Genomic DNA, 115343 nt, shown 5'->3' with positions numbered 1-115343 from the left:
AAAGAACTAAAGAAATCTCTAGTTTTTTAAACGCGCAAGGCTTTGCGAGTACGTATTATCACGGTGGAATGCGCAGCGAAGAAAAAAATACTGCCTTTACTGCCTGGATGGAAGAAACGCATCCGATTATGGTTGCGACCAATGCTTTTGGCATGGGAATCGACAAACCCAATGTTCGGGTGGTTGTACATTTAAACCTCCCCTCTTCCCTTGAAAATTACATTCAAGAGGCTGGACGTGCTGGTAGAGATGGTCATAAAGCCTTTGCGGTATTGCTCAGCAATGAAAAAGACTTGCAGCAATTACGAGATTTTCACGAACACCAAACGCCAAACATCGACGAAATTAAACTGGTACACCAAAAGTTGTATCAACACTTTCGCATTGCGAAGGGAGAACTCTTAGAAACTCCCGTTGAATTTGATTTTGCCAGTTTTTGTAGCAAATACAAATTTCCAAAGGCCAAAGCCTACAGCGCTATACTTTTATTGGCCTCTAACGGTTTGATAGAACTTGGCAATTACTTTGCAAGGAAATCAACACTTCAATTCTCAGTATCCAGCAAACGCATCGTTGCCTATTCAAGAAACCACCCTAACGACCAGGCTTTTATTCAAACAGTATTGAGAATTTACGGCGGTGTATTTGAGCAAGAAACGACGATTGATGAGTTTTTTATTGCCAAGAAAAGCGGACTGACCTCCACACAAGTAAAGCAGGGACTTACCCGTTTAGCCAGCCATGAGCTCATACAGTACCAACCGAGTTCACAGCATGCCCGACTTCATTTTTTAGTTCCCCGAGAGGACGATTTGAGCATTAATAGAATTTCGAAGCACATTAAGAGCTTTCTCAAACAAAAGAAAAAGAAATTACAAGAAGTACTGCGCTATGCACAAAACAAAGAGCGCTGCCGAGCTCAATTACTTTTAGAATACTTCGATGAATCGCCAGAATCGGCATGTGGCATCTGTGATATTTGCTTACAACGAAAGAAAAATACTCCAGCACTCGGCCCGCAAATTTTACATATTATCAAGCAGCACAACGGAATCAGTGCACGTGAAATCTGTCAGCTAATATCAGCAGAAGAAGCGGACATTTTAATACATTTGCGAAAATTATTGGCTAGTGAACAAATTAGCCTAATCGACACTAAATTTTACAGTATATGATGAGAGATTTGCGTATCGTTTTTATGGGTACTCCAGACTTTGCAGTTTGCATTTTAGAACACTTAGTAGAAAACAACTATAATGTAGTGGGGGTGATCACGGCACCTGACCGACCAGCTGGACGCGGAAGAAAGCTGAATCAGTCGGCAGTAAAAAAATACGCAGTAAGCAAAAACCTACCTTTATTACAACCTACGAATCTCAAAAATGAGGAATTCCAAAACGAGCTCAAGGCTTGGAATGGGAACCTACAAATAGTCGTTGCCTTCCGTATGTTGCCAGCAAGTGTTTGGCAATTGCCTGAATACGGTACCTTTAACCTACACGCTTCATTACTTCCGGAGTATCGCGGTGCAGCGCCTATTAACTGGGCTATTATGAATGGAGAAACTCGAACCGGAGTTACCACCTTCTTTATTGATGAAAAAATTGATACGGGTGAAATTATATTACAAAAAGAAACTGAAATCCACCCAGATGAGACGGTAGGTGCACTGCACGATCGACTCATGCACCTAGGAGCAGGACTGGTAAAAGAAACGGTTGATTTAATTGCTCAAGGTCCAGTAACTACACAAAAACAACCCGAACGCGAAGAAAAATCGGCTTACAAACTATATCCGCACAACTGTAAAATTGATTGGTCAAAATCATTAGACGCCATTTACAATCACATTCGCGGGCTCAATCCCTACCCGGCTGCCTGGACAACTATAAAGAACGGAGAAGAAGAAATTAGTGCTAAACTGTATAAGGTGGCCAAGGAATACCAAGAGCACTCGCTGGAGGTAGGTACGCTTGTCACCGATAAATCGTCAATCAAAATCGCTGTTAATCAAGGATTTTTAGTTATTCACGAACTCAAACTTTCTGGAAAAAAATTAATGGATGCCAAAAGTTTACTCAATGGATTTCAATTTTCAGCCGATGCAATGGCCTTCTAGCCCTTTGTTTATAAGGAATTAGGGTTTTTAACAAATAAACAAGCTAGGTTATTAACAATTGATAGTATTTTATTAACAAAAATTCATTTTTTTTGGCTCAAATGTTGCACAATCCCGCATTCCGTCTATATTTGTTGAGCTATTTAGCAATAAATATTAATTAATTTTTAAAATCCATTAAAATTATGAACAAATCAGATTTAATCGATGCTATGGCTGCTGACGCAGGAATTTCAAAAGCTTCTGCAAAAGCTGCATTAGAATCATTCACTAACAACGTTACTAATACATTAAAAGATGGTGGTAAAGTTGCTTTAGTTGGATGGGGAACTTGGTCTGTATCAGAAAGAGCTGCTAGAACTGGAAGAAATCCACAAACTGGAAAAGAAATTCAAATCGCTGCTAAAAAAGTTGTAAAGTTTAAAGCTGGAGCTGGATTAAGCGATACTGTAAACTAAGAATATACACAATTCATATAAAAACAGCACTCAGAATTCTGAGTGCTGTTTTTCTTTTATAGAAAGTGTCACAGATAATAACTTGCAGGGTCTTTAGTATAAATAACCATAACACTCATGAATATGAAATCACTTTTTAGCTTAGTTCTAGTTGCATTTTGCAGCATTACTGTACTCTCACAAAATACGGTAACTGCCGATGAAATACTCCAAAAAGTAAAAGATGGATCGAGCGTTACCTATCAAAATGTTACCATTGAGGGCGTGCTTGATTTTACATTTATGGAAGAAGCACTTAAAAAACTTCCCAGCGGGAAATCTTGGTGGAAGAAAAACAAGACCAATACTGTAGAAAAACAAATTTCTAGTACCATCCGCTTTAAGAATTGTATTTTCCAAGACGATGTGCTCGCTTATATTCCACATGAACCTAGCTCTTATACTTTTGTGGCAAATTTTAGAAATCCAGTAGAATTCAGTAATTGTTCTTTTAAAGGAAAGGCTATGTTTAAGTATTCAGACTTCGATTCGGAGGCCAACTTTAGCAATTCTCAGTTTCTCTCTGACACGACCTTTAAATACAGCGATTTCGAGTCAGATGTAAACTTCAACAATACTATTTTCGAGGAGTCATCTACTTTTAAATACAGTAATTTCCAGGAGTTTGCTAATTTTAAAGGCGCAATTTTTAAAGAAACAGCCACCTTTAAGTACGCCGAGTTCCACAATGGTGTATCGTTTAACAGTACAGACTTCAAAGAAGACCTCAATTTCAAGTACACCAAAATATCAGGAGATTTTGACGATGCTAATATGAAAGTAGGTTTTGGTATGAATACCAAATACGCACGTATCAATGGAGATAAATTCAACCAATCAAAAGACTATTAACCCACAAACAATATGCATCGAATCACAGTACTAATCATGGTCCTTATGACCATGATTTTTTGTTCATCTACGGCACAAAACTCCTTGGTATCAGCATTTAAACTAAGCGACCAAACACTGGAGTCTGCCATCGAGAAAAACGGCATCATTGGCGTCAATTACGCAATTTTGATCAACGGAAAAACTGTACATCAAAAAAGCTACGGTCTCGCTCAAATTCCGTTGGCTGTCCCCTTGAAAATCACGCATAGGTTTCCAGTAGCTTCCATTTCCAAACTCTTTAGCAGCATTGCGCTCATCCATTTACTCGATACCCATAAAATATCAATTCAAACCCCTATCGGTAACGTTTTACAAGGCAATCAAATACTTCCAGAGAAATGGAAATCAATCCGTATCGCCTCGTTACTTTCACATACCTCTGGAATTCCTGACCAAATAGATTACCAGATCTACTTGGCTCCTCCCTCTGACGAGTACGTACTCCAGGCGTTAAAAGAAAAAGCCTTTGACAGTCCTCCAGGAACAAAATCTAAGTACAATGCCACTGGTTTTTTACTCGTTCGGTTACTTATTGAGCGCTTATCCGGACAATCGTTCGAAAATTTTATGAACTCGCAATACTTAAAGCCCTCAGGCCTGTCATCAGCGGTCTACGGAGGATTTAAAAAAGTCTTGCCTAACCGAGTTACTTGCTACCAAACGGTAGCGGATCATTTAGAAATGTTTCCATTAAACTACTCTCCCGTAATGTACGCAGGTGCTGGGCTCAATATCAACCTTCCTGACTTGTGTTCTTGGTTTGAACAACTACTCGCAGAAAAATACGTCGTCAGGTCAACATTAAACAACCTTTGGAATCCCGTACTGCTCAACGACGGGAGTGTCGGTAACTTTGGACTGGGATGGGAAGCGAAGATCATTGATGAGTCCGTACGTATCAACGGACATGGCGGCGCTGGTATCGCTTCGATTAAACACTATTGGGGAAAGGGTCTAAAGCAAGAAATCACTGTAATAATTTTGACGAATGGTGCTAAAAATTGGCAGCTACGTCCTCATCAAATCAATGCGCAAATAGCGCAAGTGCTCCTAGAAAATTTACCCTAAAAAAAAAAGTCCGATGTGTTATCGGACTTTTTATTTTATGCATCAAATTCATTCTTCGTTTTCTTTTTACTTCCCTCGTACAACTCGTACTTCACAAATCGACAATCGAGGTCTCCATTTTTCAGAGGGATACGTTTGGACGTTCTCAATCCTACGTGTTTTAGCGCCTGCATATCCGAGGTGATTAACCAGGCCGTAGAATTGGAATAATTGTGTTTTAATGTAGTTCCAATTTTTTCGTAAAACTCGTTCACATCAATATTCAAACGCTCTCCATACGGTGGATTAAATAGAATGGTAGTTTTACCAAAAACCTCTTTTTTAGAATTAAAGAAATTTACGTGGTGTACCCCAATAAATTCCTCCAAATTGGCATTGATAATATTTTGTTGCGCCTTACGTACTGCCGAAGGTGCTTTGTCAAATCCCATGATTTTAAAATGAGAACTGCGAATTTTCTTTAACAGTGAATCTTGAATAACAAAATACAAGTCCTCATCATAATCGTTCCAATTTTCAAAACCGAAGTGTTTTCTGTTAATATTCGCTGGGATTTGATTGGCAATCATGGCCGCCTCGATCAATATCGTCCCTGAACCACACATCGGATCAATAAAGTTCTCCTCTCCCTTATAGCCGGACAACATCAACAATCCCGCAGCTAACACCTCGTTAATAGGTGCGATATTTGTCGCGCTACGATATCCTCGTTTATGCAGAGAATCACCAGACGAATCTAAGGATATCGTCAACCACTCTTTGTGGATATGAATGTGAATTTTCACATCGGGATATTTTAAATCGACGTTAGGACGTTTTTTAAATTTATGTACAAAATAATCAGCAATGGCATCTTTAGATTTCAAACTGATATAATGAGAGTTTGATGTAAAATTCTTAGAATTTACTACCGATCCGATTGCAAAAGTTCCATCCACATCTAAAAAGCGCTCCCATTTTACGCGTTGAATGGCTTCATAGAGATCTTCCTCATCAAAAACTTTACTCCTTTTAATTGGTTTCAATATTCTAATTGCGGTGCGCAAGGCGATATTTGCCTTGTACATAAATCCTTTATCTCCACGGAAACCGACACTGCGAACTCCTTCTTTCACCTCTTTCGCTCCTAGGTTTCTGAGTTCATCGGCCAATACTCCTTCTAATCCAGCCATCGTAATGGCGGTCATTTTAAAATCTTTCTCCATATCTGAAAATTACGCTACAAAAATACTGTTAATTTATGGAGTAAGGAATTTTTATTCTTTATCTAATTTTACCGTAAGATTTACGTATTTTTGCAGACTCTATACTTATGGAAACAACAGAAAATTGGTTTACCTCTTGGTTTAACACACCGTATTATCACATACTTTACAAACATCGCAATGATGAAGATGCGCAGTTTTTTATGCGTAATATTACCTCGTACCTAGCATTAGCGCCAACGAGTCATATCGCAGACGTACCTTGTGGAAAAGGGCGTCATTCGGTATATTTAAACTCACTGGGCTATACGGTAAGTGGAGGTGATTTGAGTCCTAACAGCATTGCACATGCCAAGCAATTTGAAAATGACCATTTGCATTTTGAAGTTTGGGATATGCGAAAAACCATAGAACACCGCTATGATGCCATTTTTAACCTCTTTACCAGTTTTGGCTATTTCGAAGATGATACCGACGACATTCGCGTACTTGAAAACTTTAAAAATGGGCTCAAAAGCAACGGAGTTCTCGTCGTTGATTTTCTCAATGTTGTCAAGGTAAAAAATGAATTGGTTAGTTCAGAAGTCAAAGAAATCGACGGAATTCAATTTCGTATTACACGTAGCATAAAAGAAGGGTTTATCGTCAAAACAATTGCTTTTGAAGCCGAGGGAAAACAGCATGCCTACGAAGAGCGCGTCAAATTTTTAGATCTCGAAAAAATGAAGTTTTACTTTGAGCAAGCCGGTTTAACCATCACCAAAATATTTGGAAATTACGCCTTAGACAGCTTTGACCCAACTACCTCCGATCGTTTAATTATCGTAGCCGAATGAGTTCATTTATCTTAATCATATCCGTTTTATTAGGAGCCCTAATCGTCGTGTTTGGCAAACCCAATAATCACATCGTTCGATTATTGCTTGCCTTTAGTGGTGCTTATTTACTGTCGGTAACAGTATTGCATTTGCTACCTGAAGTTTATACCGAAAGTAGCAACCCGAATACCATAGGAACCCTCATTTTAATCGGAATACTAATACAGTCTGTGCTAGAATCTTTTTCTAAAGGGGCAGAACACGGTCATGTACACCTCGATTCTGACAAGCATAAGTTTCCGTGGTTACTATTTGTTAGTCTGTGTTTACACGCCTTTACAGAAGGATTACCAATACACGAACACAGTGATCATCAGCACAACTTACTTTGGGCCATTTTTATCCATAAGATTCCAATTACCATAGTATTGACCTCATTTTTACTGAAGGCAGATTACCCTAAAAAAATGATTATTTTATTTTTGGGCCTCTTTTCTTTAATGAGTCCATTGGGAATTTACCTCTCTGAACGCATTGAGCTTTTACATGAAATTCACGAAGAAGTTAGTGCGCTTACCATCGGAATCTTCTTACACATTTCAACCATTATTTTGTTTGAAAGTACCGAAAACCACAAGTTTAATATTAAAAAATTTGCCGCTATTTTATTGGGAATTATTTTGACCATTTTCACTATGTAAACTGGCTGCAACAAGTTCATTAGTTTGTACTTGTTTTGTCATTTATACAGCAGGAAAGCTAAGTTTTAGAGCATATAGCGTCCAAAAACACCTAAAAAAAGCGAGGAAGTACTTCCTCGCTTTTCTTTGGTCTTATTCTTTACTCAGCTTCTTCCTCTCGATGCACTAAATCCATCGAAAAGGCCGGCAAACAAATCGCGAGGTACTCACAGGGCTCCTCAAAAGGGTTTGCGTATTGCACACGGGTGTCTTTTTCAATCTTTATCGATTGCCCCGCTTCTAACACTACGACATCACCAGCAATCGTAAATTGCTTTTTCCCTTTAATGATATAGGTATATTCGTCAAACTCTGGCGTCTGAAAAGGCTCGCTCCACCCTGCTGGCGCTACCATATGAGCAATGCTCAAAGCACCTGCGTGGGATGCGTTTCCGAAATGTTCTTCTATGAGTTTCCCATCGGTAGTTGGCACTACAAAAGGAGTTTTTTGAATGGTGTATTTTTTAGAATCCATAGTTAAAATAAAAGTCGAAACTGAGTTTCGACTTTTTGTTTTTATAATTTTGTTACGCAAAGCACGCTCAGGGCTTATGCTAGTTTATTAGTTAAACCACACAGTTAATGACTTAATTTTTGCCAAATCAGGAATTTGATCGATGGTCACTTTTTGTGTGCTAAAATCCTTCAATCCTAATTCTTCGTTATCAATCGTAATCGTAGCATTTAGATCGTCAATAAACAACGTAGCTGATGAAAAGGTCGACTCTACCTTGCTTATTTTATTATTGATATTGATATCTTGAAAATTTGATTTAATAGTCAGTCCTGACTTTGTATTGTAGCGTTTGTCAAAAACCTCAATACTCTTAATAGTAGAGGTAGAATCAAGTTGTTCTTTAGGCGTAATCGTCAATAAATGATTTCCTCCTTTTTCGTAGATCAAATATTGATCATCATCCTGAAAAAGATTGTCCCCTTTAGCTCCCTCGCTCAATACTTTTACTATAGAATCATTCGAGAAAATTTTCTCCAATTCCTGAATTTGAGTTTTTACGGTTAACGGCCCTACTTTTCCTTTCGCGATGGAGAATTTATTATCACTACATTGGATAAAAGCCAAAGAAATCAATACTACTGCTAAAGGTTTGTATAGTTTTATCATGTATGCTGTTTTGATTAAAACGGTTGTTAGTTTATAAAAATTATATATTAAATTACTTTTTTCAAAATTCCAAAAACGCTGCGTATAAAGGTCGCACTTGTCAATACCTTAACAATCGGGTTCATGCGCGTACTCGTCGTTCTTCGCGTTGTTGAACGTCGTTTTGTTTTTGCTCTTTCTCTTTCTGCTTCTTCTGCTGTTTTTTCTTTTTCGATACGCGCAATTTTCTCATTGAGCAATTCGTAAGCGCTCTCTCGATCAACTACTTCGTTGTATTTTTTTGCTAAAGTAGAATTCTCAATTAAAGTAGCAAGTTCATTTTTTGTTAAAATATCCATCCTACTCATCGGAGCGCGTAACAGTGTTCTGACCAACGGGGTTGGGATACCTTTTTCATTTAAAATAGACACGACTGCTTCTCCAATACCTAGGGAGGTCAATACCTTTTCCGTATCGTAATAAACAGAATCAGGATAATTTTGAGCTGCCAACTTCAATGCCTTACGATCTTTCGCCGTAAAAGCGCGGAGTGCGTGCTGTATTTTCATTCCCAGTTGAGCTAGTACGTCTTCTGGAATGTCTTTCGGGTTTTGAGTTACAAAATACAATCCTACTCCCTTAGAACGAATTAACTTCACTATACTTTCTATTTGGCTCAACAGTGCTTTCGACGCTTCGTCAAATACCAAGTGAGCTTCGTCTATAAAAATGACGAGTTCAGGTCGTCCTGAATCTCCTTGTTCCGGAAATGTATCGTAGACCTCAGCCAGTAATTGCAGCATAAAAGTCGAAAACAATTTAGGTTTGTCTTGAATATCGGTTAAACGCAATACCGAAATCACACCGCGTCCCTGCTCGTCAATACGAGTTAAGTCGTCTACTTCAAAAGACTTCTCTCCAAAAAATACGCCTCCACCTTGCTGTTCTATTTGTATAATTTTACGAAGAATGGCTCCAGTACTTGCCGTTGAAATGCGTCCGTACTCAGCGGTAATTTCTTCTTTCCCTTCATTTGTGATGAACTGAAGCATCTTTTTAAAGTCTTTCAGATCCAATAAAGGCATTTGATGATCATCACAGTACTTAAAGATAATAGCCACAATTCCCGACTGCGTTTCAGAGAGTTCCAAAATTCTAGATAGCAATACCGGACCGAACTCTGTTACCGTTGCTCTCAAACGAACACCGTCTTGTTCGGACAAGGTCAGTACCTCCACAGGAAATTTCTTCGCAGCAAAGGGAATTCCTATTTTTTCGTGACGTTCATCAATTTTTGGATGCCCCGGACTCGGCTGAGCCAAGCCACTTAAATCTCCTTTAACATCCATGAGCAGCACGGGAATTCCTTTTTCCGACATATTTTCTGCCAGCACCTGCAGGGTTTTGGTCTTACCGGTTCCGGTAGCCCCTGCAATTAACCCGTGACGATTCATCGTTTTTAACGGAATATTTACCAGTGCGTCGGTAATGGTTTCCTCACCGAGCATCCCTGCTCCGAGCGTTATATATTCTCCCTTACACGCATATCCTTCCGTAATGTGGTTAAAAAAAGCCGCTGTCTTACTCATAAATTAGAAGATTCAATAATAAAAAACACGTAAAAATAGCAAAAATGATTAATTAATTTTGAATGTTACCTATCTTTGCAGCCTTATGTTGAAAAAAGAGATACAAGAGTTGATTGATAAAGGTGAAATGCTTCCGCTTATGGAGGAGTTTTATACCATACAAGGAGAAGGAGCCCATACCGGTACAGCGGCCTATTTTATTAGAATAGGCGGTTGCGATGTGGGGTGTCACTGGTGCGATGTCAAAGAGAGTTGGGATGCCAATTTGCACCCACCCACGGCCACCGATTTAATTGTTGCCAATGCTGAAAAATACGGAAAAACCGTAGTGATCACAGGAGGAGAGCCTTTAATGTGGAGTTTAGATTACATTACGACTTCCTTACATGACAAAGGGATAAAAACTCATATTGAAACTTCTGGAGCGTATGAATTATCAGGTTCATGGGATTGGTTTTGCCTGTCTCCGAAAAAGACCAAGCTCCCTACCCCCTCTTCGTACCGAGCAGCAGATGAACTCAAAATGATCATTCACAATAAAAACGATTTTAAGTTCGCTGAAGAACAAGCTGCCCAAGTTGGAGATAACTGTCAGCTATTTTTGCAACCCGAGTGGAGTAAAAAAGAAAAAATGACTCCCATGATCATTGATTATGTCATGGAACATCCTAAATGGCGCATCTCATTACAAACACACAAATACTTAAACATACCATAAAAACACCTCTGGGTGTTTTTTTTTTGCCTCATGCTAGTGCTGCGTTGCCTTGATCAAACCTACCGTTTACTCAAGAGAACTTTTTTGCTAAAAAGAAACCGGATAGTTTTACCATCAAAACACCAATAGTATGATGAAAAAACACCTAGAAATTAGCAACCCTTGCCAAGAAGATTTCGATTCCTTTACCCCCACGAAACAAGGAGGCTACTGTACCTCCTGCTCACAAGAAGTTATTGACTTTAGCGCCTTTACAAACGAAGAACTCGACAGCTACTTTGAACGGAACAATACGGATCAACTCTGTGGGCGATTTAAACAAACGCAATTACAGAGATTTCAAACAGATACCCCAAGGTCATACCAAAGTCTCATCGCTGGTGTTGGGTTGGTATTAGGAGCTACTTTACTTCCGCTAAAAGGAACTGCACAAGAGTCAAAAACACTCCCTAATAACACTATCAATGAACTTGAACAACAATCAGAACTTCAGGTAAACGGTACTGTTGTACTCGACAATGACCCAATGCCCGGAGTAACCGTACTTTTAAAGGGCAGTACACTGGGTACTGAAACGGATTTTGATGGAAACTTTACATTTCCAAAGGCCCTTCATGAAGGTGACATCCTAGAGTTTAGCCTTATCGGTCTTAAAACCAAACAAGTGATCATTAAGAAAGGAAAAACCTCAACGCTATTTTTGAAAGTTACACTCAAAAACGATGAAGTTATGCTACTAGGGAAAGTAGCAGTCAAGCAAAAATTCTCACCGCTAAAAAACAGGTAATTCATGCATCGAATTTCTTTGATATTCATCTTATTTTATTCGGTTTGCTACGGTCAGATCACCGACTTTGATACCGTAAACTTTGATGCATCCAATCGGAATGCTGATCGCGCTCATGGGGCAAAACTCAACAACCTTCCGCATTTGGTGCATCAACTCACCCATGGACTTCCTTCAGAAGTCACAAAATTTAACGCTATCTACCGTTGGATTTGTCATAATATCGCGAGTGATTTAACGCTTCACTCAACGATCCAAAGCTATCGTCAGAAATACCAGCGGACCCCAGTGCTCCTCCAACAAAAAAACAGGGAATTCAATAAGATTGTCTTCAAAAAGTTAGTTAGCGAAAAAAAGACCATCTGCACAGGCTATGCCTATCTTTTAAAAAAAATGGCGAATAGTATCGGTATCCCTTGTGTTATTGTCAACGGTTATGCACGCAGTGTCGATGCAAACAGTACACAGCTCAACCGACCAAACCACAGTTGGAACGCTGTAAAACTCGCAGGAAAATGGTACTTGTGCGACCCTACCTGGTCAAGCGGATATTTTGTAGGTGATGACCAATTCATAGCGGACTACAATCCGGGCTACTTTTTAACAGACCCCAAAAAATTTGCACAAAATCACGATCCTATCCATAAAAAATGGCTTCTTTTAGCTGAGCCACTCTCTCGCGATTTTACTGCATTGCCCTTTGTTTACGACGCTGCCTTTAAACTAGGCATCCACCCTATCACTCCAAACAAACTCTACAATCGCTATCGTCCCGGCAAACGAATTTTATTTAAAATCAGCGCTACAAATCATCTAAACACAGCTGACTTTAAAATAACCATAGACAGCCAAGGAGTTTCAAAAACCCTGAATCCCGAACGCATTAGCAAACGTAAAAACATCCTTAGTTTCGAAGTAACTCCTCCTGTAAATACTTCTTTTGAACTGCACATTAGCTACCAAAATGAACTCTTAACAACCTATGCCTTTAGTCCCAGCGCCGTGGAGTAAAACTGAGTATTTTTGATATATTTGAGCTATCAAATAATAACATCATGAAAAAAACGCTACTGAGTATCGTTTCGGCAGCTCTATTGTTTTCTGCTTGTAAAAACAGTACATCAAAGGAAACAACTACTGAAGTTACTCCTCCTAAATTTTCTCAACTCTTAAAAGACTACAGTGAGGGAAAACGTCAATTAAAACCGTTGGATGCGACAGCGGCGGGAGACCATCGCTACGATGACCAATTTCCAAACACCTTGACGGATGCATATCAAAAAAAGTTCCGTGATTTTTATACGAGCTTTAAAAATCAGGTTCATAAAATTGCTGATAGCACCCTGACAGAAAGTGAAAAAATGAGCAAGGAGGTATTGCTATGGGACTGTGATATGCAGCTTGCGCAAGCGAGTTTCAAAAATGACCTCTACCTCCCTATTAATCAGATGTGGACGATTAATTTAAACATGGGGCAGCTCGCCAGTGGTAGTGCCTCACAACCTTTTACCACCGTCAAAGAATACCAAAACTGGTTGAGGCGTTTAGAACAATACAACGATTGGTTACGCACTGCCAAGGAGCGTATGAAACAGGGAATAAAAGAAGGGTACGTATTGCCTACCGCTCTGATAAAAAAGGTGATTCCTCAATTTAAGGTCCTAAGTGCCACAGAAACGACCACTTCAGAAGAGCTGTTAAACTCACATTTGTTTTTTAGCCCTATCCGCAATTTCCCTAAGAGCTTTACTCAAGAAGAAAAGGAACAACTAACGAAAGCCTACACCGCTTTCATCGAAGGACAATTGGTGCCTTCTTTTACGGAGCTCTATAACTTTTTCAACACGGAGTACCTAGCTGCTGGGCGAACTAGTAGTGGTATTGATGGCATTCCTAACGGAAAAGCTTATTACCAGCACGCAATAAAGAACTACACAACTACGGAAATGACTGCCGAAGAAATTCACGAGTTAGGACTTCGTGAAGTTGCGAGAATTTTGGCAGCAATGGAAAAAATAAAAACACAGGTAGGCTTTAAAGGCAGTTTAAAGGACTTCTTTAATTTTGTTCGCAGTAATAAAGACTTAATGCCGTATAAGACTCCTGAAGAGATTATTGCTAATTTCAACGCTATCCACCTCAAAATGAAACCGCAGCTAGAAAAGCTTTTTGGAAACAAACCCAAAACTCCTTTTATCGTAAAGCAAACGGAAAAGTTTAGAGAGGCTTCTGCAAGTGCAGAGTACAACGCCGGGGCCTTGGACGGTAGCCGCCCAGGAGTTTTCTACACCCCAATTCCTGACGCTACGAAATACAATGTTTTTTCTGACGAAGCCCTGTTTTTACACGAAGCTATTCCCGGTCACCATTACCAAATATCACTCACCCAAGAAAACCAAGACCTCCCTGACTTCAGAAAGACGCTTTGGTATAGCGCCTATGGTGAAGGATGGGCTTTGTATACCGAGAACTTAGGAACTGAACTCGGTTTGTACACGGATCCTTACCAGTATTTTGGTATGTTAGGTATGGAAATGCACCGCGCTATTCGATTGGTAGTTGATACGGGGATGCACGCCAAAGGATGGTCACGTGAAAAAGCGATTCAATACTCTTTAGACAATGAAGCAGAATCAGAAGCGAGTATCATTTCTGAAATTGAACGCTATATGGCAAATCCAGGGCAAGCCTTATCCTACAAAATTGGTCAATTAAAAATTCGTGAACTGCGCAAAAAAGCGACCGCTGCTTTAGGAGAACAATTTGATATTCGAGAATTCCACGATCAGATACTGGAAACTGGGTGTATTCCACTCGCCTTACTCGAAGCTAAGATCAACCGTTGGATCGCTTCAAAAAAAGCCTAAATTCAAGAAACTCATAAAACCGTTAAGCCTCGCGTTTAGCGGTTTTTTTTATCTTAGAGCAACCAAACAAAAAAGTATGCGCTATTTATTTACTTATATAGTATGCGTTTTAAGTCTGATTGCTTCAGCACAAAACGATACCGAAATCTACGTTTTTTCCTGTGATCTTCTCTCAGCAACTCCCCTGAGTGAAGCAAATAATATCAGTCGCAACAAAGGCTATGACAATCAGCCTTATTTTTGCAGCGATAGCCTTATAGTTTATGCGGGCACACTAAAAAATCAGACAGAAATTTATAGCTACCAACTGAACACTGAGCAAAAGAAACGACTCAGCTATACAGTTTCAGGAAGTGAATACTCCCCACAAAACATTCCTAATTCGGCTATGTTATCCGCAGTTCGATTGGACACCGATGGCAAACAAGGCCTGTATGCCTACAACCCTAAAAACGGCGATTCAAAAGCAATACTTCCAGGTGAAGTAATTGCCTATCCCTATTGGATAGGTCCTACCATGCTCATGGCTTCCGTTATTGAAAATGACCAACTCCACTTATACTTGTTTGATCTTGTAAAAAAAACCAAACGGCTAATCGCGGAACAAAGTGGTCGTTTTATTCAGCGAATCCCAAACAGTGATCGCATTAGCTACACCAAACAAGCTGGGACTAATTGGGAATTATGGGCTTGGGACCCGAGTAATGCTCAGTCAAAAAAACTCTTTGATTTAGGCACGAGCCAAGACGGATGTTGGCTTCCCAATGGGCTTTTCCTTTGCAGTCAGAATAACAACATCATTCAAATCGATCCTAAAAGTCATCAAGCTCGAAATTTTTATACGTTTACAAATCCGAATACCCGAGTGTCAAGACTCGCTTGCAGCCCTTCAGGAAAGAAAATTGCAGTGGTCACCTCACTAATTGAGGAATAATTGATACAGAGACATGTATTACTCTCGGTTTAAACGATCGGTAAAAAAGTGTTTCAAATAATAAAACTGAACCCAAATAAGTAGGGCTGTAAAAAAGGCAATATATACGGTTTTGTGAGATAGTCTCGGTATTTGCCAAGAAACATTGAGGTACTTTCCGACATAGGCTCCGAATACTTCTGAAATTTCTGGACTTGAGTACATGATCAATGTCAAAACCATAGCAGCAGCAAAGCCCGACAAGGCGAACCATCCTTTAGTACTAATTAGAGGTTCTGAAATACTCAGCGGTTGCACAGGTGCTACCGTTTCTTCAATTTCTCTCATGACATTAGCCGTAAAATCAACAGAAGGCTCAGACTGTTCAATTTCACGAATATAGTTCGCTATAAAAGCGTCGATTTCCCTATCGTTTTCTTTTCTGTCCATAATGATTAATTACTTCTGGTTCAACTTGCGATTGCACGATTGCCAATAAGCGTTTTCTGGCACGGTGCAATTTAACTTTCACATTTGCTTCGGAGAGTTCCGTTGTGGCAACTATCTCCTTCAAACTTAATTCTTCGTAATAGAACATCCAAATTACAGCGCGTTCCTCTTCAGGCAAAGATAGCAAACAACGATTTAACAAGGCCGCGCGTTCTTTTCTTTCAATGGTTGTCAATATCTGTTCTGTACCCTGTAAAGAATGCGCTCCAGACTCTTCTATCGGTTCTGATCGATAGCGCTCTTTCGAAGCATTTAACACATCCAAACAACAGCGATAGGTTATTTTATACAACCATGTCGAAAACTTCGCATCTCCTTTGTACGACTTTAAATTCTTAAACGCCTTAATAAATGCATCTTGTGCAACTTCCTCTGCACGTTCTTGCTGTTTTACCATCTTTAAAGCCAAACTAAACACTAAATTCTTATGCCTATCAACGAGTACCGAAAAGGCATTCCTATCTCCGCGTAAGGTTTGTTCTATGTAGTATTGGTCGTTAATAATAGTCATTGTGTTGCTTAGACTTCCCCGTATGATAAAAGGTTACAGCTATTCCAAAAAAAAATTATTTTTGTTCTGTTGTAACCTTTTTTTATTCCGACAGGTCATACCATCGAAACAGGTTAAAATTAATCAATTAAAATAAATTTTATGGAAGTAGCATTAGTATTCATGTTTTTGTTCTCAGTAATCTTCGGAATTTTCTATTTATTCTATTCAACCAGAAATAAAGAGCGATTGGCACTCATTGAAAAAGGTGTTGACGCTAAAATCTTTATGCAAGGCGAGAAAAAACGCTCCACGTTGACAGGTAGAGTCATCGTACTGAATTTATCACTCTTACTCATGGGAATTGGATTGGGAATCTTTTTTGCGTTGCTCTTAAATAATTATACGAGTTTACAAGAAGAAGCACTGTATCCGGCAATGATTTTTGCCATGGGAGGTTTGGGACTCTTTTTAGGTTCCCACCTAACCAAGAACCTAGACACGAAATAAACCGCATTAGTCCGCAGGGTCCAACCTCCTCTTGTAGGAGGTTTTTTCATTGTATAAATCTGTGTATCTTTAAAGCACCAAACTACTACTAGATGAGTTCAAATCACAATAGCAAACACTTTAAAGCATTACTCAACAAATTACAACAAGAAAGCTGGCAATTAGAACTCATTATTTCTGGTTTTGCCATTTTCGGGCTCTTCTCAGCCTATCCGGAAATCAACGTAGCCCGAATTATAGCTAGCGAAGAAAACCAAATTTATCGCTATGTACTGCTCTCCCTAGCCAAAATAGCCTGTTCTATTTTACTATTCAACCTAATCATTCACGTTGTTTTACGGGGTTTGTGGATTGGTGCCTTAGGCCTCCGCTACGTATCTGGTGACATTGATTTCGACACACTCAACTACCACGAACGCTTTGACAAACACCTGCGAAAGCGCATCGTTTCGTTTGACAAATACGTCGCCAACTTGGAAAACTACTGTAGCATTATGTTTGCTTCATCATTCTTGCTCATCTTTTACGTGCTCTCTCTGGTATTAGTAGGATTGAGTTTTGTGGGAATTGCTTTTTTCTTGATGAGCAACGAACGACTTCCCGAAGTACCGAGAATCACGATCGGAGTCCTCCTCTTTATTTTTTTAAGCATTGGGTCAATCCTAGTCTTTATCGATTTTATTACCCAAGGATATTTAAAAAAGAAACGCGTATTAAGTAAAATTTACTTTCCTTTCTACTCAGTATTTAAATACTTAACGCTTTCTTTTCTTTATCGACCGTTAGTGTATAACTTTTTAGATAACAAGTTCACGAAACGCTTGAGTTTTCTGCTAGTTCCGATGTACTTGGTCATTTTGATTATCAATACTGCAAAATATCAAAACTCTAACTATCTGGACAAGGTTGAAAAGCACTCTTCTTTGTATTTGGACTACAAGAAATACGAAGATCAGCTTCTCAAGAGAACTGATTTTGTTCAAAAAGCGAGTATTCAGTCCAAGGTGATCAGTAGCCCATACCTCAAATTATTCAAGCCCTACAACAAAAATTTCGAGGAACGCATATATAAATACGCGCCTCATTTGAAACCCAAAGAAGATGCTCGGGGGTTAAAAACCAAGTTCCAGATGAATAACCGAGTCTTTTTATCTCGAAAAAAGAGAGACAGCATAGTACAAAAATTAATAACTGTAGTCAACGAAATGCATACGGTAAAAATTGATTCTGTAAGCTATCCTGTTGAGTTTTTAATGAGCAGGAACAAACAGCACCAAATGGGAATGGAAAGTATCATCCCAATAAAATCGCTATCAGAAGGAAAACACGTACTCCAGTTAATACGAAAACGAAAAAGAAAAAATGATACGATACACCTAATCGATACCAAAATTCCATTTTGGTATTATCCAAATTAACACTTATGAAACTCTACAGCTTCCTATTCCTTTGTTTCTTTTATTCAGCCTACGCACAACAAGAGGCACAATACTATCAAATTATCAATGCGATAAGCAGTGACCGACTAAAAGATGACGTTACGACTTTAGCCAATTTCGGCACGCGACACACTTTGAGCGATACGCTATCTACCCAAAGAGGTATCGGAGCTGCCCGACGCTGGATAAAAAAACAATTCGACAAAATTTCTGAAGATTGTCAGGACTGTTTAGAAGTGTTCTATCAAAAAAACCTAGTAAAAAAAGGCAGTAATAGTCGCATTCCCTTTGACGTCTCTGTAGTGAATGTCGTTGCCGTTCAACGAGGCACAACCTTCCCGAACAACTACGTCATTATGAGTGGAGATATCGACTCGCGAATTTCAGATCCCAACAACTATACCGACGATGCTCCGGGTGCCAATGACAACGCAACTGGGATGGCAGGAGCTATCGAAGCCGCGAGAGTATTGAGTAAGTACCGCTTTGAAAACAGTATCGTATACGTGGGCTTATCAGGTGAAGAACAAGGCTTATTTGGTGGTAAAGGTTTGGCAGCCTTCGCCAAAGAAAAAGGCTGGAATATCATCGGACTCATCAACAACGATATGATTGGAAATATCCGAGGAGTCGACGGTGTAATTGACAATCGTAGCTTTCGTATTTTTTCGGAGCCAACACCTCCCACAGAAACCGAGCAACAGCGGCGTGCCCGCAGGTATTACGGCGGTGAAGTTGACGGTAATTCACGTCAACTTGCACGCTATGTGCACAAAACAGTACAACGCTATATGCCAGAAATGCGTCCGATGATGGTGTACCGTCTCGATCGTTTTGGAAGAGGAGGTCATCACAGACCGTTTAACGATCAAGGATTTGCTGCAATACGCATTATGGAAACTCACGAAAACTACACACAACAGCACCAAGATATTCGCACCGAAAATGGGATTCGATACGGTGATCGTCTCGAGTTTGTCAATTTTAAATACACGCAAAAACTTACCGCCGTCAACGCCATAAGCCTAGCCGCCCTGGCCAACGCGCCCACAGCACCTAAAAACGTAGCCATTGGTGGTATGGTGGCTCCAGCAGCAACATTTCGTTGGGACAAAGTGCCTGGTGCACTGGGATACAAAATTTACTGGCGAAACACTACCTCTCCTACTTGGGATTACAGCAGAAGTGTTGGTAATGTAAATTCCTTTACGCTCGAAGGAATTGTCGTTGATAATTTTTTCTTTGGAGTAGCAGCCATCGGTAAAGACGGCAGTGAGAGTATGGTTAGTTTTCCGTCGAAAATTATGCGATAACTCCTCTTATTTATCATGTCTCCAAATAAGAGTTTTCGTATTTTTACCTTATGGAAACAATACTCATTACAGGAGGAACTGGACTTATAGGAAAAGCGCTTAACGAATGCTTAACCGCTGCTAATTACAAGGTACATATTTTAACAAGAACTCCTAAAAAAGAAGGAGAATTCGCTTGGGATTTAAATGCCAATACCATTGACAAACGTGCATTTGAAGGTGTTAGTTACATCATTCATTTAGCCGGTGCTGGCATTGCCGATAAAAAATGGACTGCCAATCGAAAAAAAGAACTCGTAGACAGTCGTGTTCATTCGACAAAACTTTTGTACCAATACGTACGAGACTTAGAAATCCCGTTAAAGAAATTCATCAGTGCCTCGGGAATTGGATATTACGGTTCGGTCACAGGCAATCGTGTTTTTCAAGAGTCTGATGCTCCTGGCAATGATTTCATCGCCAATCTTTGTGTAGCGTGGGAACAAGCGGGACATCAATTTGACAATCTCTCCATCCCTGTGAGCATATTCAGGACGGGAGTTGTTTTGAGTAAAGGTGGTGGCGCTCTTAAAAAAATGAATACTCCCCTAGTTTTAAATGCTCTGGGTTCAGGTAAGCAAGCGCTGCCTTGGATTCACATTGACGATTTATGTGGTTTATACCTAGAGGCTGTTCGAAACAAAACTCTTGTGGGAGTTTTCAACGCCGTAGCTCCAGAAAAGCACAGCAATCACTCGTTTATGCAAGCTCTGGCCCGCACACTTAAAAAGCCTTTGTTGCCACTGAATGTTCCTGGCTTTGTACTAAAACTCCTACTAGGAGAATTAGCGAGTATTGTTTTGGAAGGAAGTAGCATCTCTGCGGAAAAAACACAGAAACACTACCCTTTTAAATACCCTAAACTTTTCACAGCTTTGGATAATTTATATCGCAAGAATTAATTAGAATTTTTCGCGGCTTCGATAAGTTCAATTACCTTTTCTGAAACAGGTTTTGAGGAAAGGTAATTCTGTCCAGTTACCAAACGTCCATCAACGAGGACATAAGGCTTGTTTCTATCGCCATAAACAAACGTTCCTCCGTGTTGTTCAATAGTCTTACCTATCAAGAAAGGCAGTGTTTTGTAATAGGCTTTCTTCGGATTTTCAAAAGCATCTGGATAACCATTTACGCGTTTTCCAGCAACGAGATAAGCTCCTGACGATTTCTTTAAATGAACGATTCCTGCTGTTCCGTGACAAACGGAAGAAATTACGCCGTTGTGCTCTTCGTAAATTTGCATGATTTTAGCTCCCAATTGCTCGTCCTGTGGAACGTCAAACATGGCGCTTCCCCCACCAATATACTGAACGGCTGCATAGGCTGATACATCCAAATCTTCTGGACGCTTACTGTTTTTTAACTTTTGCATCATCGTTGCATTGTACAAGTACTCTTTAATAATGGTATCAGAAGTATTGATATAAGCCAAAGGAATAGCTCCTCCCTTCGGACTTACAAAATCTACCTCATAACCTGCACGTACAAATACGTCATATGCATTCACTATTTCTGAAAAACTATTCCCTGTAGGAAGCGTTGAACCTTTGTAAAAATGAGCATTGGAAACGACGAATAGTATTTTCTTTTTTTCAGGCTCCGGCAAACGAGTGGCGGTTTTACTTATAATTTTCCATTCTCCGGCTATTTTCTTTAGCAGAAACAAATCGATATACTCCATATTTGACTTTGAAAACTCAATCGACACTTTTGCTCTTGCGATGTCTTCCACAACGGCAATATCCAATAGCTTCCCTCTCCTTCCGTTAAACTGATTTGCTTTTGCCGGATTAAATAATGACGTATAATCCTTAACACTCATTTTTCGAAAGCCGTCACGCATGGTCAAATACAAGGTCGCCTGCGGATAAAATGCGCTTTCCAATTTTTCGAGCTGGGTATAGGAACTTCCATCAATGTAATTTTGAATTGTTTTGGCCACCAGTTCCTTCTCTTTCGGATTCTCGGAGATTTGACCGAAAGCTAATTGTCCCATTAAGAATACGATGCTCAATAATAATTTTTTCATCAGTTACAGTTTTGAATTTTACACAAAACTGCAGTATCAAAGGCATATTTGATTCACAGGTTATAATTCAGGCGTCCTAATTTACAAATCAGCACCCTCAGACTCCTTATTTTCAATGCGATACTGATTGGGTGTCTGTCCAGTAATTTTTTTAAATGAAGCGTAAAAATTAGACTTTGAAGAAAATCCAGACTCATATCCGATTACCTCAAGCGTGTAATTTGGATGTGCTTTAATAAGGATTTTGGCATGTGAAATGCGTTTGGTGTTGATGTAATTTACAAAGCTCTGTTCCAAATTGTCATTGAGAAACTGCGATAATTTATGTGCGGGAACTCCTACTAATTTTGCCAAATCAGAAAGTTTTAAGCTAGGATTTGTAAATACCTCCTCAGCTGCCAGTACCTTGTCTAGTTTCTCGTGTAAAGCACAGGCTTCGGCAGCGACAATTTTTTTGCTTTGATACTTCTCTTTGGGCTCTCTAAAAATCTCTTTTGCATTTTTTCTACTCATAATAAACAGGACCAAGGCGTACAAAACAAACGAAAAAGCCAGCGTACTGGTAATGTACCAATAGAAATATCCCAAGATATAACAGCATAAGATTAATAGGTTTCCAGCCCACACAAAAGCAAGCCAGTATTCGAGTACAGTACTGTTTTGGTCACGCTTTACTAACTTTCTCAAAACGCCGCGTAGTACAAAAGCAGTTCGCAGCACATAAAAAGCCCAAAAGGTATAAATTCCCTGGATAAAATAATTTCCCCATAGCGCTGGGTACCTATCATACGGATACATCATTCCGATAATAGCTATGAGCATAGCTTGGATTAAAAAGTGTATTTTCCATGCTTTCGGTATCCTTTCATAGCCCTTCAAGGTCGCTAAGATGTAATGGTAGAGAGAAATACCTATCAGGAAACAGGCCGAGAGCCCGACTTGCAATACGAGTAAATTGCGATCCTCACGAGCCACGAAAAGCATGTAAACAGATTTTCCTATTCGGATACTCATCACCAATAGCAATACTCCCAGCAAGGTATTTTGTACCCTTTTTTGCTTTGCAAAAATGAGGAAATAACAACTGATCAACAACCCATTGAACACGCCAAGGGCACTAAAAAAAAATAATAAAGCGCTCGATAATTTCACTATAGCAAGATGCTTTAATTATGAGATAAAAACAAAAAAAGCTCAGATTAAAATCTGAGCTTTTTTAAAAGTATCTTTTGCAAGCTACTAGTTCTTTGTACACGTATACTCAATCTTTGTAGATAAGTCTTGTCCTTGAACTTTAAGTGCTAAATCTAAGTTAGAACTAGAAGGCACTCCTGTCGCTCTGTCAATATGCATCGTTCCTGTAATTTTTCCTGTTGCCATTCCGTCAACAGTACCCGAAATTGTCAAGTCTATTTGCTTTGCAGTAATTGACTTAACGGTATATACATAGTTGAAATTCATTCCTTTTTTCGATTTCTTATCAGACCATGAATCTCCTACCTTTACGGCTTCTGCTGGATACTCAATATTGGTTGATTGGTCGGTGAAATCGTCTACACCTGGTACTTGAGGCTCCACCTTAGTGCTCAACACTTTTCCTCGGTTGTTAGCTTTCATAGTAATCGTAGCAGACAACATTGGCTTCATTTGATTGTGCATCATTTTACCGGTATCACTAAGTTCTTCTTCTTTCTTTGAAGAATCGTACGAAATAGCCATAGCACCTTGTTTCATGTCCATCGTCATCTTTGTGATCTTTGCCTCCATGTCATACTCATTACCAGACACTGCTGTAACGGTTTGATCCATATGAATATTCATATCGTTGGTCATAACACCAAGTCCCATTACCTGAGCTGTTTTTACTTTTATGGTATACGAATCTCCTTTCTTGTAATTGGTACGCAATTTTACCTTTTCTTGTGCAAAAGTAATGCTCGTTACAAAAAGTAACAAAGCCATAATTTTTTTAGTCATTTTCTGTCGATTTTTTCGTTTTTGCGAATATACACAATTAAAAATTCATAATTTTCTTATATCTGATTTTGATTCTATTTTTTTTTTACTCAAATTTGAGTACCTATACAGCTAATTATGAGCATTTCAACTTCAAAAAACAAACAACTTACCCTTACTTATGATACCAATGAGCTATCAGAAGAAACACTACTAAGCCTATACAAGAAATTGCTCTTACCAAGAATGATCGAAGAAAAGATGCTCCTGTTACTTCGGCAAGGTAAAATTTCAAAATGGTTTAGTGGTATTGGACAAGAAGCCATTGCTATTGGCGTAACTGCGGCCCTTGCCGCTGATGAATACATACTTCCTATGCACAGGAACTTAGGAGTTTTTACGAGTAGAAATATTCCTTTATACCGCTTGTTTTCACAATGGCAAGGAAAAGCTAATGGTTTTACCAAAGGCAGGGATCGCAGTTTTCACTTCGGAAGCCAGGCCTATCACTTGGTTGGAATGATTTCTCATTTAGGGCCTCAGTTAGGAATTGCCAACGGAATAGCCTTGGCCCATAAGTTACAAAATGAAGCTAAAGTGTGTGCCGTATTTTGCGGTGATGGCGCTACGAGTGAAGGAGATTTTCACGAAGCCTTAAACGTCGCTTCTGTTTGGCAGTTACCTGTACTCTTTTGTATTGAGAACAATGGATACGGACTTTCCACCCCCACTAATGAACAATTCCATTGCGAACACCTCGCTGACCGCGGTAAAGGTTATAACATGGAATCTCATATTATCGACGGAAACAACATCATCGAAGTTTACCAGAAAATTTCTGAACTCAGTGCTTCCATACGTCAACACCCGCGCCCAGTATTGGTAGAATTCAAAACCTTTCGCATGCGAGGGCACGAAGAAGCCAGTGGTACCAAATACGTACCGCAAGAACTGATGGATGCATGGGCTCTGAAAGATCCAGTGGACAATTTCCGCCAATTTTTGTTAGAAGAAGGAATTTTAGACGTCGAAGCTGACGAACAAATACAGCTTACCTATAAAAATTTAATCCAAGAACACTTACAAAAAACCTTTGCTGAACCGGCTATTACTTCCACTGTAGCAGAGGAATTACAAGATGTCTTTAAAAAGCATCTTCCTATAAATACTCCCATTACAAAACAGACAAAAAACATCCGTCATGTAGATGCCATTGCCGAAGGTTTGTACCAGGCTATGGAAAAACATCCTTCCCTAGTCATTATGGGACAAGACATCGCTGAATACGGAGGTGTTTTTAAAATCACAGAGGGGTTTGTCGAAGCTTTCGGTAAGGAACGCGTCCGAAATACTCCTATTTGTGAATCCATCATCGTTTCAATCGCCTATGGGTTGGCTGTTAAAAATACCAAGGCTGTCGTTGAAATGCAATTTGCTGATTTTGTGTCTACCGGATTTAATCCGATTGTCAATTTGTTAGCCAAATCCCATTATCGTTGGGGACAGGCCGCAGATGTTGTAATTCGTATGCCTTGTGGAGCAGGTGTTGGTGCAGGACCTTTTCATTCTCAATCCAACGAAGCTTGGTTTACAAAAACTCCTGGTCTGAAAGTTTTGTATCCAGCATTTCCTAAAGACGCTAAAGGGCTTTTGATTGCCGCTGTAAACGATCCTAACCCTGTCATGTTTTTCGAACACAAAGCCTTGTATCGAAGTATTTACCAGGAGGTACCTACCGATTATTACGAGCTGCCTATAGGAAAAGCAGGCGTACTCAAAGAGGGTGATGACGTGACCATTGTTACTTTTGGAGCCGGTGTCCATTGGGCTCTGGACTGCTTACACGAATTGGATACCGTCAGTGCCGACCTCATTGATTTGAGAACTTTACAGCCCCTAGACACGGCAACGATTTACGAATCAGTCAAAAAAACAGGGAAAGTACTTATTTTACAAGAAGATTCAACTTTTGGAAGTCTTTCTAGTGAAATCTCTGCACTCATCACAGAAAATTGTTTTGAGCACTTAGACGGCCCCGTGCGTCGCGTTGCTAGCTTGGATACTCCAATACCTTTTGCCAAGGCATTAGAGGCCAACTACCTGCCTAAAGAACGACTCAAAACTGTCTTGAAAGAACTCCTAGCCTATTAAAATAAAAAGAGCCGACATTGTGTCGGCTCTTCTTATAAAATCTAGCTATGCTTTTTAGATATCTTGGTTAACATCCCAAGCTTCTAATATTTCCTTAAAGGTTTTGATAAACATCCCTCCTAAAGCACCGTTTACAACACGGTGATCGTACGAATGAGAGACGATCATTTTATGGCGAATTCCGATAAAATCTCCTTCTGGTGTTTCAATCACAGATGGTTTTTTAACGATAGCACCAAGTGCTAAAATCGCTACTTGAGGTTGGTTAATGATAGGAGTCCCCATCATACTTCCAAAGCTTCCTACATTAGTTACCGTGTAGGTACCTCCCTGAATTTCATCTGGCTTCAATTTATTTGCTCTTGCTCTCGTTGCTAAATCATTCACTTGTTTGGTCATTCCAACCAAGTTTAACTGATCTGCATTCTTAATAACAGGAACAATTAAGTTTCCATCAGGTAAGGCTGCTGCCATTCCCAAATTGATATTTCCTCTTTTAATAATGGTATCACCATCAACAGAGATATTAATCAACGGATGTTTTTTAATCGTCTGTGCAACCGCTTGCATAAAGATTGGAGTAAAGGTCAATTTCTCACCTTCGCGCTTTAAATACGCGTCTTTTACTTTGTTTCTCCACTTTACAATATTGGTTACGTCTATTTCTATGAATGACTGAACATGGGCTGATGTTTGCACAGAATCTACCATGTGCTTCGCAATCAATTTACCCATTCTACTCATTTCTATTACCTCGTCTTGACCTCCTAAAGTAACTGGTGTCGCAACTGGTTTAGCCGCTGCAGGTGCTGCAGGTGCTTTCTTCTCTGCTGGTTTTGCTGGCGCCGGAGTGCTTACTTTAGCTGTCCCTCTCGACTCGATATACGCTAAGATATCAGCTTTCGTTACACGACCTTCTTTTCCTGATCCTGCAACCGTTTCTAATTCCTCTAATGAAATTCCTTCGGTTTGAGCAATACTCTTTACCAATGGTGAGTAAAAACGCGTTCCGTTATAATCTTGAACCTCTTCCGTTTTACTGGCCACTACTTCCTGAATGGTTTCTTCCAATTCCGCTACTGCTTCTGCTACAGGTGCTGCAGTACTCTCAGTACTTGCTGCCTCTCCTCCTTCAGTTTCTATAATGGCTATAGTATCTCCTACTTGAACCACAGCGTCCTTCTCAAACAAAATTTCCACCAAGGTTCCCTCTACTTCACTAGGTACTTCGCTATCCACTTTATCCGTAGCAACTTCTACCACAGTATCGTCAATATCAATAGTTTCTCCTACTTCTTTTAACCAAGAAGTAATGGTTGCTTCAGCAACACTTTCGCCCATTTTAGGCAACTTCAATTCGTATCTAGCCATAGTATCTGATTTTAATGCTTGCGAAGTTACTAAAAACTAATGATTTTTTCGAGTTTTTCGCAAAAAATCATTGATGCAATTCTGAATCCTTTTTACATTATTCACAAAAAAACACCTCTAACAAGGTGTTTTTTATAAAATACTATCAATAAATAGCTTTATTTTGAATATTCCATATTCTAATTTCAAAAGCCGTATTCAGCTATTCTCCGTGGCAACAACTAATTGACCGTCATGGCAATACCGAAGCTACGCAGACAACCAATCTTTGGGTGTCGCCAATACTTTTAGTAATGCTGCTTCTTGTGAATCCTCTTCAGGATGCTGGTTGTACTGCCATTGTACTTTTGGAGGCAAACTCATTAAAATACTCTCAATACGTCCATTGGTTTTTAACCCGAACAGGGTACCTCTATCGTGTACTAAATTAAACTCGACATAGCGTCCTCTTCGAACCTCTTGCCAAGTGCGTTGTTCCGCTGTATACGGTAACTCCTTTCTTCTTTCAACAATAGGCACGTATGAGTTCAGGAAACTATTCCCTACTTCCGTCACAAAGTTAAAGCGGTCTTGCATACTAAATTCCGGTGTTTCTTTTAAATAATCAAAGAACAACCCTCCTAGTCCCCTAGCTTCATTTCTGTGAGCATTCCAAAAGTAATTATCACATTGCTTTTTAAACTGAGCATAAAAATCAGGATGGTGAGGATCACATGCTTGCTTACACACTTGATGGAAATGTACTGCGTCTTCCTCGAAGAGATAATAAGGAGTTAAATCTTGTCCTCCGCCAAACCATTGGGTAACGATTTCACCAGCTTCGTTATACATTTCAAAATAACGCCAATTCGCGTGTACCGTTGGAACCATAGGATTTACTGGATGGATTACCAAACTCAAACCACAGGCGTAAAACTCACCGTGTGCTACTCCGAATTGTTTTCTTAATACCTCAGGTAGTTCACCGTGAACAGCAGAAATATTCACGCCACCTTTTTCAAAAACGGCTCCGTTTTCAATCACACGAGTTCTACCTCCACCTCCTTCTTTACGCTCCCAAAGATCTTCTTGAAAACGGGCTTTCCCATCGATTCCTTCTAAGGTCGATGTAATGGTATCTTGTAAATTTTGAATATATGCGTAAAACTGTTCTTTCATGTCATTTCATTTGTAAGGCAAAAATAACCAAACTTAGGTGTTTTCTGCCTTAATTTTAGGAAGAGTTGTCAACGTTGCAGCAGTAACCGAGAGCGGTAATACTAGTAAGGCACCGATAAAAGGAACCAATAAAAATAAAATAAATACGAGTCCATTACCTATGGCCATCCCTTTATTTCTCTTCACAAATTGTATGCTCTCTTTATATTGGTAATGGCGTTCTAGCGTAAAATCCATATTACCAAAGCCTGCGTAATAGGCTTGTACAAAAAACAGTGCTACGGTCATAAATATACCGATTACAGGGATTAAACTCAACAATAACAACACTAAGGTCAGTAAAATTTCACGGGTAAGGTTACGCATGCTCAAACGCACACCTCGTAGCAAGAGCGAAGAAAAACTCGCTTCGGTTTTTACCTCGGTAGATTTTGGATAGTAATGTGCCTCGATTTTTTCAGAGACTGGCGACATAAACGGAGCCGAAAAAGCGAGTACCAGGTGTTTGTACAACAATAGGCCGATAATCACAATGAGGAGTCCGCTCACTATCGTGCTTATGGTAGTAACGGTTTCTTTTCCGAATTCCCAGGGCCAAGCGGTTGCCAAATAGCCTCCTAAATCGTCAGCCCAACCGTAAACGACGGAGAAAACCGACAATGCAATACACAAACTAATGATAATGGGGATTGCGAAATACTTCCACAATTTAAGTTCAGACAACACGGAAAAAGCTTTTCCGTAGGCACTGAGGCCTTCTAGCATAGATGTAAACATACATAGAATTTTTAGCCCCATAAAAGTACAAACCTCTTTCTAAATATAGAAAGAGGTTTGTTAGTATTTTGTTAAGTATTTATTTGACCTATTGTAAAACAGGCTTTACAAATTCTTCCAATTGTTTCTCGTTCATTTCATTAACCTGTTCCCAAGTCAATTTTTTAGACGGGCTTGCTGCCCCTCTCTTAAAGTTCAAAATCTGCTTGTCTTTCGAGATTAAGTAGGCTGTTGGGTAGTCTAACATATGGATAAACCCATTTACTTCGATCGTCGATTTATCAGCGTGTTCTGCTTCCGAAGCAACTAACTTAATTCTTTTGTCAAGCTTTTCTGCCATCTTTGCAACATTCTCCTTCGTATCCCAAAAAATCATTACAAACTGCATTTGTCCATCGTACTTTTCAACCATTTTGTTCAGTGCAGGAATTTCTCCCCAACACGGTGCACACCACGTTGCCGCGGCAATCAACAAAATTGGTTTATCCACTTTATCAGTGCTAATCACTTCGCCATCAACTGTCGTAAAATCGTAATTTGCGATATACTTACCCTTAACACAGTTGTTTACGATATCATTGAGCATCGCTGCATCTTTGTTGGAATTAACAATACAATTATTCACTGCATCCTTATAATATTCCTTTGATTGCGAGTAACCCAGTTGAACTGTCAGCACTAGTAATACAAGTAATAATTTTTTCATAATTAATTATTTAAGGGGGTGATATTTAAACTTTATATTCCTTCACCGCATCCACAAATGCCTTGGCATTATCTAGTGGAATATTGGGTAAAATTCCATGCCCCAAGTTAACAATATATTTGTCTTTACCAAACTCATTTATCATTTGGTTTACCATTTTTTTAATTTCAGCGGGTGGAGAAAGCAATCTCGATGGGTCAAAATTTCCTTGTAAAGTAATATTTCCTCCCGTTAAGTAACGTGCATTTCTCGGCGAACACGTCCAGTCTACTCCCAATGCAGAAGCATTTGATTTGGCCATCACATCTAATGCAAACCAACATCCTTTACCAAAGGCGATAACCGGTACTTCGTCTTTGAGCGCTTCGATGATTTGATTGATGTACTGCCAAGAAAATTCTTGATAATCGGCAGGAGCTAGCATTCCTCCCCAAGAATCAAAAACCTGAACTGCATTGACACCTGCTTTTACCTTTGCTTTTAAATACGCAATAGTGGTCTGTGTTATTTTAGTAAGCAATTCGTGTGCCAAAACGGGTTGGGTAAAACAGAACTCCTTAGCTTTGTCAAAATTCTTAGACCCTTGACCTTGCACCATATAGCACAAAATAGTCCACGGAGACCCTGCAAATCCTATTAACGGAATTTCGTCGTTTAATTTTTCTTTGGTCGCTTTAATAGCGTCCATAACGTAGCCCAATTCTTCGTGTACATCTGGAATAATTACCTGATCTAAACTTTTTCTGTCGCGGATTGGGTTGGGAAGGTAAGGTCCAAAATTAGGCTTCATCTCCACTTCAACGTTCATCGCTTGAGGTACTACCAAGATATCTGAAAACAAGATAGCCGCATCCATTCCATACCTGCGAATAGGTTGCACGGTAATTTCTGATGCCAGCTCTGGAGTTCTACATCTCGTAAAGAAATCATATTTCTTACGAATTTCCATGAATTCTGGTAAATATCTCCCCGCTTGACGCATCATCCATACTGGAGGACGCTCCACTGTTTCCCCTTTTAAGGCTCTTAAAAATAAATCGTTTTTAATCATTTCGTTCATCTCCGTCATTACGAATATACTAAAGTAATTTTTAATGCAAATCAATTGCTAAAAGTACTCAGTCGTAATAACTCATTTAAATTACATATTAGCTACTACTTTCATTGCATTATCAATTGCTTTCGAAATGCGTTTCAAATCGTTCTCTGTGATGGCAGAAGACAAGAACCACGCTTCAAATTGCGAAGGTGGCAAAAACACGCCTCCTTTGATCATCTCCCAGAAAAAGGCAGCAAACTTCGATGTATCAGAGGTTTGTGCCAATTCAAAATTCGTTACTTTTTCTTTGGTAAAGAACGGATTGATCATAGAACCAAAGCGATTCACAGTCAAATCTACTCCGTGTTTTTTAGCGGATTCTAATAAAAATACTTCGATAATTTTTGCAATTTCATCGAATTTTTCAAAAGGATTTTGCTTTTTTAAGGTAGTCAAGGTAGCGATTCCGGCTGCCATAGCAATCGGATTTCCACTGAGAGTCCCCGCTTGGTACATACCACCTAAAGGCGCCACCATTTCCATAATTTCATTGCGTGCACCGTAAGCTCCTACTGGGAAACCTCCTCCAATTACCTTACCTAAACAGGTAATATCGGCTTCTACATCAAATAGCTCCTGGGCACCACCAAAGGTCGAACGGAATCCAGTCATTACCTCATCGACAATTAACAACGCTCCTTGTGCGTTTACGTATTCCTTTAATTCTTTAAGGAAATTGTTTTGCGGAGTCACCACTCCCATATTTCCTGCTACAGGCTCTAAAATAACCCCTGCAATGTCATCGTGTGCTTCGAAATGCGCTTTTACACTATCGAGGTCATTGTAGTTTGCTATTAAAGTATTTTTTACTGCGCCTTCTGGCACTCCTTTACTTCCCGGCAAACTCAAGGTTGCCAATCCTGACCCAGCTGCAACTAACAAGGCATCTTGATGTCCGTGATAACAACCAGAGAATTTGATAATCTTATCGCGTCCTGTAAAAGCTCTGGCCAAACGAATTCCACTCAACACCGCTTCCGTTCCTGAGTTTACAAAACGAACTTTGTCCATGCCTGGAAAAGCATCACAAACAATTTTTGCCAATTTAATTTCGTCGTTGGTTGAAGCACCAAATGAATATCCATTTTTAAGTGCTTTCTTCACAGCTTTTTCAACTTTCTTATGGCGATGCCCTAAAATCATAGGTCCGTATGAAAGTACGAGATCTACGTAATCATTACCATCTACATCTTCTATCTTACTCCCCTTTGCTCTTTTTATAAACAGCGGATTTCCACCTACAGAAGCAAATGCTCTCACAGGTGAATTTACAGACCCTACCAAATTGGTAAGTCCTTTTTGATATAATTTTTTCGACTTAGAAAAATCCATTTCTTTATTTTTTAGTGAATTCTCTCGAATTCTATACGTTAGTACTTCGTTGTTTCTCCTTACTGCTTAGCCAAGATACGCGCTGCCTCTTTAGCAAAATAGGTAATGATAATATCAGCTCCTGCACGTTTCATTGACAAAAGTGTTTCCATCATAACGCGATCACCGTCAATCCATCCTTTTTCAGCCGCTGCTTTGATCATGGCGTATTCACCACTTACATTGTAACAAGCGATAGGACGATCGAAATTATTTTTTAGATCCCTGATGATATCTAAGTAAGACAACGCCGGTTTTACCATGAGTATATCAGCTCCTTCCTGGTCGTCGAAAGTGGCTTCACGCATTCCTTCATCGCGGTTAGCTGGGTCCATCTGATAGGTACGTCGATCTCCAAAAGACGGCGTAGAATCCACTGCTTCCCTAAAAGGACCGTAATAAGCAGAAGCGTATTTTACAGAATAGCCCATAATAGGTAAATTAGGAAAACCGCTTTGATCAAGTGCTTCACGCATCATGGCAATAGTACCGTCCATCATTCCTGAAGGAGCTACCATATCCGCTCCGGCTTTCGCATGAGAAATGGTCTGTTTCGCCAAGTTTACTAAGGTAGCATCATTATCCACATCGTGATCGCAAATTACGCCACAATGACCGTGAGAAGTGTACTCGCAGAAACAAACGTCTGTAATGACGTACAAACTCGGATAGTTCTTTTTGATATACCGAATCGCCTGCTGCATAATTCCGTTGTCATTCCAGGTTTCTGTACCGGTATCATCTTTTTCTGCTGGTACTCCAAACAACAATACTGCGGGTAGGTTTAAGGCTACTACTTCTTGCAATTCCTTATCAATCGTATCCAAAGAATAGCGTTTGATACCGGGCATAGAAGGGATTTCTTCTTCGATCCCTGTTCCTTCTTCTATAAACAAAGGATAAATGAAATCATTTATCGATAACTGTGTTTCACGAACAAGTCTGCGTATATTTTCAGTTTTTCTTAATCTACGGGTTCTGAACATCTGTTTTGTATAAAATTAAAAAGATAAAAAAGGAATCCTCTTTTATCTTTTTAGTATGACTATTTTTATTCTTCCTTTTTAAATTGTAGTGCAGCTAATTCGAGTACACTTTCTACGGTAGGCATCTTTGCCACTTCCACCTGCTCAAAGTGTTTTCTCGCTTCTACTGCAGTGGACTCACCGATACAAAGTGCTTTGATATTCGCCGCATTCTTCTCCATAAAACTAGTTACACCTGACGGGCTGTAAAACAGTACCAAATCTACTTTGTCTTCCAAAACTACAGGACTGTGCATCGTTTTGTAAGCTTCTACTTCATGAACTTCAATACCATTGTCTCGCAGGCTTACTGGAAGCGTATCCATGCGTAAGTTGCTACAGAAGTAAGTTACTTCCTCTCCGTTTAAGGTAGCTACCAAATGCGCCGCGAGTTTTTTAGCGTTTCTTTCAACGTGTGCAACCGGTCCTATTTTTTGTTCTATCAGCTTTTTTGTTCTCCTTCCTACACAGTAGATATGCTCAAATTGCAACTCCTCTTTCCCAAAGCTATTGACAAGAGCTTCTACAGCATTCTGACTTGTAATAATCACGTGTTTAAGCGGTGATTTCACAACTTTAGGAGCAATTCGATTAAAGCGGATTTTAATAAAATCACTGTCCTGAACGCCTACGTGGGTCGGAATTAATTTCTTTTGATTTTCTGATAAGGTCTTGGTAGAGTAAATCGTGAATTCTTTATCGATTCCTTCGTCTTCCAACATGATAAACTTTCCTCCTTTATCGATAATTTGATTGGCACAATCTTTGGCTAAGTATTTGTGCCCTCCCATCTTTACCTTCTTCGTTACCTCAATTTTCTTCTGACCATCACGGCTCAAAAGCACTCCTTTAAACACGATTTGGGTATTCACTTCATCAATCATCGCTAACGCTCCGATTGGTGCGGTACACCCTCCTTCGAGGCGATTTAAAAACTCGCGTTCAATACCGGTACACAATTCCGTATCTCTATCGTTGATTTGCTCACAGGCATCTTTGCAATATTCGTCGTCTTCCAAGGCTGTTACCATGATAGCTCCTTGTGCAGGTGCAGGGATCATCCAAGAAAGTGAAACCGCTCCTTTAGGGCGTTTTCCGATACGTTCCAACCCGGCGGCAGCAAAAATGGCTCCGTTCCAATCGTTGTTATCTAGCTTTTCCAATCGGGTATTCACATTTCCTCGCAAATCTTCAACGCGGTGTCCTGGATACCTATTTAACCATTGTGCCTTTCGTCGTAAACTTCCGGTAGCAATGGTTCCTGTAGGCTGCCCCATAAACTCTTCCGTATCTTTTAACACCAAGATATCGTGAAAATTCGCTCTTTTCAATACGGCGGCCTGTACAATGCCTTTCGGAAGTACCGTAGGTACGTCTTTCATGGAGTGAACTGCGATATCAATATCACCATTTAACATGGCTATATCGAGGTTTTTCGTGAAAATTCCTGTAATTCCTAATTCATACAACGGCTGATCTAAGATAATATCGCCCGTTGATTTGATCGGTACGATTTCTGTCTCATATCCTAGTTCTTCTAACTGCTTTCGTACTTTGTTTGCTTGCCAAAGGGCTAACTCGCTCTCGCGAGTACCTATTCTAATGATCTTCTGCATCTACTGTTTGTATGTTGGTTCCAAACACTCTTGACATCACTTCAATACTTTGATTTACTGAAGTTTTTTCATCTTTTAAATGTTTGACAAATTGGGTGGTAATTTTTTGAATGAATCTCGAAGTTATTTCTTCCGCCTGTTCTTCGTTAAAATTGGCTATTTTTTTCTTGTGAAATTTTATTTCGTCTTGTTGCATGGCCATCAAGGTTTGCTTTAACGCATTGATCGCTGGTGTAAAACGACGGTGATTTAACCATTCGTTAAACTCCTCTTTATGCTCTTCAATTATCCCTTCCGCCACAGGTACTTCTCGCTTACGCACCGCTAAGGTTTCATCGGTAATTTTCGAAAGTTCATCGACATTTACCACGGTTACATTTTCCATCTCTGCCACTTCTTTACTGACATTGGCAGGCATGGATAGGTCGAGAATCAACAAGTTCTTTTTGGAAGTGATATGGTCCGCAGTCACCGTTGGCTTGTCAGCTCCTGTCGACACTACTAACACATCAGTTTGTCCGATTTCAGTGGCTAACTCCTCAAAAACTGCTTTTTTGATAAAAGTGTGTTCTTTTACAAAGGCATCGGTCTTTTCTACAGTTCGGTTAATCAAGCTCACTTGTCTGTTTTTAGTATATTCAGCTAAGTTTTGACAAGTGTGTTTTCCCATTTTACCCAAACCGAAAACTAGAATACTCTTTTCGTTGTAGTCCGGCATATTTTTAATCAAATACTGCACGGCTGCATACGATACTGAAGTAGTACCTGAACTCAACTTCGTTTCGTTTTTAACGCGTTTGCTGGCTTGCATCACAGCATTGAGCAATCGTTCTAAGTAAGCATTGGTTGTTCCGGCTTCTTTCGCCTGCTTAAAAGCCTGTCGTAACTGTCCTACAATTTCGTAATCACCGAGAATTTGACTATCCAAGCCCGTTCCCATTCGAAACAAATGCTCAATGGCATCTTGGTTTTTGTTTACATACGATACGCGTGCAAACTCTTCGACACTCCCTTCCGAATGATTGCACAACATGCTAATCAACTGAAACGGGTGTTCGGCAAATCCGGTAATTTCTGTTCTATTGCAAGTAGACAACACAAAGAGCTCTCCCAATCCTCTTTCCTTTGCTTCTTGAAGTAACGCGAGCTGTCCTTCTTTTGACAAGGAAAACTTTCCGCGTGTTTCGGCGTCAGCTTTTACATAACTAACTCCTATATTGTAAAATTTCGTAGGTCTATTATCTGTATACATTCAAATCTTCTTCCAAAAAATCAGTCAAAAATATAAAGATTCTCTCGTTAAAAATATCGCTAGAAGAACTTTTAATGTCGTTTGAAGATTTTTGTAGTTTTTATCGAGCTAAACCACCTAAAAATGTGTAATTTTGCCTAAAACCCTACTAGTAGAAGCGTTTTAATATAGAATGATTCTAAATAAACCTAGTTCCGTAAAAATACTTGTTCATGTCAAAAAATGTCGCAGAAAGTTCTTTTAGAGAAATCTCCTTGGAGAAGGGATTTTACGTTTTAAAATTTCAAAACAACAGCGATCAAAGTGAGCGCTTTCATCGCGATATTGACAACAGCTACATACAACTACATTACTGTGTAAAAGGTAATTGCAAGTTTTTTTTCAATAACAACAGTTATACATTTAACGTACTAGACAAGCACTCCATTTTTTTATACAACCCGCAGCAGCACTTACCAATTAATTTGGAAATATTACCAAAAACTTCCTTAATATCTGTTTTAATCACTATTGAGAAGTTCCATTCGTTGTTTTCAAGTGAAGCGAGTTATATACCCTTTTTGAGTGACAATAATAAAAACAAAAAATACTACGATAATACCGCGATAAAAGACAATGTTCTTTTGGTGTTGCAACAAATTTTTGCCGCCAAAAGTCACAGTTCAAACAAGGACCTATATATTAAAGGAAAAACCTACGAGCTGTTGAGCTTGCATTTTGATAGCGGAGAAAATACCGAAGACGAATACTGTCCATTCCTAATTGATGATCGCGAAGTATTAAAGATACGCAGAGCAAAAGACATCATCATTTCGAAAATGAGCGAACCACCAACATTGCAGGAACTAGCCAATGAAGTTGGGCTTAATTTAAAAAAGCTCAAAGAAGGATTTAAACAAATTTACGGCGACACCGTTTACAGTTTTCTCTTCGACTACAAAATGGAATTCGCGCGACAATTGCTGGAAAGTAATAAGTACAATGTCAACGAAGTTGGGCTTCAAGTCGGGTACAGTACTTCTAGTCATTTTATCGCAGCATTCAAAAAGAAGTTTGGTACTACCCCAAAACAATACATTATCAGTCTAAATCAATAAGATTACAGTTGCTCTTTTTATGAAACAACTCACCCATTACGACATCGACAACCGCGAACAAAAGTTCCCTATTACCATAGTTTGTGACACTATTCGAACTCCTGAAAATATCGGCATGTGTTTTAGGATTGCCGAGAGCTACGGAGTCGACAAAATCTATTTGCACGAGAGTTCTCCGGCACTGACCAACAGGACGGTTAAAAAGACTGCTCGCAACACTCTGGATCAAATTAACCATGAACGCTACAATGACTTCAGCGGACTCATTGCCGAGCTCAAATCGACTGGGCATACTATAATAGGTATAGAAATTACTGATGAAAGCATTGAATTAAGAAATTTTGATTTTCGTGCACACGAAAAAATAGTTTTACTTTTGGGCAGCGAAAGACAGGGGTTACACGAAGTGTCCTTAGCGGACTACACAGTATCCATCCCTATGTACGGTAGGAACTCGTCTATGAATGTCATTCACAGTCTTGCCATCACATTGTACGAAGTAAGCAATCAACTCATTATAAAACCACATCCAAAACCCATTGATTAATATGAAAGGAGTATTATTGGTAAATTTAGGGTCACCTGATAGCACCCAACCTAAAGATGTAAAGAAATATTTAGGGGAGTTTTTAATGGATGAACGCGTAATCGATTTACCCTTATGGTTACGTACCTTTATTGTCAAAGGAATTATCTTAAATACCCGACCTAAAAAATCGGCAGCCGCCTACCAAAAAATTTGGTGGAAAGAAGGATCGCCCTTAATCGTATTATCAGAACGATTACAGGCCAAAGTTCAAGAACAATCGGAAATTCCTGTAGGCCTTGCCATGCGCTATGGTAGTCCTTCTATTCAGCAAGGACTTACAGATTTGTACGAACGTGGTGTTCGAGAGGTATTACTCGTTCCGCTGTATCCTCAGTTTGCCATGGCAACCACCGAAACTATCGTAGTTTTAGCAGAAGAACTTAGAAAAAAGCACTTCCCCGATATGAAAATCACTGATGTTCCGGCCTTTTACAACCAGCCAGAATACATTAGCGCTTTGTCAAACAGCATTCAGGATTATTTAAGCGATAAGGACTACGATCACCTATTGTTTTCGTATCACGGGGTTCCCGAACGTCATATTCGCAAATCGGATATCACTAAATCTCACTGTAAAATTGATGGAAGCTGTTGCAATACACCGTCCAAAGCGCATGAGTTTTGTTATCGTCATCAATGCTACCAAACTACCAAAAACGTTATTGAAAAACTGGGCTTAGACAAAGATAAGGTAAGTACTTCTTTTCAATCTCGATTAGGAGTTGACCCTTGGTTACAGCCTTACACGGATAGAACCATTGTTAACAAAGCAGAAAAAGAGGGTATCAAGAAACTCGCTATCGTGACTCCGGCCTTTGTTTCTGATTGTTTAGAGACCCTCGAAGAAATTGCCATGGAAGGCAAACACGAATTTTTAGAAGCCGGTGGAGAAGAATTCCACACCGTGCCTTGTATTAATGACAATGACGAATGGGTTGGTGTCATCGCCAAATGGATACGAGAATTTAACAATTAAAAACCTGTATTATGGACTTACTGCACATTGATTTTGAATATGTCAAGGCACTACATATCATATTTGTAGTTACCTGGTTTGCAGGGTTGTTTTATATTGTACGTCTTTTTATATATCACGCAGAAGCAGAAAAAAAAGAAGCACAGGTAAAAGAGATTCTCCAAAAACAATATCAACTCATGGAAAAGCGTCTCTGGTACATTATTACCTGGCCAAGTGCAATTCTCGCCAGTCTATTTGCTTTTTGGATGCTTATTAAGAGTCCTTACTACCTAGAGCAACCATGGATGCACGTAAAACTATCGTTCGTATTAGCCTTGTATTTTTATCACGGAGCCTGTCATGCAATCTACAAACAGTTGCAGCACAACATTATCAAATATTCCGCGTTTAAACTACGACTATGGAATGAAGTAGCTACCATATTACTTTTTGCCATCGTTTTTCTGGTAGTTCTCAAAAACAGCATTAGCTGGATTTGGGGCGTGATTGGGATTTTATTGTTCTCCATCATTTTAATGCTTTGTGTAAAGCTCTATAAGAGAATACGAGCTAAAAAAAGCTGGGACGCTCATGAGAAAAAACTACTAGACGAAGAAAAAACTGAAGAATAATACACATAATCAGGAAAAACACGCTCGAACACTACAGTGTTTTTCCTGATTTTCAACATTTTACCAACAAAAACATTGCCATCTAGTTTGATTTTTAGTATCTTAAGGTCTCAAAAGAAAACTATATGTATAAGATGAAGAAAAATTTACTCAGGAGCTTTGTGAGTAGCACCTCCTCCTGATACCACAGGCACTAATAACGTATTCTAAAACAGTGAAAACCTAACCAACACAACTCTAACCCAGAGTTGAAGTTCATACTACTCCCCCCCAACCCAATGAACAAGGCTTACACCTTCCGGATAGTACAAACTGAGGTACAACACTACATTAAAAGATACTGACCGAGAAAACACTAAAAGTGTTTCAGGACTCAAGTTGCGCTTTGCAACTTTAAAAAAAGGTATCAATGGTATTAATTGACAGCACTTAACCCGGAACTGTCTTTGATTAATATCTGTGATAAAATTTGCAAAAGAGAACAAAAAGAATTAGAAATTATGATGACCTACCACATCGACAATTCTTTCAACAAACTGCGGCGTATCACAACCGCGTAAATCACTAATGTTACAGCAATTAGCTGTTTAACCCTTCTTACCCTTCTAACTCATATCGTAAAAGTATTTTTTTACGAAAGGATACTTACTGCTGAAAAAAGCAGGGAAGGCACTCAATGGTACACTATTTTTGTACCAAGGCGAACACTCATTCTCACAATGAGGTACTGGGAGATTAATGCACTAAAATAAATCCATCACTATGAATACGGTATCACACAACAGTACTTAGGTCCATTGATTACACACTACTTTAATTGACTAACCAACTTTAACAGATCTTATCTAAAACCCAAAAAAATAGTATGTAAGAAATTTAAAAGAAACTTAAAATTTTAAACCAATGAGGCCCCCCCACATTCTCTTTGCAGTTCTACTAAGCATTTTAGTGAGCTGCTCAGGTAACGAGCATGAGTTACCAGAAAATAACGAACCTATAATTGGAACTTGGAAACTTGAAAAAGTAATGAATAACGGAGCTGATGTACAAGAAGCTTGCATGGATAACAACAAGCTCATTGCGCTTGAAAACGGTAACATCAGTCTAGAAACCTACAGAACCTCTAGCCCTAACTCACCGTGTATCCTCGTTATGAACAGTGCCAAATGGGAAAAAACTGGAACCAATAGTTACCAGATTATCTATGACAATAGTAAAGAAGTTGCCTACATTACAAATGATAGAATTGTGATTCGAAGCAGCTATATAGAAACCTTAAAAACCGGTGTCGAAGTCACTGTGACTCTCGAAACCTTTTATACAAAATCCAATTAGCAAACGCCAACTTTTGTCCCCCGAAACAACTTGTTTGCTTTTTGTGGTCCCCCGAGCATTAAATCTATCAAATGCTCATAAAGTCAATACGTTAATAACCGCATCAGGGAAAACCCTGATATAGGATTAGGGTTATTAGGTATTGCCCATAATTTCAGTTTGGACTATATTTGGGGGCACCCTCAAATAATATTTCAAACAATTACGCATTCAACTACGGGCAACCGTAGTTGTTTTTTTTTATAAAAAAGCAGTATGCCTTTAAAGACACACTGCTCTCGTTATTATTTGGTTGGATACAACTGAATATCGTCAATCCCAACACTTCCAGCACCTCCACCAGCGATGACAACGGCATACTTTCCTTTTGGAAATGCTACATCCAATACCTGATCATGCACTACCCATCCGGCTTTATTTACTTTTGGAGTTACTTTGACTAGGTATTTCTTTGTAGGGTTCTCCTCACCTTCTTTCGTCAAGTACACATCTAAGAAATAACCTGTCCAACCGGTTAAATCTCCAGGCTTGTAATACTTAAACCTCAATTTTAATTCTCCTTTACCATAGTTCTTTTTGAACTCAAAATCTCCGAATGATTTCCCTTCAGAAACACCTCCACAACGTCCCATATCATAACCTACGAACGTAGTTTTGTTGGCCGAAAAATCATAGCCTTTCCACTTTTTAAACTCCCCAGCTTTTCCGCGATGCATACGCCCACATCCTGAATCACCAGCTTTTAATTCACTCATATTCTTAATGGGTTGTTTTGTCACTTTTCCGGCAGCGTCTTTAACTGGAAGGTAGAATTGTTTCGCCTTCTCAAAATCAAAAGTTACGATCGCTTTTGTCGTAGTATTGTTACCATTATCCGGAATTTTAATCTGATCATCGTTTGAACACGAAGACAACAACAAACCACTCAATACCAGGGTACTAATTATTATTTTTTTCATCTCTCTAATTATTTTCAATGTTTACACAACTAATACTAGCTTATTTATTTTTACCCTATGAAACCCCTTAAAAAATCAATACTACATCAAAAAACCCCTCCTATATCAAACTGATAAAGAAAGGGTTACCTACAATGTTTTTTTTGAAATTATTTTTTTATTATAATTTTTCCAGTGTAGACTTTTTGATTTGATGTCACTTTAAGTGTATAATGCCCTGGAAGTATTTTTTTGAGAGCTAACGAATAAGGCTGGCCAGCACTAAAACGAAAAGACTTCCTCAGTATTAGACGTCCTGCGTAATCCGAAACCGTAAGCGTGTTTAATACGGAAGAAGCAACTCCTGGGTTTGCAATACTAACAAAACTACTCGCTGGGTTTGGATACACCTGAAAATTTGAAGCTAAAGGCGCTTTTAAAGTAGGACGAGCGACTGTAGTGCGATTCACAGTTTCGGGATTCCCTTGTTCGTACTCGCTTGTCAACTCAGCAGCAGTTAGGGCTTTGTTATAAATTTTCAACTCATCTATATGCAATACATCCGTCCATTCGTTCTCTAACAACTTTGAAATTCTCCAATAGCCATCACCTTTCACTTTTTGAAGTACATTACTGGTCCCCACAGCTTTGCCATTGATATAAAATGACAGCAATGTTCCTTTTTTAACGATCGCCAAATGATACCATGCGTTTGCGTGCATTGCATTCCATAAATTGGTTTGAACAACCCTATTTATTCGCGTTTGAATTTGAGCAAATCGCGTGGGTATGTGCATCGCTAGCGTTGAACCATCTTCGTAGTAACCTGAACTTAAGTCAAAACTGTAGTGCCCTGATTTATTAAACCAAACAGAAAATGTAGTATTCCCATAGAAATCAAAAACAGTACATTTCCCAGAAGCCGACATCAAATTAAAAAAGCTACTCCCTTTGATGGCTGCATAGGTACTTTTCGCTCCTTTTTTATAAGTCAAACCTCCACCACCAGGGATAGTGAGTTTCAGTTTTGCTCCTTTTACAGCTCCGATATTTTCCAAAGAGTTTTCAAAATTAAAGTGATACGGCAGCTCGGATTTTCCGTGATCAAATACAATTCTTTGATTTCCTACGTTGTACACAGGACTGCGATATCCTGACAGTTTATTCACTATATAATAATACCCTGCTTTCGGAACTTCTGTTAAAAACGATGATCCTCCGTCATTTGAATACGCGGTAACATCACTGACCTTTTTCCAAATTTTCCCTGCGATATCATATCCCCAAATTTCAATGGGTTTTTGACGTATCCAAGTTTTTCCCCAGGCCAATTCTAAGCGATAACCATTCGGTGTTTTAACGCTCTCAATCAACGTAGGAGGTTTGCAACGTTGTAACACTCCGTCTAATAAGATGGCAAAAACATCTCTTGACGATTTTGCTCCATACTCTACACCATCTACATTAAACGCAAACCCCTTATCCGTCTTCAACAACATATCTTGTAGCATAGAAATTCCTGGTCTCCCATTTTTTTCTTCTCTTGATACGCTGTGATTCCAAGCCTCTCCATCTTTTCTTAGGCTAAAAGTATTTCCGCTGAGAAATGCATCCTTCTCGCTAAATCCTAAAGAGTTCACTGAAATCGCATTGGTTTTGCGCAAATACTCGGTTAAAAAGTTTAATACGCGGACATTTTCGCCTCCTACACCAATTTTTTGAAAAGACTTATACGGATAACTTATTTCATCAGAGATATTATTGTACTGAGTACCTCCCATGGTTCTATCTCCCTTGTTCGAATAGAGAATACTGCTTCCATTTGGCGCAGCTGTAGTACCCCCCACCTGAGGGGAAATCACTATAATTCTCCCCAATTTGCGCAATTCTTCCAAACTAGCCGTCGCCATGGTCACCCCAGCTTTGGCTAACTCATTTGGTGTAATCATATCAGCTCCAAAGGTAGTCTCAAATACTTTGTTTAAATCTCTATGGAGTTCACTTTTATCAAAATCAGAAAAATTATAAATATTCTTAAGGTGAAAAATAAAAAGATCATTAGTACCTAATAGGCTTTTCATACCTTCAATATCATCTTTAAAATGTGTGGATTCTGCCACACATAAACTTCCGTGGTCCGCTTCAAAGTAGAAGCTTCCTGAACTCTTTACAGCCGTCAATCGAACATCACCATAACGCACTCCTCCTTTAATTTGTTCTGCTACTGTAGCCCCCTGAGGAGCACAAGGCCCTGTACCTTTATCAAAGGTAAAATGATGAGACCCGCCCATTAAAAACATGTTTAGCGGTATTTTTTTGATATATTCCCAATGTCGGGTCATATAATCAGCTCCCAATTGCTGACGACGAGGAGTTTTAGTATGTTTTTTAAAATCTAATATTGTTCCTACACTCGATTTGTGAGCCGGGGTTGAATACTGTGCTTGAAGGCTTAGCCCTCCTATAATGAAAGCACAGGCGAATGCTTGTAATTTACTTATCATTCTTTGTGTTTTTAGTAATTCTTGTGTTTAAAACCAAGAGCTCAATAGCTCTTTTAAAATTCTGATAGTATAGCCGCAATTCGAATTGTTAGTCAAAAGTACCATTCCCAATCATTGGCCATACATCGCACTAGTCCGAGTTTCAGATTTGAGACTTCATTACCTGGCAAAAAACACCTAAAACACTATTAACAAACCATTTAACAACACCTCTTTTCAGGTTTCAAAATCTGACTTTGAGACTTTTGACTTGCCATTTCCAGTACGCCCTAGTTTCTTTTTATTTTTTTTAACATTTTATTTTGTAAGAGTCGATAAGAATCTCGTCTAAACTGCTGGAATAGATTATCATGAAGGGGGTAATCTTCTATTTCGTAATATAGAAAAGGAGTTCGTAAGAGCTCCTTTTTCCATTTCCAGGAAGATCAACAAACAAAAAAAGGAGGCAATACTGCCTCCTTTCTTCATCAAATACACACAAAACACCTATCGGATAACCAATTTCTTAGTCATCGTCTTGGTACTTGTTGATAATCGGTAGAAATATACACCAGAAGCCAGTGGTCTATCACTTTCTTCTTTCTTAAAGTTAATAGTATGTATTTCCTTCCCTTTTACCCAGCCTTTTACAAAAGAATGTACTTGCTGTCCCATTACATTGAATAAGGCTAACTCTACGTATTCGTCTTTTGCTACTTGGAAGGTAATTTTAGTTGCATCTGTCATTGGATTCGGTTCATTTTGACCTAAACTATACACTGCATCCATTCCGTCAACCAAGTCTTCTGACTTGAGGGTATGTTTCAGTACAAAAGGATTTTCAACCGTTCCTACATGCGCCGAACGCTCAAATTCTAGTGTATTGTCTAAGCTTACAATATGCTCTCCATCATATAATTTAAAACTAATCGCTCCTTTAGCAAATCCTCCAATTCCGACAAAGTAGTGATAAGCACCATCGATCAACATCGGTTTCGCAATTCCACTGATGTTACCATCTACATAAGCGGCAATCAGGTGTTCTTGTGCTACATCGAGTTCTTCAGAATCTAAGGTCGCAACCATATACATAAAGTTCGGATACGCATTGCGATCGACTCTCCAATTTAACTTGGCTGCTCTTTCAAGGTAGTCTTCTTCAGCAATTGCTGCATTAGCTCCTCTAGCAACTGGTGCCGGAGTATTGGCAATACCACTGTAGTTTAACACTCCTGCTCTTGACGCTCGGTAAATATATCCCAAGTTCGGTGTCATATGAGTCAAACTTCCTTTCCAACCATCGGCGGTATACTCTGCTTGTAAACCACGACGTTCAATACGGTCACCAATACTAACGGTCGTTGAATTCAGAGAACGGAGCGCTATTGGCAAGGTCTGTAAATCCGTTGGGAAATACGGAATTGCAGTATCTGCATTCGCTAGTACAGGGATATCGGTATCTATAGGAACGTGAATTCCTTCAATGCTAATTAACTTCGACGCTCTTGTTCTTACTAAGTACGCTTTACGCGTGTCTAACTGATTCGTAGCCCCATTGCTTAGAATAAAGCTTCCATTTGCTGCAACTGTTGCCAATAAACTAGTAGTTTCGAGGTCATAAATCTCATCTCCAGCAGTCAATCCTTTGATCGATTGTAGTGATAAATTCATTGACGTACTGTTGTCACGTAAATTAAAACTCAACTCTTGGAATCCAGCGGCCAGCACTATACGCTTAGAAATTTTACTTCCTACCGTCATGCTGACAGGAGCACTTGCTGATCCGATGCGAGCGCGGAAATTATAACTATAGGTTTCCACAATTCCTTGGTATTCGGTACATGCCGAAGCATCCCATACCCTAAAGGCCAAGGCACCTGACTCTCCGTTATTTCCAAAAACACTTAAGTTTACGAATCCACTGGTACTCACTGTTGTTTGACCACGGAATTCACCATTTAGGTAGGCAGCAACAACATCACCTGTATCCAATGACTTTTCTCCATTGATAAACAAGTTTCCGCTAATACTCATGCTTCCAAAGTAATCGTTAGAATTAAAGTTTCCTGCAAAATCAGGAGCCTCACAGGTTACCTCTACTTCTATATGGAACGCTTCTACTCCTATTGGCACATCTTGGTTATTCACTCGTTGAATTACTTCAATATACACATCTGTTTCATGAATACCAGGATTCAAATACGGAGCCACTACGAAATCTAAATCTCGCTCCACAAAACCAGTTGCTAAATCTTGGAAACTATTTTCCTCGATTACCGTTCCATTTTTATGAACAGACAACCATGAAGGCAACTGTTTAAAGCGATATTTTACCGGTGTTCCTCCTTGTGAATTATCAAGGTCTACCGTTGTTATTTGCGTACTTGTACCTTGAACTTGAGTCACGCGAACATTGTTTTGACTCCAACGGATGGTATTTTTATTGACTACAAACGACCAGGCTTTCCCTAAGGTTTTGTTTCCTGATGGGTCTTCCAAACGCCTATTGAGCACCATTGCCGTGAGCTGAGCCCCTTCGACAAACGAAGCATCGAATACCGGAGTAAGGTGGACTTGTGTATCGTTATGAGAAGTGGTTACTGTGAACTGTAAATTCTTGGCCATTTTAGTTATATCTAACGGCGCTGCATGGGCACTTCCACTAACAAAACTCAATCCTGAATGCGTAGTTCCGATGGCGTTACCAGTATAATCTCTAATAGCTTCATCCGGAGCACCATTCGCACCTTCCAAGGCATTATCATCAAATACAAAATAAGCTACCAAATTCAGTTCATTCCCAATTAACTGCTCGTCCATTTTTGCAACGATGTCAGTAGGCCTTCTTTGGATAGTCCAGATACGTACTTCATCTAATTTTCCTACATACGAGTTTCCGCCTTCATTTTTAGCGATTTCTATCGGATCCGTATTGGTTGTTAATGCTGTGATACTTCCTGACCCAACCGATACTCCGTTGTAATAAATAGTTGCAGTTTGGTTACCATCGTAGGTTACCGCTACATGCGTCCAGTTAAACGGTTGTAAAGATTGTGGGCTCACTACTGTATTGTTCAACACAATGTTACCTTGTGCATTCAATCCGACATTGAAATTTGTTCCTTTTTCAATGATAGGAACCACTGTCAAACCAGTAGGTAACGAACTTGGGTTCACCCACATTTCAATGGTAAATGGCTCTCTAGCATCTAAATTAAACGCTTCCTGATGTGGTACCGTCACCTCATCATTTACATTATCGAATTCGGCGGAGATTAAATCTCTTGGTACTCCTCCTAAAATTCCACGTAAGGAGAAACTACTATTAACTGCGGTTAATGGATTGATTGCTCTGTTAAACTCCACGGTGATTTCACCTTCTGTCAACACGCCACCATTTACAGGATTGGTACCGATAATTGTCGGTGCTAAACGGGCAATTCTTCCGGTAACAAAAGGCGTTGGGTTCTTTCTGCTCGCCGGTAAATTAGCTCCTCCATCGGCACAAACAGGTGCGATTCTGAAACGGTATTCTCCGTCAGACAGGCCTGAAACATCGGCAGTATAGTTAATAAAACCAGTTGCTGAGTCCATGTTTTCCTTTAACTCTGCAAGTGTTAGCTTTTTCAACTCATAAGCTTCATTGTTTCCTGGCAGGGCATACTCCAAGGCTACTGAGAAATCATCATCAACCAAGTCGTTCGCCACTTCTGGTATTCGGAATCTAAAGGCTAGTTGGTCATTACTGTTATTATTCACCACCCAATCGTTTGCTGGTAAATCAGCTTCAATTTCACTTACGCATGCTCCAGTAAAGTGAGCTGTTACGAAAATTTCCTGGAAAGGTACTACTCCTACTTCGTTGTATTCATCTACTCGATAACTTCGGTATCCATCACCCCCTTGTTCACAGGCAGAGTAAATACGAATTCCTATATTTTCATAGGAGATATCTTCTGGAGCATCCATACCTCTGGTGATACGCAATTGCGCCTGTACTTCTCGTTGAACACCCGTAGGTGAATTTCCATCCAAACCAAAATTAATAGTTGACGCAGTTGTAGGCTCAAAAATTGGAGATTCGTTTAAGAATACCTGGGCTCCTTTACTATTCGAAGCACCATTCATACCTACTATATAAACTTTACGTGTTGCATCATTGGCTACCTGTGTATTTCTCAAGGTCAAATTGTACAATATTGATCCATCACCGGTACCGTGCTTCACCGCATTATCTACAGTAATTTCTACCCCTTCTCTCGGTGCTGTTCCCGATTCAAACGGACATCCACTTTGTCCGGCAACAGTATAGAAAATAGGTGTATCATACATTTTATCACGTGCGATACGAACGCTAAATTGATCACCAACATCACCGTCTGATAAGGTAAAGGTATCTACTCTGGCATTGCTATTTGTTGAACCACTACTCGCTTCAACCACGCCTAAGGTTTTGATATCCGTACTAACGCTCAATGCTACTCCTGCAATGTTAAATCTAGTCCCCAAGGTCGTTCCTCCTCCAAAAGTAGAACCTCCTGAGTTTTGACTACCGGTCTCAACATTTCTGGTCAAAGTATAGGTCGTCGAATTACCACCACTAAAAGATACTTGTGTATCAAGTTTAGTTACCGAATTCCCTAAATCAGAACCAACTGTACTCAAAGAAGAAGTGGTACTGTCAAATGAATTAGTTTGCTCGTTCATATATGTCAGTTGCTCCGCTCTAGTTTTACGCTGAACAATTTCTTTCCATCGCTGAATTTGATACACGTAATTCAACACCTCTTTATCCAATCCTGGTGCATTGGTATCGATATTAAATCCATCGATGGTTGTCTGATAATCCAACGAACTTCTATTGGCAAGCTCCTCCGCTGTCGGTGGATTCAACGCATCAAATTTAGTTATCAATAAAGCTTGTAAATTTCTAATAATACGATCTTCAATATCCTGACGTGTATATACGAACGGTGTAGGCTGGTCTGCAGTCATTACCTTTTTATCGTAATCAACAACAGGCTGACAGTCATCGTTCACTATTAGGGTTTTACCCGTTCCAAAGGTCAGTACTAACGAATTTCCGATAAATACATCCGCATCCGCTCCTACGATATCTTCACCTGAAGAGGTGCTAATAGACTTATCTAACGAAACGCTATAGCCATTTTGTTCAGAATGACGATAGGTAAAATTGGCATCGATATTCCCTGAAAAACTCGACTCTTGCTCCACTACAGTATAAATAATACCTTGTCCTACTCCGACTCCTAAAGGTGCCGCAATAGCCAAAGAAACCATTTGCGTTTCAATATCAGAACCTGCTGTAATAGAGGTTGCTGTTGAAAAATCTAATCCTCCTCCCACTGATTTGCTGAAAGAATAGGTCGCTCCTCTCGATAATGTCGAAGAACTAGCATCTCCTGGCGGATCATACAAAACAAACCCAACTGTAGGGTCGGTTAAAGTAAAGTCTTGATTTCCTCGTTGCGCTCCTGTAATATACGCTGATTTCGATACGGAAATATTACGATTGTTATGACTAACCGCAATGGCTACATTACGCAGGTAATCCCCGATAAAGTTGGGATTTCCAGCGAAGGTTAAAAAGGATTGTTTACCAAACTTATCAGTACTACCTTCTGTTGGAGCAATGATCATTTCTCCGTTCAAATTAATAGTCGCTCCTTCTACTGGGCAGCGACCTCCATCATAGGTTTCAAATACTGAAACAGATGCCAAGATACTCTGACCTGCTTCTAGCTTGTAAATAGATTGATCTGAGCCACAAGTAGGATTGATTTTATGAGCTTCTAATTCACTCATAGATTCAAAAGACTCCAACTGATCTTTGGTTACTGCATAGAGTTCTAACGAAGCTTCCAGTGAATTTCTGTATTCAAAATCGTAGCTCTTGTTTCCGTTTCGTAAATCAATAATTGACGATTGTACGGAATCTGTTGAACCTTCTCTTGTTAACTCTACTCGATATTGACCAGGTAATAAATCATTTACGGTAAATACATTTCTTTCCGCATTGAAATTTGCCGCAACAATAGTGCGTTCATACTTTGGAAATTGAACATCAGTACGTACAATTTTCCCTGTCCAATTCCCTACATTATAGTTACACGGAATTACAATATTTCCAACAAATGATCGTCTCGTAGTATTTTCAAAATTAATATTCCCGGTTGGTTCTATTAAATTAAACAAGTACTCCGAATTCTTTGCTGGGTTTACTAATGCCGCTGCATCTCCGGTTTCAAAAGCCTTATAATCAAATGCAAACTGACGAATATAATTAGAACTTGATTGATTGTTAAAATAGGCATCTCCTAAGAGCTCAAAGTAGTTATTTTCTCTTGACGAATCGACTTCTGCCAAGTTCATAGCACGCGTTCCTTTCAAGTGTTCAAAACTGTAAGACAGTTTTAGTGCTACTTTATCTTTGGCAACAATGGAACCTCGTTTCACATTATACAATTCGTTTGGCGTATAATACGCGGCGCGGTACTCTACCCAATCTAAATTAGCAAAGCTGCTTCCTGTAACTGTTCCATCGGCTGCTTTAACTCCACCTAAATACAGTTTATCACTTATGGCTTGTTCGCTATAAGGAGCGGTTTGATTGTCGTCTTCGACACGCAATCCAATTACATTATTTTCTACATCTCTGGTAATTGCAAAAAAGACGTACGCTCCAGAATTCATCAAACGCTTAGATAAGAGGTCTACTCCTGAAGAAACCAAGACTAAATTAGAATTTTCACGTAACTCTAAACGAAGTTCCCCCCATTGTAAAATGGCTTGAACCTCCGGAATGGCAGTACTCTCTCCCGATGCGGTTGCTTCAGTTTCCACGTCAGGCTTCACAAATCCAGACAAGGTAAATCCCTGACCAACAACTTCCTCAACACTCGATTTGGTTACCGCGTATCCGTTACCTTTGAAATCTAAGCTCACACGATCTACATCGATACTAGCATCCTCAAATTGTGGTTGTCCTACCTCAATTCTATGTCTTCCAGGCGCTCCAGATATACGGAAAACTCCTTGGTTATTCGTTCTGACCAATGCACCAGGTTCTGTACTTGTTACTTCGGTACCATCTAATTTAATTCCTGTACTTTGTATCGTAGGGAATTCTACTTTTTCAGCCTGACCTGGTAGCGTTGTTAAGTACACTACTTTCCCTGATATATCATAAGCTGATATATTGGTAAAACTGATAGCTCCCGGTTCTTCAGGGTTTAAACTTCTTTCTATGTTCGTAATCTCTGCTTCTGGCGAAAACTCATTATTCGGCTTAGAAGGTCTAATTCGATACGCTAAATAATTCACAGGGGTTCCCTGACTTTGACGCCCCGAATTTAAACTGGTAAAACGATACCTACCTTCATGATCCGTATAAACCGCATACGTCAATGGAACGTTGGTAGTTTGCCCTTCCTCTTGAACCTTTCTATACGGTTGCGCTACTGTTTTTAAGGAACTTAATGAAACTCCTCTAAATCGCCCTAATGACATGGCTGACTGATTGTAGATGTTATGCGCATCACGCATATCAAAACGATAATACGCCATTAAATCACTCGCTGTAGTAGCTCCTAAAAAGTACTTCCAATTTTTATAAATTTCTGTTGCATTTCGTTTAGTACTCCAAATACGCACCTCATCGAGTTGATAGTTGCTCTCTGCCCTTGCATTAAACGAAAAAGAAGAAGATTTCCCCAAACCAACAACAAAAGGTAACTGCGTTGTAGCATTGGCTACCACCGGATTTTCTTTATTAGTCGGTTGCTTTACACCTCCATCTACAAATAAGGCTCCTCCTGTTGGACTGAAGGTCACAGCGTAATGATGCCATTCCGTATCAGTCGGTTTCGCAGTTTGCAAATACGTTAAGGTACTTTCTTGATTTTGCGGATTACGTGAAACTACCTGAATAGTTGATTCACTAATTCTAATTTCTCCATCACTTAACTTAAAAATCGTATTTGTTCCCGATCCTGCTACAGGGGTCCTGTACCAGAATTCAATAGTTCCAAAACCTTCTGCTATCTCGAATAAGCTAACATCATTGATTTTAACAGGACTGCTTGATGGTAAAAACTCCAATGCGGCTCCCGGAATACTTCCTGTAGCAGTTTCTGCTTCCAATAAAGCATCTTGCGTTGCAATTTCAGTCGCTGTTTTCACTTCTCCATGGGCTACACCGTTCGCAAATACAAAACCGTTATCTACTCCTGGTTTGCTTCCAACCACACCATCAGCAATCACCTGATATTCGTACAACTCATTTGGTAACACTCCTGCATCTTCATAGGTTAAATAGGATGAAATAGGATTGTTCGATGTCGGTTGCATCGTAGCGATATCTGTAAATGACGATGAGGGATCTGCTAAATTCCTTCGAGAGATTACATAATTGGTAGCGTTCGCCAAATGAGGCCAACGAAGTTTAACTATCGCTCCTGAAGCATTGCGTCCTTCACCATCAGAAGCATAGAGCATAACATCGGTTAAGCTGTAAATTGGATGATCTGCATTCGACGTTAATTCTGCCAACACAAACTCCTCTTCATGCATGTTAAACAGACTACTTGTCACACGGCCTGCCGTAGGATGATCGCCTCCTAAAGAACTACTGATCATATTGTTCCATTTCGTCTGCATCAACGGTAAATTAGATACTTTCTCTGTTGAAAAATTATCATTTCCGTATACGACTACCAGTCCGTTGTTACCGAGTCGTTCCAAATTTTGTGCATTGTCATTGGCAAAGGTACGCCCCATACCTTCTAAAATTTGATCGGCGTTGCGGACTCTATTCCATGCGCGATACTCAGCAATACTCAACTGATCGTCTTCCGTCACCATCATATATAATTGCTCAGGGGTGAAATCAGTTGTTGGGTAAGCTAAATTCGCTTGTTGAACACCGTCAACATATACGCGCAAACTCTGTGCCTCTTTATTGATTGTAAAGGCTATATGACGCCAATGATTGTTCCAAAAACCATCAGCTCCAGCCAAGGAAATCACCTCCTTAGCTGCACCCGTAGTAATCACCAACTGACCATCAATCCCCTCCAATGAAAAAGCTTGAGCTCCTTTGGTTAAGGTCGACAGTTTCCAGGTTCCATTCCCACCAAGGGTCATTCCCGATTTAGTATGGGCTTTCATCACCCAAAATTCGACGGTCGCTTGCCCGCTAAGCCCAGCATTTAGCAATTGACTTGTTAGTTTATTTTGCGTATCAAAATGCGTCGTGTACTGATTGTCTCCTTTTAAAATTAAAACAGGAGGTCTCGACTGACTAAATGTGCTTCTTGCCGCAAACAAAATACAGCAACACATTATCAATTTTTGTAGGTATATTTTTAAATTCATTTACTGTGTATTAAAAAACATTACTCATTTTTTCCAATTGAAAAGAAAACCGTTGGTCTAGCGCAGTATCTACGGCTCTGCTTGATAGCTCCAATTCGTTTGATGGCAACACTTTAACTGCCAAACGACTTCCAACTGCAGACTGCAAAGCGACATACTTAGTGTCCGACTCCTTATTAAGAATCAACTCCCAAGTATAGGGTTCGAGGTCCGCACCTGGTGCTATTTTTAAAAACTTAAGGCTATTTGACGAGGCGTCATACTGTAAAAAATACTCTGGGGCCTTAGCGGAAGCTATCAAAACACGTCCCTTTTCAGTACCGATTCTTTTTAAAATACACGCTTGCAGATACCCGGTTGTCTCTGAAAACTCTTCTGATTGGAGTTCCTTTAATTCGACCTCATGTGATGACAACTTGTGCATTAAGGCCATTTTTAGATTTGAACTTTGCGATAAATGCACAAACCTAAACAACTGTGTTTGTTGCTGTGCCTTTGAAGACAGCCCCCATAAAAGGACAAAAAACAGCAACGCTATGTTCACCTTTTTCATACTTAATTTTTAGTATTCAACATTTTTTCCAAAGCCGCTAATCGTTTACTCAACGATTCGATTTTTTGCTCTTGCTCAATGGTATACAAGGTTAACTCTTCTACCTTCTCAACCAATTTTATATTAATTTGTCCGACGTCCATTCCGTTGGCTACCACCTCTTTTTCCGATGGCATGTTGGGTAAGTGCTTGTATTTTTTGACAAATTCCGCCACTTTCAGTAACGGCATACGTTTGTATTCTTTTGAAAACACGTAATCCGGGAAAGTACTTACGTTTAATCGCACTTGATCAAGCGTTAACCGACCGTCTTGTAAACGCGCCATTTCTTGATTTGAACCGTCTTTAAAAGAAATGTAATCATCTCCTGAATTGCTAATATCTGGACGTAAGGTCAATGCGCCTGTCGACTGAATGGTATTACCTCCTTTTAAAGTTAAAACTCCATCATGCATTCTTGCCATTTCTTGATTAGTACTGTTTCGGAAAGAAACTACATCATTCCCTGTATTGTCAACATCAGGGTGTAATATTACCATTCCATTACTTTGAAATTGCCCACCATCCACACGTATATCTTTGCTAATCACGTGAAATCCTACAGCAGGATTAGAGGTACCAAGACCTATTCTGGTCGAAAACTCCGCATTTCCTTCTACATTTAGAGCTCCCTTTATGGTGGCATCTTTTTTTAGGATGGCTGTTTCATTTGATACAAATGGTTCATAAGCCGTTACGTAGTTTGGGCTTAATTGAAACAATTTACTCCCTGCGGTATAAAACTGTATTCCTTCATACGTCCCGTGAAGTCCGTTACTATTATCGATATCGGCTTTAATTTGAATCGCTCGATTATCTTCTATGATTCGCTGTGCTTGGGTTGACATGGACCACAGCCCAGCCAGCGCTACTAAACCTATTTTAATTGTTTTCATAATCGTATATAAATTTGGGTTATTTTCGATTTTATAAATCCCTAGTTCCGAGCAACAAAACCAACTCATCCATCGTTAAAATACGAGCATACAAACCCTTGGCTCATTGTTTTAATGAACCCGCATGTACCGATATTTATAAGTATGCGCTCGGCTACTATTACTTGATAGTACCTAAAATTTAGTGGGATTTTTCTCGCTTCAACTCAGCGATTTCCTTTTTTAACTGAATCAAATACAAGGTTAACTCTTCTACCTTTTCTACGAGTTTAAGATTGATTTCTCCAACACTCATCCCGGAAGTAATAACTTCTTGCTCAGTAGGCATGTTAGGAAGGTGTTTGTTTTTTTCGATAAACTTTTCGAGGTCTTCTAAGGGCATTAGTGCATAGTTAGAATCAAACACATAATCTGGAAAAGTACTTACGTTTAATCGTACTTGATCAAGTGTTAGCACTCCGTTCTGCAAACGTGCCATTTCTTCATTACTTCCCGTTCTGAACGAAACAACATCGTCGCCAGTTCCATCGTTTCCTGGTCGTAATTTTAAAGGCCCATTCGAGCTAATAATTCCCCCTGTAGTGGCATTGAACGATCGTAGAAATAAATCTCCATCATCTAGTTTAGCCATTTCTCTGTTAGTACTCGTTCTGAACGAAACGACATCGTCTCCTGAATTATCTACATCTGGACGGAACACAAGTGCCCCCCAACTTTGAATACTACCATTGTCAATTCTGAAATCCTTGTTTTGTAAGTGCAATCCGGTTACAGGATTCGAAGTACCAATCCCCACGCGGTTATTGAAGTAGGCTTTGGCATCAGCTTCCACTACTCCTCTAAACTGAGTACCTCCTGAAAAAACAGCATTACCTCCGACATCCAATGATTGATTTAACGCTAGGTTCGTATAAAATCGGCCTCCATTATGAAACAGTCCCAGAAGCTGTTGATTTCTGGTGAAAAATCGTATTCCTTCATGACCTCCTTGCACATCGGTATCCGCTTTGATATCGATAGCCCTAACCGTTTGAATAACATGTTGTGCTCGCAGGGATCCTGCCATACCTAATGCCAAAGCAAGGGTGATTACTATTCTATTTTTTTTCTTCATAAAATAACTATTTAATTATTGTGGTTTTACGGGTTTACTACTGAAAGAGGCTTTGCTCGTTTCTTAATTCTATATCTCGATAACTCAAAAAAAATCTGGGTAGCTTACATCTCAATCACTACCCAGATGATAAACAAAAAACAACTCATCACGTAACGTGATAAACCTGTACTTTTAAGAACTACATTCGCCTTTTATTTTTTCACATTTAATCAAAATATACGAGTACAAATGTAGCCACAGCACCCAAAAAACCACTAAAAAACAACCACTTACAAGTTCTGAATCACGAAATACACACCTAATTACTATCCTGATTTTGGCAATCTGTACGAATGCTAATTAACTCCTCTTATTTTTTAACTCAAACGTCGCTTCCGTTAAACCTATGATTCGTTTTTATTCTAGAGCACCCTTATGCAACCGTATACTACCAACAAGGAACAACTAAAGAAACCCAATAGATATACTATCAACCGATTCAAGTTCAAAGGCCTGAAATACTGAAGAGAAAATAACTGATAAATTACTGGAAACAACAGCAGGTAATTATCCGCAGGCTTGCGAAGTACGAAAGAAAGTCCGAGTATCCACAATACAAAAAACAACTGCAACTGTATGACTTTTTCGCGCTTTTCGGAACCCCGTACCCACTCCATAAGCCCAATTCCCAAAGCTTTGAATAATTTAATACAGACGAACAACACGAGTACACTCCATACACTCCACGATTCTTCTCGATTACTTATAAAATGGGTTTCCCACCAAAACGGATTAAAAAAAACAGTTCCATCTTTACACCAAGGTAAACACCAGATTAGCAACACTAACCCTCCGGAAAGTCTAAGTAAAGTACTCCCTCGGCCTCCTTGAAACTTTAGTTCTTCTCGCTGAACTGCAAACCAAACGAACATCGGAGGTAATACGAACAAGCACACTAATACACCATCCAAAAAAAAGCCTAAAAGCAATGCAGTTACTAAAGTTGGAATCATTTTCTTTCCCGTTCGAACAAATTGCTGGAAGAACTGGAGAAAAAATGGAAGTAAACAAGTCCATATACTATTCGTATTCGCTATCGCTGATTGAATTAAAAAATCTGGGATGGCTAGAAATACGATGGCACTCAAAAAAAAGGCTCGTTTATCGAGCTTAAATACAATTTTATACTGGATTAGTAAGAGTCCTATTACACAAAAGTAGGGCAATTGAAAGGCAACAAAGTTAAAGGGAATGTAATTTCGAATTCCTCGATACATCCAGCACAACAAATGATCTGCCGTTCCTGATTCTTTGCATCCTTCAAAAGTGTTGATTAAACTAACTTCAAGTGACGTATCAAACAGTCCTATTACATAATAGGTAACAAAACGCAATAAAACCATGGCTATCAGTGCGTTTTTCAGAAATAACAGTTCTGCCTCTTTTGAATTTTTATCCATTTACTTTCTTATAATACCCACTTAAGCGTCGTACATTGAATTGCTCTTTGATCATTGATGATAACGGGAACTTTGGTTTGCAAGGTGATTGCCAGCTTTTAACCGGAATTTCTCTTACCAAATACTTGAGTGAATCACTTCCGTAGAGCTCTGATAAACGGAATAATAGTTCCATACGATATACCGAAGGTCGGTACCAAGGATGTTGAAATAAATGTTTCACCAAAGGAAGCCTAATAATAATGCAAGGACTGGAAGGGTCAAAAAAACGCAGCCCTGTTTTCCGGCATAGCCAATAAGCTCGAATTGCTTGAAGTACACTATGAGGTTCTTTTTCCGGATAGCTACTATCGATTTTAGGTACACGGGCTCCTAACACAACGTGAACTTTCGATGAAATACAGGTACTCAAGCGCAACGTTTCGTCAAGTGATATGGATAATTCCGGTTCGAGCAATGCAATTTTTTCTACAGAAAATAATACCTCAGCTTGCAATACCCCCATTCGCACGGCTGCGCCGCTATCGCCCAGTTTTTTATCTTGAAAAATATAAATGCGTTGTTCGAAGCACCTTCGTAAATCTTCTACCAACCCAAATCCACTAGCTTTGCCGTAGCCTACTACAACTAGTGCAACATTTTTATGTTTTCTTAAAAACCTCTTGATCTGTTCACTCTTCAAACGTTTGCCCAAATCATCACAAGGAATTACAATTACCAACTCAATACTATTCATTCTAAGCACCCTAAAACCTACTCCAATTTTTTAACTGATTTCCTTTAATTTCTTTTGTGGTATTCCTCTATATGGCGCTGCATCCAATCTTCGCCATAATCATTTGAAGGATCTCTTACGATGGTATGCGGATGCGTATTCCAATCAAATCCCGTTCGCTGATCTGCGAAATCAATCAAAATGGAAGGTCCATTGACTCTAAAGAAAATTTTTTCACTGCCGTCAGTAGGTCCCATCCACATAAAATACAGGGTGTTCATTCCGTCCTTTTCAATTTTCTCCAACCATGATTCGGCAGTTTCAAAATCGGCATTTCGAACGTACTCCTCTATGAGTACCCAAAGTAATTTTTGTTGTTTTCCATTCAATTCGTCTGCTCTAATTCCTCTATTTTCTACAGGGGTATCTTTTTTTCCTGGTCCTTGAAAATCGATTGGCCCAAACTTATTTGACGGATACTCTTCCTGAATTACCACTCGTTTGAGTTGCTCTTTATCCAAACTTTTTAATAAAGTCAAAGCTCTGTTTCGTTCCTTGGGCAAAAAGGTATACCCAGCGTGCTTCCCATGGCTGATATACTTTGGATCGGAACCGTAAAACATAGGCACAAAAGTGGTGCTACCATCAATAACGGTGAAATTAGCCGCCAAATGATGCCCAGTTAACATATAGCCCCAACGGGTGTCTTTGAGTGGATTCCCATAAAACGACACATAATACCCAATGGCTCCTAGGCTCTGATTTTTTCCATAAAATTTTTCACTGGTCAACTCTCTATTTTCACCTTCGAGCTTTAGTTCATCATCTCCTTGAATAGCCGCCCAAATTTTGTAATAGCCTTGAGAGCTAGTCGATGCAATTAACAATTGATGAAACAACACTCGTTGTGCAATACTCAACCTCCCAATTGGTAATCCATTTCTGGCCTGGCTATGGGTAGGTGCATTGGTCCAATAGGTTCTTTTACTATCATCCTCAAAATCATACACCAACTCTTTCATTTGTTCAGGGCTTAAACTTTTTATAAACTCCCTTGCTGTTTCACGCATTTGTTTGGTTGCAATAGCATGCTCCGTGCCGTGCTCTTCGTGATGTTCATGTTGCCCAGCTCCTTTTCCATGTCGGTGCTTTTGTTGGGACCACGCCCCTTGAAGGGATATCAATAACAGTCCAATAACTACGAGAACGTTTTTCATAATTTTATAATTTCAAAGGATTAATGGTACACACCCACCTCAACTTAAACGAATAGCGTTTGAAGTTAGGACGTGGGTACTTCAAATATTTTATTGGTTAACAATCGAACGAGTGTCGACATGATTAAGGCAAAAGGATAGGCAACTAAAAAAGCTTTTAGCCATGTTTCCAGCCACGCGTCCCAGTTAGGTAATTCCAAATTATTCATGAGTATGCTCATATAAAACGACATAAACAGGGACATAAAGAGTGCCATTAACAGGGTAAATGTTAGCTGGTAATAATATTTACTAATTTTTAGTTTTCTCATTTACTAGGTGTTATCACGAAAGGATTAAAACGCAAACAGTACGTTATTTCACGGAAATTAAATACACGCGATACCGATGTATTCACAATTTTGAGGAGAAACACGAATTCCGTGCTTTTAGTACTGTCTGCGATAAAAGTATATCCTCTCAACTTTTAATTTTAAACTTCTAATTTTAACTCTTGAACTCGGGTACAGAATTCTGTACCCGAACATTCAAAAATCAAGGATATACATCCCACTCTGCCATCGGCATATCTAAGCTTTTACTTTAACCTGCTTTACTTATTCCCTTTTCACCAACTCAAAGAAAATTCTTAGTTATCACACTCTTGAAAAAAATCTGCATCTGACAAAACAGGATCCCAAAACAACCTTACATTATTTTGATGCTCTGACTGTCGCTTATTTCGAAAACTAAATTGTTTTGGAGTTTGTTCCTCCTTTCGAAGATTTACCATCTCCGTCTCAGAAACTGACTCCTGATTTTTTCCTGAGCTTACCATGAGCAGCATGAAAAATATTCCAAGGGGCACATTAAAATAATTTAGATATGTTTTTATGCAATCATATTGTTTTCGCATATCTAGAAGGGTTTTTATTTTGTGCGACGACAAAAGTAATTGCGGATTCGGAAAAGACGAAAATTTAGAGGTTCAGGAAACGAATCCTGAACTAAATCAAATAAAAAAAGAAAATCAAAACACTAATAAATAAACACTTAACTCAAATCACACTTTTTAAAGTAACGAGACCTGAAATACGAATTCAGTACTATTTAGCGCTACTATTCTACCTATTTTGTACTATTTGCACTAAGTATCCTAGTAAAAAAAGATGGTTTTTTACTCAACAAAAAACAAAGACCTCAGCATTACACTACTGACTTTCTGTACTGGCTAGGAGTCATTCCTTTCATTTTTTTAAAGGTGGTATTAAAAGAAGATTTTGAACTAAAACCTACCTCAAAAGCGATAGCAAGAAGTGTGTAATTTTGATAACGTTCTTCATTGAGGACCTTCATAAATTCATTCACACGACAGGTATTAAGATAATCTTGGAAGCCAATTTTCATGTACATATTGAGAACTTCTGATACTTGTTGTCGTTGTACCCCTAACTCTTTGGCCACCATTTGAACCGTTAGTTTTTGATTTTTGAACCAGTGTTCCTCTTCAATCAAGTGTTCAATAGCCACCTTTAAACGCAAAGCGCTTTCTGTATCCAAACTAGACGATTTGTAGGCTTTTTTATCTGGGTTGGGAAGTATGGATTTGGGTGCTGTAATCAGCTTGTACAACACAAAATAAAACAGGCACATGGACACCAAAATATTTCCAAATTTATCGAGGTCAAAAGGACACTCATTGGTTCCGGTGATAAAATAACTCAACTCATCAATAATAAAAATTACAGTAAGTGGAATTACAAAAAAAAGCAACCATTTTTCTTTGTGCTTTTCAATGATGAAGAAAATAGTATAAAATAACATTGCTACAAACGACAACTCAACAACATCATGCAAGCCCTTCACCACAGTTAAGGCCGTCCCTTCTAGATAGGGTTTTGTAAAATGGAGTAAACAATTTAAACCATAAGGAATAAAAAACAACCAATCTCTCTTTTTAAATACTTCTGTCGCTGCCTCAAAGTATTTGACAAATAACACGAAAAGGGTTATTAGCAAGGTTTCATGAAAAAAGAACCAATCTGTATGTATACGAAATAAATTGTGGTCATCATCGCCAAAAGAGTACAAAATAATCGAAAAAACGCTGGCTACGAGTAGCCAAAAATTTACTTTTCGAAATTTTTTTCGTGATTTCAACAACACAAAAAGGAGGAAGATTCCCTGAGCAAGTGTTATGATATGAATAACCTTTAGCATGAACTGTTATTTTGGCAAAAATAAAAAAGGAAAGAGAATTCCACCAATTTTCTCCAAATAATACTTCCCAGAGTACATTCAATTTTCACCCAACCTCGAACCCATCTAACTCACTCATTATATGGATCCAAACAATACAACCTATCAAAAACACCATCTAATTCAAAAAATTGATTGGCAATAAACGTGTAAGTTTTGAGTATATAATAAGACTTCCTATCTAAACATAAGAAAAACAAAAAGAAATGTGGAACCTATTTTATATCCTAAAAATCATCAAGATTGTGTACATAGTTCAGTGTATACAAAACTTTCATTACGCTTACATATTTCTTACCAAAAGCAAGCGAAATTTGTATTTAGCATTTTTCCTAATTTCACTTACGGTAAAGACTATTGAAGGTGTTTTTGTTGAGTTTGTACCCAATTTGATTGATCATAACTATTTTATTTTTACCCACTTTTTCAATTACCTATCTTTCCCTTTATTGTATTTGTACATCGTAAAAATTAAAAAGGGCACTGTTAATAAATGGAGTCATTTAGTATTGATTCCAAGTATCCTTGAATTCACGTATTTGCTTGGGCTGTATTTTGCAAACGGATTAGACATACAGACCTTAACTACTTCCCTTTTGTTCAAGGGCTATATTTCGTTTGTGTTTTATTTCAATTTACTTTTCAGCACACTCATCATCTTTCTTCTTTTTCAAATTGGCATTAAGAGAAAAGATGCATCACTTTATCAGCTTCAAAAAGTATTTGTGACGTTCTTGGTGTTGTTTATCACCATCAAAATACTCTCATTAGTACTCCCTTATTACCATTGTAAAATGCTCCTTTCTTTACTGACTTTGTTCTTAACTACCAATCTTATCTGGTATGAGCTCAGTACAGGCCCTAAAAAAACGAGTGCTGTTACTAAAACTGTTGGGCTTAAAAAAGAATGTACGGATGCACAGCAGCACGAGGCTCACGAGTTAATTCAATGTATTGAAACATTTTTAGAGACCTCAAAAATCTACAAAAACATGAGTTTGACGATCTATGATATTTCTAAAGAAATGAAATTGAGTCAGAAAAAAATTTCCAAAGCCATCAACAGCGTGTACGGTATCAATTTTAATACCTATGTTAACGAATACAGGGTCAAGGAATCGAAAAAATTATTGCTGTCAGCACAGTTTAAAACCTATACCATTGAAGCTATTTCAAAAGAAGTGGGCTTTAAATCAAAAAGCGCCTTCTATCGCGCCTTTAAAACTATAGAACAAACAACGCCACTTGCCTACAAAAAGTTACATTCAGACGATAAAAACACTACAAAAGTTGTGAATGCGATTGGATAAAACAACTGCTGTAAACAGTATAAAAGAATGGCTCATTAAAAAAATCCGCTATATGGTACTATAGCGGATTTTTTTAAGCTTAGGCAGTTCTTAAAAAACGAGTCTTACTGTTAAATCAAACTCATCGCGAATTGCTTTGTCTTTAAGGTTATTAAAAAAGCTCGCTGAACCGTATCGAACTCCGAACTTTGTTCTATCGATTTTCAAACTAGTTTCCGCACTGGTTGCGTCTACTTTCATATCAAATTTCAGTTCCTTAGTGATTCCTTTAAGTGTCAACTTCGCAAGAACGTGGTACGTCTCTTTTTTTATCGACTGCACCTCAGTAAACACCAACGTCGCCTCAGGATACTTCGAAACTCCAAAAAAATCATCCGACTTTAAATGTCCTTCTAACTTTTCTTTATAGCTTCCTTTTAAATCCGTTACCGCTATACTCGTCATGTCGATTTTAAACGTACCTCCGGTTAATTTTCCTCGTTTAAAGTCCAACATACCTGAAGTCAATTTTATGCTTCCACTGTGCTCGCCTCCAATTTTATAGCCTTTCCAAGTAATCGTACTTTCGCTAACCTTAACCGTTTTACTTCCTGTATAAAGCGTTGAAAATGAAAAAATACCCAAGGCCATCATACAAACTGCAATTACTTTCAAAAAATTTTTCATGATACTATTATATTTGTTGTTAAATTATAGTTACAAAGGTCTTCAAGCTTTGCGTCACAAAAAATAACCTGCTTTATAAAAGTTTATTAATCTAGTTTAACCTTTTAGGTGCTTTGAGCCAATTGACTTTTTATTTTGCTCAAAAATTCTTTGGTAATTCCCAAGTAAGAAGCAATCATATACTGTGGTACTCGCCTTGTAATTTCAGGGTACTGGCTTACAAAATTAACATAGCGTTCTTTAGCTTCCAGGCTGTAATTTTGGATGAGTCGCTTTTGCGAAGCGACATAGGCACGTTCTAAGATCATTCGAAACAGACGTTCCATTTTAGGCACCTCTTGGTACAACTCCTCCAAATTAGCATAACTAAACTGAACTACACGAGTTGCCTCTATACACTGTACATTATAATCAGCAGGGCTTTGTGTAATAAAACTCCCTAAATCAGCAGTCCACCAATTTTCAATAGCAAAGGAAACAATGTGCTCCTGCCCATCACCATCTGCATAAAAAGTTCTCGTACAACCCGAAATGATAAAACTAACGCTATTACACAGGTCACCTTGTTGCACCAAATATTGGTTTTTTAAATAGGTTCGTTGTACTGATTTTGACCACAATACATCAAGTTCTGCCTGCTCAAAATCAACATACTGCTTTACATAGGCTCCGAAAACGTCACTATTGCTCATAAACTCGAATGATTTCGCCATTTCCTCGTCCCTTAACACTGCGTACATAGGCATTCACCGCTTTGTTCATCGGTACCGGATTGTGCCCCGGAAAGTAGCCTTTATACTTGTCATAAGCTGCTGCTACCATACCTAACGACACGACATTCAAACGTATTCCTCGTTCTAATTCCAAGGCTGTGGCCCTCGCAAAACTGTGAATTCCTCCATTCACCATGGCAGCACTTGCCGTTTTCAATACAGGATCGTCTGCTAAAATACCCGTCGACAAGGTAATAACACCTCCTGGGTTTAAACTAGCGGCAGCAAGTCGGGTCAAATTAACTTGTCCCATCAATTTACTTTTTATTCCAATGTAGTAGTCTTCTTCCGAAAGCTCAGAAAAGTCGGCCCATCGTGCTTCACCAGCAATACAAATAACTGCGTCGATGTTTGAAACTGATTGAAACAATTTCTCCAAGGAAGCTGTGTCAGCAATATCGACCTGTATGTCTCCAGAGTTCCTACCTGCAACAATGACCTCGTCCGTAGTTTTGAAATACTCTGAAACATACGAACCTATCGTTCCGTTACCACCTATAATTACTATTTTCATAATGTTGTATCTAAGTTATACTGCAAGATACTACTTTTACAGGCAGCACCTGAAGGTGCCTGATTCTTAAAAAAGAAGACAAAAAAAAAACAGCACTCTGGCTGTTTTCTTAAGTGTTAGGAACCTTTACCAACTAATTTTTCTAGTACTTTCAACTTTTCTATAAGTAGCAAAACCAAGTATGAAAAAATCACCATCAATACCGCACTGAACATCAATTTTAGAAAAGCTTTAATGGTCCAATCCAAAGCTACTTTTACGCGCTGAAAAAAACTGATTGTCACTTCTTTTCCTTCTTGAAGCGAAAACTGCACAGTACAGAATTCATTTTCATCATCAAAATCACCGAGACTCACTCCTAAATCCTGTAATTGTTGTTCAATATCCAGAATTCTATTTTCCAGTCCCATGTATTCCTCAATCTTACCTCCTTTCGATTTCAATTCGATCAAAGAGGTTCTGATTTTCTCGAGTGAATGCTTTTTTGCATTTAACTCTTTGTATTCATTGGTTTTGTCCTTTTTTGTTATTTGTTTTTCGTCAACCTTACCAATCTTTATCAACTCAGCATACAAGGCATCAAAATTTTCAGGAGGTACCCCAATAACCAGACTCAGACTGCGATATCCTTTATTACCACTTTTTTGTTCAAACTGAATAAGTGCCTCCAACTCTTGAATTTTAGCACGAGACTGTTGCTCTTCTTTTTCAAAATCAGTCGACTTCGTACTAATTTGTGCTATTTTTTCATACTTCTGATCTACTTTCATCACTCCTTGATTGGTTGAAGCTTTTACCTCGTATTTTTTAGAAGCAAAATTTCTATTTGTCATGGTAAAACTATTGATGTTAGTCAAGTAAGGAGACGTATCTTCTAACTTCTTAGTATAACCATAGGCGAGTCGAAAAATAAACAATACCACAAAAAGCAAGGATATATAGCCCAACAACTTTTTGAGTTTCTTTTTAAAATTTGATTTCATAAGTTTCGTTTTTACAATTTTTAAAGTACCTATCTAACGTACATTCAATGACTTTATTCTCATGACAGCCGCACTTTAGCTATTAATTTTTCTAGCGGTGCATTTGCGTGCTGCCATAAGCCCAAAGTATAAAAAATAGCTGAAGGGGAATGCGAAACCACAAATAAGACCATCCTGGTCCTGAAGAGGTTCCCAATCGGTAATCAACACTATTTGCTGCTGCTACAATATTCGCTGGTAACAGCACTATCAGAAAGATAATAAGTATACATCCAGCAAACATTCTTGTTTTTGGTATTACCAGGGTAACGGCCAACACTATTTCGAGTACACCTGTCAAATACACTACAGTGGTTTTTAAAGGAATTACCTTTGGAACCATTAAAGCCATTCCATTGGTATATACAAAATGGGCGGTTCCAGTGAATACTAACATAACGGACATCGCTATACTCGCTGCTAGCTTGAAATGGTATTGCTGGGTTATAATTTTAATACTTACAAGTGCCAAAACAAAGGTCACTAACAAAATTACTAATGGAATCATCTCTTTTATATTTTAATGAATTCCAAAAATCTCCAATCGCAAAATGGTAATCAATGAACTTGGGTTACGAAATTCGCTTTCTAATTCTGCTCAAGGCCTGAGGGGTTACTCCTATATAGGAAGCTAAATACTTTAAGGGTATATGTTTTATCAGCTCTGGACGCTCTGTAAACAAGGCCAGATAACGTTCTTCTGGTGATTTCGTGAGGAAGGCCATTTCCCTATTCGATTTAATGAGGTATTGTTGTTCTGCCATCATTCGTCCAATCACTGTTCCTCCTTGAGTATTATCGTACACCGATTGAAGTTGTTCTTTGGAAATTCGCAAGAAGGAGGCTGGAGTAAGCGTTTGAATACTATACGCCGATGGGAGTCCTGTTAAAAATGAATCGTACCCCGTAACAAATTGATGATGGAAGGAAAAACCGAAGGTAACCTCATGAAAAGGCTGAGGCACGTAATAACGTACGATTCCTTTTAGCATGAAATACAAATATTGTTCTGATTTTCCTTGGGTGAGTATCTCTTGTTTTTTAGCAAAACTGCAAGCTTCTAATCGGGAGGAGAAATAGTTCCAATCTGTTTCAGAAAGTGGATATAAAAATTCTATATACTTACGAAGTTCTTCCATAATGAGCCTTTTCTTTGACTGCTGCTAAAGTTACTAAAAACGCATCACAACCACCTCCTGTTTTGACTTGCTATCAACTTATACTCCTTATAAAAACAGTACCTCTATGGCTGTTTTAATTTTCAATTTCTAACTGCGTTTCGACGTGAATTTTTTTCGATGAATTTTGATCTCTTAACACTACATTTAAAGAACAGGGGTTGTAAATTGCTCCTTGAGTAAAATTTAACTTTAGAGAAATTTGTTCCTGCAATTCTTTGGGATCTACTCCTGTACTTTCATAGGGTTGAAATAGGTTCTCTTCAAACATAATCAAATTGCCATTCGCGTCTTTTAACTCAATTTCTAATGCAGGAAACACGGATGTTCCTTTAAGTTGTAGTCCGGAAATTCCATCCAATACTAATAACAAATCGTCGTGAATACTTACTGAATTTAAAGCTAACACTTCTTTCTTCGAAGCATTCCAGAGATAGATATTACTATACTTCAGTCCTTTATTTTCGATCTGAACTACTTCGTTTTTAACGATAGTAAAAGGCAGTTTCACCTCCAACATCCCTTTTCCTACCTTATCCCATACCTTCAGTACTGCCAGGAAGTTCTCATCTTTTTCATAATCAAACGTCGCTTTAAATCCTGCCGTCAGCTCCAAAGGCGTTTCGTGAATTCCTCGTTTGATATTTTTATAAACATCGGGAAGGTCGTACACTATTTCATTTTTAGCATTTAAAATTTCCAGTGAACAGCCTGGATATTTTTTACCTCTGCGTTCCTCAAACCCTCGTACATTGCTCATCGTCAAGCTAACTTTTTCTCCATATACGAACGCTGTCCTCGCTTCTTGACTACCGTTGAGTACAATTTGTAGGGAGTCGCAGGTCATTCCATTTTCTTGCACTTCATACCCCATTTCAGCATCTATACGGTGTCCGTTATAACGCTTACAATTACTCATCATACCGAGGCTCAACAACAAAAGAGCTACTCTCAAAACAAAACGTTTATTATACATAGAATTTTATACAATTGGATTCAAGGTCAAAGGTACTGTGTGCACCCATAGTATCAAAACTATTTGAAGAAATCAAAGAGTTTTCCAATGCCTTTTGGTCAGCTTAAACACCATAAGGTCACGATAGGTATTGATAGTTAATTGCTCCCCATTTTCTTCTAGCTCAGTATAGGTAAAACCAGCACGTATGGCAATGGCTATACTAGGAAAGTTTTCTTCGGCACATTTTATAACGATGCTATTCACGGAGGTTTCTTCAAAAGCCAAACGCACCAAATTGCGTACAGAGCGAATCATTAATCCTTGTTTTTGATATTGCGCTGCTAGCCAATAGCCCAATTCTACCCTGTTGGAATGCGCTGTATAATTTTTAAAACCAATTACCCACGCAAATCGATTTTCTTTTCTGATTACAAAAGTAGTCTGTAATAGCTCATCAGCAGTCTGGACCGATTTTATAAAATTAACGGTGTCCTGCTTTTCCCTTGTATGAGGTACAAAAGGCAGCCATTGTTCGAGGTAGGTACGTTGCGTATTAATCACAGCAAACACCTCCTCGGCATCAGAAATTTTTATGGGAGTCAAGCATACCCCTTTACTGATTTCTAGTTTCATTTTTACTTTCGATATTTCGTTCCCTTATCTTGCTTAACAATGCTTTTACTTAACAGTGTTCTTGGAAAAGGTTTTGTACCTGTCACTGCCTTCGCAACTCCAGTTATTTTACTGCATACAAATAGCTAAGAACAGCATTGTGAATCCTTCCTCGTCTCTTTACTACCAAAACAGCGCGAAACACCAGTTCGAATCCTAAAGTTCAGAAGCCAAACCTCCAACAAACACCCTCGTTGTCAATAGGTTTCTATAATAAGGATGGCTTGTTGCCAATTTAAAATTGACATCCTGTATTTTGAAAGCCAACTCACTATCCATGGACATTCCAAGGTTATACAGTTCAAGATTTTCACGGATCTCCTTACAACCTTCCAAGAAATTGGGCATGGCTGCACCTGAAACTTGCGTGCTGGCTGTTGACAATACTACCAGCTCGTTATTGCGCAGTGCCTCTACCAACGATATTTCAAAAAACTCCGTCACACAAACCGTTCTCCCGGCTACTATTTTTAGCGCTAAGCAGGTTACTTCCATACCAGCAAAGGCAAAACTAGGACTTTTCGTTACTGGACTTGTGGGGTATTCAAATTGGTAATGAATGTACTTATAAAAATTAGCTGCATCTCGAAAAACATCACTATCCAGCAACTTTTTCGTCGATGCATCCTGTTTCAATTTCGCTACTACTGGCAATTCTTTTAATTGCAAGCGGGTTCCTGGAACGACCATCTTTTTTATTCAAAGATACACAATCTGCACAGGTACTATATCCTTCCTTAACAGTCTATTTTTGAATTCCTAATAAAGCCTTTACTCCCTTCGCGAAAGTACCTCTCCAATTTTGATAATTATGCCCTCCTTTAAATTCACTGTATTGTACGGGATAGCCTTTTAAGACCAAAATATCTCTAAATTGTCGGTTCATACCAAGCATAGACGCTCCTGACTCGTACAATCCGACTTCCATGTAAAAGCGTAGTGGCAATTTCTTTTGTTCTCTATACAGCCTGATCAGTTTCCCATCGGACTCTGGATAAATCCAATGATTTTCAGGAGTTTCTGCTTTTATCCAATAGGACCCCGATTGTGATAACACATTCCCTACAACATCAGCGTGTTGGTAAGCAATAAAGCTCGCTGCAAATCCTCCTCTGCTCGAACCTGCCAAAACAACCTTATCGGGTCCGGGAGCTATACTGTATTGCGAGCGAATTCCGGGTATGAGCTCTTTCGCTATAAAATTAGAAAACTTATCACTTATCATATCTTTCTTTCGCTTCCCCATAGATGCCACTAATACAGTAACTGTTGGCTTGATAACTCCTTCTGCATGCAGGTTATCCATAATTGTTGGTACGGGAACTCTGTCTTTTATTCTCGGAGCTACACCATAAGCTTCCCCATCAAATACTACCAATAAATGGTACTCCTTTTGTCGGTCAAAACCGGCGGGTAAGCACAGTTTAATTTTTCGATTCTCCTGTAGTATTTCGCTTGCTATGGTCATGGATTTCACCTCACCTTTTGGCACGCCCTTTCGAATCACTGTATAGGGCTGCTCCGGTGCTGCTGGCATGGTAACCAGACCGTCATAAGCGTGTTCTATACTTCTTTTTATAATATGCTCGGTAGGACCAAAATTCCTTTTCTCGAAGTAATTAAAGCCATAAGCAAATCGAGCGTCCACAGGTACTCTCTGGCTCACAAAATGTAATTTACTCGTTCCTAAAGGGTGAAAACGCAGTCCCAAAAAATCAGGTCCTCCACTTAACATTACATACTCTGTATGTTTACTAGGAACACAAAAATAGGTAACGAGCATTTCCTTATCATTACCAGGGATTTTTTCTATAAGGTGCTTTTGTCGCTGTTTTTTTAAAAAGTGATCAATAGCGTTCTTATCCGTTAAGTAGGATTCCCACAAGTTATACATGGCGGTTGACTGTAATTCTTTTCGCATCAAGCGTTTCCCGTTGGTGAGTGCTTCTAGTACCTCCAGTACTTTAAACTCGTAGCTACCTCCCGAAGCGGATTCTTCCAAGACACTAAACACAAAAGTATACCAACCTGTTTGAGTTGCACTAAAGTCAATTTTTTCAAGTCCTTGCATGCCATGTGAACTATCGTAGCGCGTGACTAACATGCTTTTATCATCTTCCACATCTATCGCAACATCTATTCCTCGTTCTTGTACCTCAGCCAAAAACCCCATCCCATTTTTTAAATGGATGCGATAACGATGTTGCTCGGCAGGTATGACTTTACGAGTAAAGACATCACCTTTCTTCAATCCTGCTTTATGTTGCTGTGCAAAGACAGTTCCAAACATTAAAACACTCCCCCAAAAAACACAGACGTTTAATAACTTCAACCTATTTTTCATAACCCTAAGTTTTTAATATACTAGTATACAACTACACTTGTCTTTGTTTAGTATTCCAAGCTGTAAAAAAGTAGGAAACTTAGACTACATTTCACTTCCTCAGTCATTCCTTTTGACTGGAAACACTACTTTGACATCTTTTGCAAAGCCTCCTTTTTATTTTTCGGAAATAGGTCCTGTTACAAATTCAATGAAATGCACACGCACTCTCAAAACCGTCATGAAAAACTAACTTACCAACCAACCAACTAACTAACTAACTAACTAACTAACTAACTAACCAACAACCTATTAAACATTAAAAAACACCGTCCTCAATACTACAAAAAAACACCCTATATAGGTGCCTCTTTGTTGTATTTATCACTAGAAAATGAATCGGTGTCCGTTTACAAGTGTTTTCTCCATAATGCCCCTTTGTCACCGATCACAAAAATCACCTTTTTATGAATGGCAACATCAGTAAAAATGGTCCCTTTATTCAGTGTTTTTAAAGTCCAGTTTTTTCCACCATCGATACTCAAGAGCACTGTGCCATCGCTATCCGTAAGTACTAATCTATCAGCCTCTGCATAAACGCTTCTTAAACTCGCTCCACTCGGAACTCGGGTATACAATACTCTAAACGTTCGTCCTCCATCCTCACTTATTGACAAGTACCTGTTTGATACCGCATAAACCGTTGTCGCTGATATGGCTTGTACATCAAAAAAATCATCGAATATTTGCTTTCCTCCAGTAGGAACGGTCGTTCCTTTTGTTATCACATTCCAAGAAGCTCCACTATCATTCGTTTTTAACAACCTCCCCGAATACCAAGATGCCAAATACCCAGTGTTCCCTACGAAAGATCCACGGCTATAAAACCCCGTTTTCGGTCGTATTTGGTGTGCTTTTGACCAGGTTGCGCCGTGATTTTTAGACAAGAAAACCGTGCCCTCAAAAGAAGAATTGCTTCCTCCTATCAAATTATTTTCTCCTGCGTAGTAACAATAATACGATGCTGTACTGGCACTCTTTACCCAAGAGCTACCCAAATCACTGGACACCAAACCATTGACCACACCTCTATTCTTAGCGTTAAAACTAATACTAACCAAATTGTGATTTACTCCAGTAGTTAGCTTCTTCCAATCGACACCTCCATTAACCGTTTTATACAACAGCCCTTTGTTCCCTGCAATAAAACCGAGGTTTTTGTTTACAAAATACACTGTATTTAACTTTTCTCGAGTTCCTAGATCATACTTTTTCCACTCTTTCGAAATGGATGTTTGTGGTGCCGCTGCCCCTACCTGTGCAGGATCATTGCTACAAGCTCCAAGCATCAACATTAGACCACCCCAGATTACAGATTTACTCATACTTCTCATACTTTGACTTCTTTGGTTTATATATAATACTACTGTATTGCAACCTATTACCCTACACTAAATTACTTTTTTCACCCCACAAAAATTAGCGATACGCTCGGAACAATCCCGATAAAATCCGCTAAAACCAACAGTGCTACCTTTTAATAATTACCAGTAAAAAATTAATTTTTTGCTACCATTTCTATACGATAAATAGTACTTTTAGCAAGTTCAATCCTCGACAAGGATTCACTGTTACGAAGGCAATTCCTGTTCAGCTTGCTCAGTTTGCTACCAAGCTCCAACGTTGCATTCGTCTGCTTAGTTTTTATAATAAATGCTAGCTATACTGCGAATTTCTTCTCTTGTATTGACGATGTAAAAGAAGCCATATGATTAAAGAAAAATACCACAGTAATTTAAAAATCTTATCAGAACTACCTTCAGGCTCCCCTATTAATCTGGTATTGAGTGGCGGAGCAGAAAAAGGTGTTGCTCATCTCGTTTTACTAGAAAAACTAGAAGAGCTCGGAATCCCTATCGCGCATATTTCTGCCTGTAGCGCAGGAAGTTTAGTTGCCGCCATGTATGCTTCAGGCATGCGTCCACAAGAAATTCTATATTTTTTTAAAACTACAGAACTCTTTAAATACTCGTGGATCACCCTTAAAAAACCAGGGATTTTTAATTCGTACAATTATTCGAATTTACTAGAGGGAAAAGTTGCTACCACTTTTAAAGCGCTCAATATTCCGATCACTATCAGTACCACAAATTTAAATAAAGGATGTACTCAGTATTTTAATAAAGGAGCTTTAATTAAACCGGTTTTGGCGTCTTGTGCTATTCCCGGACTTTTCAATCCAATTCGCATCGAAGGTGAGTTGTATTCAGATGGCGGTGTTTTAGACAATTTTCCCATCGATCCTTTTAAAGACTCCAAACTCCCCCTCATAGGAAGCTATGTAGATTATCCGTCAGAAAAAACCAATACCGAGCTTAACAGCACCTTTAAAGTGATCAGTCATGCCTCTAAATTACTGATGCTCTCCTCAGAAGAACACAAATTTTTCCGCACTACCTTAACTGTTTGCTTTCCTTTAGGTGAATTCAGTGGATTTACTATGAAAGAGGTACCCGAAATATACAACTCCGCCAAAGACTATCTTGAAAAATCATTGGCTTAACACATTTCTAATAAAATGGGAATTGAGCTGTTTTTACTTTGGGGACACTTGCTCCTAAAAAAGGACAATTTAGAATTTTCTTACAAACTACTACAGCGATAAGTAAGCTTAGGGCACTGCTAATTAGGTCGTTTTTTATATAAATAGCAAAGTCAATGCGGCACAAAAGAACACTACTAGTACCATACAACCCGAAGCTGCTGTTCCTAATTCACCAACAATGCTCACTTTGTCTATTAAGGAAGTTTTCGGTGTCTCCTCGGTTGTGGACTTAACCTGAACTTCCGTTTTTACTTTTTGAGGATTCATCGGATAGCCGCAATGAGGACAGGCAGTTGCTTTATCACTAACTTCTTTGGAACATTCTTTACACGCAATTATGGCCATAGCTGTTTTAATTTACAAATTTTATGGAAAAATACTATACAGTTTATACATATGCAACTACTAACTCATATTTGAAACTCACTTTTTTAAATCTCAGCTAGCTTCCAACACCAAAATAAAAAAACTAAGACAAAAAAAAGAGCAACTCCTGTAGTTGCTCTTTTATATTGTGTTGGAAATCACTTATTTTTTCGAGTCTAGTTTTTCCTCTAATTGTGCTACTCTTGTCAATAATGACTTCAGTACTGCATTTTGCTTTTTTAAGTTTTCTATTTCCTGAGCTTGCTTAGTGATCACTGTTTTTTGCTCTTGCAAGTTCTTAATTTTCTTTTCTTGTTGAATGGTATACAAGGTCAACTCTTCAATTTTACGGAGTAATTTTGAATCCATTTCTCCCAAGTAAATTCCGTTCTCTGCAACTTCCTTTTCACTTGGAATGTGCTCTAGATGTCCTTTTTCTTTGATATGCTGTTCTACAGCTTCCAAGCTTGGTAATTGGTAATCCTCATAAAAAACAAAATCTGCCCATCCGGTTTCTACTTTGATTTCTTTAGCGCGAATTTTTCCGTTCACTGCTAATTGATATCCTCCTAAATTTGTAGTCCCAACGGCCAATCCACCACCGTTGAAATACGAATCTCCTTTAGAGTTTAAATTGAATTTCTTAACTCCGTCATCGAATCCACCAATCGAAGCTCCTTGATTAGAAACACCTCCATTAATTTGAACCTTGTCACCGGCAAGTCCGTAGTATCCAATATCAAGAACACCGGCATCTCCAGTTTCTGACATACTCATCAAACTTCCACCTCGATATTCATTAATTCTAAAAATATCCGTATCGTTGTCATTTTTTGGTTGTACTAACACCTTTCCGTCATTTACGTGTAAGCGGGCTGTTGGTGCCGCAATACCAACTCCAATGTTTCCTGAGCCCGTCTTTGCAACCAATCTAACTTCACTATTTGTCCTAATCACAGCATCACCCAACTGGCTACCAAACTCTACCGGGGTATTTGCATTATCAATAAACCTCAGATTCGATCCTTGTTGATTTGGTGATTCCATTATTCCTACTTCAAAAGAACTAGTATTTACAATGTGTAGTGTTTTCTTAGGGCTTGTAGTTCCAATCCCAACATTTCCTCCATTTTGACCGTAGAATAAGGTTTTTCCATCGTCAGATAACAGCTCTAAAGGCAAACCATTTTCAGCTTTTATTTGTCCTTTATTAGTAAAGGCTCGCATGGTAAATGCGGAATTCCCTTGGGTATTTGCAAGCATAAAGGCCAAACCATTACTATTATCAGTAGCTCTAAAAACTCCCAATCCAGTTACGTCTAACTTTCCATAAGGGATTGCCGTTCCAATACCGAAATTACCTCCTGGCAAAATCGTAAAGTAGGCTGTATTGTTTTGATCGCGTAGCTGGAACTTCCCTGTTCCTACATCCGAAAATTTTCCTAAAACAAAATCGTACCCAGAAGCTGAAGAAAATTTTAGACCTCCAAAAGATTGATTTGTTCCATTTGCTGCCGTATCTCTTAGTAACATCAATTGCCCATTGGTGCTGGGAGTCGTAAATACCGAAAATTGATTGTTAACTTTTACGGGCTGGTTAAATTCTTGAGCATAGGTGGTTAAACCCAACCCCATCATAGCAAGCGTTGCAATTTTAATTTTTGTTCTCATAATAATTTAATACATAATTTACACCTGCTTGCAAAGCAGGTAGTCTGTCAATAAAATTTTTAGTAAATGCAATTTTTTCAGGTACAAATAACGTCAATTCTCTTAAACTAAAAAAATTAAACATAAAAAAAGAGGAAACCTTTTGGTCCCCCCTTTTATTGATGAGTGTCCTCTTTAATCAACCCCTTACTTAATTAAAGATTGAACCCACCATCCCTAGTATTATCAAAACTAACTACCTCTTTATTTGTATCCAGCCTTTTAAAGGCTCTTGAGTTGCCCCTAGTTGCAAAGTGTAAAAATAAGTACCGCACTCTAAGGCATTGCATCCATTGTTTACTGTTCCATCCCAAGTATTATCATAGTTCTTTGCACTAAAAACTAGTATCCCTGATCTGTCGTAAATCGACAAGTAGCTCTCAATATAGTCTGCAAGCCCCTGAATTAGCAACACATCGTTTATACCATCACCATTCGGAGAAAATAGGTTGTTTACCTTCACGGTTTTACCAGTACTAGCTATGGGAATCGTTTTTGTCAATAATCGAGTTCCTTTGGTATATACATCTACTGTTAGGCTCACCCCCTTAGCACTATCTTGGTCCGCTTTCCAATAATAAACTCGTTCAACAATGAGCTCTTGACCCGCGTTTACAGCTTTAGGATTGCCCACGTAATTTACAGTGCTATCAACGGTATCCCTTTCAATGATTTGCAGTCCACTTATCCTTTGCGTCCCGTTATTTTTTAGCTTGATTAGGTAGTTCGTAACCCCTAAACTCTCTGATGTACTCAGACTTTCTGACACAATAGTTAGCGATAATTTCAACGTTTTACTTCCCGGTGGCTTTGCGAAAGTAGCTGTTATTGATGGAGGTATCTCAGAAAGCAAGACACTCTTAAACTCCTGAAAACACCTAGCCTGTACTCCTTTACAGCTCAGGAAATGCACTACCAATAAAACAGTTAAACGACTTTTCATTATCTCTGTACTTTTTGCATTGAAAGTATGCTATTCAAGTGCAAAGAAAAGAACGATTTTCAACTCCTCCTCCCCCAAAACGAGTAACGTAACTAGGTAGCTAACCATCGTAAGTAATTGACTAAAGAACGTTAAACCACCATCTCATACTACGAGCATTTGGTTTTGATGCCCAGCAAGCTATAAAGCAGGTTGACCTTTCTTACCGCCACAGAAATCATGCTCCCTTCTATCATCTCACAAGCGACTCCTGAAACCTTATGAATACGAGCAATTAAATTAACATTGATAATAAAAGACTTGTGAACTCTTAGAAAGTTAGCTCCTAAAATTTTTTCGTATTCTCCAATGTTTTTGGAACTGACAATATCCGTTGCATTCTTTAGTTTAAAAATGGTATAAAAGCCCTGAGATTTACAATAAATAATCTCTGATTTTTCTATGAAGTCTATCGTTTTTAGTGACATCACTGGTAGTAATCTCGCTCTAAAATCAGCTAGAGACTGATCGAAATTTTGCGTATCTTTTTGTTCGGTGATTTCGTTAAACTCTCGATGTACGCGTTTTACAATCTTAGCGCAATCTGTGAAATCAATTGGCTTCAATAAATAATCGATAGCATTGTACTTAATAGCTTTTATTGCATACCCTTCAAAGGAGGTTACAAAAACTACCTTCACAGGGTAAGGCGTAATTTTGTCGAGAATATCAAATCCCGTTGTTTCATTATCCATTTGAACATCCAAAAACACCACCTCTGGTCTAAAGGTGTTGATTTTCTCGATAGCCTCGGAAATAGAATACGCCCGATACACTGTTTCGATGTACGCTGTACAGTAGCCTTCCAAATAATGTGCTAATAATTCTACGTTACTTTTCCTGTCGTCTATGACGATCGTGTTAATCCTTTTATCCATAATAGTTCATTCTTTTTCTAATGCTTAAAGGGAACGATCAATACTACGCGAGTTCCTGAAGTAGCTCCTCGTTCGTATTGAATTGAAAATAGCTTTTCTTGGCTATACAAAACATTGTATACTTCCATGCGCTCTCGCAAAATAGCAGTCGCCCACGATTGGTGTTGCTTAGTTTCGGTTTGATTTTCTACTCGACCTTTTTCACTGCACCCCACACCATTATCTGAAACCACAATTTGAAGTACTTTACCACATAGGCGAATGTCTATTGTAATCTCATTTCCTTCCTTGTTTCCTTTGAATCCGTGATGTATTGAATTCTCTACTAGTGGTTGTAACAATGCTGGAGGAATGTTAAAATACTTTATCCGTTCTTCACAATTAATATGTAAGGTAATGGTTTTGTCAAGGGTTTGACCTTCGATGTATACATAGGATTTTAAATACTGTAACTCACCTCCCAACGAAATGAAATCCATATTTGTACTGTCTAATTGATAGCGTAACAAGGTATAAAAACAACTTAAGTAGCGGCTCGCTTCTTCGATACCTTTGAGTACCATGACACCTTGGACACTGTTGATGATATTTGACAAAAAATGTGGATTCATTTGACTCTTTAAAGACTTCGATTCCAAGTTTCGCAGTTTCTTTTTTAACTGAAAAAGCACTCTTCGTTTTCTCAGTTTTATCCGCAAACGAATTACCATTAGTATCATTATTAATACTAGTATTATAACTCCCAACCATGGCTCCTTATAAAAGGGACGTGACACCACAATACGATACTTTAAAACATCCGTATGAAAAGCTCCTGAATTCACCCCGCGCACCCAAATTTCATGTACTCCTTTGGGTAAACTAAACAACCTTAAGACGCCTCTTTTCCCTAGGGTGTTCCACCTGGTATGCACTCCTTTTATCTTGTACTCATACTTTACCCGATCAAAATGACTTAAATCGTTAATCGCAAAATGAAAAACTAAACTACTGTGTTCATCATCGACTTCAATATCTTTTAGAGTTGCTAATTTTTCGGGTGAGTTTACACGAAAATTATCAACCGACAATTTTGTCAAATACAACTGAGAATCTTCTCGTTTCTTCTTTTCTTTTGCTCGTTGAGGATTTACTCGTATTCCTCCATTAACAGTACCGAAAAGCAAATCTCCATTAGAAAGTTTTAGGGAGGAATTTCTATTAAACTCACTGTTAGCTATCCCGTCTTCCTGATAATAACTCTGAACTATTTTTTTTCCATCAAACAGCACCAAACCATTAAAGGTTGACAACCAATACATGCCTTCATCATCTTGTAAAATCCCTACGATGTTGGTGTCCATGAAATGCGTATTGAACTGATGGGTTTCCGTTTCATTCGCTACTGCTACTTTTTGGATCCCTCCTGCGGTACCAACCCAAATAGCTGCGTCTCTATCTTCATAGACCACATTTACATAACTATTAATCAACGGAAATTTTGTTGATTTTGGCTTGTAGTGGGTAGTTCGATTCGCAGTCCTATCGACTTTAATTAGTCCTCTTCCTTGAGTCGCAATCCACAAATTTCCACGAGAATCTTTAAATAGATCTTCGATGACGGTATTTTTCAAAGACAAGCCACCCGGAAGCTCGTTGTAATCGCGAAGCGCTCCTGTTTTTAAATCTACCACAAACAGTCCTCGATCACTAGCCAGATACATTAATGCTTCTTGTTTATTGAAATATTCCGCATCGTAAAACTCGCCGATACACTTAGTATCTACTTTTTCGGAGAGCACAAATGAATATTCCTCTTTTTTCAAATCCAAGATGGCCAATTCACAATGATGTCCCAGGGCTAGTACCTGATGTGGCGACAGCTTTTTAAACGCGTAAATCCGATTCAAGAAGCTCGACTTTTCTTGAAGTTCTTCCTTGCTTTTAGCGAGCTTTAATTTTTGAAATTTTCCTTCCTTTGCTCGTTTTACAAACAGTCCCCTATAGCTAGCTAAAACTACGGATCCCTCAGCATCTTCAAACATATCACGACAGCTCGTATTCTCATTATTTACTAGAAAAGAATCAATAATCGGATCTGGAACAATTACCTTTACAATTTTACTCCCAGCATGAACCCATATGTTGTTGTAATAATCTATAAACAAATTAGTCACCTCCTCCTCCAACACATGTTGGGAAAGCTCAATCAACGCAAAGCCTTTACTTCGTTTTTCAAACTGAAAAACACTGAGGTTTAACCCATTGGCGACAACCAAACTAGCATTATGTCCAATCCCCTTTTGAAACAGCTGTATATTCTCGATATAAATCCGCTGCGTAAAAGGCAAATTAACAAGCTGACTATCGATTGCTTCGAGGTAGGTAATTTGGTACTTCTTATTTTTATACTGAAAACTCCCTGAGTAATTTTTTGGAAAAATACTTCCATTGGGAACGAGGATACTTTCTTGGTAGCTTCTCTGATTGGGTTTATTTGCCCTGTTAAAGGTATCCTGAACCAGTGTGACACGTTCTCCATCAAAGCGCCTTATTTGATTTTCTTTTCTAAAAATTATCGCATTACTGTCGGTGACATTTAAGATTTTTAACTGATTAAATTTGTTGTCATTACTAATCTCTTCCTTTCCCGAAGCTGATAAATTGAATTTCTCAAAGTCGTTGGTCTCAAAATCGTACCGAATAACAATATCTGTCTCCGTATCAATCCAAAGCCCTTTACCAAAATTGTAATTTAAGGAGCGTAACTTTAAGTATTCTTCACCATTTTTATAATAAAAGCTGTGCCAATCTGTTTGATTGGTCGTTAAATTGAGTATAAAAAGTCCTTTTTTAGCTAGGGCAAAAACGGTATTCTCTATCACTGAAATATCTACGATATCATTTTTTCCTATCGGAAAATTGACATTTAATGGATATACTATTTGATCTTGTCCGGTAAACTTCACCACCGAATTATTGGAAGAATACCACAAAAACCCATCCTGATCACAGGTAATAATTTTAGGGTTCGTTCTGCTTCCGTTACCGTTATGTACCGTAAAACTCGACAGTAAATCTTGTCCTCGTACAAATCCACTACAGCCTAGTATTACAATAAACGCCACAATTCCTTTACGTACTTCCATCAACCGCATATCACTTCAATTACCCTTAAAAATTCACTAGTTAAAAATTAGAAAAAGCTACTTTATCAAGAACAATGCCACAGATCGTTGCTAGGGTAAAACATTTACCCCTTTTGTGATATCCATATGGTTTAAAAAATCTTGTTTGTAACTTTTCCCTACTCTTAACAGTTCAGAGTCACAAATCCCTACGTCGAGCTCACCATGACTTGAATACACCAACCTATTTACAAAGGATTTATTCACGATGCAAGACCTGTGGATCCTGAACATTACGGTATTCCTAAATACCTGGGCAAGGCGACTAATCGTTTCTCTTACCAAATATTTCTTATTTTCAGCAGTGATAATTTCAATGTAGTTTCCAGAAGCTAAAATGTATTTTATTTCTTTCAGCTTTAGGAAAATTACCACGTTATCAATTTTAAAACTGATGCGTTTTTCTCCCTGTTCATTAAGACGTAACTGCAGTACGTTGGCAGTAAAATTTTGAGTCAGCTCTCGTTGCTGCCATCGCATGATCGCAAAGAGAATTCGACAAAACACCTCTGCCATCACAAGCTCGCTAGCACAGTCATCAATGTGGTAAAATTGCTCTCTGTGTTGCATTGTTTCCTCAAGTATTACCCCCTGTCGAGAACACAGCAAAAAAGTTGCTGGGCTTTTCATTAAATCACTTAGTAATTCTAACTCAGTTATTTCAATTGCTCTATCTATAAAAAGTAATTGTGGTGTGGTGTTGTCAAGCCATGTAGGCACCCCAGAAAGTGTTCCTTTTACTTCTGTCAACGTAAAAAATTCACATTTCGAAATTCGTTTCTTAAAATTAGTTGCGGCGGTACTTTCTCCCCCAATAAGTACTGTTTTTACAATCATTCGTTACACTATTTTTTAGTAGGTATCAGCCATTTCCTCTCAGAATGCACAGCATTTAAAAGGTATCGCTATTTAATTATAGGTAACTAGGGATGGTGAATTAAAAAATTCACTCGCCGCAAATATAGACAAGAATATTTGTATCCAAACACAAACGCTGTATTTTCATACTTCAGCATGTTAAAAACAATATTCCCTGCAGTAATCACAACATTCAAGGTCCTCGTCATATAAGTGAATCATCAACCAATTTCGTCGCTAGCTTTGTCCGTGTAACAGCTATTTATAGTTACTTGTTTAGTACGTAGTACCCCGACTTCAAGGACAGCAACTTCGCTGTCCTTTTTTACTTTTTACGGTATTAACTACTCCTCCGCGACCTATATCACTAATTTAAGCGAGTTCATCACACGTAATACGTTATTAAAAACTTTAATAAGCAAAGTAACTGTCCTAGTCACTACTATTGCATCTCTATAAATTACAAGTAGCCTTAGTAACACAGCTCATTAAATGCTAGTGGTGTTTTACTACCTATATTCAGGTTTCCTTTATTTGGTTGACGTTTTAAATACCTGAATACACGGTAGTTCATCTTTCTCAATCGCTAGTTCAAAAGCCAGTGCATATGCACTGGCTTTTTTTATGGTCAGTATTTCAAATAAAAGTAACAATATCGATTCCGATTGGCTTTATCACCGAAATTACTACGCTAGTCATCCATCCCCCATAGCTCAGCACATGACTGTGCATCTCCTAAAAGCTTCTTTATACTTTCGCAACAAATAAAATTCAAACACTATGAAGACCATAACCTGCATGGGAGAAACACTCCACTTACAAAGTGTAACTCCTAAAATACATACACAGCTACCGAAAGTGTACTTGCTATCCTCTGACTTGAAAGAGGTAGCTCTATACGATGTACTCGTAAATGGGGCCTTTCTCTATACTTTTCCGAGTGTAGATACCGAAGTTTGTGCTAGTTCCATTTTCAAACTCTCACAAGAAGCAGAAAAACTCAGTGTACCCTTAATCTGTATTTCTAGAGATTTACCTTTTGCTCAAGAACGTTACTTAACAACTCACGAATTAAAAAATGTCGTGATGTTATCAGATTTCAAAGAAGGGGTTTTTGGAAAACATTTTGGCGTTGAAATCGCCACCGGAAATCTAGCTGGTTTACACGCTCGATCGCTCTCAAAAGTCAATGCTGATGGTGTTGTTCGCTACTTGGAAATTAGCGATGAGCTCACACAAGAGCCGAACTATAAAAAAATCCCTCGTATCTAGGTAAGCGACACCTCTAGCAACGAATTTTCATATATTAATTTTTATAATTTAGTTTTTTGTAGTAGTGATTTGATTTCGCAATTCACGTCAGTAAGAGGTTAACGCATTAACCTCTTGCTTTTTACGTCATTTCACGAAGCAGCAGCTGCCAGATAGAAGATTCAAAAGAGGCTTTAAAAACGCCAAAATGACCAATGCGTTTCGTTTGGAAATCCTTCAGCTGAAGCTCGTATTCCTTCAGCTTTGCATTCTCGTATTTTTTAGCAAGCCATAAAACGGCAGTTTTCGGTGCAAAGTGATCGTCTTCAATAGCAAATACACTTACAGGATTCTCGATGGTCGAATAATACTTTTCTTCTATACTCGGGTCGTCCCAAAGGTAATTTTCCGACCTACACCAACGCATCCATTGTGCCGCCATATTTTTAGGCAAATTCTCCATACCGGTCAACTTTTTTGAAGGTAGATACCCAAAAAGTGGTAATAGTACCGGAAATAACACATACCAATTAAACCACATTTGAATTTTGCTTTTGCCTGACCAAAATTTCCAATATCCCGATTGCGAAGCGACCAATATAATTTTATCAAACTGTATTGACGATGGTGCCAATCCAATCAATTGCCCTCCTATACTATGGCCTAGTACCATTTTTTTAGCCTTCGGATACTTTTGCAACACAAATTGAAAAACAGCTTCAAGATCACGGTACCCCCAGCTAGCCGCATTCGACTTTACTTGTTGCAGTGGCAGTGATAAACTGCGACCAATACCGCTATAATCAAAGGTGATTACTGCTATACCTTGCGCTTGTACATACGTGGCAAAAGTTTTATAAAACTCTTGTTTCACACCTGTAGCAGAAGCTATTACCAAAACGCTATTGTAATCTTGCGCAGTGTACAAGGTGGCTTTTAATAGTCCGTTAGCAGAGGGAATTTCTATAAAGTCTGAATTCATTTCTATGAGGTTTGTGATATTACATTACTACTTAGGCATGTATTTGCTGTGATCAGATGGTTCCATAGCATTCACCTTGGTAGCTTCGTTTTTTAACTCTTTTGCTACGCTTACTGCATCAATTTTTGGACGTTCTTTTTGGATAATCGGTTTGCTTTTCATCGTTTCCCTCACAGGAAATTGCGATTTTTTTGCATCGCTATTCTTCGGCAAATTCACAGATGCATTGGGGACAGACTCTTTCATAATCTTTACTAAAACAGGTATCAGTACTCCGGAAAGCAAGGCCAAGAAGAGGCCCACATCCACCCTAATTTGATCAGCAAGAATATAATCAATAGGATTACTAGTTTCGGGATCCACAGATGTGAGCACCCATAACTGTACTGTATTAAAAAGCACTGACAATACACTGCTCAATACTACTACGTACAATAGTATTCCTTTCAGATCTTTCGTTCTATCGCCTATAAAACTTCCTAATAAAGGAATGGTAAAAAGGACGAGTGAAAACTTCCCTATTTTCGTGTTTATTCCGCTCATAGCTCCTAACACCGGAAGGGATGACCACGGCATAAACGTAGCCAATACACCTAACGAAGCCAAGATTAACAAGGTCAATCGCTGTTTATTCATAACAATTTATAATTAAAACTTATTCTAGATTTATTAATTACAGCTTTTCAAAAATCTCTGCTGGTAAAAAGGATTTCGTCAGTTTCTGTTGTGCCTTATCTAAGGTTAAAAACTTCCAATCTGACTTGCCATCCTCAGAGGCACAACAAACTGATTTTACCACATTAATTTCAAAAAAACCTGTTTCTTCGTTGTACTTAACATTTTTAGTTCCAAACTTTTTATTGAAAGACACCTTTAACAATCCCATACGAACAGCCTTATCTTCTGCGGATTCATCGGTATCCTCTGGGTTCACTTTAATGCGCATGATATTAGAATAGGTCAAAATAGCATACCATTTTCCTTTGAGTTTTTCAATAGCTCCTAACGACAGAATTTTAGGATTTTCCAAGTGAATTTTCATTTTTGGATTGTTGTAAATCTGTTTCATCAGGGCTACCATTTGCGCTCTTGGAATAATTTCAAACAAATCTTGAATGATATAATCAAAAGATTTATCGAACTCCTGCGCCATGGTCAAGTTTATATAAGTATCGAAAGTATTTCGCAAATTCTCTTTAGCAGTTTGTCCCTGTAGTACAATACTACTCAGGAACATTATTACTATCATTAGTTTTTTCATGGTAATACTAGTTTAGTCTCGAGTCACAACTACCAAGATATGAAATTTATCGCGAGTTTTATAGCGACAAACAGAGGAAACGATGCATACTATGCTAGAAAAACAACAAAACGGACGAGTTACTAAGCCCAATTCACATTGCTTATCAATAAGTTAGCAACACAATACCGCGGCATATTAACCTGTCTATACGCTTTGCTTAGTACTTCAACATTCCAAATAAAAAAATAACTACGCCAATCCAGCCCATTAATCCCAAAAAAATGGACACTCCATCCAGTGTTTTAAAAAAAAACATCGCGTATACCGAAACTAAAAATTCTCTCATCTCCTTTTTACTATCCTTATTTTCTACAAAATTATTAAACCGTCAGCGCAAGCCCTTACGGTTTTCATCATTGCATGCTATTTTTATTCCTAAGTCCTGTGTACTAGTTAGATTCGCGCACAAAACTTTAACAAGAGTACTCCGATTCCTAAAACTACATAGATCCAATAGTTCTTATTTTCCTTTTTGACCTCAATAATGGGGACTTCTTCAGGCTGTGTTTCGTTCTCCTTAGGAGTCGTAGACGAGGCTTCTTGTTTAAAGCCTAGGTATTTCGATTTTTGAGATGGATGGTATCGTTCAATTTTTAGCAATCGTTCTTTCAATTCTTCATCCGCGAAATACAGTTGCTTTTGATACTTAGGATTTACATCTTTAAGTTTGTAATTGAGATATAAAATATGTGCAATTATCTCATCAGTCGTCTTTTGTACTTTGGGCGATGCCTTTCCGCGATTGCAGCAATTAATAACGGTGATCGAAACCGCTTTTTTAAGAGCTGGAATATCTAACAACTCCAATTTGGCATCGACACGTGATTTATTAATTACCAAAAGATCGAGTGCTTCTTTTAAAAGACTATTCAGGTCTTCCTCTACAGCAGTAATTACTTCAGAGCTTGCTACATACTCCAAAGACCTCAACAAAGCATTCAACTTCACCTCGTTGGGAGCAGTTTCTGTATACCTTTTAAAGAGAACCCTAAAACTCGCTATGTACTGCGGTGCTATATAGTTTAAAAATTCTGGGTCGGCTTCGAGGTCACTAAAATTTGAAAATCCGATGATCTCTTGATCGCGTAGGAGTTTACTGAGATCTTTATGCGCCGCAATTTGCGCATCAAAATTTGCATGTGTCATTACTGAATTCTTTTTCTTTTGGGGTTGTATTCTCGTCGTAAGAACCATAAAAATTCCCCTGGCATTTTAAAAAACGAAGATACCAATAATTAATTTTACTTCGGTATCCCAGTACCTCAATTCTTTCAGCAAACAACTCGCTGTAATCGTATCGAGGTCATTTTTACGAGTACTGAAAAAGAAAGCAGCCTATCGCTCAGATCAATATACTACTTTCTTTTGAAGTCTTGCTTTTCTTTGTTTTGTTACTTGTTTGGCCTTTTTCCTTTCGTTTCTCTTTTTCTTACCATGTAACTTATTCGCTGTGAAGTGTAATTCTTTCATCAACTCTAAATAACTATCATAACGCTCTGGTGAAATACTTCCAATACTAAGGTGATACTGTATTGCACAACCGGGCTCACCTTGGTGACTACAATTATTAAATTTACATTCGTTTGTCAATGCCGTAATTTCCTCAAAAACACTATTTACTCCTTCTGAAACTGGCCATAATTGAATTTCTCGTAAACCAGGAGAATCCATGATATACCCACCATTTTCAAGCCTCAACATAATGGTATTAGTGGTTGTGTGTTTCCCTCGTTTTTTTATCCTACTCAGATCTCCGATGCGCTGTTTTGTCTGAGCACACAAAGCATTGGATATCGTTGACTTTCCTGCTCCTGATGGACCAATAATCACTGCCGTTTGTCCTTTAGCCAAATACCTTTTCAACTCATTAATTCCTTCACCGCTTTTCGCACTACACAGAAGGATTTCAACATCTGGAGCTACAATTTCTAAATGTCTTTTTATTATTTCCGCTCTTTTCTCGGTATCTATCTTATTTAAAACCAACACAGGAACTGCCCCACTATTCCAAGCCATCACCATGTATCGTTCAATCAGCCTATCGGAATAGCCACGCTTCCTATCCAATCCAACAACAACAAAAACATAATCCATATTAACAGCCAATACCTGCTCTCTTACTGTTGAACCAGCAGCTTTTCTACTCAACTTAGTTTTTCGAGCAGCAACCCCGTCAATAAAGGCTTTATTTCCTTTCTTGATTATGTACACCTTATCACCTACTAATGGGCTTTCAAATTCATTGCTACGCGAAAACTTACCTAATAGTTTTGCAAATAATTGCTCTGCCCCATTCTGTACTGTATAGGTATCAAACTGCCTTTGAATTACCTGATATGTATTCTTCTTACTACACATATACTCTTATTGATTCACTACTTTATGTAGGCTATTTAATATTCCTTTAGCAGGGAAGGGTAAGGAAAGTATAGGTTCGGCTGCAATGGTAAATAATAAGAACTCATTATCATCAGCAGCTACTCTATTTACCCTAATGGTTTTACATTGCTTACATCGGTGTACTATAGCCCACTCCTTATCCTTCTTTACATAAATACTGATAGGTTCCATAAGCCCCCTGCAACTCGATCTTCTATCTCCAGGAATTACGTCTAAATGTAAACTTTGCAAGCAATAAGGACAATGATTTCGGTGCTGCCCGCCAACAACTAGTGGACTGACCCCCTTACCACAAGCTTCACAAATGAAAGACTCCATAGGATTATCTCTTAAAATTTTACGTCTCGTCATTCTTACTGTTTTTTACAACCTCTTGGTATTTCTTTATGATATACTCTTTTACTTTAGCTAGTGGATATGAGTTACGTGAACATAAATAACTCATTGCAATCCCATCTAATTCTGCTATAAATAAATAAGTCATCGACTCCTCATCTTCTACGTTAAGCCCCTTAAAAATTGTTTGGGTCTCTTGTAAAATTATTTCAGAACGCTTTTCTATTAAATCGGCTAGGAGTCCTCTTGTTGTGGGTTGAGTCATAACATTTAAATCAAACTGGAAAGCCAATTTATTCACTACTAACTGATCAAAAAAGGATTCTAAAACATGAATCAATCGTTCTGCTGGCTCTAATTGCTCCGATTTCTCCGTGTTCATTTTTTTTATGAGCGCCGTTGATTGGCTGTATATTTCTCTTAACAGGCCATCTTTAGACTTAAAGTGATGTGCTACTAGTCCCTTTGAAACCTCCGCTTTTTCCGTAATTGCGGCAATAGAAGTATTCTCATATCCTCGTTCTGAAAACAACTCCGTAGCCGTTTCTATTATTATTGCTTTTTTATCCATCATATTCTTTAAACTGACCGAACGTTCAGTCAGTGCAAATATATAGATATTTTCTTTGCACACAACTTAAAAACCTAAAAATAAACTACTCATTAACAAACACATACCTTCTTACCCCTCAATCATTCTGAAATTGAATGGCTAAATAACAACAAAAAAAAGCTTAGCAGACGCTAAGCTTTTGTAATGACTATCGATAAAAATGATTGCCTCGATAGGTGGTTTTTTGATTATTAAAGATTCCTGTAGACAGGGTTAAAAACGAAATATTTAATTCTTCTTCGCTTACATCATTCAAACGAAAATCCGTGTTTAACATACTGTCAGAAAAACGAAGTTTTAAAATACCTTCTTCTAATGACCAGTTCAAATCGAAAGATTCAGACCTAACTGTATACGTACCTGAAGTATCTTCATTAAACTTAAAGGTAATTCCTTTGCGTAGCTTATTAATAATAGCCTCTACTTCGGCCTCAGTATAATTCCCTGGATTTTCATTAAGCTCCGTTATTTCAAAACGATTAAAGGTCCATAGTTTAGCAGTTAATAAGGCTTTCTCATCTTTAGGAGGAGTATCATTATTGTCGATACAAGACACCAACAGAAAACTCAGTAACACCCCGAATAGTAATTTTTTTAACATATTTATTAAGTTTTTAGATTTACTGCTCCAAACCACCATCCTATTCTTGTTGAAACTTTAGACAAGCTCAACAACATATACGATTTGTAGATTGTTTAGGCATAGCAATTTAGAAGCATCGCAAGATAGTATTATTTTTTTATAATCACTTCTGAAACCTTTTGACTTGAATTTGAACACAAATCGAATCCGTTTCATTTACAAATTAAGATCTTTTACGAAAAATACCACAACTCATGACGGTGATCAGTGTCAATGCCTCAATAATTTGTAAAACACCTTACCCAATGGTGCTTTTTGCTCAGCTGCTCCCACATCTCCATTGGAACTATTCGTTCTAGGATAGGTTTTGTACAAGTATATCGTTTTTTCATCGATTTTCTTAAACACAAACACAGCACAATGAGGATTGTCATCTTTGAATTCTTCAGCTATCAATACAACTTCGTCAATGATCTCTGGACCACAATAGATATCTGTTGAATAGTATATGCTTTTGTTTTTTAACTTCGAATATCCTTCCATACGCCCATCAGGGTGAATTGTAAATTTTGGACAAATTGTAGTATCCGTACTGTCTTTGAGCGTAAAATCACCCGTTAGTAAACTTTTTCTCATATAATAATACAAGGGATTCGGGAACTGATATTCCTTTTCAAATTTCTCAGCAATTCGAACGTACGAAATTCGCTCTACAGCAACATCGCTATTTCCTCCTCGCTGCAATACAACAGCGTTCTCTTTAAGTATTAATTTGGTTGGAGACCAACGACCAAAATAAGGCCCCTGGTAAACATTAAACGCATTATTTTTATCTTGCTCTTTTAATTGGATACTAAAAAAACCTTGTTCATACAACGTATCCTTTCCTTGAATTACGTACTGTGACACTTCAGCTCGTAACAAGTGATCGTGTAGCATGGCCAGCCCCACCGATAATTTACCATTCGTTACTTCTGACATATTAATCCGCAAACCTACGGGCTCCGTGGGAGCAAAAGCCTTTTTGGAGGCCAGCGCATTTTTTGTTTTCTCAAAAGACTCGTAATACGGTTTAGCAATCCAAATCCCCTGATAATCCTCTATGCGTTCTTTTTGTTGTGCAAATATTATACTGGACATTAAAAAAGCCAGTACTATCTGAATCTTCATTATTACAGTTGAGCAATTTCTCATAGGTGTAGTTCAAGCGGGTACTCTCCTAACAATAATCTTTGTGCTGAGTATCCTTATTGTTTTTTTAAATAATCATAGGTCAACTTTGCTATGCTAGCAATTATTTTCTCATTGGTGGTATCACTTTCTTTTGAGTTACTCACAAAAACGCTGATATAGGCATAAGAAGATGCTGAAAAAAACAATACGCCAATGTCATTTACAGCACCGGTAATGCCTGCGGCATTTTTTCCTGAATGTCCCGTTTTATGAGCAAGTACCACCTGTTTCGGAAGCATTCCGCGGAGGCTAGTCTTCCCTGTTTCGGTCGCTTTCATAGTCCGCCATAAAAAGCTATGACTCTCTTTACTCAGTAGGTGTTTTTTATTTTCAAAAAAGAGGGCTAACAATCGATTGGCTGCACTGGCGGTTGTCCAATTTTCAAACTGCCGCTGCCAGTTGGCTTGCATATCCTTTTCTGTATGCAGTATCGCTACCTCCTTAATTCCGAGTTGATGTATATAGGTTTGTACCGCCTTCGGACCACCCACAAGCTCAAAAAGTATATCGCACGCTAGATTATCACTCTGCGCAACTGCATAGCTCAGAACTTCCGCTAAGGTCAGTGTAGTCCCTTGGAGATACTTCCTACATAGCGGACTGTACAAATGGCGGTAGTCTTTGACTTTGGCTTCTGATATGTTGATGCGTTTCTGTAAACTCAGTACACCTAAATCTACTTGATGTAATACTGCCAAGGCCAGGTGAAACTTGTATACACTCTGCAAAGGAACCCGAAGCTTGCTATGAATCATCAACGTATCCTTGGAGGGTAGTATCTGAATCGCTACCCCCACCGTAGCCGATTTATTGTGAAGCACCTGAACTATTTGCTCTCTCAGCTCTTCCATAGTTTGCCCATAAGAGCTTCCTCCCATAAGCAAACTCAACCAACACCAAAAAAAATATTGTTTACGCATCTGTTATGCTCTTTTTAACATTCATTATAAACCCTTTACGTATAACACCTCAACTTCCACAAGTATTCCCTTTCACATAGCTCAACTACTTATTGCTACTGCAAGTCAGTCTGCTTCCAAAACCCTTTCGTTGCGGGTTGAATATCAGCAGGAATATAGGTTTTAATCATCGCTATCGCCTCTTTAGCAGTTCCTTTTCCTAACACATTCATTTCAGTATCGGCCACTACGTACTGGACATCCACCTGAGTGGTTGTCCCTACTTGACGTTCCTGCGTTTCAATATCGAAAAAATTCACCGCTGGGGTTACCGTAGGGAGTTTTTGAGAATCGTAAGGATACCCCGTACAGCGACTCAACAACAACGTGTACAAGCTCATATACGGAAACAAGGTCTGCAACACTTCATCATCTGCAGCGAGTGCTATCAACGCTCCTAAGGGTTCGTTCTGTTCACTTTGCAATAAGCGATTCCAGGAAAATTCAATTTCTTTATTTTCGTCAAAGGCTTCTGCAATTGCGGTAGGGTTAATTCCTTGAAACTTATTCGAAAAAACCGTACTCGTAACATCGCATGTCAACCAATCTGTGATGGCATTCACCATATCCAGCCAATGAGAACTCCTGCCTTCAGCTAACAGTATTCCCTGATTCCAAAAGTCAACTATAAATAGTTTTTCATCTCTTGCTAAACCGATTCCTACCTGCTTATCGGCCTAAACCACACAAGCTCTCTCCGTGCCGTACTCTTCGATTTGGAATGCGTTGACCACTTCTAAATCAGGTATTCTGTTGAGCAGTTCTTTTCGAAATGCCTATGAACATTCTCCAATACGAGCTATTTCTGGGTATAATGTAGCAAACTTTTCATTCATATGAATAACTGTGATTACTATTGGTATTAAAAAAACGTAGTTTCGATAACCCCAGACACCTACACTAGGGTTTAACTACAAAAATACTATTGCCTGCGTACTCCGTTTGATCTCCATCAATTACAGTAGCGCTTTTCTCGTGATACAACACTAGCTGGTCCGATTCTATAGCACGGATGGTAAAGGTTGTATTAAAACTGGGGCGTGCTCCAAAATCTAATTTTAATTGATTATTTACCAATTCCCATTTAATACTATAGCCGTAATAGCCATCAAAAAAATCGGCAGTATAATCTTTAGAAAAATTATAGCTAACCTTGTTTTTATACTGCGAAATTATCTGATCTTGAATTTTACTATCACTGTGATTTCCGGGGTTACTCGTTACTTTTAGTAGTTGATAGCTATCAAAAACCCATCGCTTTGATGTTAACAGTTCGAAACTCCTCAATTCATCATCTGAAGAACAGTTAATAAATGAACAAATGACGAGTAAAAACAGGAAATATTTTTTCATGAATAGCAAATTTTATTAGACTTCAAAGATGAGAAAACTCTGCTGAAAATAAAATTATTACTTCCCTTCTTTTGAAGGTATATTTTCCTCCTTCTTCCCCGCCTAAGCTAGCGCTCCAAAAGCGAGGACTGACAAACATGGTACAGTCAATTAAGAAGCGTCAAACGATATGTAATCTAAATTTGATTATCCAGCCAGGGTGCTGACCAATGTAAACCAAAAATCTTAACAAATTTTTCGAAGTCCGATTTACTGTTGGCTCCGTAACGTAGCTCTAAATACGAATTCCCCATAAAGTTGTTTTGAAAACCTACTAATAACAAATCGTTTTCTACTGACTGACATCCTAGCATTTGAAAGGGATGTCGAGAAGCTAAATTTTTCATTGGTGCTATTTCACACTCATAAACCACTCTTAGTGTCCCAGCAGTGATGGCAGCATCAAGAGCTTCTTTGGTACAATATCCTTGTGCAAAATAAGGCTGATTAAAACAGCTTGTCACTAAAACCTCATTCGACAAAAAGTCAGCAACAGTGAAAGGGACTCTCTTCCATTCCTCATCAAACGGCCGGTACCATAGGTCCTGTTCTCCTTTCAACTGTATGGCCCAAGTATCTCCCGTTTGTATGTTAAAATAAAACTCTAAATCACCGCGTTCATTTACGCTAAGATCACTAAACACATCACTAAACAATACTGAGTTGATTCCTAAAGTTGCATAAAAATCAACAACTACTTTCGGGAACTCAATTCCTAAGGTCCTGCCAAGTGTTCTAAATTCCGACGCTACCCTCTCCTTACTCAAGGCTGGCACCTTGTTTATAGTACAAACTAACGCTAATAATTCTTCTGTTGTTCTATTCATAACATCACTATGCCTTATCATCACCCAAGCTGCAACAACGATTAGAAAATTTTGATAATTCCAATGCTGAACACCGGAAAGAGTTCCTAAACGTTGCTCCTTTAAAACGGACTAATTACCAAGCTAATTCACTTAGCACTAGTATCGCTTCTCTATTCCCCTTCTTTATTTAGTTTACTCATAAAAACTAACCTTCTCTCTTTCGCTTCTGCTGTTTATAAGATTGCAGTAACAATCAAATGCGAATCTAAGAATTTTCTTATCCTATAAGTAGGAGTTCGCTATTATAATTTCCAATGTCCTGAACTTACCTCAACGACCTTTCCCCCAATTTTTATCTCGTATTCATCCTCCGTTCGTGTCCCTTCCAAATAGATATGCGACTTCCTGTTCAACTGAAACCCCTGTTCCACCACAGCCGAAATTTGTAAAGCTTCGTATTTGAGGAGATAGGCTAAAAAGCAACCGTTAGCACTTCCTGTTGCCGCGTCTTCAACAAGTACTTCATGTTCTACACAAAACATTCTGGTATTGTAACTAGTTCCTTGCTCAAAGGTTTGGTCAGTTGCAAAGAATAAGGAAGTTGTCAGCCCTGTACTACTATTGGTTTTATACTTTTTATGCTGCTTTAAAAACGCAATCACCTTTTGAGCATTGAGCTGCAATGCATTCATTTTCAATAGATTTACAATGGGTATCACGATATAGGGCAACCCTGTCGTTATCTCTTCTACAGGCTGCTGCATATCCAAATAATCTATTGGAATCCCTAATCCTTCAGCAACTTCCTCGTGCGTAAAGGTATTTATAAACTCAGGCGCTGCTTGTTGCATGACAAACAAACTATTGGTAATCGTGTTATCTGTCGATGTTAACTCAATTGGGATTTCGCCGTGTTTTACACGTAAAGTCATACGCGAACCAACCGTTGGTACCAGATACTTCGCAATAACAAATGCTGTCCCTAATGACGGATGTCCGGCAAAAGGCACCTCGTATTCTGGGGTAAAAATTCGAATGTCAAACACTTTGTTATCACGATTCTTTTTAATAAAAGTTATTTCGGGAAAGTTCAACTCTTTCGCTATTTGTAGCATTTCTGTGTCCGAAACTCGATTTTCATAATCTACAAATACGGCCAGTTGGTTCCCTCCGTATTTTTGTGAGGTAAAGACATCTACTAAATAATAGGCTATTTCCATTGTATGCTAGCTAAAAAACTGCCTTATTTCAAACATATACAGCAGTTCGATTAAAATTTTATGCTCTAAAAGTACGTTATTTTAGCAATAAATTATTGCTTCTGAACCCGACCTTTAAAAGAGCCTCATCTCCATTTGAATAATATAGTGCTTACACTTGTACTATCACTACCTTCTCACAACTTCTAATATCCGCTACCAGAACGAGTAGACAAATTTGTAAAGAAAGCCCTCTACTAGGCAATCAACATCAATAAATTATTTTTTAACGCTTATCCCCTACAAATATCAGGGTTTTCCCTAGGTAGCAAATAGTAAAACTGAGTATTGCTCCCCTGACATGAACAATGTATTTTTACCAAAGTCAAGGAGACGTCCTTAGACTTTCTTTTTCATAGCAATTTTCCCGTTCTTAGGAACGGGTTTTTTATTTTCGATTTCGAAATTAAGCGTAAAAAAGTTACTCTAAACTCAGTCTTTATCGGTTTTAAGTAGGTTCAAAAAGAATAAAGTCCTAATTAAAATAATGAACTCATCTACTTTGAAATAAGAGATTCGTTTTACTAAAAAAACGACTACCCTCTATTTAAGGAATTCTCAAAAGGTATGCGGTTCAAGATACTGCGTCCAAGGGTTACCTCATCTGCGAATTCCAACTCGTCCCCTACTGAAATTCCTCGAGCAATCGTCGATGTGATAATCTCATAGGGAGCTACCTGTTTGTAAATATAGAAATTGGTAGTATCACCTTCCATGGTTGAACTCAACGCAAAAATCAATTCTTTGACCTCGCCATTCTTGACTTTTTCTACCAGAGATTCTATCTGTAAGTTCTGAGGCCCAATTCCTTCCATAGGAGAAATTTTACCCCCCAATACGTGATAAACACCTCTAAACTGTGCTGTATTTTCGATAGCCATTACATCTCGAATATCTTCGACTACACAAATAACTTCTGCATTTCTGTTAGGATTCGCACAGATATCACAAAGCACCGTATCGGAAATATTGTGGCATTTACGACAGGTTTTCACTTCGTTTCTCAAAACGCTTAAGGCTTCGGTTAAATACTTCGTATGCTCTTGGGGTTGCTTTAACAAATGTAACACCAACCGCAATGCCGTGCGTTTCCCTATCCCCGGCAACCTACTCACTTCATTCACCGCGTTTTCTAAAAGTTTTGAAGAAAAATCCATGCTGCAAAATTACAACTTTACACCGTAATTAGGGCTATACTTTTTGGGGTTTCCGGATTATTTTTTTCAGCAAACTTTGACGATTTTGACTACCTTTGGTATTCGAAAAATTAAAACGAACAGATTCACAATGAATTCAGAAATACGCAACCTAGAACCTCAGGCAGTATGGAAACACTTTGCCGATTTAAATGCCGTTCCACGTCCTTCAAAAAAAGAAGAACGCGTGATTCAATTTATGGTCGACTTTGGGAAGTCACTCAACCTACCTACCCAAGTAGATAAGGTAGGAAACGTTATCATCCGCAAACCGGCTACTGCAGGTATGGAAGACCGTAAAATTGTAGTGATGCAAAGTCACCTCGACATGGTTCATCAAAAAAATGCCGATACGGAATTTGATTTTGACGCCGAAGGAATTAAAATGTTCATCGATGGAGATTGGGTAAAAGCTGACGGAACTACCTTAGGTGCCGACAACGGCCTAGGAGTTGCTGCCATTATGGGAGTACTCGCGTCTACTGATATTCCGCACCCTGCTATTGAAGCCTTGTTTACCATTGATGAAGAAACTGGAATGACGGGAGCTATGGGACTTGAAGGTGGATTGTTAGAAGGAGATATTTTATTAAACCTCGACACCGAAGAAGATGATGAAATCGGTATGGGATGTGCAGGAGGTGTTGATGTAACCGCAACGAGAACCTATCAAGAAGAGGAGACTCCAGATAACACGACGGCTTTTGAAATCGCTATCACAGGACTCAACGGAGGACATTCGGGAATGGATATTCATAAAGGACTTGGGAATGCCAACAAAATTATGAATCGTTTATTGTTTGATGGATTTACCAATTACGGACTTCGCATTTCAGAAATCAACGGAGGAAGTTTGCGCAATGCCATTCCTCGTGAGAGTTTTGCTACTGTAGTTATCGACACCGTTTCAAAAGAGCCATTTTTATTTGAATTAAACGAACAAATTAACGCTATCAAAGCGGAGTTTGTTAGTTTAGAACCAGAACTCAATATTGACCTCAAAGAAGTAAGTACTCCTGAAAAGGTCATGGAATTAGGAGTTCAAGAAGGACTTATCAAGGCTGTTTATACGGCACTTAATGGTGTATACAGAATGAGTCCGGATATCGAAGGGCTTGTTGAAACTTCAAACAACATCGCTCGTATCATCGTAAAGGAAGGCGCTATCAAAATTGGCTGTCTTACGCGTTCTTCGTCAGAAACCAATAAATGGGACTTAGCGAATTCGTTACGCTCAGCTTTTGAGCTCGCTGGTTTTGACGTGGAATTTTCAGGATCTTACCCTGGATGGCTACCGAATATCAATAGTGAAATATTAAAAATTGTCACTGACTTATACGAAGAATTACACGAAGAAAAACCACATGTTGCTGCTTGTCATGCTGGGTTGGAGTGTGGAATCTTAGGGCAAAACTATCCGAATATGGACATGGTTTCATTCGGACCTAATATTCGTGGAGCACATTCACCAGACGAACGCGCACAGATTTCGTCAACACAAAAATTCTGGAAGTTTTTATTGGAGATCCTAAAAAATACTCCAAAAAAATAAATATACAGCCCGGAGAACACACTCCGGGCTTTCTTTTCTATTCAATTTTGTAAACGCAAAGTAGTATTCATTTCTTGATTTTTTTAGTTACATTTACGAAATGAATTTTCTTGCTCACCTTTACCTTTCTGCTGACAATACTGAAATTATGATTGGAAATTTCATTGCCGATCACATTAAAGGTTCTAAATTCACACAGTACACTCCAGATATTCAGCGCGGCATACGGTTACATCGAGCTATCGACTCCTTTACGGACACTCACGATATTGTAAGGCAGAGCAAACGCCGATTAGACAAGCGCTACGGTCATTACAGCGGGGTTATTATCGACATCTTTTACGATCACTTTTTAGCCATTAATTGGCGTCAATACTCGGAGATTCCCTTGGAAACCTACGTACAATCTGTATACCGTTTATTAAACCAACACCTTGATATATTGCCAGTGAAAACACAGGAGATGCTCCCGTACATGATTAAATACAACTGGTTATACAACTATCAATTTGCGAAAGGCATCCAAGAAGTCCTCAATGGAATGAACCGCAGAACTCAGGGAAAATCAAAGATGAATTTGGCTTCTCAAGACCTCCTAGAACACTACGATGACTTTAATAAAGATTTCAAATTATTTTTCGAGCACCTACGAGAACACAGTATAAAAACACTTGAGGAACTTCGTTAACACGACAGTAAAACCGTCATTTTTTACTTAACTCTTACCGTCCATTACATGCAATATGTTCAAGCTATAACCTATTGCTAAGTTAGCTCTCACAAATTCATCGCTTATGAGAACTATCATTACTACTTTCTATACACTCCTCTTAATGTGTTACGCCATTCATGCTCAAACGATCAAAGGAACGGTAAAAGACGCTACTGGAGTCCCAGTTATCAATGCCTCGGTACTTCAAAAAGGAACCAGCATAGGTACGGCTACCGATTTTGATGGTTTATTTGTTTTGGAGGTAAAAAAACTGCCAACCGTCTTACAGATTTCCGCTGTCGGATTCAAGACCCAAGAGATCACTGTAACCAATAGCACCCCAATTCAAGTTACTTTAAAAGAAGGAATTTTATTAGATCAGGTAATCATTACAGGAAACCGTTCTAAACCGCGTACAGTATTGGATTCACCAGTACCTATCGACAATATTCAAGCCGGAGAACTCGTCAATACTGGGAAAACGACTTTTGATAGAATGTTGGTATTCAAAGTCCCCTCCTTTAACGCGCAAAACCAAGCCATTTCAGATGCCACTGCTCATTACGACCCCGCTGATTTAAGAGGGTTAGGCCCCAGTAGAACGCTGGTCTTAATCAATGGGAAGAGAAAAAACCAAAGTGCACAAGTATACCTAAACCGAACTCCAGGAAAAGGAGAAGTCGGAGTTGACTTAAAGAGTATTCCAACAGCAGCGATTGAACGAATTGAGGTATTGCGAGACGGAGCTTCTGCGCAATACGGTTCGGATGCCATTGCAGGAGTCCTAAATATTATCTTAAAGAAGAAAACTAAATATACCGAATTGAACGCCACTTCGGGAATCACTTCAAAGAATGATGGTTTTAACTTTTCATCCGACTTGAACACTTCCATTCCTCTGAGTGAAAACGGCTATGCCAATATTTCACTGGGGTATTTTAAACAGCAAATTACAAACAGAGCCGGGATTGTCAATGCGGACTCAGAAGGTGCTAAAAGACCCTATGAAAAAGAGTGGCTCAGCAAACACCCCAGTGCAAATATGACTGTCGGACAACCCGAGATGCAAAAAAAAGATTTCTATGTCAATCTCGAACAAGACTTAGCAGACGAAACAACATTTTACGGTTTTGGAGGCTATACAACACGTGCCGGTAAAAGTTTTGCTTACTACAGAGCTCCCTATTGGCGAAGAGATGTTGCAGACGCTTTATTTATAAGACCTCGTGTTGAAGATTACATAGGGTATCAACCTACATTTGAAGTGGCCATTGAAGACTTTTCTAGTACTTTTGGGTTAAAAACCCACTTCTTGGATGACAAATGGTTAGCAGACTTAAGCTTCGGTTACGGCTCCAATGAAGTGCGTTATTTCGTCAACAACTCCGTCAATCGCGATTACCTTAAAGACCACGGATACTCCCCCAGGAGTTTCGCTCCCGGAGGATACAGTTTTAACAATCTCATTACCAATATAGATTTTTCAGGTCCTCTCAGTCCAAAAGTAAGTGCTGCCGTTGGTTTGGAATTCAAAAAAGAACGATTTAAAGGCTTTGAAGGAGATGCACTTTCCTATTACAAAGGAGGTTCCGACTCCTTTGCTGGACTGCGCCCTGAAGAAGCGGGGAAATGGTCGCGTCACAATACAGGACTTTACGGACAGCTAGATTATGACCTTTCCGACGAATTCATGATGGGACTCGCGGGTAGGTATGAAAATTTCTCAGATACAGGCTCTAATTTTTCTTGGAAATTCAATACCCGTTATAAAATAGCAAAGTCTGGAGCCATTAGAGCATCCTATAGCACCGGATTTCGAGCTCCCTCACTGCATCAACGCCACATTACGCTAAGTCAGTACATTATCGTAAAAGATGCTGCTCCCACACTGCAAGGAACTCTGGCCAACGATAATCCTATCGTAAAATCACTGGGGGTCCCGAGCTTAAAGCACGAACTTTCTAAAAACCTGTCGACTGGAATAACCTATAAATTTAATCCAAAATTTTCAGCTTCTGTTGATTTTTACCAAATCAGAATAAAAAATAGAATTTTATTTTCGTCACAGATATCTTTTGACGACGATAACACCACTACCAATGAAATAGAACAAATTCTGCTAGACAACAATGTGAAAGGTGTTCAGTTCTTTATCAATGCGGGAAACACCAAAACTACTGGTACAGACATCGTATTAAACTACGATAAAATTCCTCTGGGCACAGGAAAACTATCCGCAAATCTCGCTATGAACTTTAACAAGACTCAGATGACATCTATCGATTCTCCTGCCATATTTAAGAATAATGGCTACACTATTTACGACCGAAGAGAGCAAGGGTTGATTCTGCATTCAAGACCTAAATCTAAGTTCATTCTCAGTCTGAAATACGACCTTCAACGTTGGACCTTTACCCTAAACAATACGCGTTTTGGTGAAGTTACCATCATGTCTAATAGAGATCATCAAAATCCAAAATTCGACCAAACTTTGAGCGCTAAAATTGCAACAGACATGGGCTTGAGTTGTCAACTGAATAAAAACTTCAAAATTCACGGAGTCATCAACAACATTTTCAACGTCTATCCTGATCGTACCAATGTCAATACAGGAACTACCGGAAATGGTCGTTTTGCCTATGCAAATTCCGTGCAACAACTCGGTCAATTAGGAACGAATTTCTCCGTTGGATTGAATCTTAAATTCTGATCTGATTGAGAAGTTCACTCATTCGCAATGTTATCTACATAGAATGTTGTAATTTGGCATAAAATAGTAGGTCGTTTCACAGCCTACTATTTTATTTTTTATTCTTTATACGCAAAGCTTCATGAAAAAAATAGTATGTATTGCACTGAGCTTAGCCTTTTGTGCTTGTCAAACCAGAACAAAAAAAACAGGACTTATCGCCGATAATGCTATGGTCGTTTCTGCACGAGCAGAAGCTTCAGAAATAGGAATCTCCATCTTAAAAAAAGGAGGAAATGCCTTTGATGCTATGGTAGCTACGGAACTAGCTCTAGCAGTATCTTACCCGTATGCTGGGAATATTGGTGGTGGTGGTTTTATGGTCTACCGCATGAACAACGGTGACATCGGTGCTCTAGATTATCGAGAAAAAGCACCCCTAGCCGCCCATAGAGATATGTACTTAGACAGCCTAGGCAACGTCATCCCAAACAAAAGTACTCTTGGAGCAACAGCTGTTGGTGTTCCTGGCACCATTGCAGGTGTTTTTGAAGCTCACAGAAAATTTGGAACTTTACCAATCGAAGATATCCTAACTCCTGTTATTAATTTGGCAAACAAAGGCGTTGTCGTGACTGAAAAACAATACAAACGCCTCAACAAACACCGTCCAAACTTTTTTAAAGCCAACACAGATACCATACTGCTTGCCAAACATTGGCAAATTGGTGACACCATCCAATACAAAGCGCTGGCCAATACACTGACTCGCATCAAAAAGCATGGACGCGATGAATTTTACAAAGGTGAAACAGCACAAAAGCTGGTGGATTTTCTTCAAAAAATGGGAGGCTATATCACCTTGGAAGACTTAGAAAAATACCAGGCTAAATGGAGAACACCAGTGAGTATTTCCTACGACGATTTGACTGTTGTTTCAATGGCTCCTCCTTCAAGTGGAGGAATTTGCCTAGGCCAAATACTGAAAAGTATTGCTCCCTATAACATTTCACAATACGGGCATAACTCACTAAAGAGCATTCAATTAATCACCGAAGCAGAACGCAGGGCCTATGCGGATAGAAGCTTTTATTTAGGTGACCCCGATTTTGTAACGGTACCTACAACTAAACTGCTCAACGATACATACATCGAGGAACGAATGAAGAATTTCTCTTTTGATAAGGCGACTAAATCAAGTGAAGTTGGCCACGGAAATATAGAAATTGTCGAAAGCGATGAAACAACGCACTACTCCATTGTCGACTCATTTGGAAATGCTGTTTCTGTCACCACTACCATAAATGGTGGTTATGGATCAAAGCTTTACACCAGTGAACTGGGCTTTTTCCTCAACAATGAAATGGATGATTTTAGCAGTAAACCCGGTGTACCCAATATGTTTGGACTTGTAGGTGCGAAAGCCAACGAAATCATGCCCGAAAAACGCATGTTGAGCTCTATGACCCCTACCATCATTGAAAAAAATGGCAAGCTTTGGATGGTTGTCGGAACTCCCGGCGGCTCTACAATTATCACCTCTGTACTACAAACCATACTCAACGTACACGAGTACAATATGAGCATGCAAGAAGCTGTAAACCAACCTCGATTTCACCACCAATGGCTACCAGATGTCATTCGTATGGAACCTGACGGTTTCGATGCCAATCTAAAAAAACAACTCACTGAAAAAGGCTATCACATCGATGAAAGTAATGCTCCTGTATTAGGCAAAGTAGACGCGATACTAGTGCTACCTAACGGAAAGTTAGAAGGAGGAGCTGATTATCGTGGTGACGATACTGCTAAAGGATTTTAAAAAAAGGCTTCGGCCTTTTTTTTTATAGATAGGAATCCGCAACGAATCCGACTAAGTGATAAATTGGGTTATTATGAGATCACTTTTCTTCCTCCTTTGCTTTTACTCTTTGGCTCTCCAAGCCCAAGAAATACAACTCCATACCTTAGACAGCATCCTAAACACAAAAACCGAAAAGGTTCAACGTATTCAAAACACCTGGCAATTTGAAATTGATCAAACGCTTTTGATATGCATCACGGATACCACTGCAAACAGAATGCGAATCATGTCGCCTATAGTCTCGATAAAACAAGTACTACCAGAACAAATAATTCATGCCATGACTGCCAATTTCCACACCGCACTTGACGTTCGATACGCCATTTCAGACGGTGTATTATGGTCCGTTTTTACACATCCCTGGCGTCCCTTAACGACTTCTCAATTTTCCGATGCCGTTGCTCAAGTACTACAGGCGAACAAAACTTTTGGGACGAGCTACTCGAGTACAACTATAGGTTTTCCTCCACCTAAAGTAAAAAAAGACACCACCAAACGCAAAGAAAGTAAACCTATCCTCAAAATATAATTTCTAGATACGCAGTGAAACCTTACTTTTGCAACATGCGAATTGATATTATTACTGTAGAACCCGATTTAATAAAAAGTCCTTTTGAAAATTCAATGATGAAAAGGGCTATAGAAAAAAACCTAGCCGAAGTACATTTCCACAATCTCCGTGAGTATGGTTTTGGCAACTACCGTCAAATAGACGATTACCAGTTTGGAGGTGGTGCAGGCATGGTACTGATGATAGAACCTATAGCTAAGTGTATAGAAAAACTAAAAGCCGAGCGCGAATACGATGAAGTTATTTATATGACTCCAGATGCTAAAACACTGAATCAAGCTACGGCAAATACCTTATCACTTAAAAAAAACATCATCATATTAACAGGGCATTACAAAGGCGTTGATCAACGCGTACGAGACCTGTTTGTCACTCGCGAAATTTCTATTGGCGATTACGTACTCACTGGTGGTGAACTCGCTGCTGCTGTTTTGTGTGATGCTGTCATTCGATTGTTACCTGGAGTTCTCGGTGATGAAACTTCTGCTCTTACAGACTCTTTTCAAGACAATTTATTAGCACCTCCTGTATATACGAGACCCGCGGACTACAACGGACTCAAAGTGCCAGAGATATTGCTTTCAGGGAATTTCCCAAAAATTGAAGAATGGAGAGCTGATCAGGCCTACAAACGAACAGAAATGATACGACCTGACCTATTAGAAGATTAATTTAACGACTGTAAAACGCAAGCCTTTGAAATCACTACAAGCCTTTGCGCAAAAGCATCCCGCTCTTGCCTTTATTTTAGCATTTCAACTTTTCAGATTTTTATTGCTCCCTTTTATGGGGCTCATGCCTCAGGATGCTTATTATCATTTTTATGGAGAAAACCTTTCGCTCTCCTATTTTGATCACCCTGGAATGATTGGCTATATACTAAGAGGCTTTACACTGGTTTTCGGTAAATTCGTTTTTGTCGTAAAATTAGCAGACTTCACCGTGACCTCGTTAACCATATGGAGTTTTTACCAATTAGCATTAAAATTCCTATCAAAACATCGGGCAGGACGTGCTTTAGTTTTGCTAGGTTCCACGCTCTTTATCTCGATTTTATCGTTCAATTCAACGCCTGATGTTCCGTTGCTACTCTTCTGGACCCTCAGTGTATTGAGCTTATACTGTGCTATTTTCGAAAACAAAAAAATATACTGGATATGGGCAGGAATCGCCATGGGCTTGGCTTTTGACAGTAAGTATACCGCTGTTTTATTGCAATTTGGGTTACTTAGCTTTTTACTGTTTTCAAATCGCTATCGCAAATTATTACTCAGCCCTTGGTTATGGATTTCACTGCTGTTATCCGCTGCAGTTACCTTTCCGGTATGGTGGTGGAATTATCAGCATGATTTTGCATCCTTTTTATTCCAATCGTCTAATAGGACTTCCTCGATGTCAAAGTTTAAGCTGCATCCTAACTTTTTCTTTGGAGCTTTAGCACATCAGCTAGTATTATTACTTCCTATATTGTTTGGTCTCTTTTTGGTTTTCACTTGGAAGTATATTAAACGTGCTTTAACTAAACTTACTTTACCTCCAACGAAAACACTTTTCTTACTCGCCTTTTTCATCCCTACATTTGTGGGCTTTATGAGTTTAACCCCTATCTATTGGGTGAAACTAAATTGGCTCATGCCATCCTATATCACAGGAATTATTTTAGCGGGAATGTTTGTTCGAAAAAAACAACTCAAAATACAAGTAATCATTTCTGTAGTACTGCATGTTTTAGTAGCGGCTCAAGTAGTGTTCTACCTCGTCCCTATCAAAAGCGATGATACCTGGGTAGGTTGGGAAGCATTGGCGACAGAAACCCAAGAATTACTGGACAAGAACCCGAATTCCTTTGTCTTTTCTGACGACAAATACAAAACCTCGGCGGCGCTAACCTTCTACCTCAAAGACAAAGTCTACGCCCAAAATATATTGGGTAAACACGCATTGCATTTTGACTACCTCGGAGACGATTTATCAACATTAGCCGGAAAAAATGCATTGTTTATAGATTCTGACACGCGATTCAAAAACAGTGATAAATCGAATAAAACACCAGAACTACTTGAAAAATATTTTAAGAAAGTAGAACAACTCACTCCAATCATCATAGAAAAAAACGGTAAAAAGTTGCGAAAATTCTGGGTTTACCGCTGTACTCATTACTTACCTACTCCTTAAAGAGTTGGTAGACAAAAACATTTTTCACGGTCCTTCCATTTCTCAACACTGGAAGGACTACTAAACACTCCATACGCTGGTAAAGATGACTATAAATCTCTGATGGCCTTCTAAAATTCCTGCTATCCGTGATGTACAGCACTCGTTGTAGATCGAGAGCTTCATACTCTTTATTAATCCAATAATACTTGTGAATATCGCGCAAATTCCCCAAACCATACACCTTCATTCCGAGGGGATGCGCCACATAATAATCAATATGCGCTGCCGGAAACCACTTGTCAGAAACAATAGGTAATTCTGTTAACTGCTCTTCCTTAAAAAATTGTTTCAACTTCCTTCCTACTTGCTTCCAACCGTACATATCCATTAACGCATCACGCCTACCAGCTAATTCTGGAGTTTCTACTTTAGGATCTGGCAAAAGCCAACCCGTATTGATAGTTATACTTGCCACGATAAGCAAGACATAGAAAGTAGCCAATCCTATACCTAATTTTCTAATAGAAATAGCCTTACTTACGATATAAAAAGCTAACAACGGAATCAAGGTTAAATAAGCAACTCCAGACCAGTGCGGTAAGGTGGGACGAAACATTGACAAATACAGTGAAACCAAAACTAAAGGTAAGGCAAAACACATAAAAATTCTTGTATACTGATGGTTGAGCACCAGTCGTTTTTTCCATAACGCCAGCATTGTCAACAAAAGAATCACAAACACATACGGATTGCTATATAGTACTTGCCCCAACAATTCTCGTCCAAAAGTAGTCCCATTAAATTCAGCGCTCAAGAGCGACACTCGATCTCCATGAAATCGGTAACTGATAAAATCATTCTCAAAATTCCAATACCCCACAAGACCAATGGCAACAACCGGAAACAACAAACCTAAGAACACCGCAGCTTGTCGCAACCATTCCCGATTGTAAATCAACAAATAAGCAAACAGCCCCACTAGTAAAAATAAGGCTTGGTACTTTGAATACATAGCACAGCCAGTAAAGAACAGACCAAGTACCATAAAGCGACGATTCGTTTTATTAGGCTCATAAGGAATCGATTTCATAAAAAAGTAGCAAGCCAACAACCAAAAGAGCACTAAGGGAGCATCCGGTAAAATAAAAGTTCCGGCAATAATGCCTCCGTATATACTTAAGTTGTATAAAATCACAGCAACAAAACCAGTTTGCTCATCTCGTAGCATTGCTCCCATCAAATATACCACATACATAGCTATGGTTGCTGGGATTACTGCCGCCAAACGTACAGCTAGCTCTGTCTCCCACCAAAGATTTCCGGTAAAAAACTGAATGAAGAGTCCCACAAATCCCGGGTGATCAAAATGGCTTAGCGCTGGATACTTGGCATATAACCAATAATAAACTTCATCGTTTCCGAACTCCAATGCATTAGCCAAAAACAAACGTACTACTGTACTTACACCTAATAAATACAAGGTATACCTGTGATATTTCTCCATTAATGTACGCTTGCTGTTGGTTTGGGATTAAAAAAGAAACTCATACTCATAAAAGCAATACAGCAACCTATAAAAGACCCCACAAAAACATCCAACAGAAAATGTTGAGATAAATACACTCTTGAAAGTCCGGCTATCATTGCGAGTGCCAACCAAACATATTGACTTTTACACTTTCTAAAATACAAGCATAAAATGGTAAACACAGCAAAGGCTGTTGTAGTATGCCCGGAAGGAAACGAGTGCCAAAAGGCCATTTTCACCCCTTGCACTAAATGCAGTTCTTCTCCTGACATAGCTCCTAAAGGCCTAGCTATTCCATAAAAAATCACCTTTTTCAACAAATGAGTTATTAACAAAGTAAGTACTCCACTCGTCAAAAAAACCAATGCCATTTTCCTGTTTATAAATAAAAACACCAAAACCAACACCCCGAACACAGCTCCATCACCAAGATGGGTACTGTACTTAAAAAACCAATCAAAAAAAGGATGGTGATAGCTATTCATCAATTTGTGCAAGCTAAACTTATTCATACTGACTATCAAAATGAAACTAGCCATAAAAAACACGGAATACAACACATAGGTTTGTACTCGAATGCTCTCTAACAAATACCGTAAATTGTGCAAAGCGCCAACAGTCCAGATTTGCCATTTGTATTTTTGTGGAATTTTAGTGGTAATATGTATCCCCATAACAGCGGTAATTTTAGAAAATAAAACTACCTGCACTATGTTTATACAAGCTTAGGGAAACTTTAAGTATACTTAAACAATCGACTACTACTTCACACAAAGACAACAATTTAATAAGCTATTCAAAAAACTATGATAACCTAAAAATAATTAGACTAGTAGCTTTTCTTTTCAGAAAAAAAAACTAAATTTGCACGCACAAAAATCAACCTCTGACGAAAATCGTGAATGTTGCTTTTCGTAAAACATAAAAAACAAAAAAATGGAATCTTTAGTAAAATTTGTACAAGACGAATTTGTAACAAAAAATGAATTACCTGAATTCGCTGCTGGTGATACAATCACTGTATACTACGAAATTAAGGAAGGGAACAAAACACGTACTCAGTTCTTTAAAGGTGTAGTAATCCAACGCAGAGGAAACGGATCTTCTGAAACTTTTACTATCAGAAAGATGTCTGGAACAGTTGGAGTTGAGCGTATCTTCCCAGTTAACTTGCCATCAATCCAAAAGATCGAAGTAACTAAAAGAGGTAAAGTTCGTAGAGCTCGTATCTTCTACTTTAGAGGTCTTACTGGTAAAAAAGCAAGAATCAAAGAAAGAAGAAACTAATAGCTTCAAAAAGCATTTTAAAAAGCGCCGTTTTACGGCGCTTTTTTTATTAACAATTGTTGACAGCACACCCAACTTAAATTGTTGATAACAAAACACTTAAAACAAAAACACTTTTGCCATTTCTCCGTATCTTTGAAACAGCCAGTAAATGCTTTGGTATTCATGTTAACGTTAAAGAGATGGTAGTCAACATACTATTTGGTACATTGAAAACATCCATTGCAAGAAGTAATAATAGTTATTGAATTAATTAAAAGTCGTTTACTGGAGGGAGATGTTCTCCTTGAAATTGAAAAGCTAATTTGTTCATAGCAGCTCAATTTCTGAAAGCCATATTAGCCAATTTACCTAATATGGCTTTTGTTATTTCTAACAAAAAGACAAAATTCCTCTAAAATTTTACACTATCTTCAATTATAACACTCAATTTATAAGAATTATCTACTAAAAATTTCACCACTTATTCATAAATTTGCCTGACTTCAAAATATTTAATTAAAATTTACTTATGAATAATACGGCTAAAATCATGTATACAAAAACGGATGAAGCCCCAGCTTTGGCTACTCGTTCGTTTTTACCTATCGTAGAAGCATTTACTAAATCTTCAAACATCAGTATTGAAACTAAAGATATTTCTCTTGCAGGTCGTATTCTTGCTAATTTCCCTGAATACTTAACTGAAGAGCAACGCGTTGAAGATGCGTTGGCATTTTTAGGTGAATTGGCTAAAAAACCAGAAGCTAATATCATTAAATTACCGAATATCTCTGCTTCAGTACCTCAGTTAAAAGCGGCTATCAAGGAACTTCAAGGATTGGGATATGCCTTGCCTGACTACCCTGAAGAGGCAACATCTGAAGAAGAAAAAAGCGTATTAGCTCGTTACAATAAAATAAAAGGGTCAGCTGTAAATCCTGTTTTAAGAGAAGGTAACTCAGACAGGCGAGCTCCTAAAGCTGTAAAAAATTACGCGAAGAAAAATCCACACTCAATGGGAGCTTGGGATGCGAATTCAAAGACGCACGTAGCTACCATGACTGAAGGAGACTTCGCTCATAACGAAAAATCAACAACAGTAGCAGCTGCTACTGACGTACGCATTGTTCATACAGATGCTGACGGAAATACAACTACATTAAAAGAAAAAGTAAGTTTGCTTGCCGGTGAAGTTATAGATGCTTCGGTAATGAACAAACGCAAACTTGTAGCTTTCTTAGAAGCACAGGTTGCAGAGGCTAAAGAGCAAGGTGTCTTGTTTTCATTACACATGAAGGCAACGATGATGAAAGTTTCGGACCCAATCATTTTTGGACATGCCGTACGCGTATTCTTCAAAGACCTTTTTGAAAAGCACGGTGCTACTTTTGACAAAATTGGAGTGGATGTAAACAATGGTTTTGGAAATTTACTTGCGAACTTAGAAAGTTTAAGTCAAGAAGAAAAAGCAGCGATCTTAGCGGATATCGACGCGGTATACGCTAACAGTCCTGATTTAGCTATGGTTGACTCAGACAAGGGAATTACCAATTTACACGTACCTTCTGATGTTATTATCGATGCTTCTATGCCTGCCATGATCAGAACATCAGGGCAAATGTGGAACAAAGAAGGAAAAACTCAAGACACGAAAGCAGTAATTCCTGATAGTTCATATGCTGGACTTTACCAAGAAACGATTGACTTCTGTAAGCAAAATGGAGCATTTGACCCTACTACTATGGGAACCGTTCCTAACGTAGGATTGATGGCTCAAAAGGCCGAAGAGTACGGATCACACGATAAAACTTTTGAAATGACCGCAAACGGTAAAGTTCAAGTTATCGATGCTGCTGGAACCGTTTTACTAGAACACGAAGTAGAATCAGGTGATATCTGGAGAATGTGTCAAACCAAAGATGCCCCTATTCAAGACTGGGTTAAATTGGCTGTTACTAGAGCAAAAGCGACGCAAACTCCTGCAATTTTCTGGTTGGGAGCAAACAGAGCTCACGATGCTGAATTGATTAAAAAAGTTGAAAAGTACTTACAAAATCACGATACCGATGGATTAGAAATTAAAATCCTATCGCCAATCGAAGCAACTAAATACACCTTAGCTCGCGTTAAAGAAGGAAAAGATACTATTTCTGTTACTGGAAACGTATTGCGTGACTACCTTACTGACCTCTTCCCTATTTTAGAATTAGGAACTTCTGCAAAGATGTTATCAATAGTTCCATTGATGAACGGTGGAGGATTGTTCGAAACAGGTGCTGGTGGATCTGCCCCTAAGCACGTACAACAATTAACTTCTGAAAACCACTTACGTTGGGATTCATTAGGAGAGTTCTTAGCACTTGCTGTATCATTAGAGCACTTGAGTACAACTACAGGTAACGCTAAAGCTAAAGTACTTGCTGATGCCTTGGATGATGCTACAGGACTACTTTTAGACAACAGAAAGAGCCCATCTAGAAAAGCCGGAGAGCTCGACAATAGAGGGTCACACTTCTATTTAGCACTTTACTGGGCTGAAGCTCTTGCAAATCAAGATACAGATACTGAATTAAAAGCTGAATTCGGACCGATTGCTGAGGCTTTCAAGGCCAATGAGTCTGCTATTGTTGATGAGCTGAACCAAGTACAAGGTGGCGCTGCCAATATTGGTGGTTACTACGAACCAAACGATGAATTAGCTAACGCTATTATGCGTCCTAGTGCACTATTAAACGATTTATTAGCTAAGTTTTAATAGTTATACAACAATTAAAAGCAGGCTAAGGCCTGCTTTTTTTATACCCTTCCCCCTACTTATTTTTAATCATTTTGAATTACCCATTCATCCGTATAACTCGGTAATTCAACGATATTTGACCTTAAGTTTACGTACTATATTTGTACTTTTGACCCTATGAACTTTGAAAAGACTACAGAACGAGACTCTCTCTATCAAAACCTTGAAGACATGAGTGTTAACGAACTGGTTTCTAACATCAACAAGGAAGACCAAAAAGTTGCCCTTGCCGTAGAAAAAGAGCTAAACGCCATCACAAAGCTAATTGAGATTGTTGTACAGCAACTCAAATCTGGCGGTCGCTTATTTTACATTGGAGCCGGTACTAGTGGACGACTCGGCATTGTCGACGCCAGTGAATGTCCTCCAACTTTCGGTGTCCCACACGAATTGGTTGTAGGTATCATAGCTGGAGGAGATCAAGCCATTAGAAAAGCAGTGGAATTCGCCGAAGACTCGACAGACCAGGGATGGCGTGATTTGGAAGCACACGAGATAACGACGAATGATGTCGTAATTGGTATTGCTGCCTCAGGAACCACTCCTTATGTGATATCAGCCTTGGAAAAATGCAATGAAAAAGGCATCCCTACAGGTTGTATTACCTGCAATGCGGAAAGCCCACTTGCAAAAACAGCCAACTATCCAATCGCTGTTGTGGTTGGGCCGGAATTCGTCACGGGAAGCTCGAGAATGAAAGCAGGAACGGCACAAAAATTAGTACTGAATATGATATCCACCGCTACTATGATTCAGTTGGGCAAAGTAAAAGGTAATAAAATGGTAGATATGCAACTCTCTAACAACAAATTAGTAGAAAGGGGAATTAACATGTTAGTTTCAAACCTAAATATCGACAAAGCACGTGCAGCAACCTTATTAAAAAAATACGGAAATGTGCGAGAAGCAATGGAAAACTACCGCAGTAATCAGTAATATATGGAGCAAAACTTAAAACGACTACTCATACTTTTAGGCTTGTTAATTTTTTCCCCCCTCGTATTAAACATAGCCTTCAAAGCATTAAGAATATTTAAAGACTACCCCAAAGTATTCCTTGCATATATTTTATTAATTGCAGGAATTTTATTAACTTTATATAGCGTATATTATGGTTTTCGAACCTTCAAAGGGATAGTTGACACACTTTTTAAAGAATAAGATTTGAGGATAATGAACAAAATTCAAAAATTATTGAATTGGGAATATTGGCCGTCGAGTATGTTTTACTTGCCAAATGTTCCTTACGCCTTCTATCTTGCTTATAAAGCAAAACACCCTGCTTTTTTTACGGCTGTTAACCCGAGTATCAAAAGCTCTGGAAACGGAACGGAAAGTAAGTACGCTACACTTCAATTAATCCCTCAAGCCTACAGACCAAAATCAGTACTAGTTTCCCCAAACACTAGTTTTGAAGAAGTTCTAGGGCAATTAGCAGATCAAAAAATAGAGTTTCCCTTAATCGCAAAACCCGATATTGGCTTTAGAGGCCTGTTGGTTCACAAAATCAAAACTACTTCTGAACTACAGCGCTATTTAACAAAATATCCAATCGCTACCATTATTCAAGAATTTATAGAGTATAAAAACGAATGTGGTATCTTCTACTATCGCAATCCCTTTGATAACTGTGGACAAATTACTTCAATTACCCTAAAGAAATTCCTTACGGTGATCGGTGATGGAACATCCACTGTAGAAGAACTGATTTTGAAAGACGAAAGAGCGAAATTGTATAGAACGTTAATTGAGGAAAACGAGGATATCGATCTGTCGTATATCCCGCGTTTAAATGAAGAAGTTTTTCTTTCGGTAATCGGAAATCACTGCAAGGGAACACAATTCATTAATGGAAGTCACCTCGTGTCTCAAACACTTCAAAACACTTTTGACAAACTCAATAAAAGTATTGATGGCTGGTATTATGGACGACTCGACATCAAATACAACAGTTTTGAAGAATTAGAACAGGGGCTAAATTTTAAAATCCTTGAAATTAACGGGATTATTGCTGAACCCACTCATATCTATGACAGCAATAACTATACTTATTTCAAAGCTCTTAAAGAAATCAGAAAACATTGGAAAAATTTATATCAAATAGCAATAACAAATCATAAAAAATTAAATACTCCGTATAAAAGTTCTATGGAGTTTGCAAAAGAGATTTTACATTTAAAAAACTATATATCAACTGTTAAAAACCTTAATTAAGTACTACTTTTGTGACTTAACTAAGGCAAATAACGTCTAATATATATATAATCCTTACTCTCACTGAAAAAACACTGGTTTTCAGTGAATTAATATCGTTATATTATGAAGAGAATACTTACTATCCTAATTTTAGTCCTATCTTCCATCAGTCTTTACGCGCAGGTAAAGATTGGAGATAATCCGAATGTCATTAATAGCAATTCCGTTTTGGAACTCGAAAGCAATAACAAGGTTTTAGTTATTACTCGTGTTACCGATGCACAGATGAATGCTATTTTCCCACTTCAAGGTGCCCTAGTGTACAACACAGATGAAGATTGTGTGTATCAATACAACGGCATGGTTTGGGAAAGTCTTTGTGCGGCAACTAATACCCGTCAATTACTATTTAATGAAATTACGAAAGAATTGACCCTAGGAGATTGGGGAACCGTAAACTTGAGTTCGTTAATCAACGATGCGGATAGTGATCCGACGAACGAAATTCAAGTACTTACCTATGATAACGCAACCAATACCTTAAACTTACTTAACGGTGGTAGTGTAAATTTAGGAACAGTAATCAAAACAATTGAAACATTAACTACCATTGTAGAAAATACAGATGGGACATTTACCTATACTGCAGAAAATGGAGTTCCAACGGTAATTGATGTTAAAAATTTAGAAACGCTTACTCGAATTAGTTTAAATGCTGATAATACGAATATTGATTACGTGGATGAGGACGGTACTACTACCCAACTAAATTTGACGAATCTCGTTCGAAATATTGAAACCAAAACAACACTGGTTGATAATGCTAACGGAACCTTCACGTATACCTCGGAAGACGGTAGTACTCAAGTAATCTCAAAAGCAGATTTAACCGATAATGGTAACGGTACCTTTACGTTCACAAACAACGATGGTAGTGATGTTACCTTTACCCCTACCGCCAGTGGTACCACCTATAATAACGCAACTTCTGGATTAACAGCGACAACCGTTCAAGCTGCGATTGACGAATTAGTTGCTGCAAATAATAACGATAAAGATCAGGTTATAGGTAATGAGATTGTAAATGCTACAGACGCTACCCTTATTAGGAACGGTAGTGGTACTGAAGCTGATCCTTTTACGATTGATATTGCTAACGGAGGAGTTACGGCAAATGAAATTGCAAATGATGCAGTAACAGCGGCTAAAATAAATGCTGATGTAGCAGGTACTGGTTTAACACAAAACGGTGCGGGTGCCTTAGTAGTTGATCCGACTGCCTTTAATGGTGACGGTAACATTACCTCTTCTGACTTAACCGTTGGTGGTGATGCAAACGCTTTACTTGGAGATGTTACATTAGAGATCGCTACAGGTGCTGTTGGAACTACAGAATTAGCTGACAATGCAGTGACTACTGTTAAAATAAACGATAACGCTGTAACTACTGGAAAGATTAATGACGATGCAGTAACGGCTGCTAAAATAAACGCGGATGTTGCAGGTACTGGTTTAACACAAAACGGTGCGGGTGCCTTAGTAGTTGATCCGACTGCCTTTAATGGTGACGGTAACATTACTTCTTCTGACTTAACAGTTGGTGGTGATGCTAACGCTTTACTTGGAGATGTTACACTAGAAATCGCGGCAGGTGCTGTTGGAACTACAGAATTAGCTGACAACGCAGTAACTACTGTTAAGATCAATGATAATGCTGTAACTACAGGAAAAATCAATAACAACGCAGTAACTACCGCAAAGATCAATGACGATGCAGTAACAGCTGCTAAAATAAACGCGGATGTTGCAGGTACTGGTTTAACACAAAACGGTGCGGGTGCTTTAGTTGTAGATCCGACTGCCTTTAACGGTGACGGTAACATTACTTCTTCTGACTTAACGGTTGGTGGTGATGCAAATGCTTTACTTGGAGATGTTA

At 38.7% G+C, this 115343-nt stretch carries 101 protein-coding genes (1 of these 101 running past the window's edge); 38 read left to right on the top strand and 63 right to left on the bottom strand.

Features of this window, described 5'->3' with window-relative positions; translation table 11 throughout:
* The 5 genes from ACXAG7_RS15295 to ACXAG7_RS15275 all read left to right on the top strand — a co-directional run.
* A protein-coding gene (locus tag ACXAG7_RS15295; protein WP_476667363.1) for a RecQ family ATP-dependent DNA helicase crosses the window boundary here: on the top strand, nucleotides 1-1175 show its 3' portion. 712 nt of this gene lie to the left of the window's left edge; 1175 of the gene's 1887 nt are visible here — the last part of the coding sequence; the start codon falls outside the window, past its left edge; its stop codon occupies nucleotides 1173-1175.
* The gene (gene fmt / locus ACXAG7_RS15290; protein ID WP_408044639.1) at nucleotides 1175-2119 is read left to right on the top strand and encodes a methionyl-tRNA formyltransferase; all 945 of its coding nucleotides are present in this window, start codon (nucleotides 1175-1177) and stop codon (nucleotides 2117-2119) included. The genes ACXAG7_RS15295 and fmt overlap by 1 nt, the downstream gene beginning before the upstream one ends.
* 185 nt (nucleotides 2120-2304) lie before the next feature.
* Nucleotides 2305-2577 (top strand): HU family DNA-binding protein, encoded by a 273-nt coding sequence (locus ACXAG7_RS15285; RefSeq protein WP_408044351.1) that lies wholly within the window; start codon nucleotides 2305-2307, stop codon nucleotides 2575-2577.
* Between the two features lie 123 nt (nucleotides 2578-2700).
* The gene (locus ACXAG7_RS15280) at nucleotides 2701-3468 is read left to right on the top strand and encodes a pentapeptide repeat-containing protein (RefSeq protein WP_476667362.1); all 768 of its coding nucleotides are present in this window, start codon (nucleotides 2701-2703) and stop codon (nucleotides 3466-3468) included.
* Between the two features lie 12 nt (nucleotides 3469-3480).
* Nucleotides 3481-4578 carry a serine hydrolase domain-containing protein gene (locus tag ACXAG7_RS15275; RefSeq protein WP_476667361.1) on the top strand — a complete coding sequence of 366 codons (1098 nt, stop codon included), beginning with the start codon at nucleotides 3481-3483 and terminating at the stop codon, nucleotides 4576-4578.
* A gap of 35 nt (nucleotides 4579-4613) precedes the next feature.
* On the opposite strand, the gene ACXAG7_RS15270 is transcribed toward ACXAG7_RS15275, so the two are convergent.
* Nucleotides 4614-5783 (bottom strand): THUMP domain-containing class I SAM-dependent RNA methyltransferase, encoded by a 1170-nt coding sequence (locus ACXAG7_RS15270; protein WP_476667360.1) that lies wholly within the window; start codon nucleotides 5781-5783, stop codon nucleotides 4614-4616.
* A gap of 107 nt (nucleotides 5784-5890) precedes the next feature.
* Between ACXAG7_RS15270 and ACXAG7_RS15265 the strand changes: the two genes are divergently transcribed.
* Complete coding sequence (locus tag ACXAG7_RS15265) at nucleotides 5891-6619, top strand: class I SAM-dependent methyltransferase (RefSeq protein WP_408044355.1); 729 nt, start codon at nucleotides 5891-5893, stop codon at nucleotides 6617-6619.
* Entirely contained in the window at nucleotides 6616-7302 is a 687-nt protein-coding gene (locus ACXAG7_RS15260; protein ID WP_408044356.1) for a ZIP family metal transporter, read from the top strand. The genes ACXAG7_RS15265 and ACXAG7_RS15260 overlap by 4 nt, the downstream gene beginning before the upstream one ends.
* Nucleotides 7303-7441: 139 nt before the next feature.
* Here ACXAG7_RS15260 and ACXAG7_RS15255 read toward each other — a convergent pair whose 3' ends face one another.
* From ACXAG7_RS15255 to ACXAG7_RS15245, 3 genes are all read right to left on the bottom strand, one after another.
* Nucleotides 7442-7816, bottom strand: coding sequence for a cupin domain-containing protein (locus ACXAG7_RS15255; RefSeq protein ID WP_476667359.1), 375 nt, complete (start codon nucleotides 7814-7816; stop codon nucleotides 7442-7444).
* 87 nt (nucleotides 7817-7903) lie between these two features.
* Nucleotides 7904-8464 carry a hypothetical protein gene (locus ACXAG7_RS15250; RefSeq protein ID WP_476667358.1) on the bottom strand — a complete coding sequence of 187 codons (561 nt, stop codon included), beginning with the start codon at nucleotides 8462-8464 and terminating at the stop codon, nucleotides 7904-7906.
* A gap of 47 nt (nucleotides 8465-8511) precedes the next feature.
* The gene (locus ACXAG7_RS15245) at nucleotides 8512-10032 is read right to left on the bottom strand and encodes a helicase HerA-like domain-containing protein (RefSeq protein ID WP_408044359.1); all 1521 of its coding nucleotides are present in this window, start codon (nucleotides 10030-10032) and stop codon (nucleotides 8512-8514) included.
* A gap of 85 nt (nucleotides 10033-10117) precedes the next feature.
* Here ACXAG7_RS15245 and ACXAG7_RS15240 point away from each other — a divergent pair, with 85 nt between their 5' ends.
* From ACXAG7_RS15240 to ACXAG7_RS15220, 5 genes are all read left to right on the top strand, one after another.
* Nucleotides 10118-10750, top strand: coding sequence for a 7-carboxy-7-deazaguanine synthase QueE (locus ACXAG7_RS15240; protein WP_476667357.1), 633 nt, complete (start codon nucleotides 10118-10120; stop codon nucleotides 10748-10750).
* Nucleotides 10751-10880: 130 nt separating this feature from the next.
* On the top strand, nucleotides 10881-11537 hold the full coding sequence (locus ACXAG7_RS15235) for a carboxypeptidase-like regulatory domain-containing protein (protein WP_476667356.1): 657 nt from the start codon (nucleotides 10881-10883) through the stop codon (nucleotides 11535-11537).
* A 3-nt stretch (nucleotides 11538-11540) separates the two neighbouring features.
* Nucleotides 11541-12548, top strand: coding sequence for a transglutaminase domain-containing protein (locus ACXAG7_RS15230; RefSeq protein WP_476667355.1), 1008 nt, complete (start codon nucleotides 11541-11543; stop codon nucleotides 12546-12548).
* A gap of 44 nt (nucleotides 12549-12592) precedes the next feature.
* Nucleotides 12593-14404: a DUF885 domain-containing protein gene (locus ACXAG7_RS15225; RefSeq protein WP_476667354.1), complete on the top strand. Its 1812-nt coding sequence runs from the start codon at nucleotides 12593-12595 to the stop codon at nucleotides 14402-14404.
* A gap of 76 nt (nucleotides 14405-14480) precedes the next feature.
* Nucleotides 14481-15338: a TolB-like translocation protein gene (locus ACXAG7_RS15220; protein ID WP_408044364.1), complete on the top strand. Its 858-nt coding sequence runs from the start codon at nucleotides 14481-14483 to the stop codon at nucleotides 15336-15338.
* 18 nt (nucleotides 15339-15356) lie between these two features.
* Here ACXAG7_RS15220 and ACXAG7_RS15215 read toward each other — a convergent pair whose 3' ends face one another.
* Together ACXAG7_RS15215 and ACXAG7_RS15210 are read right to left on the bottom strand one after the other, a co-directional pair.
* Nucleotides 15357-15767, bottom strand: coding sequence for a hypothetical protein (locus tag ACXAG7_RS15215; RefSeq protein WP_408044365.1), 411 nt, complete (start codon nucleotides 15765-15767; stop codon nucleotides 15357-15359).
* On the bottom strand, nucleotides 15745-16338 hold the full coding sequence (locus tag ACXAG7_RS15210; RefSeq protein WP_476667353.1) for an RNA polymerase sigma factor: 594 nt from the start codon (nucleotides 16336-16338) through the stop codon (nucleotides 15745-15747). The genes ACXAG7_RS15215 and ACXAG7_RS15210 overlap by 23 nt, the downstream gene beginning before the upstream one ends.
* A 141-nt stretch (nucleotides 16339-16479) precedes the next feature.
* Here ACXAG7_RS15210 and ACXAG7_RS15205 point away from each other — a divergent pair, with 141 nt between their 5' ends.
* The 4 genes from ACXAG7_RS15205 (at nucleotide 16480) to ACXAG7_RS15190 (ending at nucleotide 20520) form a co-directional block, all read left to right on the top strand.
* A complete protein-coding gene (locus ACXAG7_RS15205; protein ID WP_408044367.1) occupies nucleotides 16480-16827 on the top strand; it encodes a DUF6249 domain-containing protein in 348 nt (115 codons plus the stop codon).
* A 92-nt stretch (nucleotides 16828-16919) separates the two neighbouring features.
* The gene (locus ACXAG7_RS15200; protein WP_476667352.1) at nucleotides 16920-18245 is read left to right on the top strand and encodes a hypothetical protein; all 1326 of its coding nucleotides are present in this window, start codon (nucleotides 16920-16922) and stop codon (nucleotides 18243-18245) included.
* 5 nt (nucleotides 18246-18250) lie between these two features.
* Nucleotides 18251-19579 (top strand): M28 family peptidase, encoded by a 1329-nt coding sequence (locus tag ACXAG7_RS15195; RefSeq protein WP_408044369.1) that lies wholly within the window; start codon nucleotides 18251-18253, stop codon nucleotides 19577-19579.
* A 50-nt stretch (nucleotides 19580-19629) separates the two neighbouring features.
* A complete protein-coding gene (locus ACXAG7_RS15190; protein ID WP_476667351.1) occupies nucleotides 19630-20520 on the top strand; it encodes a TIGR01777 family oxidoreductase in 891 nt (296 codons plus the stop codon).
* On the opposite strand, the gene ACXAG7_RS15185 is transcribed toward ACXAG7_RS15190, so the two are convergent.
* The 3 genes from ACXAG7_RS15185 to ACXAG7_RS15175 form a co-directional block, all read right to left on the bottom strand.
* On the bottom strand, nucleotides 20517-21647 hold the full coding sequence (locus ACXAG7_RS15185) for a nuclear transport factor 2 family protein (protein ID WP_476667350.1): 1131 nt from the start codon (nucleotides 21645-21647) through the stop codon (nucleotides 20517-20519). The two genes, ACXAG7_RS15190 and ACXAG7_RS15185, sit on opposite strands and share 4 nt — an antisense overlap.
* A gap of 81 nt (nucleotides 21648-21728) precedes the next feature.
* Nucleotides 21729-22661, bottom strand: a complete 933-nt coding sequence (locus tag ACXAG7_RS15180) for a helix-turn-helix domain-containing protein (RefSeq protein ID WP_476667349.1) — start codon at nucleotides 22659-22661, stop codon at nucleotides 21729-21731.
* Between the two features lie 225 nt (nucleotides 22662-22886).
* Entirely contained in the window at nucleotides 22887-23624 is a 738-nt protein-coding gene (locus ACXAG7_RS15175; RefSeq protein ID WP_476667348.1) for a DUF6263 family protein, read from the bottom strand.
* A gap of 117 nt (nucleotides 23625-23741) precedes the next feature.
* On the opposite strand from ACXAG7_RS15175, the gene ACXAG7_RS15170 reads away from it, so the two are divergent.
* The gene (locus tag ACXAG7_RS15170) at nucleotides 23742-25754 is read left to right on the top strand and encodes an alpha-ketoacid dehydrogenase subunit alpha/beta (protein ID WP_476667347.1); all 2013 of its coding nucleotides are present in this window, start codon (nucleotides 23742-23744) and stop codon (nucleotides 25752-25754) included.
* Between the two features lie 54 nt (nucleotides 25755-25808).
* Here the strand turns inward: ACXAG7_RS15170 and ACXAG7_RS15165 are convergent, their stop codons facing one another.
* The 9 genes from ACXAG7_RS15165 to hemA form a co-directional block, all read right to left on the bottom strand.
* Nucleotides 25809-27125 carry a dihydrolipoamide acetyltransferase family protein gene (locus ACXAG7_RS15165; protein ID WP_476667346.1) on the bottom strand — a complete coding sequence of 439 codons (1317 nt, stop codon included), beginning with the start codon at nucleotides 27123-27125 and terminating at the stop codon, nucleotides 25809-25811.
* A 249-nt stretch (nucleotides 27126-27374) separates the two neighbouring features.
* The gene (gene hemF / locus ACXAG7_RS15160; RefSeq protein WP_408044376.1) at nucleotides 27375-28283 is read right to left on the bottom strand and encodes an oxygen-dependent coproporphyrinogen oxidase; all 909 of its coding nucleotides are present in this window, start codon (nucleotides 28281-28283) and stop codon (nucleotides 27375-27377) included.
* Nucleotides 28284-28316: 33 nt separating this feature from the next.
* Nucleotides 28317-29060: an EI24 domain-containing protein gene (locus tag ACXAG7_RS15155; protein WP_476667345.1), complete on the bottom strand. Its 744-nt coding sequence runs from the start codon at nucleotides 29058-29060 to the stop codon at nucleotides 28317-28319.
* Between the two features lie 88 nt (nucleotides 29061-29148).
* The gene (locus tag ACXAG7_RS15150) at nucleotides 29149-29766 is read right to left on the bottom strand and encodes a TlpA family protein disulfide reductase (RefSeq protein ID WP_408044378.1); all 618 of its coding nucleotides are present in this window, start codon (nucleotides 29764-29766) and stop codon (nucleotides 29149-29151) included.
* A gap of 25 nt (nucleotides 29767-29791) precedes the next feature.
* Entirely contained in the window at nucleotides 29792-30817 is a 1026-nt protein-coding gene (hemE, locus tag ACXAG7_RS15145; RefSeq protein ID WP_476667414.1) for a uroporphyrinogen decarboxylase, read from the bottom strand.
* Between the two features lie 90 nt (nucleotides 30818-30907).
* On the bottom strand, nucleotides 30908-32197 hold the full coding sequence (gene hemL / locus ACXAG7_RS15140; RefSeq protein WP_476667344.1) for a glutamate-1-semialdehyde 2,1-aminomutase: 1290 nt from the start codon (nucleotides 32195-32197) through the stop codon (nucleotides 30908-30910).
* 59 nt (nucleotides 32198-32256) lie between these two features.
* Nucleotides 32257-33222 carry a porphobilinogen synthase gene (gene hemB / locus ACXAG7_RS15135; RefSeq protein ID WP_408044380.1) on the bottom strand — a complete coding sequence of 322 codons (966 nt, stop codon included), beginning with the start codon at nucleotides 33220-33222 and terminating at the stop codon, nucleotides 32257-32259.
* A 65-nt stretch (nucleotides 33223-33287) separates the two neighbouring features.
* Nucleotides 33288-34877, bottom strand: a complete 1590-nt coding sequence (gene hemC, locus ACXAG7_RS15130) for a hydroxymethylbilane synthase (protein ID WP_408044381.1) — start codon at nucleotides 34875-34877, stop codon at nucleotides 33288-33290.
* Nucleotides 34861-36129 (bottom strand): glutamyl-tRNA reductase, encoded by a 1269-nt coding sequence (gene hemA, locus ACXAG7_RS15125; RefSeq protein ID WP_476667343.1) that lies wholly within the window; start codon nucleotides 36127-36129, stop codon nucleotides 34861-34863. The genes hemC and hemA overlap by 17 nt, the downstream gene beginning before the upstream one ends.
* 212 nt (nucleotides 36130-36341) lie before the next feature.
* Between hemA and ACXAG7_RS15120 the strand changes: the two genes are divergently transcribed.
* From ACXAG7_RS15120 to ACXAG7_RS15100, 5 genes are all read left to right on the top strand, one after another.
* Nucleotides 36342-37226, top strand: coding sequence for a helix-turn-helix domain-containing protein (locus ACXAG7_RS15120; RefSeq protein ID WP_408044383.1), 885 nt, complete (start codon nucleotides 36342-36344; stop codon nucleotides 37224-37226).
* Between the two features lie 19 nt (nucleotides 37227-37245).
* The gene (locus ACXAG7_RS15115; protein ID WP_476667342.1) at nucleotides 37246-37773 is read left to right on the top strand and encodes a TrmH family RNA methyltransferase; all 528 of its coding nucleotides are present in this window, start codon (nucleotides 37246-37248) and stop codon (nucleotides 37771-37773) included.
* Nucleotide 37774: 1 nt separating this feature from the next.
* A complete protein-coding gene (gene hemH, locus ACXAG7_RS15110; protein WP_408044385.1) occupies nucleotides 37775-38791 on the top strand; it encodes a ferrochelatase in 1017 nt (338 codons plus the stop codon).
* Nucleotides 38792-38817: 26 nt separating this feature from the next.
* Nucleotides 38818-39405 carry a CopD family protein gene (locus ACXAG7_RS15105; protein WP_408044641.1) on the top strand — a complete coding sequence of 196 codons (588 nt, stop codon included), beginning with the start codon at nucleotides 38818-38820 and terminating at the stop codon, nucleotides 39403-39405.
* A 903-nt stretch (nucleotides 39406-40308) separates the two neighbouring features.
* Nucleotides 40309-40740: a hypothetical protein gene (locus tag ACXAG7_RS15100; RefSeq protein WP_476667341.1), complete on the top strand. Its 432-nt coding sequence runs from the start codon at nucleotides 40309-40311 to the stop codon at nucleotides 40738-40740.
* 284 nt (nucleotides 40741-41024) lie between these two features.
* Here ACXAG7_RS15100 and ACXAG7_RS15095 read toward each other — a convergent pair whose 3' ends face one another.
* The 11 genes from ACXAG7_RS15095 to ACXAG7_RS15045 form a co-directional block, all read right to left on the bottom strand.
* Nucleotides 41025-41699, bottom strand: a complete 675-nt coding sequence (locus ACXAG7_RS15095) for a hypothetical protein (protein WP_476667340.1) — start codon at nucleotides 41697-41699, stop codon at nucleotides 41025-41027.
* Between the two features lie 149 nt (nucleotides 41700-41848).
* Nucleotides 41849-44182: a LamG-like jellyroll fold domain-containing protein gene (locus tag ACXAG7_RS15090; RefSeq protein ID WP_476667339.1), complete on the bottom strand. Its 2334-nt coding sequence runs from the start codon at nucleotides 44180-44182 to the stop codon at nucleotides 41849-41851.
* Nucleotides 44183-44668: 486 nt separating this feature from the next.
* Nucleotides 44669-53557: a LamG-like jellyroll fold domain-containing protein gene (locus ACXAG7_RS15085; RefSeq protein ID WP_476667338.1), complete on the bottom strand. Its 8889-nt coding sequence runs from the start codon at nucleotides 53555-53557 to the stop codon at nucleotides 44669-44671.
* A gap of 10 nt (nucleotides 53558-53567) precedes the next feature.
* Nucleotides 53568-54110, bottom strand: a complete 543-nt coding sequence (locus ACXAG7_RS15080) for a hypothetical protein (RefSeq protein ID WP_476667337.1) — start codon at nucleotides 54108-54110, stop codon at nucleotides 53568-53570.
* Between the two features lie 2 nt (nucleotides 54111-54112).
* Complete coding sequence (locus tag ACXAG7_RS15075) at nucleotides 54113-55045, bottom strand: hypothetical protein (RefSeq protein WP_476667336.1); 933 nt, start codon at nucleotides 55043-55045, stop codon at nucleotides 54113-54115.
* A gap of 181 nt (nucleotides 55046-55226) precedes the next feature.
* Complete coding sequence (locus ACXAG7_RS15070; protein WP_476667335.1) at nucleotides 55227-56159, bottom strand: hypothetical protein; 933 nt, start codon at nucleotides 56157-56159, stop codon at nucleotides 55227-55229.
* A 404-nt stretch (nucleotides 56160-56563) separates the two neighbouring features.
* The gene (locus tag ACXAG7_RS15065) at nucleotides 56564-57601 is read right to left on the bottom strand and encodes a hypothetical protein (protein WP_476667334.1); all 1038 of its coding nucleotides are present in this window, start codon (nucleotides 57599-57601) and stop codon (nucleotides 56564-56566) included.
* Complete coding sequence (locus ACXAG7_RS15060) at nucleotides 57594-58337, bottom strand: hypothetical protein (RefSeq protein ID WP_476667333.1); 744 nt, start codon at nucleotides 58335-58337, stop codon at nucleotides 57594-57596. The genes ACXAG7_RS15065 and ACXAG7_RS15060 overlap by 8 nt, the downstream gene beginning before the upstream one ends.
* Nucleotides 58338-58381: 44 nt before the next feature.
* Entirely contained in the window at nucleotides 58382-59533 is a 1152-nt protein-coding gene (locus ACXAG7_RS15055) for a DUF3500 domain-containing protein (RefSeq protein WP_476667332.1), read from the bottom strand.
* A gap of 65 nt (nucleotides 59534-59598) precedes the next feature.
* Nucleotides 59599-59844 carry a DUF2798 domain-containing protein gene (locus ACXAG7_RS15050; RefSeq protein WP_476667331.1) on the bottom strand — a complete coding sequence of 82 codons (246 nt, stop codon included), beginning with the start codon at nucleotides 59842-59844 and terminating at the stop codon, nucleotides 59599-59601.
* 874 nt (nucleotides 59845-60718) lie between these two features.
* On the bottom strand, nucleotides 60719-61732 hold the full coding sequence (locus tag ACXAG7_RS15045; RefSeq protein WP_408044397.1) for a helix-turn-helix domain-containing protein: 1014 nt from the start codon (nucleotides 61730-61732) through the stop codon (nucleotides 60719-60721).
* A gap of 353 nt (nucleotides 61733-62085) precedes the next feature.
* Between ACXAG7_RS15045 and ACXAG7_RS15040 the strand changes: the two genes are divergently transcribed.
* Nucleotides 62086-63081 carry a helix-turn-helix domain-containing protein gene (locus ACXAG7_RS15040; protein WP_408044398.1) on the top strand — a complete coding sequence of 332 codons (996 nt, stop codon included), beginning with the start codon at nucleotides 62086-62088 and terminating at the stop codon, nucleotides 63079-63081.
* A 90-nt stretch (nucleotides 63082-63171) separates the two neighbouring features.
* Here the strand turns inward: ACXAG7_RS15040 and ACXAG7_RS15035 are convergent, their stop codons facing one another.
* The 11 genes from ACXAG7_RS15035 to ACXAG7_RS14985 all read right to left on the bottom strand — a co-directional run bounded on the left by ACXAG7_RS15035 (nucleotide 63172) and on the right by ACXAG7_RS14985 (nucleotide 72572).
* Nucleotides 63172-63747 (bottom strand): YceI family protein, encoded by a 576-nt coding sequence (locus ACXAG7_RS15035; RefSeq protein WP_476667330.1) that lies wholly within the window; start codon nucleotides 63745-63747, stop codon nucleotides 63172-63174.
* Nucleotides 63748-63851: 104 nt separating this feature from the next.
* The gene (locus ACXAG7_RS15030) at nucleotides 63852-64460 is read right to left on the bottom strand and encodes a Crp/Fnr family transcriptional regulator (protein WP_476667329.1); all 609 of its coding nucleotides are present in this window, start codon (nucleotides 64458-64460) and stop codon (nucleotides 63852-63854) included.
* A complete protein-coding gene (locus ACXAG7_RS15025; RefSeq protein WP_476667328.1) occupies nucleotides 64429-65034 on the bottom strand; it encodes a short chain dehydrogenase in 606 nt (201 codons plus the stop codon). The genes ACXAG7_RS15030 and ACXAG7_RS15025 overlap by 32 nt, the downstream gene beginning before the upstream one ends.
* Nucleotides 65035-65150: 116 nt before the next feature.
* Nucleotides 65151-66017, bottom strand: a complete 867-nt coding sequence (locus ACXAG7_RS15020; RefSeq protein ID WP_476667327.1) for a DUF4349 domain-containing protein — start codon at nucleotides 66015-66017, stop codon at nucleotides 65151-65153.
* A gap of 91 nt (nucleotides 66018-66108) precedes the next feature.
* Nucleotides 66109-66564 (bottom strand): DoxX family protein, encoded by a 456-nt coding sequence (locus tag ACXAG7_RS15015; protein ID WP_476667326.1) that lies wholly within the window; start codon nucleotides 66562-66564, stop codon nucleotides 66109-66111.
* A 64-nt stretch (nucleotides 66565-66628) separates the two neighbouring features.
* Nucleotides 66629-67195 (bottom strand): Crp/Fnr family transcriptional regulator, encoded by a 567-nt coding sequence (locus ACXAG7_RS15010; RefSeq protein ID WP_476667325.1) that lies wholly within the window; start codon nucleotides 67193-67195, stop codon nucleotides 66629-66631.
* Between the two features lie 115 nt (nucleotides 67196-67310).
* Nucleotides 67311-68210 (bottom strand): hypothetical protein, encoded by a 900-nt coding sequence (locus ACXAG7_RS15005; protein WP_476667324.1) that lies wholly within the window; start codon nucleotides 68208-68210, stop codon nucleotides 67311-67313.
* Nucleotides 68211-68282: 72 nt separating this feature from the next.
* Nucleotides 68283-68825 (bottom strand): GNAT family N-acetyltransferase, encoded by a 543-nt coding sequence (locus tag ACXAG7_RS15000; protein WP_476667323.1) that lies wholly within the window; start codon nucleotides 68823-68825, stop codon nucleotides 68283-68285.
* Nucleotides 68826-69020: 195 nt separating this feature from the next.
* Nucleotides 69021-69554, bottom strand: coding sequence for a hypothetical protein (locus ACXAG7_RS14995; protein WP_476667322.1), 534 nt, complete (start codon nucleotides 69552-69554; stop codon nucleotides 69021-69023).
* A gap of 55 nt (nucleotides 69555-69609) precedes the next feature.
* Nucleotides 69610-71208, bottom strand: coding sequence for an alpha/beta hydrolase (locus ACXAG7_RS14990; RefSeq protein ID WP_476667321.1), 1599 nt, complete (start codon nucleotides 71206-71208; stop codon nucleotides 69610-69612).
* 389 nt (nucleotides 71209-71597) lie between these two features.
* Entirely contained in the window at nucleotides 71598-72572 is a 975-nt protein-coding gene (locus tag ACXAG7_RS14985) for a WD40/YVTN/BNR-like repeat-containing protein (protein WP_476667320.1), read from the bottom strand.
* 383 nt (nucleotides 72573-72955) lie between these two features.
* Here ACXAG7_RS14985 and ACXAG7_RS14980 point away from each other — a divergent pair, with 383 nt between their 5' ends.
* Nucleotides 72956-73750, top strand: a complete 795-nt coding sequence (locus tag ACXAG7_RS14980) for a patatin-like phospholipase family protein (RefSeq protein ID WP_476667319.1) — start codon at nucleotides 72956-72958, stop codon at nucleotides 73748-73750.
* Between the two features lie 135 nt (nucleotides 73751-73885).
* Here the strand turns inward: ACXAG7_RS14980 and ACXAG7_RS14975 are convergent, their stop codons facing one another.
* The 6 genes from ACXAG7_RS14975 to ACXAG7_RS14950 all read right to left on the bottom strand — a co-directional run bounded on the left by ACXAG7_RS14975 (nucleotide 73886) and on the right by ACXAG7_RS14950 (nucleotide 81732).
* Nucleotides 73886-74137 carry a zinc-ribbon domain-containing protein gene (locus ACXAG7_RS14975; protein ID WP_476667318.1) on the bottom strand — a complete coding sequence of 84 codons (252 nt, stop codon included), beginning with the start codon at nucleotides 74135-74137 and terminating at the stop codon, nucleotides 73886-73888.
* A gap of 183 nt (nucleotides 74138-74320) precedes the next feature.
* Complete coding sequence (locus ACXAG7_RS14970) at nucleotides 74321-75829, bottom strand: hypothetical protein (RefSeq protein WP_476667317.1); 1509 nt, start codon at nucleotides 75827-75829, stop codon at nucleotides 74321-74323.
* Nucleotides 75830-76064: 235 nt separating this feature from the next.
* Nucleotides 76065-76811, bottom strand: coding sequence for a gliding motility-associated C-terminal domain-containing protein (locus ACXAG7_RS14965; protein WP_476667316.1), 747 nt, complete (start codon nucleotides 76809-76811; stop codon nucleotides 76065-76067).
* A 149-nt stretch (nucleotides 76812-76960) separates the two neighbouring features.
* Entirely contained in the window at nucleotides 76961-77728 is a 768-nt protein-coding gene (locus tag ACXAG7_RS14960; protein WP_476667315.1) for a LytR/AlgR family response regulator transcription factor, read from the bottom strand.
* Between the two features lie 17 nt (nucleotides 77729-77745).
* The gene (locus ACXAG7_RS14955; RefSeq protein ID WP_476667314.1) at nucleotides 77746-80856 is read right to left on the bottom strand and encodes a sensor histidine kinase; all 3111 of its coding nucleotides are present in this window, start codon (nucleotides 80854-80856) and stop codon (nucleotides 77746-77748) included.
* A 90-nt stretch (nucleotides 80857-80946) separates the two neighbouring features.
* Complete coding sequence (locus tag ACXAG7_RS14950) at nucleotides 80947-81732, bottom strand: LytR/AlgR family response regulator transcription factor (RefSeq protein WP_476667313.1); 786 nt, start codon at nucleotides 81730-81732, stop codon at nucleotides 80947-80949.
* Between the two features lie 801 nt (nucleotides 81733-82533).
* Between ACXAG7_RS14950 and tpx the strand changes: the two genes are divergently transcribed.
* Nucleotides 82534-83025: a thiol peroxidase gene (gene tpx, locus ACXAG7_RS14945; protein ID WP_476667312.1), complete on the top strand. Its 492-nt coding sequence runs from the start codon at nucleotides 82534-82536 to the stop codon at nucleotides 83023-83025.
* 121 nt (nucleotides 83026-83146) lie between these two features.
* Here the strand turns inward: tpx and ACXAG7_RS14940 are convergent, their stop codons facing one another.
* The 15 genes from ACXAG7_RS14940 to recR all read right to left on the bottom strand — a co-directional run bounded on the left by ACXAG7_RS14940 (nucleotide 83147) and on the right by recR (nucleotide 96030).
* Nucleotides 83147-83986: an alpha/beta hydrolase family protein gene (locus ACXAG7_RS14940; RefSeq protein WP_476667311.1), complete on the bottom strand. Its 840-nt coding sequence runs from the start codon at nucleotides 83984-83986 to the stop codon at nucleotides 83147-83149.
* Between the two features lie 27 nt (nucleotides 83987-84013).
* A complete protein-coding gene (locus tag ACXAG7_RS14935) occupies nucleotides 84014-84622 on the bottom strand; it encodes a hypothetical protein (RefSeq protein ID WP_476667310.1) in 609 nt (202 codons plus the stop codon).
* 37 nt (nucleotides 84623-84659) lie between these two features.
* Nucleotides 84660-85247 (bottom strand): hypothetical protein, encoded by a 588-nt coding sequence (locus ACXAG7_RS14930; RefSeq protein WP_408044420.1) that lies wholly within the window; start codon nucleotides 85245-85247, stop codon nucleotides 84660-84662.
* 435 nt (nucleotides 85248-85682) lie between these two features.
* Complete coding sequence (locus ACXAG7_RS14925; protein ID WP_476667309.1) at nucleotides 85683-86435, bottom strand: hypothetical protein; 753 nt, start codon at nucleotides 86433-86435, stop codon at nucleotides 85683-85685.
* Nucleotides 86436-86636: 201 nt separating this feature from the next.
* A complete protein-coding gene (gene rsgA, locus ACXAG7_RS14920) occupies nucleotides 86637-87647 on the bottom strand; it encodes a ribosome small subunit-dependent GTPase A (RefSeq protein WP_476667308.1) in 1011 nt (336 codons plus the stop codon).
* A gap of 6 nt (nucleotides 87648-87653) precedes the next feature.
* Nucleotides 87654-88040 (bottom strand): RNHCP domain-containing protein, encoded by a 387-nt coding sequence (locus tag ACXAG7_RS14915; protein ID WP_476667307.1) that lies wholly within the window; start codon nucleotides 88038-88040, stop codon nucleotides 87654-87656.
* A complete protein-coding gene (locus ACXAG7_RS14910; RefSeq protein ID WP_476667306.1) occupies nucleotides 88027-88599 on the bottom strand; it encodes a TetR/AcrR family transcriptional regulator in 573 nt (190 codons plus the stop codon). Before ACXAG7_RS14910 ends, ACXAG7_RS14915 begins: the two co-directional genes overlap by 14 nt.
* Nucleotides 88600-88786: 187 nt before the next feature.
* Nucleotides 88787-89239, bottom strand: a complete 453-nt coding sequence (locus tag ACXAG7_RS14905; RefSeq protein WP_408044422.1) for a hypothetical protein — start codon at nucleotides 89237-89239, stop codon at nucleotides 88787-88789.
* A 252-nt stretch (nucleotides 89240-89491) separates the two neighbouring features.
* Nucleotides 89492-90391 carry a hypothetical protein gene (locus tag ACXAG7_RS14900; RefSeq protein WP_476667305.1) on the bottom strand — a complete coding sequence of 300 codons (900 nt, stop codon included), beginning with the start codon at nucleotides 90389-90391 and terminating at the stop codon, nucleotides 89492-89494.
* A 77-nt stretch (nucleotides 90392-90468) separates the two neighbouring features.
* Nucleotides 90469-91374 (bottom strand): class A beta-lactamase, encoded by a 906-nt coding sequence (gene bla, locus ACXAG7_RS14895; protein WP_476667304.1) that lies wholly within the window; start codon nucleotides 91372-91374, stop codon nucleotides 90469-90471.
* A gap of 95 nt (nucleotides 91375-91469) precedes the next feature.
* Nucleotides 91470-91979, bottom strand: coding sequence for a DUF6193 family natural product biosynthesis protein (locus tag ACXAG7_RS14890; RefSeq protein ID WP_476667303.1), 510 nt, complete (start codon nucleotides 91977-91979; stop codon nucleotides 91470-91472).
* 334 nt (nucleotides 91980-92313) lie between these two features.
* Nucleotides 92314-92766, bottom strand: a complete 453-nt coding sequence (locus ACXAG7_RS14885) for a hypothetical protein (protein ID WP_476667302.1) — start codon at nucleotides 92764-92766, stop codon at nucleotides 92314-92316.
* Between the two features lie 176 nt (nucleotides 92767-92942).
* A complete protein-coding gene (locus tag ACXAG7_RS14880) occupies nucleotides 92943-93632 on the bottom strand; it encodes a hypothetical protein (protein WP_476667301.1) in 690 nt (229 codons plus the stop codon).
* Between the two features lie 284 nt (nucleotides 93633-93916).
* Nucleotides 93917-94834 carry a PhzF family phenazine biosynthesis protein gene (locus ACXAG7_RS14875; protein WP_476667300.1) on the bottom strand — a complete coding sequence of 306 codons (918 nt, stop codon included), beginning with the start codon at nucleotides 94832-94834 and terminating at the stop codon, nucleotides 93917-93919.
* Nucleotides 94835-95409: 575 nt separating this feature from the next.
* Nucleotides 95410-96030 carry a recombination mediator RecR gene (gene recR / locus ACXAG7_RS14870; protein WP_408044429.1) on the bottom strand — a complete coding sequence of 207 codons (621 nt, stop codon included), beginning with the start codon at nucleotides 96028-96030 and terminating at the stop codon, nucleotides 95410-95412.
* 130 nt (nucleotides 96031-96160) lie between these two features.
* Here recR and ACXAG7_RS14865 point away from each other — a divergent pair, with 130 nt between their 5' ends.
* The 7 genes from ACXAG7_RS14865 (at nucleotide 96161) to ACXAG7_RS14835 (ending at nucleotide 105632) form a co-directional block, all read left to right on the top strand.
* Nucleotides 96161-97621: an aminoacyl-histidine dipeptidase gene (locus tag ACXAG7_RS14865; protein ID WP_408044430.1), complete on the top strand. Its 1461-nt coding sequence runs from the start codon at nucleotides 96161-96163 to the stop codon at nucleotides 97619-97621.
* A 100-nt stretch (nucleotides 97622-97721) separates the two neighbouring features.
* Nucleotides 97722-98309, top strand: a complete 588-nt coding sequence (locus ACXAG7_RS14860) for an acyl carrier protein phosphodiesterase (protein WP_456243505.1) — start codon at nucleotides 97722-97724, stop codon at nucleotides 98307-98309.
* A gap of 106 nt (nucleotides 98310-98415) precedes the next feature.
* The gene (locus ACXAG7_RS14855) at nucleotides 98416-101043 is read left to right on the top strand and encodes a TonB-dependent receptor (RefSeq protein ID WP_476667299.1); all 2628 of its coding nucleotides are present in this window, start codon (nucleotides 98416-98418) and stop codon (nucleotides 101041-101043) included.
* 121 nt (nucleotides 101044-101164) lie between these two features.
* Nucleotides 101165-102844, top strand: a complete 1680-nt coding sequence (gene ggt, locus ACXAG7_RS14850; RefSeq protein WP_476667298.1) for a gamma-glutamyltransferase — start codon at nucleotides 101165-101167, stop codon at nucleotides 102842-102844.
* A gap of 73 nt (nucleotides 102845-102917) precedes the next feature.
* The gene (locus ACXAG7_RS14845) at nucleotides 102918-103415 is read left to right on the top strand and encodes a hypothetical protein (RefSeq protein ID WP_476667297.1); all 498 of its coding nucleotides are present in this window, start codon (nucleotides 102918-102920) and stop codon (nucleotides 103413-103415) included.
* 35 nt (nucleotides 103416-103450) lie between these two features.
* Complete coding sequence (gene trmD, locus ACXAG7_RS14840; protein WP_408044435.1) at nucleotides 103451-104128, top strand: tRNA (guanosine(37)-N1)-methyltransferase TrmD; 678 nt, start codon at nucleotides 103451-103453, stop codon at nucleotides 104126-104128.
* 25 nt (nucleotides 104129-104153) lie between these two features.
* The gene (locus ACXAG7_RS14835; RefSeq protein WP_476667296.1) at nucleotides 104154-105632 is read left to right on the top strand and encodes an ArnT family glycosyltransferase; all 1479 of its coding nucleotides are present in this window, start codon (nucleotides 104154-104156) and stop codon (nucleotides 105630-105632) included.
* On the opposite strand, the gene ACXAG7_RS14830 is transcribed toward ACXAG7_RS14835, so the two are convergent.
* Together ACXAG7_RS14830 and ACXAG7_RS14825 are read right to left on the bottom strand one after the other, a co-directional pair.
* Complete coding sequence (locus ACXAG7_RS14830; protein ID WP_476667295.1) at nucleotides 105622-107118, bottom strand: ArnT family glycosyltransferase; 1497 nt, start codon at nucleotides 107116-107118, stop codon at nucleotides 105622-105624. The genes ACXAG7_RS14835 and ACXAG7_RS14830 overlap by 11 nt on opposite strands.
* Nucleotides 107118-107816 (bottom strand): phosphatase PAP2 family protein, encoded by a 699-nt coding sequence (locus tag ACXAG7_RS14825; protein WP_408044438.1) that lies wholly within the window; start codon nucleotides 107814-107816, stop codon nucleotides 107118-107120. The genes ACXAG7_RS14830 and ACXAG7_RS14825 overlap by 1 nt, the downstream gene beginning before the upstream one ends.
* A 262-nt stretch (nucleotides 107817-108078) precedes the next feature.
* On the opposite strand from ACXAG7_RS14825, the gene rplS reads away from it, so the two are divergent.
* From rplS to ACXAG7_RS14795, 6 genes are all read left to right on the top strand, one after another.
* Nucleotides 108079-108429 (top strand): 50S ribosomal protein L19, encoded by a 351-nt coding sequence (gene rplS / locus ACXAG7_RS14820; protein WP_408044439.1) that lies wholly within the window; start codon nucleotides 108079-108081, stop codon nucleotides 108427-108429.
* 511 nt (nucleotides 108430-108940) lie between these two features.
* Nucleotides 108941-111166, top strand: a complete 2226-nt coding sequence (locus ACXAG7_RS14815; RefSeq protein ID WP_476667294.1) for an NADP-dependent isocitrate dehydrogenase — start codon at nucleotides 108941-108943, stop codon at nucleotides 111164-111166.
* A gap of 159 nt (nucleotides 111167-111325) precedes the next feature.
* The gene (gene murQ / locus ACXAG7_RS14810) at nucleotides 111326-112144 is read left to right on the top strand and encodes an N-acetylmuramic acid 6-phosphate etherase (RefSeq protein ID WP_476667293.1); all 819 of its coding nucleotides are present in this window, start codon (nucleotides 111326-111328) and stop codon (nucleotides 112142-112144) included.
* Between the two features lie 3 nt (nucleotides 112145-112147).
* Nucleotides 112148-112369, top strand: coding sequence for a DUF6095 family protein (locus ACXAG7_RS14805; protein ID WP_408044442.1), 222 nt, complete (start codon nucleotides 112148-112150; stop codon nucleotides 112367-112369).
* Nucleotides 112370-112381: 12 nt separating this feature from the next.
* Complete coding sequence (locus ACXAG7_RS14800; protein WP_408044443.1) at nucleotides 112382-113422, top strand: ATP-grasp domain-containing protein; 1041 nt, start codon at nucleotides 112382-112384, stop codon at nucleotides 113420-113422.
* A 105-nt stretch (nucleotides 113423-113527) separates the two neighbouring features.
* On the top strand, nucleotides 113528-115343 hold a 1816-nt coding region (locus ACXAG7_RS14795), incomplete at its 3' end, for a beta strand repeat-containing protein (protein ID WP_476667292.1).

The organism is Tenacibaculum sp. AWR4_210 (genome assembly GCF_056160945.1).
Note: the sequence above shows the minus strand (reverse complement) of the source record. Positions and strands in the feature narration are given on the sequence as shown.

Excerpts from the sequence above, each read along its gene's own strand:
- ACXAG7_RS15225 (WP_476667354.1), top strand. The coding sequence starts at position 12,593 with ATGAAAAAAACGCTACTGAGTATCGTTTCGGCAGCTCTATTGTTTTCT.
- hemC (WP_408044381.1), bottom strand. The coding sequence starts at position 34,877 with ATGCAGAAGATCATTAGAATAGGTACTCGCGAGAGCGAGTTAGCCCTT.
- ACXAG7_RS15220 (WP_408044364.1), top strand. The coding sequence starts at position 14,481 with ATGCGCTATTTATTTACTTATATAGTATGCGTTTTAAGTCTGATTGCT.
- ACXAG7_RS14815 (WP_476667294.1), top strand. The coding sequence starts at position 108,941 with ATGAATAATACGGCTAAAATCATGTATACAAAAACGGATGAAGCCCCA.
- trmD (WP_408044435.1), top strand. The coding sequence starts at position 103,451 with ATGCGAATTGATATTATTACTGTAGAACCCGATTTAATAAAAAGTCCT.
- ACXAG7_RS14995 (WP_476667322.1), bottom strand. The coding sequence starts at position 69,554 with ATGGTCGTTCCAGGAACCCGCTTGCAATTAAAAGAATTGCCAGTAGTA.
- ACXAG7_RS14890 (WP_476667303.1), bottom strand. The coding sequence starts at position 91,979 with ATGGTGAATGCCATCACAGATTGGTTGACATGCGATGTTACGAGTACG.
- ACXAG7_RS15285 (WP_408044351.1), top strand. The coding sequence starts at position 2,305 with ATGAACAAATCAGATTTAATCGATGCTATGGCTGCTGACGCAGGAATT.
- ACXAG7_RS15245 (WP_408044359.1), bottom strand. The coding sequence starts at position 10,032 with ATGAGTAAGACAGCGGCTTTTTTTAACCACATTACGGAAGGATATGCG.
- ACXAG7_RS15215 (WP_408044365.1), bottom strand. The coding sequence starts at position 15,767 with ATGGACAGAAAAGAAAACGATAGGGAAATCGACGCTTTTATAGCGAAC.
- hemB (WP_408044380.1), bottom strand. The coding sequence starts at position 33,222 with ATGTTCAGAACCCGTAGATTAAGAAAAACTGAAAATATACGCAGACTT.
- hemH (WP_408044385.1), top strand. The coding sequence starts at position 37,775 with ATGAAAGGAGTATTATTGGTAAATTTAGGGTCACCTGATAGCACCCAA.
- ACXAG7_RS15185 (WP_476667350.1), bottom strand. The coding sequence starts at position 21,647 with ATGAAAAAATTATTATTGAGCATCGTATTCTTAATGGGACAATTAGCT.
- ACXAG7_RS14830 (WP_476667295.1), bottom strand. The coding sequence starts at position 107,118 with ATGGAGAAATATCACAGGTATACCTTGTATTTATTAGGTGTAAGTACA.
- recR (WP_408044429.1), bottom strand. The coding sequence starts at position 96,030 with ATGGATTTTTCTTCAAAACTTTTAGAAAACGCGGTGAATGAAGTGAGT.
- ACXAG7_RS14865 (WP_408044430.1), top strand. The coding sequence starts at position 96,161 with ATGAATTCAGAAATACGCAACCTAGAACCTCAGGCAGTATGGAAACAC.
- ACXAG7_RS15095 (WP_476667340.1), bottom strand. The coding sequence starts at position 41,699 with ATGAAAAAAATAATAATTAGTACCCTGGTATTGAGTGGTTTGTTGTTG.
- ACXAG7_RS15060 (WP_476667333.1), bottom strand. The coding sequence starts at position 58,337 with ATGAATAGTATTGAGTTGGTAATTGTAATTCCTTGTGATGATTTGGGC.
- ACXAG7_RS14985 (WP_476667320.1), bottom strand. The coding sequence starts at position 72,572 with ATGAGTAAATCTGTAATCTGGGGTGGTCTAATGTTGATGCTTGGAGCT.
- bla (WP_476667304.1), bottom strand. The coding sequence starts at position 91,374 with ATGCGTAAACAATATTTTTTTTGGTGTTGGTTGAGTTTGCTTATGGGA.
- ACXAG7_RS14885 (WP_476667302.1), bottom strand. The coding sequence starts at position 92,766 with ATGAAAAAATATTTCCTGTTTTTACTCGTCATTTGTTCATTTATTAAC.
- ACXAG7_RS15200 (WP_476667352.1), top strand. The coding sequence starts at position 16,920 with ATGAGTTCAAATCACAATAGCAAACACTTTAAAGCATTACTCAACAAA.
- ACXAG7_RS14955 (WP_476667314.1), bottom strand. The coding sequence starts at position 80,856 with ATGGAAGTACGTAAAGGAATTGTGGCGTTTATTGTAATACTAGGCTGT.
- ACXAG7_RS14825 (WP_408044438.1), bottom strand. The coding sequence starts at position 107,816 with ATGGGGATACATATTACCACTAAAATTCCACAAAAATACAAATGGCAA.
- ACXAG7_RS15010 (WP_476667325.1), bottom strand. The coding sequence starts at position 67,195 with ATGGAAGAACTTCGTAAGTATATAGAATTTTTATATCCACTTTCTGAA.
- ACXAG7_RS15170 (WP_476667347.1), top strand. The coding sequence starts at position 23,742 with ATGAGCATTTCAACTTCAAAAAACAAACAACTTACCCTTACTTATGAT.
- hemE (WP_476667414.1), bottom strand. The coding sequence starts at position 30,817 with ATGATTAAAAACGATTTATTTTTAAGAGCCTTAAAAGGGGAAACAGTG.
- ACXAG7_RS15075 (WP_476667336.1), bottom strand. The coding sequence starts at position 55,045 with ATGAAAACAATTAAAATAGGTTTAGTAGCGCTGGCTGGGCTGTGGTCC.
- ACXAG7_RS15255 (WP_476667359.1), bottom strand. The coding sequence starts at position 7,816 with ATGGATTCTAAAAAATACACCATTCAAAAAACTCCTTTTGTAGTGCCA.
- ACXAG7_RS14880 (WP_476667301.1), bottom strand. The coding sequence starts at position 93,632 with ATGAATAGAACAACAGAAGAATTATTAGCGTTAGTTTGTACTATAAAC.
- ACXAG7_RS15175 (WP_476667348.1), bottom strand. The coding sequence starts at position 23,624 with ATGACTAAAAAAATTATGGCTTTGTTACTTTTTGTAACGAGCATTACT.
- ACXAG7_RS14935 (WP_476667310.1), bottom strand. The coding sequence starts at position 84,622 with ATGAATAAACAGCGATTGACCTTGTTAATCTTGGCTTCGTTAGGTGTA.
- ACXAG7_RS15050 (WP_476667331.1), bottom strand. The coding sequence starts at position 59,844 with ATGAGAAAACTAAAAATTAGTAAATATTATTACCAGCTAACATTTACC.
- ACXAG7_RS14875 (WP_476667300.1), bottom strand. The coding sequence starts at position 94,834 with ATGGAAATAGCCTATTATTTAGTAGATGTCTTTACCTCACAAAAATAC.
- fmt (WP_408044639.1), top strand. The coding sequence starts at position 1,175 with ATGAGAGATTTGCGTATCGTTTTTATGGGTACTCCAGACTTTGCAGTT.
- ACXAG7_RS15090 (WP_476667339.1), bottom strand. The coding sequence starts at position 44,182 with ATGATAAGTAAATTACAAGCATTCGCCTGTGCTTTCATTATAGGAGGG.
- ACXAG7_RS15205 (WP_408044367.1), top strand. The coding sequence starts at position 16,480 with ATGGAAGTAGCATTAGTATTCATGTTTTTGTTCTCAGTAATCTTCGGA.
- ACXAG7_RS15280 (WP_476667362.1), top strand. The coding sequence starts at position 2,701 with ATGAAATCACTTTTTAGCTTAGTTCTAGTTGCATTTTGCAGCATTACT.
- ggt (WP_476667298.1), top strand. The coding sequence starts at position 101,165 with ATGAAAAAAATAGTATGTATTGCACTGAGCTTAGCCTTTTGTGCTTGT.
- ACXAG7_RS15005 (WP_476667324.1), bottom strand. The coding sequence starts at position 68,210 with ATGTATAATAAACGTTTTGTTTTGAGAGTAGCTCTTTTGTTGTTGAGC.
- ACXAG7_RS14990 (WP_476667321.1), bottom strand. The coding sequence starts at position 71,208 with ATGAAAAATAGGTTGAAGTTATTAAACGTCTGTGTTTTTTGGGGGAGT.
- ACXAG7_RS14965 (WP_476667316.1), bottom strand. The coding sequence starts at position 76,811 with ATGAAAAGTCGTTTAACTGTTTTATTGGTAGTGCATTTCCTGAGCTGT.
- ACXAG7_RS15070 (WP_476667335.1), bottom strand. The coding sequence starts at position 56,159 with ATGAAGAAAAAAAATAGAATAGTAATCACCCTTGCTTTGGCATTAGGT.
- ACXAG7_RS14970 (WP_476667317.1), bottom strand. The coding sequence starts at position 75,829 with ATGAGAACAAAAATTAAAATTGCAACGCTTGCTATGATGGGGTTGGGT.
- ACXAG7_RS14845 (WP_476667297.1), top strand. The coding sequence starts at position 102,918 with ATGAGATCACTTTTCTTCCTCCTTTGCTTTTACTCTTTGGCTCTCCAA.
- ACXAG7_RS14855 (WP_476667299.1), top strand. The coding sequence starts at position 98,416 with ATGAGAACTATCATTACTACTTTCTATACACTCCTCTTAATGTGTTAC.
- ACXAG7_RS14925 (WP_476667309.1), bottom strand. The coding sequence starts at position 86,435 with ATGACACATGCAAATTTTGATGCGCAAATTGCGGCGCATAAAGATCTC.
- ACXAG7_RS15000 (WP_476667323.1), bottom strand. The coding sequence starts at position 68,825 with ATGAAACTAGAAATCAGTAAAGGGGTATGCTTGACTCCCATAAAAATT.
- hemA (WP_476667343.1), bottom strand. The coding sequence starts at position 36,129 with ATGTATACAGATAATAGACCTACGAAATTTTACAATATAGGAGTTAGT.
- ACXAG7_RS14940 (WP_476667311.1), bottom strand. The coding sequence starts at position 83,986 with ATGAATTCAGACTTTATAGAAATTCCCTCTGCTAACGGACTATTAAAA.
- ACXAG7_RS15275 (WP_476667361.1), top strand. The coding sequence starts at position 3,481 with ATGCATCGAATCACAGTACTAATCATGGTCCTTATGACCATGATTTTT.
- ACXAG7_RS14960 (WP_476667315.1), bottom strand. The coding sequence starts at position 77,728 with ATGGATAAAAGGATTAACACGATCGTCATAGACGACAGGAAAAGTAAC.
- ACXAG7_RS15180 (WP_476667349.1), bottom strand. The coding sequence starts at position 22,661 with ATGAGTATCCGAATAGGAAAATCTGTTTACATGCTTTTCGTGGCTCGT.
- ACXAG7_RS15250 (WP_476667358.1), bottom strand. The coding sequence starts at position 8,464 with ATGATAAAACTATACAAACCTTTAGCAGTAGTATTGATTTCTTTGGCT.
- ACXAG7_RS15120 (WP_408044383.1), top strand. The coding sequence starts at position 36,342 with ATGTCAAAAAATGTCGCAGAAAGTTCTTTTAGAGAAATCTCCTTGGAG.
- hemF (WP_408044376.1), bottom strand. The coding sequence starts at position 28,283 with ATGAAAGAACAGTTTTACGCATATATTCAAAATTTACAAGATACCATT.
- ACXAG7_RS15045 (WP_408044397.1), bottom strand. The coding sequence starts at position 61,732 with ATGCTAAAGGTTATTCATATCATAACACTTGCTCAGGGAATCTTCCTC.
- ACXAG7_RS14980 (WP_476667319.1), top strand. The coding sequence starts at position 72,956 with ATGATTAAAGAAAAATACCACAGTAATTTAAAAATCTTATCAGAACTA.
- ACXAG7_RS15020 (WP_476667327.1), bottom strand. The coding sequence starts at position 66,017 with ATGAAATCAAATTTTAAAAAGAAACTCAAAAAGTTGTTGGGCTATATA.
- ACXAG7_RS15115 (WP_476667342.1), top strand. The coding sequence starts at position 37,246 with ATGAAACAACTCACCCATTACGACATCGACAACCGCGAACAAAAGTTC.
- rplS (WP_408044439.1), top strand. The coding sequence starts at position 108,079 with ATGGAATCTTTAGTAAAATTTGTACAAGACGAATTTGTAACAAAAAAT.
- ACXAG7_RS15080 (WP_476667337.1), bottom strand. The coding sequence starts at position 54,110 with ATGAAAAAGGTGAACATAGCGTTGCTGTTTTTTGTCCTTTTATGGGGG.
- ACXAG7_RS14910 (WP_476667306.1), bottom strand. The coding sequence starts at position 88,599 with ATGATGGATAAAAAAGCAATAATAATAGAAACGGCTACGGAGTTGTTT.
- ACXAG7_RS15230 (WP_476667355.1), top strand. The coding sequence starts at position 11,541 with ATGCATCGAATTTCTTTGATATTCATCTTATTTTATTCGGTTTGCTAC.
- ACXAG7_RS15235 (WP_476667356.1), top strand. The coding sequence starts at position 10,881 with ATGATGAAAAAACACCTAGAAATTAGCAACCCTTGCCAAGAAGATTTC.
- ACXAG7_RS15240 (WP_476667357.1), top strand. The coding sequence starts at position 10,118 with ATGTTGAAAAAAGAGATACAAGAGTTGATTGATAAAGGTGAAATGCTT.
- ACXAG7_RS15260 (WP_408044356.1), top strand. The coding sequence starts at position 6,616 with ATGAGTTCATTTATCTTAATCATATCCGTTTTATTAGGAGCCCTAATC.
- ACXAG7_RS15035 (WP_476667330.1), bottom strand. The coding sequence starts at position 63,747 with ATGAAAAATTTTTTGAAAGTAATTGCAGTTTGTATGATGGCCTTGGGT.
- ACXAG7_RS14915 (WP_476667307.1), bottom strand. The coding sequence starts at position 88,040 with ATGACGAGACGTAAAATTTTAAGAGATAATCCTATGGAGTCTTTCATT.
- ACXAG7_RS15270 (WP_476667360.1), bottom strand. The coding sequence starts at position 5,783 with ATGGAGAAAGATTTTAAAATGACCGCCATTACGATGGCTGGATTAGAA.
- ACXAG7_RS15165 (WP_476667346.1), bottom strand. The coding sequence starts at position 27,125 with ATGGCTAGATACGAATTGAAGTTGCCTAAAATGGGCGAAAGTGTTGCT.
- ACXAG7_RS15055 (WP_476667332.1), bottom strand. The coding sequence starts at position 59,533 with ATGAAAAACGTTCTCGTAGTTATTGGACTGTTATTGATATCCCTTCAA.
- ACXAG7_RS15025 (WP_476667328.1), bottom strand. The coding sequence starts at position 65,034 with ATGAAAATAGTAATTATAGGTGGTAACGGAACGATAGGTTCGTATGTT.
- ACXAG7_RS14950 (WP_476667313.1), bottom strand. The coding sequence starts at position 81,732 with ATGATTGTAAAAACAGTACTTATTGGGGGAGAAAGTACCGCCGCAACT.
- ACXAG7_RS15085 (WP_476667338.1), bottom strand. The coding sequence starts at position 53,557 with ATGAATTTAAAAATATACCTACAAAAATTGATAATGTGTTGCTGTATT.
- ACXAG7_RS14800 (WP_408044443.1), top strand. The coding sequence starts at position 112,382 with ATGAACAAAATTCAAAAATTATTGAATTGGGAATATTGGCCGTCGAGT.
- ACXAG7_RS15150 (WP_408044378.1), bottom strand. The coding sequence starts at position 29,766 with ATGAAAAAATTATTACTTGTATTACTAGTGCTGACAGTTCAACTGGGT.
- ACXAG7_RS15190 (WP_476667351.1), top strand. The coding sequence starts at position 19,630 with ATGGAAACAATACTCATTACAGGAGGAACTGGACTTATAGGAAAAGCG.
- ACXAG7_RS15265 (WP_408044355.1), top strand. The coding sequence starts at position 5,891 with ATGGAAACAACAGAAAATTGGTTTACCTCTTGGTTTAACACACCGTAT.
- ACXAG7_RS15195 (WP_408044369.1), top strand. The coding sequence starts at position 18,251 with ATGAAACTCTACAGCTTCCTATTCCTTTGTTTCTTTTATTCAGCCTAC.
- ACXAG7_RS14805 (WP_408044442.1), top strand. The coding sequence starts at position 112,148 with ATGGAGCAAAACTTAAAACGACTACTCATACTTTTAGGCTTGTTAATT.
- hemL (WP_476667344.1), bottom strand. The coding sequence starts at position 32,197 with ATGGATTTTTCTAAGTCGAAAAAATTATATCAAAAAGGACTTACCAAT.
- tpx (WP_476667312.1), top strand. The coding sequence starts at position 82,534 with ATGAAGACCATAACCTGCATGGGAGAAACACTCCACTTACAAAGTGTA.
- ACXAG7_RS14930 (WP_408044420.1), bottom strand. The coding sequence starts at position 85,247 with ATGAAAAAACTAATGATAGTAATAATGTTCCTGAGTAGTATTGTACTA.
- ACXAG7_RS15210 (WP_476667353.1), bottom strand. The coding sequence starts at position 16,338 with ATGACTATTATTAACGACCAATACTACATAGAACAAACCTTACGCGGA.
- ACXAG7_RS15100 (WP_476667341.1), top strand. The coding sequence starts at position 40,309 with ATGAGGCCCCCCCACATTCTCTTTGCAGTTCTACTAAGCATTTTAGTG.
- ACXAG7_RS15065 (WP_476667334.1), bottom strand. The coding sequence starts at position 57,601 with ATGGATAAAAATTCAAAAGAGGCAGAACTGTTATTTCTGAAAAACGCA.
- ACXAG7_RS15155 (WP_476667345.1), bottom strand. The coding sequence starts at position 29,060 with ATGTTTACATCTATGCTAGAAGGCCTCAGTGCCTACGGAAAAGCTTTT.
- ACXAG7_RS14975 (WP_476667318.1), bottom strand. The coding sequence starts at position 74,137 with ATGGCCATAATTGCGTGTAAAGAATGTTCCAAAGAAGTTAGTGATAAA.
- ACXAG7_RS14905 (WP_408044422.1), bottom strand. The coding sequence starts at position 89,239 with ATGTTAAAAAAATTACTATTCGGGGTGTTACTGAGTTTTCTGTTGGTG.
- rsgA (WP_476667308.1), bottom strand. The coding sequence starts at position 87,647 with ATGTGTAGTAAGAAGAATACATATCAGGTAATTCAAAGGCAGTTTGAT.
- murQ (WP_476667293.1), top strand. The coding sequence starts at position 111,326 with ATGAACTTTGAAAAGACTACAGAACGAGACTCTCTCTATCAAAACCTT.
- ACXAG7_RS15030 (WP_476667329.1), bottom strand. The coding sequence starts at position 64,460 with ATGGCGAAATCATTCGAGTTTATGAGCAATAGTGACGTTTTCGGAGCC.
- ACXAG7_RS15015 (WP_476667326.1), bottom strand. The coding sequence starts at position 66,564 with ATGATTCCATTAGTAATTTTGTTAGTGACCTTTGTTTTGGCACTTGTA.
- ACXAG7_RS14900 (WP_476667305.1), bottom strand. The coding sequence starts at position 90,391 with ATGAAGATTCAGATAGTACTGGCTTTTTTAATGTCCAGTATAATATTT.
- ACXAG7_RS14860 (WP_456243505.1), top strand. The coding sequence starts at position 97,722 with ATGAATTTTCTTGCTCACCTTTACCTTTCTGCTGACAATACTGAAATT.